Annotated in this window: 91 protein-coding genes, 1 tRNA gene and 1 pseudogene (1 of these 93 only partly in view); 83 read left to right on the top strand and 10 right to left on the bottom strand. The window is 40.9% G+C overall.

All coding sequences use genetic code 11. The features are described from left to right. The 48 genes and pseudogenes from GR929_RS07980 to GR929_RS07745 form a co-directional block, all read left to right on the top strand. A protein-coding gene (locus tag GR929_RS07980) for a DsrE/DsrF/TusD sulfur relay family protein (protein ID WP_159518570.1) crosses the window boundary here: on the top strand, window positions 1-161 show its end. The gene continues 196 nt to the left of window position 1, outside the view; 161 of the gene's 357 nt are visible here — the last part of the coding sequence; its start codon lies beyond the left edge, outside the window; the stop codon is at window positions 159-161. Window positions 162-578: 417 nt separating this feature from the next. Then, window positions 579-1,043, top strand: a complete 465-nt coding sequence (locus GR929_RS07975) for an OsmC family protein (RefSeq protein ID WP_159518568.1) — start codon at window positions 579-581, stop codon at window positions 1,041-1,043. Between the two features lie 11 nt (window positions 1,044-1,054). Beyond that, window positions 1,055-1,969, top strand: a complete 915-nt coding sequence (cysK, locus tag GR929_RS07970) for a cysteine synthase A (protein WP_159518567.1) — start codon at window positions 1,055-1,057, stop codon at window positions 1,967-1,969. A gap of 21 nt (window positions 1,970-1,990) precedes the next feature. Beyond that, the gene (locus tag GR929_RS07965; protein ID WP_159518565.1) at window positions 1,991-4,366 is read left to right on the top strand and encodes a rhodanese-like domain-containing protein; all 2,376 of its coding nucleotides are present in this window, start codon (window positions 1,991-1,993) and stop codon (window positions 4,364-4,366) included. Next, window positions 4,367-4,813 carry an OsmC family protein gene (locus GR929_RS07960; RefSeq protein ID WP_159518563.1) on the top strand — a complete coding sequence of 149 codons (447 nt, stop codon included), beginning with the start codon at window positions 4,367-4,369 and terminating at the stop codon, window positions 4,811-4,813. 151 nt (window positions 4,814-4,964) lie between these two features. After that, on the top strand, window positions 4,965-6,059 hold the full coding sequence (locus GR929_RS07955; protein WP_159518561.1) for a hypothetical protein: 1,095 nt from the start codon (window positions 4,965-4,967) through the stop codon (window positions 6,057-6,059). Between the two features lie 97 nt (window positions 6,060-6,156). Further along, window positions 6,157-6,648, top strand: coding sequence for an RNA polymerase sigma factor (locus GR929_RS07950; protein WP_159518559.1), 492 nt, complete (start codon window positions 6,157-6,159; stop codon window positions 6,646-6,648). Between the two features lies 1 nt (window position 6,649). Further along, window positions 6,650-7,510: a FecR family protein gene (locus GR929_RS07945; protein WP_159518557.1), complete on the top strand. Its 861-nt coding sequence runs from the start codon at window positions 6,650-6,652 to the stop codon at window positions 7,508-7,510. A 134-nt stretch (window positions 7,511-7,644) separates the two neighbouring features. Next, window positions 7,645-10,230: a TonB-dependent receptor gene (locus tag GR929_RS07940; protein WP_159518555.1), complete on the top strand. Its 2,586-nt coding sequence runs from the start codon at window positions 7,645-7,647 to the stop codon at window positions 10,228-10,230. A 225-nt stretch (window positions 10,231-10,455) separates the two neighbouring features. Beyond that, window positions 10,456-12,054 carry a multicopper oxidase family protein gene (locus tag GR929_RS07935; RefSeq protein ID WP_159518553.1) on the top strand — a complete coding sequence of 533 codons (1,599 nt, stop codon included), beginning with the start codon at window positions 10,456-10,458 and terminating at the stop codon, window positions 12,052-12,054. A 17-nt stretch (window positions 12,055-12,071) separates the two neighbouring features. After that, window positions 12,072-12,719, top strand: a complete 648-nt coding sequence (locus GR929_RS07930) for a DUF2231 domain-containing protein (protein WP_159518551.1) — start codon at window positions 12,072-12,074, stop codon at window positions 12,717-12,719. Beyond that, complete coding sequence (locus GR929_RS07925) at window positions 12,709-13,332, top strand: class I SAM-dependent methyltransferase (protein ID WP_201300934.1); 624 nt, start codon at window positions 12,709-12,711, stop codon at window positions 13,330-13,332. Before GR929_RS07930 ends, GR929_RS07925 begins: the two co-directional genes overlap by 11 nt. Window positions 13,333-13,416: 84 nt before the next feature. After that, window positions 13,417-14,031, top strand: a complete 615-nt coding sequence (locus GR929_RS07920; RefSeq protein ID WP_159518548.1) for a Spy/CpxP family protein refolding chaperone — start codon at window positions 13,417-13,419, stop codon at window positions 14,029-14,031. 17 nt (window positions 14,032-14,048) lie between these two features. Continuing rightward, a complete protein-coding gene (locus GR929_RS07915; RefSeq protein ID WP_159518547.1) occupies window positions 14,049-14,267 on the top strand; it encodes an SHOCT domain-containing protein in 219 nt (72 codons plus the stop codon). After that, window positions 14,264-14,494: a thioredoxin family protein gene (locus tag GR929_RS07910; protein ID WP_159518545.1), complete on the top strand. Its 231-nt coding sequence runs from the start codon at window positions 14,264-14,266 to the stop codon at window positions 14,492-14,494. Before GR929_RS07915 ends, GR929_RS07910 begins: the two co-directional genes overlap by 4 nt. Beyond that, window positions 14,491-14,877, top strand: coding sequence for a DUF302 domain-containing protein (locus GR929_RS07905; RefSeq protein WP_159518543.1), 387 nt, complete (start codon window positions 14,491-14,493; stop codon window positions 14,875-14,877). Before GR929_RS07910 ends, GR929_RS07905 begins: the two co-directional genes overlap by 4 nt. A 2-nt stretch (window positions 14,878-14,879) precedes the next feature. Next, window positions 14,880-15,265, top strand: a pseudogene (locus GR929_RS22135) (DUF302 domain-containing protein). Window positions 15,266-15,274: 9 nt separating this feature from the next. Next, window positions 15,275-15,736: a rhodanese-like domain-containing protein gene (locus GR929_RS07895; RefSeq protein WP_159518541.1), complete on the top strand. Its 462-nt coding sequence runs from the start codon at window positions 15,275-15,277 to the stop codon at window positions 15,734-15,736. Between the two features lie 254 nt (window positions 15,737-15,990). Next, window positions 15,991-16,203, top strand: coding sequence for a hypothetical protein (locus tag GR929_RS07890; RefSeq protein ID WP_159518539.1), 213 nt, complete (start codon window positions 15,991-15,993; stop codon window positions 16,201-16,203). A 27-nt stretch (window positions 16,204-16,230) separates the two neighbouring features. Further along, window positions 16,231-16,668 carry a rhodanese-like domain-containing protein gene (locus GR929_RS07885; protein ID WP_159518537.1) on the top strand — a complete coding sequence of 146 codons (438 nt, stop codon included), beginning with the start codon at window positions 16,231-16,233 and terminating at the stop codon, window positions 16,666-16,668. 49 nt (window positions 16,669-16,717) lie between these two features. After that, the gene (locus GR929_RS07880; RefSeq protein ID WP_159518535.1) at window positions 16,718-18,937 is read left to right on the top strand and encodes a multicopper oxidase domain-containing protein; all 2,220 of its coding nucleotides are present in this window, start codon (window positions 16,718-16,720) and stop codon (window positions 18,935-18,937) included. 2 nt (window positions 18,938-18,939) lie between these two features. Beyond that, window positions 18,940-20,235: an APC family permease gene (locus GR929_RS07875; protein ID WP_159518533.1), complete on the top strand. Its 1,296-nt coding sequence runs from the start codon at window positions 18,940-18,942 to the stop codon at window positions 20,233-20,235. A 186-nt stretch (window positions 20,236-20,421) separates the two neighbouring features. Then, window positions 20,422-20,796 carry an HYC_CC_PP family protein gene (locus GR929_RS07870; RefSeq protein WP_159518531.1) on the top strand — a complete coding sequence of 125 codons (375 nt, stop codon included), beginning with the start codon at window positions 20,422-20,424 and terminating at the stop codon, window positions 20,794-20,796. An 89-nt stretch (window positions 20,797-20,885) separates the two neighbouring features. Then, window positions 20,886-24,755: an efflux RND transporter permease subunit gene (locus tag GR929_RS07865; protein WP_159518529.1), complete on the top strand. Its 3,870-nt coding sequence runs from the start codon at window positions 20,886-20,888 to the stop codon at window positions 24,753-24,755. Between the two features lie 8 nt (window positions 24,756-24,763). Continuing rightward, the gene (locus tag GR929_RS07860; protein WP_159518527.1) at window positions 24,764-25,996 is read left to right on the top strand and encodes a TolC family protein; all 1,233 of its coding nucleotides are present in this window, start codon (window positions 24,764-24,766) and stop codon (window positions 25,994-25,996) included. Between the two features lie 2 nt (window positions 25,997-25,998). Beyond that, window positions 25,999-27,780 (top strand): efflux RND transporter periplasmic adaptor subunit, encoded by a 1,782-nt coding sequence (locus tag GR929_RS07855; RefSeq protein WP_159518525.1) that lies wholly within the window; start codon window positions 25,999-26,001, stop codon window positions 27,778-27,780. 16 nt (window positions 27,781-27,796) lie between these two features. After that, window positions 27,797-28,342 carry a hypothetical protein gene (locus GR929_RS07850; RefSeq protein WP_159518523.1) on the top strand — a complete coding sequence of 182 codons (546 nt, stop codon included), beginning with the start codon at window positions 27,797-27,799 and terminating at the stop codon, window positions 28,340-28,342. A gap of 38 nt (window positions 28,343-28,380) precedes the next feature. Next, window positions 28,381-28,755, top strand: a complete 375-nt coding sequence (locus GR929_RS07845) for a heavy-metal-associated domain-containing protein (protein ID WP_159518521.1) — start codon at window positions 28,381-28,383, stop codon at window positions 28,753-28,755. Between the two features lie 236 nt (window positions 28,756-28,991). After that, entirely contained in the window at window positions 28,992-29,792 is an 801-nt protein-coding gene (locus GR929_RS07840; RefSeq protein ID WP_159518519.1) for an AlbA family DNA-binding domain-containing protein, read from the top strand. An 11-nt stretch (window positions 29,793-29,803) separates the two neighbouring features. After that, entirely contained in the window at window positions 29,804-30,340 is a 537-nt protein-coding gene (locus GR929_RS07835; RefSeq protein ID WP_159518517.1) for a hypothetical protein, read from the top strand. 3 nt (window positions 30,341-30,343) lie between these two features. Continuing rightward, window positions 30,344-30,658 carry an LDCC motif putative metal-binding protein gene (locus tag GR929_RS07830; protein ID WP_159518515.1) on the top strand — a complete coding sequence of 105 codons (315 nt, stop codon included), beginning with the start codon at window positions 30,344-30,346 and terminating at the stop codon, window positions 30,656-30,658. A 61-nt stretch (window positions 30,659-30,719) separates the two neighbouring features. Further along, window positions 30,720-31,103, top strand: coding sequence for a heavy-metal-associated domain-containing protein (locus GR929_RS07825; RefSeq protein WP_159518514.1), 384 nt, complete (start codon window positions 30,720-30,722; stop codon window positions 31,101-31,103). Between the two features lie 211 nt (window positions 31,104-31,314). Continuing rightward, complete coding sequence (locus GR929_RS07820) at window positions 31,315-31,521, top strand: hypothetical protein (RefSeq protein WP_159518512.1); 207 nt, start codon at window positions 31,315-31,317, stop codon at window positions 31,519-31,521. Window positions 31,522-31,649: 128 nt separating this feature from the next. Beyond that, a complete protein-coding gene (locus GR929_RS07815; protein WP_159518510.1) occupies window positions 31,650-31,991 on the top strand; it encodes a P-II family nitrogen regulator in 342 nt (113 codons plus the stop codon). 32 nt (window positions 31,992-32,023) lie between these two features. Further along, the gene (locus tag GR929_RS07810) at window positions 32,024-33,364 is read left to right on the top strand and encodes an NAD(P)/FAD-dependent oxidoreductase (protein WP_159518508.1); all 1,341 of its coding nucleotides are present in this window, start codon (window positions 32,024-32,026) and stop codon (window positions 33,362-33,364) included. A 16-nt stretch (window positions 33,365-33,380) separates the two neighbouring features. Continuing rightward, on the top strand, window positions 33,381-34,025 hold the full coding sequence (locus GR929_RS07805) for a class I SAM-dependent methyltransferase (RefSeq protein WP_159518506.1): 645 nt from the start codon (window positions 33,381-33,383) through the stop codon (window positions 34,023-34,025). 34 nt (window positions 34,026-34,059) lie between these two features. Continuing rightward, on the top strand, window positions 34,060-34,734 hold the full coding sequence (locus tag GR929_RS07800; protein WP_159518504.1) for a DUF3347 domain-containing protein: 675 nt from the start codon (window positions 34,060-34,062) through the stop codon (window positions 34,732-34,734). Window positions 34,735-34,736: 2 nt separating this feature from the next. After that, the gene (locus GR929_RS07795) at window positions 34,737-35,297 is read left to right on the top strand and encodes a helix-turn-helix domain-containing protein (protein WP_201300933.1); all 561 of its coding nucleotides are present in this window, start codon (window positions 34,737-34,739) and stop codon (window positions 35,295-35,297) included. A 202-nt stretch (window positions 35,298-35,499) separates the two neighbouring features. Then, window positions 35,500-35,961 carry a helix-turn-helix domain-containing protein gene (locus GR929_RS07790; RefSeq protein ID WP_159518503.1) on the top strand — a complete coding sequence of 154 codons (462 nt, stop codon included), beginning with the start codon at window positions 35,500-35,502 and terminating at the stop codon, window positions 35,959-35,961. Window positions 35,962-36,068: 107 nt separating this feature from the next. Continuing rightward, window positions 36,069-36,281, top strand: a complete 213-nt coding sequence (locus GR929_RS07785) for a heavy metal-binding domain-containing protein (protein ID WP_159518501.1) — start codon at window positions 36,069-36,071, stop codon at window positions 36,279-36,281. Window positions 36,282-36,353: 72 nt separating this feature from the next. Further along, window positions 36,354-36,572, top strand: coding sequence for a hypothetical protein (locus tag GR929_RS07780; RefSeq protein ID WP_159518499.1), 219 nt, complete (start codon window positions 36,354-36,356; stop codon window positions 36,570-36,572). Window positions 36,573-36,690: 118 nt separating this feature from the next. Beyond that, entirely contained in the window at window positions 36,691-36,921 is a 231-nt protein-coding gene (locus GR929_RS07775; RefSeq protein WP_159518497.1) for a heavy metal-binding domain-containing protein, read from the top strand. Window positions 36,922-36,970: 49 nt separating this feature from the next. Continuing rightward, entirely contained in the window at window positions 36,971-37,462 is a 492-nt protein-coding gene (locus tag GR929_RS07770; protein ID WP_159518495.1) for a hypothetical protein, read from the top strand. Between the two features lie 115 nt (window positions 37,463-37,577). Further along, a complete protein-coding gene (locus GR929_RS07765) occupies window positions 37,578-38,219 on the top strand; it encodes a methyltransferase family protein (protein WP_159518493.1) in 642 nt (213 codons plus the stop codon). Window positions 38,220-38,500: 281 nt separating this feature from the next. Continuing rightward, complete coding sequence (locus GR929_RS21875; RefSeq protein WP_235934182.1) at window positions 38,501-38,578, top strand: SHOCT domain-containing protein; 78 nt, start codon at window positions 38,501-38,503, stop codon at window positions 38,576-38,578. A gap of 20 nt (window positions 38,579-38,598) precedes the next feature. Beyond that, a complete protein-coding gene (locus tag GR929_RS07755; RefSeq protein ID WP_159518491.1) occupies window positions 38,599-41,019 on the top strand; it encodes a copper-transporting P-type ATPase in 2,421 nt (806 codons plus the stop codon). A gap of 6 nt (window positions 41,020-41,025) precedes the next feature. Then, complete coding sequence (locus GR929_RS07750) at window positions 41,026-41,484, top strand: hypothetical protein (protein ID WP_159518490.1); 459 nt, start codon at window positions 41,026-41,028, stop codon at window positions 41,482-41,484. A 164-nt stretch (window positions 41,485-41,648) separates the two neighbouring features. Next, entirely contained in the window at window positions 41,649-41,891 is a 243-nt protein-coding gene (locus GR929_RS07745; RefSeq protein ID WP_159518489.1) for a PLP-dependent transferase, read from the top strand. Between the two features lie 324 nt (window positions 41,892-42,215). On the opposite strand, the gene mobC is transcribed toward GR929_RS07745, so the two are convergent. Genes mobC through mobA form a run of 3 tightly spaced genes read right to left on the bottom strand, consistent with a single transcriptional unit; the run spans window position 42,216 to window position 45,842 of the window. Next, a complete protein-coding gene (gene mobC / locus GR929_RS07740; protein WP_159518488.1) occupies window positions 42,216-44,225 on the bottom strand; it encodes a conjugal transfer protein MobC in 2,010 nt (669 codons plus the stop codon). Between the two features lie 7 nt (window positions 44,226-44,232). Further along, window positions 44,233-45,432: a conjugal transfer protein MobB gene (gene mobB / locus GR929_RS07735; RefSeq protein WP_159518487.1), complete on the bottom strand. Its 1,200-nt coding sequence runs from the start codon at window positions 45,430-45,432 to the stop codon at window positions 44,233-44,235. Next, the gene (mobA, locus tag GR929_RS07730; protein WP_159518486.1) at window positions 45,417-45,842 is read right to left on the bottom strand and encodes a conjugal transfer protein MobA; all 426 of its coding nucleotides are present in this window, start codon (window positions 45,840-45,842) and stop codon (window positions 45,417-45,419) included. The genes mobB and mobA overlap by 16 nt, the downstream gene beginning before the upstream one ends. A 686-nt stretch (window positions 45,843-46,528) precedes the next feature. Here mobA and GR929_RS07725 point away from each other — a divergent pair. The 5 genes from GR929_RS07725 to GR929_RS07705 all read left to right on the top strand — a co-directional run bounded on the left by GR929_RS07725 (window position 46,529) and on the right by GR929_RS07705 (window position 50,200). Further along, on the top strand, window positions 46,529-47,290 hold the full coding sequence (locus tag GR929_RS07725; RefSeq protein WP_235934157.1) for a ParA family protein: 762 nt from the start codon (window positions 46,529-46,531) through the stop codon (window positions 47,288-47,290). A gap of 3 nt (window positions 47,291-47,293) precedes the next feature. Continuing rightward, the gene (locus tag GR929_RS07720) at window positions 47,294-47,659 is read left to right on the top strand and encodes a DUF3408 domain-containing protein (protein ID WP_159518484.1); all 366 of its coding nucleotides are present in this window, start codon (window positions 47,294-47,296) and stop codon (window positions 47,657-47,659) included. Then, window positions 47,656-48,303, top strand: coding sequence for a hypothetical protein (locus GR929_RS07715; RefSeq protein ID WP_159518483.1), 648 nt, complete (start codon window positions 47,656-47,658; stop codon window positions 48,301-48,303). Before GR929_RS07720 ends, GR929_RS07715 begins: the two co-directional genes overlap by 4 nt. A gap of 219 nt (window positions 48,304-48,522) precedes the next feature. Next, the gene (locus GR929_RS07710) at window positions 48,523-49,131 is read left to right on the top strand and encodes a DUF6577 family protein (protein ID WP_159518481.1); all 609 of its coding nucleotides are present in this window, start codon (window positions 48,523-48,525) and stop codon (window positions 49,129-49,131) included. Between the two features lie 22 nt (window positions 49,132-49,153). Beyond that, window positions 49,154-50,200: a nucleotidyl transferase AbiEii/AbiGii toxin family protein gene (locus GR929_RS07705; protein WP_159518479.1), complete on the top strand. Its 1,047-nt coding sequence runs from the start codon at window positions 49,154-49,156 to the stop codon at window positions 50,198-50,200. Window positions 50,201-50,356: 156 nt separating this feature from the next. On the opposite strand, the gene GR929_RS07700 is transcribed toward GR929_RS07705, so the two are convergent. Genes GR929_RS07700 through GR929_RS07680 form a run of 5 tightly spaced genes read right to left on the bottom strand, consistent with a single transcriptional unit; the run spans window position 50,357 to window position 57,559 of the window. Then, on the bottom strand, window positions 50,357-52,006 hold the full coding sequence (locus GR929_RS07700) for a type I restriction-modification system subunit M (protein WP_159518477.1): 1,650 nt from the start codon (window positions 52,004-52,006) through the stop codon (window positions 50,357-50,359). Between the two features lie 2 nt (window positions 52,007-52,008). After that, complete coding sequence (locus tag GR929_RS07695; protein ID WP_159518475.1) at window positions 52,009-53,079, bottom strand: AAA family ATPase; 1,071 nt, start codon at window positions 53,077-53,079, stop codon at window positions 52,009-52,011. A gap of 4 nt (window positions 53,080-53,083) precedes the next feature. Further along, a complete protein-coding gene (locus tag GR929_RS07690) occupies window positions 53,084-54,373 on the bottom strand; it encodes a restriction endonuclease subunit S (RefSeq protein WP_159518473.1) in 1,290 nt (429 codons plus the stop codon). Continuing rightward, entirely contained in the window at window positions 54,366-57,371 is a 3,006-nt protein-coding gene (locus GR929_RS07685; protein WP_159518471.1) for a type I restriction endonuclease subunit R, read from the bottom strand. Before GR929_RS07685 ends, GR929_RS07690 begins: the two co-directional genes overlap by 8 nt. Continuing rightward, complete coding sequence (locus tag GR929_RS07680) at window positions 57,371-57,559, bottom strand: helix-turn-helix domain-containing protein (RefSeq protein WP_159518469.1); 189 nt, start codon at window positions 57,557-57,559, stop codon at window positions 57,371-57,373. The genes GR929_RS07685 and GR929_RS07680 overlap by 1 nt, the downstream gene beginning before the upstream one ends. Window positions 57,560-57,877: 318 nt before the next feature. Here GR929_RS07680 and GR929_RS07675 point away from each other — a divergent pair, with 318 nt between their 5' ends. From GR929_RS07675 to traN, 9 genes are read left to right on the top strand one after another with little or no spacing between them, the layout of a single operon-like run. Then, window positions 57,878-58,174 carry a DUF4134 domain-containing protein gene (locus GR929_RS07675; protein WP_159518467.1) on the top strand — a complete coding sequence of 99 codons (297 nt, stop codon included), beginning with the start codon at window positions 57,878-57,880 and terminating at the stop codon, window positions 58,172-58,174. A 3-nt stretch (window positions 58,175-58,177) separates the two neighbouring features. Further along, window positions 58,178-58,510: a DUF4133 domain-containing protein gene (locus tag GR929_RS07670; RefSeq protein ID WP_159518465.1), complete on the top strand. Its 333-nt coding sequence runs from the start codon at window positions 58,178-58,180 to the stop codon at window positions 58,508-58,510. A 16-nt stretch (window positions 58,511-58,526) separates the two neighbouring features. Beyond that, window positions 58,527-61,037 (top strand): TraG family conjugative transposon ATPase, encoded by a 2,511-nt coding sequence (locus GR929_RS07665; RefSeq protein ID WP_159518463.1) that lies wholly within the window; start codon window positions 58,527-58,529, stop codon window positions 61,035-61,037. 18 nt (window positions 61,038-61,055) lie between these two features. Next, window positions 61,056-61,685, top strand: coding sequence for a DUF4141 domain-containing protein (locus GR929_RS07660; protein ID WP_159518461.1), 630 nt, complete (start codon window positions 61,056-61,058; stop codon window positions 61,683-61,685). An 11-nt stretch (window positions 61,686-61,696) separates the two neighbouring features. Further along, window positions 61,697-62,698, top strand: coding sequence for a conjugative transposon protein TraJ (gene traJ, locus GR929_RS07655; RefSeq protein ID WP_159518459.1), 1,002 nt, complete (start codon window positions 61,697-61,699; stop codon window positions 62,696-62,698). Window positions 62,699-62,715: 17 nt separating this feature from the next. Then, window positions 62,716-63,339 (top strand): conjugative transposon protein TraK, encoded by a 624-nt coding sequence (gene traK, locus GR929_RS07650; protein WP_159518457.1) that lies wholly within the window; start codon window positions 62,716-62,718, stop codon window positions 63,337-63,339. Next, window positions 63,311-63,607: a TraL conjugative transposon family protein gene (locus GR929_RS07645; protein ID WP_159518455.1), complete on the top strand. Its 297-nt coding sequence runs from the start codon at window positions 63,311-63,313 to the stop codon at window positions 63,605-63,607. Before traK ends, GR929_RS07645 begins: the two co-directional genes overlap by 29 nt. After that, window positions 63,588-64,874: a conjugative transposon protein TraM gene (gene traM, locus GR929_RS07640; RefSeq protein ID WP_159518453.1), complete on the top strand. Its 1,287-nt coding sequence runs from the start codon at window positions 63,588-63,590 to the stop codon at window positions 64,872-64,874. The genes GR929_RS07645 and traM overlap by 20 nt, the downstream gene beginning before the upstream one ends. A 32-nt stretch (window positions 64,875-64,906) precedes the next feature. Continuing rightward, window positions 64,907-65,794, top strand: coding sequence for a conjugative transposon protein TraN (traN, locus tag GR929_RS07635; protein WP_159518452.1), 888 nt, complete (start codon window positions 64,907-64,909; stop codon window positions 65,792-65,794). A 75-nt stretch (window positions 65,795-65,869) separates the two neighbouring features. On the opposite strand, the gene GR929_RS07630 is transcribed toward traN, so the two are convergent. Further along, a complete protein-coding gene (locus GR929_RS07630) occupies window positions 65,870-66,319 on the bottom strand; it encodes a JAB domain-containing protein (protein ID WP_159518451.1) in 450 nt (149 codons plus the stop codon). A 1,168-nt stretch (window positions 66,320-67,487) separates the two neighbouring features. Then, window positions 67,488-67,558, bottom strand: a tRNA-Cys gene (locus GR929_RS07625). Window positions 67,559-67,702: 144 nt separating this feature from the next. Here GR929_RS07625 and GR929_RS07620 point away from each other — a divergent pair. From GR929_RS07620 to GR929_RS07520, 21 genes are all read left to right on the top strand, one after another. After that, window positions 67,703-72,109, top strand: a complete 4,407-nt coding sequence (locus GR929_RS07620; RefSeq protein ID WP_159518450.1) for a hybrid sensor histidine kinase/response regulator transcription factor — start codon at window positions 67,703-67,705, stop codon at window positions 72,107-72,109. 754 nt (window positions 72,110-72,863) lie between these two features. Further along, a complete protein-coding gene (locus tag GR929_RS07615) occupies window positions 72,864-75,119 on the top strand; it encodes a fasciclin domain-containing protein (protein WP_159518449.1) in 2,256 nt (751 codons plus the stop codon). Between the two features lie 120 nt (window positions 75,120-75,239). After that, window positions 75,240-78,506 carry a SusC/RagA family TonB-linked outer membrane protein gene (locus GR929_RS07610; RefSeq protein ID WP_159518448.1) on the top strand — a complete coding sequence of 1,089 codons (3,267 nt, stop codon included), beginning with the start codon at window positions 75,240-75,242 and terminating at the stop codon, window positions 78,504-78,506. Between the two features lie 14 nt (window positions 78,507-78,520). Then, window positions 78,521-80,065, top strand: a complete 1,545-nt coding sequence (locus tag GR929_RS07605; RefSeq protein WP_201300932.1) for a RagB/SusD family nutrient uptake outer membrane protein — start codon at window positions 78,521-78,523, stop codon at window positions 80,063-80,065. 14 nt (window positions 80,066-80,079) lie between these two features. Then, window positions 80,080-81,771: a fasciclin domain-containing protein gene (locus tag GR929_RS07600; RefSeq protein ID WP_159518447.1), complete on the top strand. Its 1,692-nt coding sequence runs from the start codon at window positions 80,080-80,082 to the stop codon at window positions 81,769-81,771. 191 nt (window positions 81,772-81,962) lie between these two features. Continuing rightward, the gene (locus tag GR929_RS07595; protein ID WP_159518446.1) at window positions 81,963-83,681 is read left to right on the top strand and encodes a hypothetical protein; all 1,719 of its coding nucleotides are present in this window, start codon (window positions 81,963-81,965) and stop codon (window positions 83,679-83,681) included. Then, the gene (locus GR929_RS07590) at window positions 83,681-86,806 is read left to right on the top strand and encodes a SusC/RagA family TonB-linked outer membrane protein (RefSeq protein WP_201300931.1); all 3,126 of its coding nucleotides are present in this window, start codon (window positions 83,681-83,683) and stop codon (window positions 86,804-86,806) included. The genes GR929_RS07595 and GR929_RS07590 overlap by 1 nt, the downstream gene beginning before the upstream one ends. Before the next feature lie 49 nt (window positions 86,807-86,855). Continuing rightward, window positions 86,856-88,493 (top strand): hypothetical protein, encoded by a 1,638-nt coding sequence (locus GR929_RS07585; RefSeq protein ID WP_159518445.1) that lies wholly within the window; start codon window positions 86,856-86,858, stop codon window positions 88,491-88,493. A gap of 176 nt (window positions 88,494-88,669) precedes the next feature. Continuing rightward, a complete protein-coding gene (locus GR929_RS07580; protein WP_159518444.1) occupies window positions 88,670-90,880 on the top strand; it encodes a rhamnogalacturonan lyase family protein in 2,211 nt (736 codons plus the stop codon). Next, window positions 90,877-93,669 (top strand): LamG-like jellyroll fold domain-containing protein, encoded by a 2,793-nt coding sequence (locus GR929_RS07575; protein WP_159518442.1) that lies wholly within the window; start codon window positions 90,877-90,879, stop codon window positions 93,667-93,669. Before GR929_RS07580 ends, GR929_RS07575 begins: the two co-directional genes overlap by 4 nt. Window positions 93,670-93,678: 9 nt before the next feature. Next, complete coding sequence (locus tag GR929_RS07570; RefSeq protein WP_201300930.1) at window positions 93,679-94,974, top strand: pectate lyase family protein; 1,296 nt, start codon at window positions 93,679-93,681, stop codon at window positions 94,972-94,974. A gap of 116 nt (window positions 94,975-95,090) precedes the next feature. Then, window positions 95,091-95,969 (top strand): tetratricopeptide repeat protein, encoded by an 879-nt coding sequence (locus tag GR929_RS07565; protein WP_159518440.1) that lies wholly within the window; start codon window positions 95,091-95,093, stop codon window positions 95,967-95,969. Between the two features lie 407 nt (window positions 95,970-96,376). Beyond that, the gene (locus tag GR929_RS07560; protein WP_159518438.1) at window positions 96,377-98,392 is read left to right on the top strand and encodes a TIM-barrel domain-containing protein; all 2,016 of its coding nucleotides are present in this window, start codon (window positions 96,377-96,379) and stop codon (window positions 98,390-98,392) included. A gap of 12 nt (window positions 98,393-98,404) precedes the next feature. Further along, window positions 98,405-99,616, top strand: coding sequence for an oligogalacturonate lyase family protein (locus GR929_RS07555; protein WP_159518436.1), 1,212 nt, complete (start codon window positions 98,405-98,407; stop codon window positions 99,614-99,616). Between the two features lie 10 nt (window positions 99,617-99,626). Continuing rightward, entirely contained in the window at window positions 99,627-102,494 is a 2,868-nt protein-coding gene (locus GR929_RS07550; RefSeq protein ID WP_159518434.1) for a glycosyl hydrolase, read from the top strand. Between the two features lie 26 nt (window positions 102,495-102,520). After that, window positions 102,521-104,659, top strand: coding sequence for a hypothetical protein (locus GR929_RS07545; protein ID WP_159518432.1), 2,139 nt, complete (start codon window positions 102,521-102,523; stop codon window positions 104,657-104,659). 17 nt (window positions 104,660-104,676) lie between these two features. After that, window positions 104,677-107,595 (top strand): glycoside hydrolase family 2 protein, encoded by a 2,919-nt coding sequence (locus GR929_RS07540; protein ID WP_201300929.1) that lies wholly within the window; start codon window positions 104,677-104,679, stop codon window positions 107,593-107,595. Between the two features lie 111 nt (window positions 107,596-107,706). Further along, window positions 107,707-111,312 (top strand): DUF4450 domain-containing protein, encoded by a 3,606-nt coding sequence (locus GR929_RS07535; RefSeq protein ID WP_201300928.1) that lies wholly within the window; start codon window positions 107,707-107,709, stop codon window positions 111,310-111,312. 2 nt (window positions 111,313-111,314) lie between these two features. Beyond that, on the top strand, window positions 111,315-112,412 hold the full coding sequence (locus tag GR929_RS07530) for a glycoside hydrolase family protein (protein ID WP_159518430.1): 1,098 nt from the start codon (window positions 111,315-111,317) through the stop codon (window positions 112,410-112,412). Window positions 112,413-112,416: 4 nt separating this feature from the next. Continuing rightward, window positions 112,417-113,925 (top strand): rhamnogalacturonan acetylesterase, encoded by a 1,509-nt coding sequence (locus GR929_RS07525; RefSeq protein WP_159518429.1) that lies wholly within the window; start codon window positions 112,417-112,419, stop codon window positions 113,923-113,925. Window positions 113,926-113,955: 30 nt separating this feature from the next. Next, window positions 113,956-115,311: a rhamnogalacturonan acetylesterase gene (locus GR929_RS07520; protein WP_159518427.1), complete on the top strand. Its 1,356-nt coding sequence runs from the start codon at window positions 113,956-113,958 to the stop codon at window positions 115,309-115,311. Window positions 115,312-115,343: the final 32 nt, after the last annotated feature.

The following is a 115,343-nucleotide window of genomic DNA, read 5'->3' as shown; positions in this document are numbered from 1 at the left end:
TAAAATTCTCGATTGCAAAAGGGGCAAAAATTAAAATCTGTGGTTCGTGTGCCGATGCCAGAGGACTGAAAACAATACAACTGATTGAAGGAACAGAAATCAGCACAATGGCTGAATTTACAAATTGGGTTGTTGATAGTGATAAAATTTTGACATTTTAAACGATGGCGAAAACCCTTTCAACCTGTTTCCCAACGAATATGTAGCATGATTCAGGGAAAATAAAAATACATTTCAATTGGAATTGCTTGCTTTAAAGCAGTTGGTAGTTCTTGTTTGTTTAAAACGAATTGAATTAAAGTGAAAATTCATTTATTTTTCTAACGGTGTTATTGTTTTAAAAATATTTTTATACGTTTGTACCCTACAAAAGCAATAGGATTATTAAATAAAAAAAGCTTTTAAATGAATAAAACATTTTCCATAAACAACATAATGAATATGTGTTGCTGTATGCTCTTCAGGCATGTGGAAGGTGTTGATATTATTTCCGTTTAAAAATTAATCTTTAATTATTATAGGGAAGCCTTTCACAAAATGTGAAGGGCTTTTTTTTTATCCAAAAAAATCAAAAAATTATGACAGATTTAAATTTTCAAATTCAGGGAGAAGCTCAAACGGCAGCACGCTTTGTTGCCGGCGCAAGACAGTTTAGTATCGTAATCGACGAACCACCCGTTCTTGGCGGGGACGACTTCGGGGCCAACCCGGTCGAGTATTTACTTGCAAGTTATGCCGGATGTATTAATGTAGTTGCCCACTTAACTGCTAAAGAGTTGGGCATAAAAGTGGAGAAATTAAGTATTAAAGTAGATGGCAACTTAAACCCGGCACGGCTTTTTGGCCAATCATATGAGGAACGTGCAGGATTCAAACACATTAGTGTGGATTTTGCACCGGTTACGGATGCCCCAGCGGAAAAAATCAGAACTTGGATTGATACAATCAAAAATCGTTGTCCGATTAACGATAACCTTTCCTCGCCTACACCTTTAAACTTTAATTTAACCTCAGTGGAGGTAATGGAAGAAACTCCGGTTTAAATAGTATTAAAATGAATAGTGTATTTAAAAATATAACAGAAGCCATTGGTAAGACTCCACTGGTTCAGTTAAATTCAATAAATGGCAATCATGCCCGGATTTATGCAAAACTGGAGTCTTTTAATCCGGCAGGTTCGGTAAAAGACCGTACTGCCCTGTCAATGATAGAAACTGCAGAAAAAAGCGGGTTGATTAAACCGGGAACCAGTATTGTTGAACCAACCAGTGGAAATACCGGAATTGGCCTGGCACTGGTTTGCGCTGTGAAAGGGTATAAACTTATTCTTACCATGCCTGAGAGCATGAGTGTGGAAAGACGCAAAATTCTTAAAGCGTATGGTGCAGAGTTAATACTTACTCCTGAAGATAAAGGCATGCGTGGTGCAATCGAAAAGGCCGTAGAAATTAAAAATGAAACGCCCGGTTCTTTTATGCCCATGCAGTTTGAAAATCCTGCGAACCCGGAAATTCACCGGAAAACTACGGCTGTTGAATTGTGGGAGCAAACAAACGGCAAAATTGATATTTTGGTTGCCTGTGCAGGAACAGGAGGAACCATTACAGGGACAGCAGAAATATTAAAAATAAAAAATCCCGAAATTAAAATAGTAGCTGTAGAGCCGGCTTCTTCCCCTGTTTTATCAGGGGGTAAACCCGGAAAACATAAAATTCCGGGAACAGGCCCGGGGTTCATTCCTAAAATAATTAACAAAGATATTATTGATGAGATAATAAGCATCGGCGACGAGGAAGCTTTAGGAATAGCACGGTTACTTGCTACACGTGAAGGTATATTGTGCGGAATATCTTCGGGCGCAGCCGTTTGCGCAGCATTAAAAATAGCTCAACGAAAAAAGTATAAAAATGAACTTATAGTAGCCATCCTTCCCGACTCGGGAGAAAGATATCTTTCAGAATTCAGTTAAAAAAAATTTAAAAACAGACCAATGTACCATATACCGGAAAATTATACAACAGAATTAAACCAATACCATGATTGGGTCAATAATAGCCTGAATAATAATGTAGATGCTTTACAATTTAAAGTTTTCAGGGTTGTAAGGGGAATTTACGAACAACGAACCAAAGGAACATTCATGGTACGGATTCGTTGCGCTGGAGGGACAATTACTCCCGCTCAGTTGCTAGGGGTAACTAATCTTGCCGGACAATCCGGTTCTGAATTCCTCCATATCACGACCCGCCAGGAAATTCAACTGCATAATATCAGACTTTCGGATACGCCTGAGATTCTGGACAAACTTTACAAAATGGGATTGTCAACCAAAGGCGGTGGAGGAAATACGGTAAGAAATATAACAGCTTCAATTGATTCGGGCGTTTCCCAGGAAGAGGTGTTCGATGTAACACCTTATAATATCGCGCTTACTGATTTTTTGATACGAAATGAAAAATCATTTGACTTACCCCGAAAATTAAAAATTGCGTTTTCCAATTCAGAAAGTGATTCTGCTTTAGCCGCTTATAACGATTTGGGATTTATTGCCAAAATTAAAAACGGGGAAAAAGGTTTTAAGGTTTTCCTTGGAGGGTCGCCTTCTGTTAAACCAATGGTAGGAGAAGTTCTGTTCGATTTTATTCCCGCCAATAAAATATTTGCGGTAGCCATGGCAGCGGTGGAGATGTTTCATAAATACGGCAACCGGAAAAACCGGCACAAAGCCCGTTTGCGCTATTTGTTTTACAAGCATGGCAAGGATAAAGTTTTTCAACTTTTCGAAGAAACGTATAACCAACATAAAAACAGGCATCCCGTCAACATGACTGAATTTCCAATTTATAAAAATATTGTACCTGAAGGTCTGACTGCTGATACCAACAATTATACCGGCATCAAAAAATGGAAACAGAACTATGTGAAGAAACAAAAACAGGAAGATTTATACACAGTTGAAATTCCGGTGATGCACGGGAACCTCACTAACCATCAGGCACAGGCAATAGCAAAATTTGCAGGTTATTTTGGAGAGGATACCATCCGTTTTTCACGCAGACAAAATATTCACCTTCGAAATATTCCCGGTTCGTACTTGCGAAATGTATTTGAAAAACTAAATAGTATTGGATTGGAAGTAAAAAGACCCTATCTCCCGGGAAATTTGGTTTCATGTACTGGTGCAGATACCTGTCAGTTAGGAATTTGCTTTTCAAAGGGGGGATTAAAATCGATTTACGATAAATTGATTGATAAAGACTGGGTAAATGATATTAAAGATATAACAATCAATATTAGTGGTTGTCCAAATGCCTGCGGGCAGCATCTTGTGGCTGATTTAGGTTTTGCTGGGAGGGTTAGCCGCAACGGAAGAATGTATCCCTCATACAATGTTTTTGCCGGAGCAGTAATTGGAGAACACAATTCGCTGTTACCGGTAAAATTAGGTGAAATTGCTGCAAAAGATATCCCGGAATTTACAAGTGATTTGCTTTTTGTTTACTATCAAAATTATCAAGGTAGAAGTTTCCGTGAATTTGTAGAAAACGGAAGGATTGAAATCGACGCTTTGTTCGAAAAGTACAGTAAAATTCCTTCATTCGAAGAAAATAAAAAATATTACATTGATTGGGGAAATAACGAATTATTCACCCTGGAAACCCGTGGCGGAGGGGAATGTTCAGCAGGCTTGCTTGATATGATAGAATCAGAAATCAAAATAATCGGGAAGTGTAAAGAATCCCTTCTTGGGCAGCAGGAGGTTGAAGAGCAAACTGTTTTGTTACACGAACTTGTATTTGCAGCCTCGAAGTTGTTAAGTCTGACACAGAAAGAAAAAACCAACGAAGAGCCACAACTGATTCATTTGATTCAAAAACAGTTCATTGAGAAAGGAAAAATTCCTGAACATTACTTAAAGTTGCTTGAGCTGGTAAAAGATGGAAATTTTTCGGGGCTGTTAAAACAAAAAGATTCTGTACTTTCTTTTGCGGATGCGGCTGTTTCGTACTACCAAAATCTGGAAGATAATCTTCAACCGGGCTATGATGTAAAGGAAATAACAGCCACAGAGTTAAAATCGTTGCTGGATGATGATGAAAATATTATACTGGTTGACGTTCGGGAACGCTGGGAAAAAGAAATCGCAGACATTGGTGGAGAATTAATACCTTTTGATACGGTTGAAGACAACTTTCATAAAATTCAGGAGACACCGAAAATTGTTTTTTATTGCCGTACCGGTCGCAGGAGCGCTGAAGTAATTAATCGAATCGCCCAAAAGCAAAATGTTGAACATCTTTACAATCTAAAAGGGGGAATTTATGCATGGGCAGATGAAGTTGACAGTTCAATTAAAAAATATTAGATGAAAATTGTAATAAACAGGGTTGACAACAATTTTAACCTGAAAGCAACTAATTCTGAAGGACAAAGTTTATTAATGGATGCCGCTCCCGAAATAGGGGGAAGCAACAAGGGGATGCGACCAATGCAATTACTGCTTTCTGCATTGGGAGGATGCAGTTCGGTCGATATTATAAATATCTTAAAAAAACAGCGACAGGATTTAAAGGATTTTAAGGTTGAAATAGAAGCTGAACGGGAAGAGGGCAAAACTCCCTCTCTGTTCACTCAAATTCATGTTCATTTTATTCTTATCGGTAAAATCGAACCAGATAAGGTCAAAAAAGCTATTAAACTTTCGATGGAAAAATATTGTTCCGTTTCGAGAATTCTGGAAAAGTCGGCTACCATAAAATACAGTTTTGAAATACAAATCGATGGAAATGGCAATATTTTAAAGACTACCTGACTTGTCTGACCGTCATTATTAAAATTTCAAACGAAGATTTTGGAGAACGGTGCAAATAAAATTTTTTATTAATATCGATTTACAAGTAGGGTCGGGCACAACTTATTGGGTGTACTACTAAAGAATGATAAATACATTTAAAATTTAAAACATGAGAACATTATTTGGAATTATTGTAGTAGCACTTTCTCTATTCGTTGTTTCTTGTCAAAAAGACCAGGATTTATTTTCGCAGGCAGAAGAGTTGGAAGAAAAATCGGCTCAAATTGTTGTAAACGAAATATCGGTTGATAATGCAGTGGCAGACATGAATTATGAAAGCGACTTTTTTATTGGCGCCGAAGGCATGATGGTCGGAATGCAGGGCGGCGGGATGATGCATGGTGGTGGAATGCACAGCGGCGGCATAAATTGGGGTTCAAACAATTCAATGCACTACCAGACAGGACAACACCCCGAATACAGTATGCGCGGAAACCAGGGGCAATATCCCGACTCGTTGGTTATGAATTACGGCATGGGAACACACCTCAACAATGGAAGGGTTATGAGCGGGTCAATGATAATGCATACTTCAGACGACCCCAATGGCGAAGGTTTTACGCGAAAAATCACATACGATGGTTTTTCCGTAGATTCCATGAGCATTTCAGGAATGACAACCATCCATATTTCCGGCGACAATCAAAACGGAGGGATTCATTCATTTACAGGAGATATAATAATTACCATGCCGGATGGTACCACCATTCACCGCGAATCGGAAATAGTAAGAGAATGGATTGAGGGGGCTGAAACAAACCTGGACCAAACAGACGATGTAATGAAGGTTACCGGGCACGTTATAAATACAATTACCGAAAACGGGATGGAAACCATTTACCGAAAAGACATTGTGGAACCGCTAATCAAACCAAGTGGTTGCAGGTATTTTTCGCAAGGAGTAATTGAATTATCGCAGGGAGGAAATGTTATTGCAACGCTGGATTACGGTAATGGCGATTGCGACGATGTTGCCGTAGTTGTTAAAGACGGAGAAGACTCCATGGAAATTATCCTTTCGGAAAACGACCATTGTGCAGCAAACTACCGGGGGACCGGAATGGGAATGGGGCACTCCTATCAGGAAGGAACAGGAAATGAAACCGGAACCGGACATGGAAACGAAGCGGGGCAAGGAAACGGCACGGGACATGGAGACGGAATGGGACAAGGTCATGGTAACGGACACGGTGGTAATGGCTGATTGCTGGTGTAACGAATTTGCTTTGGTTGTATTTTTTACAACCAAAGCAAATCTCTTACGTTGTTGTTGTTATTACCATTAATTGAACAGTACTACATTGACACCAGAAGAATTTAAAAACATATTCGATGCCAACTTTGACGAAATACGTAATTACATATTTTACCGGTGTGGCGACAAGGAATTGGCAACGGATATTGCACAGGAATGTTTTTTGAAATTGTGGGAAAAAAGGGATAAAATAAAGCCAACCCATATAAAGGGGTTGCTATTTAAGATGGCTTCAGACTTGTTCATTAACCAATACCATCATCAGAAAAGAACCCGGAAAATAGTTGAAAATATCGGTTTTGACCATCATGATTATTCTCCCGAGGAAATACTGTCTTTTGAGCAACTTAAAGAAAAATATGAGTGGTTAATTGAAAAGATGCCGGATAACCAAAAGGTGGTTTTTTTAATGAGCCGGATTGAAGGGCTGCAATACCGCGAAATTGCGGAAAGGATAGGATTAAGTGTGAAAGCCGTTGAAAAAAGAATGGGAAATGCTTTAAATTATTTACGTACGTCACTAATCTCTGAGAATTAAAATGGAACATCAAAACAACATAAAGCAAATAGCTTCAGAAACCGAAAAACTATTTTCAGGGGCAAAAATTGAGTGGGATAAAGATAAGGATTCAATTTTCAACGAGACATTTGCTACACTAATTTCTGAACCGGAAACCAAAGTAGTTGGGCTAAGGCAGAACATGTTAAGGTTAAGTATCGCAGCTTCATTCCTGTTATTGGTTGGTATAGGGACATTCGCTCTTTTGTTTTCAAAAACGGTTTACAGCCCGGTAGGAAATCACTTAACTGCCGAATTGCCCGATGGCTCATCGGTGGAAATGAACGCCCAAACGACCTTGAAATATTATCCTTACCGGTGGTTTTTTCAGCGGAATGTTGAATTCTCAGGTGAAGGTTATTTTTCGGTTGAAAAAGGCAAAAAGTTTACGGTCACCTCAACACAAGGCAACACTACTGTATTGGGAACAACTTTTAATATTTTTGCACGCGATGATTCTTACCGGGTGTTTTGTAAAACCGGGAAAGTAAAGGTGAGTAATCCTTCCGGGGAATTTGTTATTTTAACACCAAATCAAAAGACAATGATTTCTGCAGGTGTTCCGTCTGAACCGGTTTTTGTTCCCGAATCGGAGAGTATTCTTTCCTGGAGAAACAACATGTTTCTTTATAATGCTGCCCCATTTACTGAAGTGGTTAGAGAAATAGAACGGCAGTACGGGATTTCAATCACCAGTGAAAACAAACTATCCGGTACAATTTCTGTTAATTTTCAAAAAAGCCCCAATGTAGAAAAAGTTTTATCAATGGTTTGCAAACCGCTTGGGTACAGCTACGTAAAAAAATCTGATAAACAATACAAAATCATAAAGAACAATTGAAAGGAGCATGGACTGGCGAACACAAAAGGAAATGAATAATTTAACCATACGAGTTACATGGGTATTGAAAATCGGATATTATTTCAGGCAGCGTGTTTCATTGAAATACAAAACAATAAGATAAATATATTTGAATGAAAAACGTGAGGCATGTAGTTCTGTCCGTCTTATTTACCACATCTCTTTTTTTGAGCCTGCCGGCTCAACCTCAGAAAATCAATATTGATGCCGACGGGGCGCCTCTCAATGAAGTTTTTATTGAGTTGCGGGACAGGTATAGCTTTCAATTCACATTCGACGACAAGTCCCTTTCAAAATATAAAATCACCGTTCACCGGGAATTTGAAACGAAAGAAGCCGTTGTTTCCTACCTCTTGCAAGGGATTCCGTTGGAGTTCGAAAAAAACGGAGATGTATTTGTGATTTTTCCGTCACAAAAGACAACCGCCACCACAAAAAATAAAATCACAAACATTAGCGGACAGGTGGTTGAAGCAGAAACATACGAACCGCTGCCATTTTCTTACATTCTCATTAACAACCGTCAGGTGCAGTCCGACCAAAATGGGAATTTCAATTTTATCGCTTCTGCCGACACCTCTTTCAACATGCAAATTTCGCATCTGGGCTACTTTGTTTACGATACGTTGTTTTCAAGCAGCCTGAACCAAAAATTTGAACTTACACCCTCGGTAACCGAACTTAAAGAAGTAAAAGTAGAAGGATTTGATATTGAAATGGCTACCCTGATTGGAAATGCCGCCGGACACATGAAAATAAACCATACCATTGCGCCCTATCTTCCGGGTTACGGCGACAATGCCGTTTACAATGTTTTGCGTTTAATGCCCGGGGTTTTGGCATCCGGCGAACAATCGTCAGATTTGTTGGTCTGGGGAGGTTATGAAGGTCAAAGCAAAATTGAACTGGATGGATTTACAATTTTCGGGCTTAAAAATTTTAATGATAATATTGGGGTTGTAAACCCCCTGCTTATTAAAACTATCCGTGTTTTAAAAGGGGGCTACGAAGCCGGTTATGGAGACAGGGTTGGCGGGATTATCCGTATTACAGGCAAAAACGGAAATCAGGCAAAACCCTCAATCACGCTTAACGTGAATAACTCAACCGTCAATTCTTTAGTTGAGATTCCGGTAAGCAGAAAATCTACGCTGGTTGGCGCTTACCGGCAAACGTATTACGAACTTTACAATCCCTATGATTTGAATATTTTTGGGCACAGGGATATGTCGAATTCAGCTAATCAGCATAATGGAAATCACGACAATTTCAATGGGATGGTTGATGTGCTGGTGGTCCCCGACTACAAATTCAGCGATGCCAATTTAAAATATACATACCGCGGCGAAAAAGACGATATTTTTTCAGCTTCGTTTTATAGCGGGGGCGACCGCTATTCCTACAATATCGAGAGAGAGTTCGATAATTTTCAGTTGGGCAATAACTATAATGAAAGGAACAAACAATTTGGGGCGTCAGCTGGTTATTCAAAATTTTGGGGAAGCAATCATAAAAGTGAAATAAGCATAAGCCATTCTAGGTTCGACAATGAAACAACTGAGTTCAATTCCTCATCAGAAATGATGGGAAATAACGGGGAACACGGAATGGGACATGAAAGTGGGCAAAGCAACAACGAAATAGTACAGGTTGATAATGAAATAGATGAATCTTCCGTTAAAATAGTGCATCATGTTTCTCTTATTAATGGGATTCAGCTTGACTTAGGTTTGGATTTTCAACAGAACAATGTATTGCTTTACCGAAAAGAAGAAGGTCAGGACCTAATCGACTTAAATGGCTTATCTGAAAAATATACCGGGTTTGTCCAGGGTACATTTCCGGTAAACAAAAAATTTACAGTAAAACCCGGGTTGCGCCCAATTTACGAAAATGAAACAGGTAAAATGTTTTACGAACCCCGGTTGAGCGCTTCCTTTAACCTTTCCGAAACCGTAAGATTAAATGCTGCATGGGGACAATATCACCAGTTTATATCCAAAACATCATTTGTTGATAATAACCTGAATTATTCCTGGTTTTGGACAGCCAGTGACGGTAAGACAATTTCGGCATTAAACGCACAACATTGGGTTGGTGGAATTTCATACAACAAAAACGATTTTTTGCTAAGCGTTGAGGGTTATTTTAAAAAAACCGACGGGATTACCCGATACTACAATGAGACAATGGAAACCGGTGAAGGCTTTTATTCAGGAAAAAGTAGAAGTTATGGCATTGATTTTTACTTAAAAAAAGAATACAAAAAGAATGTAGCCTGGGTTTCATATACCCTAAGCAAAGTGGAAGAAAATTTTTCGTTCGACCCTTCAAACCACTATCGGCTTGCACCCCACGACCAGCGACACGAACTTAAATTTGCCGGAATCTATAATTGGAAATCCCTCTATTTTTCAGCCAATTATGTTTATGGTTCGGGTTTCGAAATTATGAAAAGTTTTAATGATGACGACACATCAATTCCCTTTTACAGTAGGCTCGATGCTGCTGTAATTTATAAATTCAGCAGAAGGAAGGTTAACGGGAAATTAGGGTTGTCAGTATTAAATGTTCTAAACAGGGCAAACATAAAATACTCCAATTTACGACGGGTTGAATCCGGCACTTCGGAAATCGTGAATGTGCATTCGGAAGCTGTACCTTTTACCCCTACTTTGTTTTTAACATTGGGAATATGAAATAAAACCATGAGAATCGTAACCTTTGGTTCAGTTCCCTGGTATCATTCTTTGTTTTAGCATTTGATTTGTGGCGATGTCACCCAACAACTGGGGAATTTTTCCCCCACTTAGCCGCCTTAAATATCACCCAATTAAGTGTCTGAATACAAGAAGTTTATGTGTCTATCGGAATTCAATGCACTATGGCATGGTTTTTTCTTTACTTCTTGACAAACAAAAAAAATGAACCGAAAACAATTTCTAAAGAATTCAACAAAAGGAGTTGCATTTGCCACTTTATTTCCTTCCCTGGCTTTTTGCACTACCAACGGGAAGCAAAAACCAATTCCCGGCAGCTACAGCATAACACAAAATTTTGAACCTGATACAGATATTGAGTTAACAGCTACTCCCACGGAATTACAACTGTTTACGGGAAATAAAACAAATATTTACACTTATCAGTTGAAATTAATCTCCGGTGATAACGCGGCGCATGAAAAATTGCCCGGTTCTTATCTCGGTCCCATCATCCGCGTGAAACAGGGTCAGAAAATCCGTATCCGTTTTAAAAACCAACTTCCCCGCGAAAGCGTCGTACACTGGCATGGTTTGCACATCCCGCCCGAAATGGACGGCCACCCGATGTACGCGATAGAAAACGGCGAACAATACATTTACGAATTCGAAGTGAACAACCGCCCCGGCACCTACTGGTTCCACCCGCACCCCGATAAAATTACCGGGCCGCAGGTGTATCAGGGGTTGGCCGGATTGTTTATTGTAGAAGATGACAACAGCGGTTTGCCCTCCGGCGAATACGATGTGCCTTTAATTATTCAGGACAGGATGTTTGACAACAGCAACCAACTGGTTTATTTACAAAACAACCAAATGGGGCAAATGCAGGGTTTTCTCGGAAACCGGGTTTTGGTGAACGGCAACCCCGATACCACGTTTAATGTTTCAACATCAACATATAGGTTTCGCGTGCTCAACGGGTCCAACTCGCGCATTTATAAATTGGCGTGGAACGACAGCGAGGATGTTATTGTAATCGGCGCCGACGGAGGCTTGCTCGAAAAACCGGTTAAAAAACCTTACCTGATGCTTGCCCCCGGACAGCGCGCCGAAATCTGGAAAGATTTTTCAGGGCAGAATACAGGAACCGAAATCCAATTACAAAGCCTGGCCTTTAATGACGGAACTTCGATGGGAATGGGCGGCGGTATGATGGGGCGTGGCATGGGTGGTGGAATGATGCAACCCGACGGTGTTGAAAATGGGATTGCATTTAATGTGGCCTCTTTCAAAGTGACGGAAAACAGCGGCAAAAAAATGGAACTGCCTTCGGCACTTTCAACGATAACGCCGATTAATCCAACAGATGCGGTAAACAGCGCCAATCCCCGCCAGTTTTATTTCTATAACCAACGGATGCAATGGGTTATTAATGGTGAAACATTTGGGATGACCGAGGTAGCCGATTGGGAAAAAGTAAAACTGAACACCACAGAAATATGGGAATTTATTAACGGCGACAATGGCCGCGGCATGGGTATGATGCAGGACATGATGCGCATGCCGCACCCTGTGCACCTGCACGGCCTGCAATTTCAAATCATTGAAAGGGATGTTTCTGGGATTCAACGTGATGTTTGGGAATCGGTAAAAGACGGTTTCTTGGACGAAGGTTGGCAGGACACATTTTTGCTCATGCCCGGCATGAAGGTAAAGATTGCACTGAAGTTTGAAGACTTCATCGGTAAATACATCTACCATTGCCACAACCTGGAGCATGAGGACATGGGCATGATGCGTAATTATGAAGTACTTGGTTAATCAAAAAATTATTGGATATGAATGTGAAAATAGCAAAACCGCTTGTGCTGTTTCTTCTGATACTGGGAAGTACGACTATGCCACTTCTGGCACATGAAGATGAAAAACTTCAGGACAGCACGAAACAGGAAACTTCGAAGACAATTAATGTTGATGAAGTATTGCCGGAAGGATCCGGGATTCCCGGAACAGCAAGCTCAATCTTTGCCCCTTACAGTGAATTTCCAAATCTGCACCCGATGGTTGTCCATTTTCCGATTGTATTGTTGCTGCTTGCATTGCTCGCCCAGTTTATTGGGTTGTTCGGTTTCCGGCCCCAGCTTAGCTGGTTTACACTCCTTTTATTGCTCGGGGGCTTTGTTGGGGCACTGTTGGCGTCGCAGGTATTTCATCCACACACCACAGGGTTGCCCGAAAAAATAAAGGAGATACTTGAAACACATGAATATTACGCGAATTTGACGACCTGGCTGGCAGGAACAGCTTTTGTTTTTAAGGCCATTAGCCATTTTACCAAACGAAAAACCTGGGCCGAAGTCATCATTTTTTTGCTCATCACAGGCTCTGCTGTTAGCGTAAGCCTGGCAGCCCACCTCGGTTCGCAAATGGTTTATATTGAAGAAGTGGGGCCCGGCGGAAATTACATTGAACAACATGACGAATAAAATTAAAAAACGATATAACCGGATTGCCGGAGTTTATGATTTTCTGGACCAGCCCATGGAAATGGGTTTCGCTAAATGGCGAAAGAAAATGCTGGCCGAAGCCACCGGAAAAACCCTGGAAGTGGGAATTGGAACAGGTAAAAACCTGCCGTTTTATCCAAAGGATGTAGAACTGACCGGAATAGATTTCAGCGAAAAAATGATTGAAAAAGCCCGAAATAAAACCAACCGGCCAGCAAAAACACAGCTTTTGGAAATGGATGCCGAAAAAATGAGTTTTGAGGACAATACTTTCGACACGGTAGTTACTTCCTGCGTATTTTGTTCCGTTCCCGACCCAGTGCTAGGCTTGAAAGAAATCAGGCGGGTTTGCAAAAACGGCGGTAAAATACTGATGCTCGAACACGTGCGCAGCCACAAAAAAGTGGTCGGGCCGTTAATGGATGCCTTCAACTTTATCCCCCTTAATATTTATGGGGCGAACATCAACCGCGAAACGTACGATAATTTGTTGAAAGCAGATTTTGAACCCAAAAACATACGGGTTGAAAATGTGTGGTTAGATATTGTAAAACTTATACGGATAACCAACAACAAACAATTAAAAGAATAAAATAATATAAAATCTTCTATGAATTATATAACACATAACATATTAATTATCACGTACTTTGTAAAACAATTAAAATTTAATGACATGAAAAAGATGAAAAAGTTAGTAATTATCGCAACAGCCCTACTATTTATGGCAGGGTATTCGGCAAGTGCCCAAACGGGTCATGATCACGACCAAAAACAAGATCAAAAACAAGGCATGATGATGCAGAAAAGCGGAATGATGCAGGGAATGATGGGTAACGGAAAATGCCCTATGTGCGGCCAGATGATGAACCAGAACATGCCCATGAAGAAATACGGGATGATGGTAAACAAACTGCCCACTATGCAACAACAACTGTCGCTTACCGATGATCAGGTGAATAAGCTGTATGATTTACAGGCAACATTTAAAAAACAACAAATTGATTTCCAATCGGAATTACGAAAAAAACAGATGAAGCTGAAAGGCCTGTTGGCAGATAACGCAACCGCCAGCCAGGTAGAAAAGCAAATGAAAGATTGTGCCGATACCAAAATCAGCATGAAGGTGACCGCTTATGAAACCGCCGGAAAAATGAAAGCCGTGCTTACCAACGATCAAAAAGAGCAAATGAAAAACATGATGATGCAAAGTGGCGGAATGATGCAAGGTAATGGAGGTATGATGAACCAGGACCAGGGCGGAATGATGCAAAATCAAAATAACCAATAAAAGGAAAGGAGTAAATTATGATGGGAGGAGGATTCGGAATGGGAATGGGCTGGTGGTGGATTATCGGCATTATCGTGCTAATTGCCATTGTCTGGCCAATTGTGCAAAGGTCCAACCGGAACAATATCACTGGTCAGGAACCTCGGAAATCGGCGCTCGATATTTTAAAAGAGCGTTACGCCAGCGGCGAAATTGACAAACAGGAGTTTGAAGAACGTAAAAAAGACATAGAATGAAGATTATAATAGCAGCTACCAAAACATGCACACACCGGCCAAAACTCGAAGAACAATTGCAAGATGCCGGGTTGCAATATGAATTATTGTACTTCGAAGATCATCCGGAGTTAATTGAAAAGTACGAATTAAAAACATCGCCACTTTTCATTGTGGATGATATCGTAGTTTCGGCTGGGATGCCTGAACATAGTCAGATTATTGAATTAAAAAATAAAATATCATGAAATATTACATTGAAAAAACCACCGATTATTCTTTCGACGAAGCCGTTGAAAAAGTGACCGAAGAATTGAAAAAAGAAGGTTTTGGCGTATTGTCGGAAATAAATATCCACGAAAAACTAAAGGAAAAGCTGGATGTTGATTTTAGGAAATACAGGATTCTTGGCGCGTGCAACCCGCCCAGTGCCTACAAAGCACTTCAGGCAGAAAATAAAATAGGTACCATGTTACCCTGCAACGTAATTGTTCAGAAACTGGATAATGGCAAAACAGAAGTAGCCGCGGTTGACCCGGTGGCTTCAATGATGGCCGTTGGAAATGCCGATCTCGAAAGCATTGCAAAGGAAATCAGCACAAAACTTCAAAAAGTCATCGATGCCTTGTAATCATGAAATATTACATTGAAAAGATCACTCATTATTCTTTTGACGAAGCCGTTGAAAGAGTGAACGAAGAAATAATAAATGAAGGTTTTATCGTACTCTCAGAAATCAATATCCACGAAAAGTTAAAAGAAAAGCTGGATGTTGATTTCAGGAGATACCGGATTTTGGGCGTCTGCAACCTGCGAAAAGCATTGTAGCACTCCAATATGAAAACAAAATTGGGACGATGCTCCCTTACAATGTTTTCGTTCAGGAACTGGAAAATGGTCAAATTGAAGTATCTGCTGTTGACCCTGTGGCCTCAATGTTGGCTGTTAAAAACCAAAGTCAGACTGAGGTAGCGAAAGAAGTGAAAGAACAACTGCAACGGATTATTTACTCGACATAAAAATAAAATATGGATATCAATGAAAAACGATCGCCCAAAAGGGACGAAACACAAATGGTACCACAGCCGGTAAAAGGCGAAAAGGGCTTAGTAAATGTAGATACTACCTGGGGAATAATACAGCCTATGGAGGTTGCGAATGGCGTGCGTACCGTAGATGAAATAGAAGTAAACGAATTTCAGGAAAAAGGGTTTTCGATTATCGATGCCCGGACGCCCGGCTTTTACGATGCTTCCACCATCCCCGGTTCAAAGAACATCCCGCACAATGAAATAACCGAAAGGATGGGCGAACTGGACCGCGGCCAACCTGTCATCTTTTTTTGCAACGGACCGCAATGCCCGCAGTCCCCGTCAGCCATCCATAATTTACTGGAAGCAGGTTACCCGGCTGATAAAATACATTACTACCGTGGCGGCATGCACGATTGGGTGACGCTGGGATTGCCGATAGAGAATAAAAAACAGTAAACAAGACTAGGGTGTGGAAGATTCATTCCCGGCTAGAAACTGGAAAAGATGGAAGTTATTTCTACATGAGTTATTATAAAAGTAACCACAATCACAGATTTTTCAACGAACATGTATGAACCAAATGAACAGATTTGAACGAAGTCAATAACATAAAGCCAACTTTAATTTTACTAGCCGCCTGGTTTGTTGTGTTGGTTTCATACTATCTTCAAATGCGGATGGGGAATTCAATGTTTTCAAGGTCAGGATCTATGATGGTACTAATTACTGTTGTGGTAAAACAAATGTTGTTAAAAGGTAGAAATGAATACTATCTCCAGCAGTTGAGAAAGTTGGCTTCGGGTAAAAAGGCGAACCTCAAAAAAATTCACCCCACCAAAAGTCACGGATATCTCGAAACCACTGCTAATTTGAATATTCTTATTGGTACTTTAATTTGGGGCTATGGCGATTTATTCTACTAATAAATTAATGTTTAACAGGAGGTTATTATGAAAAAGATTATTCCAGCATTTATTGTTTTTATGGTTTCGTTTACGCTGCTCTATGCCGGAAATACAGCATCCGGAAAATTGCAAAAAGATAGCGTGAACAAAACTTCAGCGTCTCAACTTCATAAAATGATGGAGAAGAAAGATTTCATACTTGTGAATGTGCACGTCCCGTATGCCGGGGAAATTCCCAAAACGGATATATTAATTCCTTTCGATGAAATTATAGAACACCTGGAAAAACTGCCAGCGAAAGAAGGAAAAATTGTGTTGTATTGCCGAAGCGACCGTATGAGCGCCATCGCCGCCGAAAAACTTGCGAATGCGGGATATTCAAATGTTTATAATTTGAAAGGCGGGATGAAAGCATGGAAAGCTGCGGGTTATGAGTTAATTGACAACCAACCGTCGAAAACAACCCGTTCCGGCAGAGAGTGATGGACTTCCGTAATTATGATATTCCAACAATTATTACAATTGAAAAACCATGAAATATAAATTTACTTTTATAACCTTTATTCTATTTGTGCTGGCAGGATTTACTGCATCAGCACAAACCGATACGACAACTTACCGCCTGGTTTTAAAACAGGAACTGGTCAATAAAGCGGGCAAAAACGTCATGGGCATGACCATCAACGGCCAAATTCCGGGGCCTACTCTACGTTTTAACGAAGGCGATTATGCGGTCATTTATGTAAAAAACGAAATGGATGAAGAAACATCCATTCATTGGCACGGGTTGTTATTACCAAATTTTTACGATGGTGTGCCTTACTTGAACACTCCTCCAATTATGCCCGGTGAAACCCAAAAATATGAATATCCCATAAGACAATCAGGAACTTACTGGTATCACTCCCACACCATGCTGCAGGAGCAGAGCGGGGTTTATGGGTCTATTGTTATTCACCCCAGGAAAAAAACCATTGATTACGACAAGGAGTTGGTAATGGTATTGTCAGACTGGACGAATCAAAAACCGCAAACTGTTTTACGTTTTCTAAAGCGTGGAAGCGAGTTCTATACCATCAAAAAAGGTACAGCAACACCGCTTAATCGGGTTATTGCACGAGGGGCATTTGGAGCTCAGCTTAATTTTTGGAAGCAACGAATGGAGGGGGCAGATATAGCCGATATTTACTACGATGCATTTTTGGTGAATGGTCACCAACAGATAAACTATCCAGATTTTAAATTGGGAGAGAAAATCCGGCTCAGGATAATCAACGGTTCTGCCTCTACTTCTTTCTGGATGACTTTTGGAGGTGGAAATCCCCAGCTTGTTTCAGCCGATGGTTTAAATGTAGAGCCTGTGAGTAAGAATAAAACCTTCATTGCAGTTGCCGAAACTTACGATTTTATCGTTACTGTTCCCGAAGGTAACTCCATTGAATTCAGGTCAACAGCCCAGGATGGCTCAGGCTATAGCAGTGCTATCATAGGCAAAGGCGAGACCTTACAAGCCGAAACCGTACCTATGCCCGACAAAATAGGCATGATGCAACAAATGGCTAAAATGAACATGCGCATGGGTGCTCCGGCAGCAAAATTGAACCCTAAAAAAAATGAGCCCCATAAAATGATGAAGAAATGGGGCATGCAAATGGAAGGTGAAATGAACCATAAAAACCATCATCAAGACATGGACATGTCGATGGAAAAAGATGATAGCGGAATGGGTATGTATTCTGAATACGGTTACGAGTACTTAAAATCGACTCAAAAAACAAGCTACAGCGACACCATTCCTGTAAAAGAAATATTGCTCAACCTTACAGGCAATATGAACCGCTACGTGTGGAGCATGAACGGAATACCTTTATCTGAGACTGATAAAATAAAAATCACAGAAGGCGAAATTACACGTATCACCCTCAACAACCTCACCATGATGCATCATCCAATGCATCTACACGGACACTTTTTTAGAGTGCTGAACAAAAACGGTGAATATTCGCCATTAAAACACACAGTGAACGTACCTCCAATGAAAAAAGTTACCATCGAATTTTATGGCAATGAATATGGCGATTGGTTTTTTCATTGCCACATTTTATACCACATGATGGGAGGAATGGCAAGGATTTTTAGTTATGACACGCCTCGCGATCCAAGGTTACAAGGACATCCTGTAAAAACACTAAAACACGAAACAAACAGGTATTATTCATGGGGAATGGTAGATATTGCCTCGCATTTTTCAGAAATTAATCTTGTTACTTCAAACATTCGAAACCAATTTAACCTAAGTGCTGAATATGGCTGGAATGAAATACTGGAAGCTGAATTTTCTTATCAACGTTATTTGCATAGTTATTTAAGTGTGTTTGCCGGAATAAATGTTGAAAACGAGGCAGAGAACACAGATGAGATGAAACCAGTAGCTATAGCTGGGATACGATATTTTACACCCTACATGTTTCATTTGGATGTTCGTTTAGACCATCAGTTAAGACCACAGATAGCTTTAGAAAAGGAATTGATGATTTTCCCCCGTACCATTTTATTTGGTGAGTTTGAATATCAGGCCGATTTTGGCTTAATTAATGAACTTGAAAATGAAAAAACAGGTCAAGCCGTTAATTATAAAGATGAAATCACCTGGAACACCGGATTGGAATTTTTAATAACAAAAAACTTTGCGCTAAATGCCAGCTATGATAATCGGTTTGGTTTTGGTGGAGGATTATCAATACTTTTTTAATTATGGGACAATACAAAAAAAACAGCCTTACACTAACAGGCGCCGTTTCTATGGGGACGGGAGTGATGATTGGCGCCGGGATTTTTGCGTTATTGGGGCAGGTTGCCGAATTGTCTGGTAGTCTTTTCCCTATCGCATTTGTAGTTGGAGCGGTAATTTCTTCTTTTAGTGCCTATTCGTACATTAAACTGTCCAACGCTTTTCCTTCGGCGGGCGGACTTGGCATGTACCTGAAAAAGGAATATGGTAAATCCACTTTTACGGCATTTGCCGCGCTACTAATGGCTTTTTCAATGATTATCAATGAAAGCTTGGTTGCAAGAACTTTTGGCACCTATGTGTTACAATTATTTGATGTCGGAGAAAACACTTTTTGGGTGCCGGTACTAGGGGTTGCACTTATTGTGTTGGCATTTGTGGTAAATATCTCGGGCAATAAGCTGATTGAGAAATCGTCGTTTACCATGGCGGTATTGAAAATTGTTGGATTGGCAATACTCGCCATTGGGGGACTTTGGGCTTCAGGTCTTAGTTTTCAGGAAACAATACCTACTTCGCTACCCGACAAATCGGTGGCCAGTTTTATTGGGGCACTCGCCCTCACCATTTTGGCCTACAAAGGGTTTACCACCATTACCAACAGTGGCGATGAAATTAAAAAACCCCATAAAAATGTGGGGCGCGCTATTATCATCTCTATCGCAATTTGTGTAGTGTTATATTATTTGGTGGCCATTTCAGTGGCCTCGTCGCTTTCTATTGAGGAAATTATAAAAGCCCGCGACTATTCGCTTGCAGAAGCGGCCCGACCTGCATTTGGGAAATACGGCGTTTGGGTTACCGTGGGCGTGGCTATTATCGCCACAATTTCAGGGATTATTGCCAGCATTTTTGCAGTTTCGCGAATGACGGCCATGCTCACCGAAATGAAACTTATCCCGCACAGCCACCTTGGAATGGCGGGCAGAATCCAAAAACACATGCTGGTGTATATTGCAGGTATTGCAATCCTGCTTACCATTTTATTCGACCTCTCAAGAATTGCCTCGCTCGGCGCTATTTTTTACCTGGTGATGGACATTGGAATCCATTATGGGTTGCTGAAAAATTTACGTAAGAAGGTTGACTTTAAACCGGCAATTGTGATTACAGCCATCGCACTTGATACAATTGTATTAACAGGTTTTGTTTTAACAAAAGCAAAAAGCGATTTAACAATTATACTTGTTTCAATAGGTGTAATGTTGGTTATTTACCTGGGCGAGAAATGGTTTATTCATAGAAACAAGAAAACATGATAGACACAAAATGTTATACAATTTTTCCAAAATTATATAACATTAATTTTTTTTTATCACTGTATATTTGCATCAGTTTGATGATTTGAAAAACACCGGGCAATTAATCCGGATTATTTTAAATTTTCAAAAATTATCAATATTAAAAGAACACTTTTAAAAACTTTTTGTTTTATTTGTTGAATAATGTTAAAAAGAATCAGTCATATCATTTTATCTCTTGTATTGTTGGTCTCAACAATGGGAATGGCTGTGTCAAAGCATTATTGTCAGGGAGACCTGTATTCTGTTTCCGTTGATGGTTTCAACAACGATAAATGTGATATGGGTGATTGCTGCCACGATGAAGCTCATTTTTTTAAAGTTCAGGAGGATTTTTATACTCCTCAGATTTCAACCATTCCGGTTTTAGCAGAACTTGATATTTTAGGGTATGACTTATTCTCAGTGGTATTATTAAATGCCCCTGAACTGGAAGTAGCAGGTATTAATTTTATTGAAACACCCCCCTTGCTTCCCATTCAAAAAACACTTTCCCTGAAACAGGTATATCGTTTATGATTTTATTATGATTAGCATGGGGTTTTTGCACTTTGCAAAGACTTCTGTTTTCTTTTTTTAATCATCATAAAACTCATAATTGAAATTACATGTTAAATAAAATTATCCGTTTTTTTCTTGAGAATAAGCTGGTTACAGTGCTTGTACTTATTCTTTTTGTAAGTTGGGGAATTATAACCTCACCGTTTGGCTGGGACACAGGTGTTTTACCGCAGGACCCGGTACCTGTGGATGCCATTCCAGACATTGGCGAAAACCAGCAAATTGTATTTACACAATGGATGGGGCGTTCGCCGCAGGATATTGAAGACCAAATTTCCTATCCGTTAACTACTTACTTATTAGGTATCCCGGGAGTGAAATCCATCAGGAGTTCATCGATTTTCGGATTCTCCAGCATCTTTATCATTTTTGAAGAAGATGTTGAATTTTACTGGTCGCGCTCCAGGATACTGGAGAAACTGGCTTCACTGCCATCGGGCCTTTTACCGGAAGGTGTCCAACCAGCGCTTGGTCCCGACGCAACTGCATTGGGTCAGGTTTACTGGTACACCATTGAAGGGCGCGACAAAAACGGCAATCCTACCGGCGGCTGGGATTTGCATGAAATACGCACCGTACAGGATTTCTATGTAAAATACGGGCTCAATGCTACTGAAGGAGTTTCGGAAGTGGCATCCATTGGCGGATTCGTGCAGGAATACCAGATTGACGTAAATCCCGATGCGTTGAAAGCTTACGACATTCCGTTGCATAAAGTAATGATGGCGGTGCAGAAATCCAACCGCGATGTGGGCGCCAAAACCATTGAAATCAACCAGGCTGAATACCTGGTGCGTGGGTTGGGCTATGTTAAAAAAGTGGAAGACATTGAAAAAGCCGTTGTTGCGGTACAGGAAAATGTCCCAATCCGAATTCAGGATATTGGCGTGGTTAGCCTGGGGCCTGCCACCCGACGCGGCGCACTCGACAAAGACGGTGCTGAAGTGGTTGGCGGTGTGGTTGTTGCCCGTTATGGCGCCAATCCATTGCAGGTTATCAATAACGTGAAAGATAAAATCAAAGAAATTTCGCCCGGGCTGCCCAAAAAGGTTTTGGCCAACGGTGTTGAAAGCCAATTGACCATAGTCCCTTTTTACGACCGCTCCGGCCTTATTTATGAAACCCTGGGAACTTTGGAAGAAGCCATTTCGCTTCAGATTCTCATTGTTATTCTGGTGGTCATCGTAATGGTGTACAACTTAAGGGCTTCATTTTTGATTTCCAGTTTGCTGCCCATTGCCGTGCTGATGGTTTTTATTGCCATGCGCTATTTTAACGTTGATGCCAATATCGTGGCTTTATCGGGTATTGCCATTGCCATTGGTACGATGGTCGATCTGGGGGTCATCCTCTCCGAGAACATCATCAAACATATTGAGGAATCGCCGCCTGAGCAAAAACTCATTACCACCATTTATAACGGGGCTTCCGAGGTAAGTTCAGCAATCCTTACCGCGGTATCAACCACAATCGTAAGTTTCATCCCTGTGTTTACCATGCAGGCTGCCGAAGGGAAGCTTTTCGGGCCGCTGGCCTTTACCAAAACATTTGCGCTGATAGCTGCCCTTATTGTTTCCTTACTTATTTTGCCCACGCTTGCCCATTGGTTTTTTGGTGCAAGAATTCAAAATAAAAGAATAAGGAAGTGGATAAATATTGCACTGCTTCCCATTGGAATCGCGGCCTTGTTTGTTGGCCAGGTTTGGGGTGGGATGATTTTGCTGGCTTTTGGTGTGGTTGGTATAGTGAAAGAGTTTAGAGGGATAAGCCCTGATGCTGATATAGAGAAATCTGGCAAAAGTACGGATTCAACCGGTTTATCAATCCAACAAAAATTAAAGGTATTTGCACTTTGGGTACTCGACCATGCTGAAGTCATAATCGTGGTTATTGGCGTCATCTGGTTACTTTCGAAATACTGGCTTCCGCTAGGGCCTGCCAAAAGCCTTGTAACGAATGTACTGTTTGTTGCCCTGATGGTCATCCTTATTTTAGGATTTTTTATCATCCTCGAATATTTTTACAAATCCATTCTCCGGTGGTGTTTGAACCACAAAATCGCATTCCTGCTGATACCTTCATTTTTAATCCTTTTCGGGGCAACTACCTGGATGGGGTTCAACAATATCTTTGGTTTTGTGGCCAAAGGGTTCGATACGGTAGGGTGGAACATCCGCACCACCAAAGTGTGGTCGGGATTAAGCCATACATTCCCCGCCATAGGAAAAGAATTTATGCCTTCGCTCGACGAGGGAAGTTTCCTGCTCATGCCCACTTCCATGCCCCACTCCGGTTTTGAATTTAACCGTAAAGTTTTGGGTCAACTGGATATGTTGCTGACCAATATCCCTGAAGTGGAACTTACTGTAGGAAAACTGGGAAGGGTGGAATCTGCGCTCGACCCGGCGCCCATTTCCATGTACGAAAACGTAATTAATTACCGGCCGGAATACATGCTAAACGAAAAAGGACACCGGGTACGGTTTAAAACAGATAAAAATGACCGGTTTATACTCAGCAGCGGGGATACCCTTTCCAATAAAGAAGCCTTACAACGTGGTGTAAAATACCAGGACCTCATCCCCGATACAAAAGGGGCATATTTCCGCAACTGGCGGGAGGAAATCAAATCTCCCGACGATATTTGGGATGAAATTGTGAAAGTAACCAAAATTCCGGGGGTAACTTCAGCCCCGAAACTGCAACCCATTGAAACCCGTTTGGTAATGTTGCAAACCGGGATGCGCGCCCCCATGGGGATTAAAGTTTACGGCCCCGACCTTGGTACCATTGAAGATTTCGGGATGAAACTGGAAGAAATCCTGAAAGAAGTTCCATCGGTGAAAGCTGAAGCGGTTTTTGCCGACAGGATTGTTGGGAAACCTTACTTACACCTTAACATCGACCGCGAAAAAATATCACGGTACGGATTAAATGTGGAAGATGTGCAGCAAGCGATAGAAACGGCCGTTGGCGGAATGAAAATCACTTCTACTGTAGAAGGCCGCGAACGGTTCCCGGTGAGGGTACGTTACCCGCGCGAACTCAGGGACAATCCCGAATCGCTCGGTAATATCCTAATACCGACGCCAACCGGGGCGCAAATCCCCATCTCGCAGATTGTGGAATTTGAATATGTCAGAGGGCCCCAGGCTATTAAAAGCGAAGAGACTTTTTTGGTAGGATATGTTTTGTTTGACAAACGGGATGGCTATTCAGAAGTGGGAGTAGTAAACGATGCGCAGAATGCGATTCAGGCACGTATTGATACAGGTGATTTGAACGTTCCTTCGGGCATCAGTTACAAATTTTCGGGTAGCTACGAAAACCAGGTACGCGCAGAAAAACGCCTATCCATTATTGTACCGCTGGTATTGGTCATTGTATTCCTGATTCTTTACTTCCAGTTTAAATCGGTGTCAACATCATTGATGGTTTTCACAGGAATCGCGATGGCATTTAGTGGTGGGTTTATGATGATTTGGTTTTATGGGCAGGGCTGGTTTGTCGATTTCTCCATTTTTGGCACCAACATGCGCGACCTGTTCCAGATGAACACCATCAACCTGAGTGTGGCGGTTTGGGTTGGATTTATCGCGCTCTTTGGTATTGCAACCGACGATGGTGTTTTGATGGCTACCTACCTCGACCAAAGCTTTGCCCGCAATAAAACCGATAACCTGAAAGGAATCCGGGCGGCTGTTGTGGAAGCGGGTTATCGCAGGATTAAACCTGCAGCCATGACTTCGGCTACAACCATCATCGCGCTGCTGCCCATCCTTACCTCAACTGGCCGCGGCGCCGATATTATGATTCCCATGGCCATCCCGGCTTTTGGGGGGATGATTTTTGCAGCGGTTACCTATTTTATCGTACCGGTTTTGTACAGCATGCGCGAAGAGCGAAAACTTAAATAGAATCAGTCATGAAGAAAATAATAACACTAATAATCATATTGGTTTCAGGGTTAAGTGCAGTGCAAGCTCAAACTCTGGACAGCTATCTCGAAATGGCGGCCAAAAATAATCCGGGCCTTCAATCGAAATACAAAGAGTTTGAAGCAGCACTGCAAAAAATTCCGCAGGTAAACGCACTGCCCGATCCTTCGTTTTCTTTCGGCTACTTCATTTCGCCGGTTGAAACGCGGGTTGGACCGCAACGGGCCAAGTTTTCATTGAGCCAGATGTTCCCGTGGTTCGGAACGCTGGAAGCAAAAGGAGATGCCGCAGCGCTAATGGCCGCAGCAAAATACCAGTCGTTTTTGGAAGCCCGGAACAAGCTCTATTTCGATGTGGCGGCTTCTTATTATCCGTTGTACGAACTGCAGCAGATGCTGGAAATCGAGCGTGAAAACATTGAAATTTTGGAGTCGTACAAAACGATTTCTACCCGGAAATTTGAAAACGGGGCTGCTCCCATGGTAGATGTGCTACGCGTGGATATCATACTGAAAGATTCGCGGACGAACCTCGAAATTTTAAATGAGAAAGAACATGCGCTGGTTTCCACTTTCAATAATTTGTTGAACCGGAATGAAAACGAAGATGTGATTGTTACCGATACTTTACAGGCAACGGCTGTTGAAATTGAAGCAGTCAAAGATTCGCTGCTTTTGCGGAATCCAACAATCAACGCGCTCGATTTAAAAACAAAGGCAAGCAAAGCCAACGAAATTGTTGCGCAGAAACAAGGGCTTCCAAATATTGGAGTAGGGCTGGATTACGTAGTGGTGGGAGAACCCTCGGGGATGTCGGTTGCCGACGCAGGCAAAGATGTACTGATGCCAATGGTTTCGGTGAGCATCCCACTATTTCGTAAAAAATACGATGCATCCGAAAAGGAAGCACGGTTCATGCAGGAAAGCTATACACTTCAAAAGGAAAATGTGCTCAATTCACTCTCTTCGGAATTCGACCGGACACAGTTCGAAATTACGCAACAGCTTGAATTACTGAAGCTGTACCGCGAACAGGTTACCACAACAGAGCAATCGCTAAACCTGCTGTTCAGTTCGTATGGCAACTCCGGTAAAGAGTTCGAGGAAGTGCTACGCATGCAGCAACAATTGCTCAAATACGAAAAAATGATGGCTACGGCGGAAGTTCAATACCAGATAGCCCTTGCCAAATTAAATTATATCACTGCAAAAACATATTAATAATGAAAACAAATCAAAAAACAATAATTATTGCTGTTTTAACGCTGGCCGCAGGTTTATTGCTGGGTTGGCTGATTTTTGGTGGTTCGGAAAGCAAAACCATAGAGGAACAACAACATGAACACATTGCTGAAGAAGTCGCGGGTGAAACTATTTGGACTTGCTCCATGCACCCGCAAGTCCGCCAAAGCGAACCGGGCGACTGCCCTATATGCGGCATGGATTTAATCCCGTTGGAAGATGAACAAAACAGCGGGGTTGACCCGATGGCTATCAGCATGTCGCCCACGGCCATGCAACTGGCCAATATCAATACCGCAATAGTGGGTTCGATGGACCCGGTAAAGCAGGTTCGTTTAAATGGTAAAGTGCAATCCGACGAGCGTTTGGTTTATTCACAATCATCGCATATACCCGGAAGGGTTGAAAACTTGACGGTAAATTTTACGGGTGACTTTGTACAAAAAGGACAGGTTATCGCATCGGTTTATTCACCCGATTTGGTAACCGCACAGGAAGAGTTGTTTGAAGCGCAAAAAATAAAAGAGTCACAGCCACAGCTTTTTAACGCAGCTAAGGAAAAGTTAAAAAACTGGAAACTGACGGACAGCCAGATTGAGCAAATTCTAAATTCTGAAACTGCCAAAGAAACTTTTGATATACAGGCAGACATATCGGGTTATGTAATCCAGAAAATGGTCAACCCCGGTGATTATGTCCGCAGGGGGGAAGCCATTTACGAAATTGCCGACCTTTCAAAAGTATGGGTGCTTTTTGATGTTTATGAATCGGATATGCCGTGGGTTAAAAAAGGCGATAAAGTGGATTTTACCATTGCTTCCCTTCCCGGCGAAACTTTTTCCGGGACAATCACCTTTCTTGATCCGGTAATCGACCCGAAAACGCGTGTGGCAAAAGCCCGGGTAGAGGTCGTTAACCGGGGGTTAAAACTCAAGCCCGAAATGTTTGCCTCGGGTACGGTGGAAGCAAAATTACCCAACCGTTCTGGCGCTGTTGTTGTTCCAAAAACTGCCGTTATGTGGACCGGCAAACGTTCGGTGGTTTATATGAAATCTGAAACAGACCAGGGCGTGAATTTTATGATGCGCGAAGTGGATCTGGGCCCAGCATTGGGCGAAAGTTTTATTGTAGAAAAAGGTTTACAGGAAGGTGAAGAGATTGCCGTTAACGGCACGTTCAGCATTGATGCGGCAGCCCAACTGGCGGGGAAACCAAGTATGATGAACCCAGGGGGCGGTCCTGCAATGACCGGGCATAATCATGGAGGAATGAATATGGGCGAAGCAAGTGAAACTCCTGTCAAGCCGGTTGATACCGATCCCAAATTTACAGCCCAGCTTACCAACGTTTATGAAAATTACCTCACAATGAAAGATGCGTTTGTAGCCACCGATGCGCAAAAAGTAAGCAGCGATGCACAAAAAGTAAGCGAAGCCTTAAATTCGGTTAACATGGTTTTGTTAAAAGGCGATGCCCACATGGCCTGGATGGACCAGTTAAATACCTTGAACAGCGCACTGGATGCAATAAAACAATCGGATGATATTGAAAAGCAACGCCAGGAGTTTGCCCGGTTTAACCTTGCATTTTACAAAAGCCTGAAAATGTTTGGACTGGACAACGAGAAGGCTTATTACCAGTACTGTCCTATGGCCAACCGCGACCAGGGAGCCTACTGGTTCAGTGAAACAGAAGAGATACGAAATCCCTATTTCGGGGAAGATATGTTGGGGTGTGGAGAAAACAGAGAAACAATTAAATAAAGAAAGGAATTTAAAAATGAAAAAAGTAGTAAAAACAATTTGGTTTGCTGCAGCAGCATTGGTGTTGTTTACAGCTTGTGAGAAAGAAGAATCGGTTGAAGATATCCAGGAAAAATCGGTTGAAGGTGTTTATACCGGTACTTTAACCGAAGAAGGAACTAAAAGTGCAACCGGTATTGCTGAAATCATGGCGGAAGCAACCGCCGAAGTAACGATAGTTGGCGAAAATGAAATCCAGGTAAATTGCTACACCAGCGATTTCGATACCACTATCATGCTGAGCTATTACGAACACAACGACAGCGCTTACGTGTGTTTTACCGGAGATCGCTTCGAAGAAATGTACGGGCACATGCTCGGTAGTGGCCACATGATGGGTGGAATGATGGGCGACATCGAAAATGGTGAAACTGAATGGATGCACCACATGAACGATGAACATGAAGAAGGTGATGAACATTTTGGCGGGTTTAACATGGACAACCACACTTTTTCGTACACCTTTCAAATGAACGAAGAACATGAGCCTTATTATCTGCATTTTGAGGGTTCAAAACAGTAATTAACATTTTATATCATTAATATTTAAAAGGAGTAATTATGAAAACAAAAGTAGTATTATCATTGATTGTTGTTGCCATGTTAAGCGTAACAACAGCTTTCGGAAAAGACAAAACCGAAAAATTTAAGGTTTACGGTAACTGCGGTATGTGTGAAAACCGCATTGAAAAAGCGGCAAAATCAGTAGATGGAGTATCAACAGCCGACTGGGACAAAGAATCGAAAATGATGCAAGTAAAATTCGATGATTCAAAAACCGATGTGCACAAAGTAGAAATGGCCATTGCCAAAGCAGGTCACGATACCCAGATGCACAAGGCAACAGATGAAGCATACAACAAGCTTCCGGGATGCTGCCAGTATGAAAGGGCAGGCGACAAAAAAAGTAACTCACATAATGGGCATTCACATTAATAAAACGATAGCAATTTTTTGAATTTTATACGCGAATAGTTCATTGGTTTTGTTTAACAGAGGTTGTACCGGGAGTATGAACAGGCCGCGGCTCAGTGCCTGAAAATCCTCCCGGCGACCTTTGTCTTTTAACTTTAATGATTTGTAAAACAAGTAAAAAGCAAAGAACGAAAAATCGTATCGTTAGAAAATACAGATGCTGCAAAATTTGATTTTTCAAAAAAACAGACATACACATGAATAATTATCGAATATCCAAAAATCAGGAAATACTTATCCATTCAATAATCGGGCTGTTAGTAGGCTATTTTATACTTCACCCTACAAGTATGGTTATTTACTGGTTCGAAAATAATTTAAACGGGGTTAGCTTTGCTGCTTTATGGTCGGTTTTTTTGAATCAGTTCGTTAAATCTTTTAGTTTTAGTATGATGCCAATGTCGGTTGCTTTTTCCGTTCTTGGATTATTGATTGGCCTGGCTTCAGGAATGTACAACCGCTCTATAAAAGAAAAGCAGGACAAATTATTGACAAAAAGGCAATTGTTAAAACAAAGCATCCCATCGTTAATTGCTGATGGCGAAAATGATTTTGTTGATTTTAAAGCTTCTTTGCGTCACGATTACAGGCAGGTGAAAACCGATAAAAACCTGGAAAACGAAGTGCTGAAATCAATTGCCGGTTTTTTGAATGCTAAAGGCGGAACTTTAATATTAGGTGTTGACAATTACGGTAGTATCCTGGGATTGGAGAACGATTACTATTCGCTAAAGAAAAAAAACAAAGATGGATTTCAACAGCGGTTAATACTATTGGTATCCAATGAATTTGGTAAAGATATTAGCACAAAAATCCATTTCTCATTTCATGAAATAGAGGGAAAAGAAATATGTGCCTTGTTGGTTGAACCGTCCCATCGGCCGGTTTATCTAAACGATGGGGGCAATACCATTTTCTACCTTCGCACCGGAAATATCACCCATCCCCTCACTACCAGCGAAACGGTAGAATACCTGCAGTCGCGGGAAATAACTTAAAAATTAAAATCATGAAAACAATAATGCTATTTCTTAGTCTTACCTTATTAATTTCTTTTCAAAGCTATTCTCAATTAGAATTTGAAGGAGTAATAAAGTCTGAATTTAAAACCATTCAGTTAGAAAACGGGGAAATAAAATTCTATAATTTCGACACTAAAGCCCAAACGATAATTATTTATAATCTGGACAACACACGATGGAAGTCGATTCACATTCCGATTGAAAACAATCATTTTTTTGAGGAAATTAAAATGATTTCTCAAAATACAATTCATCCTGACGAGGAGATAGAAATAGTCTATACATGTTTAACGTATAATTACAATGCCATTGAAGAAAACCCCGAACCTGAACACAATGCTGTTCAATTTACATTAAACATCATCAACGAAAGGGGCCAAAAACTACTTTCTGTGCCGAATAGCCATGAAATAAAACTTACCTCGGCAAATGGGAAAACCAAACTTCTGATTTTTAAAAATGGCATTAAAAGTTTTCGGGATGACAATGAAATACTGGTTTATGCTTTACCCAATAAAAAATAGGTTATGGAAGATTATCTGCAATATAAAAGTTTCCACATTCAAGAAAGTATATCGGAAGAAAAAATAAAAGAATTGATGACAAAGTTTAATTCCACACCGGGAATTAACAATATTGATTGGGCAAGCCAATCGGTTTCTGTCGTCTATAATCCATATGAAATTAGTGAAAAAGAAATTTTGAAAAGTTTATCTGTTCTTGGGTTAACCGTTACAACAGATGACAAAAAATCGTTTAAAAACAGGCTAAAGAAGATGGCGGAAGAAAATAAGAAAGATTTTGGCGGGAAACGATTGGATTGCTGTGATTTAATCACCTAAATCTTACGGCAATTAGATTGTATTCAAGATATAGTAATTTATTCATTTAAAATTCAATGTTATGAAGAAAAAAGTATTCTTATCAATGATTGCCGTTGCAGTGTTAGGCATAACGGCATTCGGGAATTCCAAAACCGAAAAAATTGAAAAGTTTAAAGTGAAGGGCACTTGCAGCACGTGCGAAACCCGTATTGAAAAAGCAGCTAAAGGTGTTGCAGGGGTGACATTTGCCGAATGGAGCGAAGAAACCCAAATGATAGCTATTTCATTCGACGATTCAAAAACGGATGTCCACAAGATACACATGGCCATTGCAAAATCCGGTCACGATACAGAAATGCACAAGGCAAAAGATGAGGATTACAACAAGTTGAATGCTTGCTGCAAATATGATCGAACCGGTCTCAAAATGAAGATGAATAGTCATGAAGGCCACAATCATTAAAGAAACTGAAAATTTTTGATTTTTTCTTTTTGGGTTATTGATTATGCATGGACAAATCGTAAAAAACAAAATTATGCAACTCTTTTTTAAAATGATGTAACAATTGATAGTCAATAGTTTAGTAAATTTGATTATGAGGAAAGGCGGTAAGATTCCCGGAACAAAATGTTCCGGGATCTTCTTCCAAATTTGAAAAAGAAAGGAGTACATTATGTTTTTAAAGTTATTGATCGTATCGGTTATCCTGGTTGCCTTCACCATGTTGGCACTGGGAGTGAAATTGTTTTTTGATAAAAATGCGGAGTTCACTGGCCATAGTTGTGCCGGCGACGACCGTGAGTTGAACAATGTTGGCGGTGGTTGTAGCAGTTGCGAAATAAAAGAAATTGCCAACTGCACAGAAAATGAAAATAGTTAATAATAGTTGGAAGTGGGGAAATGCCCTTCGATGGCAGGGAAGTACGAAAAACAGGAAAAGAAGTTAAAACAGGAAGTTGGCGTTTTTCTGGTCTTCCCTTCTCCTCTCCAACACAAAAATTTGAAATTATGAAACTTATAAAAGCTTATATCAGGTACCGCAAACTGGAAGAAGTGTACAATGGCCTGAACGAGGCAGGTTATTGCTGCATGACATTTGCAGAGTGTGAGGGTACAGGTCAGTATTCCGACCACGAAAAGGAACATATTAGTTACAAATACCCGTTTGCAGAAGCCTTCCGGGTAATTAAACTGGAAATACTGGTTGCCGAAGAACATGTGCAGCCGGTTGTGGAGCTCATTCGTAAGAATGGACGAACGGGGTATCGAGGTGATGGGATGATTGTTATTTCGCCGGTAGATAATGTGTACAAAGTAAGGAACGATGAAGAAGGGATTTTGGCGGTTTAGCCATTGGTCATTTAGCCATTAAAATTAAAAAAATGCAATGTTGCGAAAGTATAAACTGTTTAGATAAGGGGATGATATGTATCCCTGAAACAGAACTGCCCAGGGTAGTAGTAGTTGGCGGTGGATTTGCAGGCCTGAATGTTATAAAGGGCCTGAAGAATTTGCCTTTACAAGTGGTTTTGATTGACAGGAACAATTTTCATCAATTCCTTCCACTTCTCTATCAGGTAGCTACCAGCGGAATTGAACCAGACAATATTGTATTCCCATATAGAAAACTATTTGAAAAATATCGGAATGTTGTTTTCAGAATGGCCGAAGTAACGCATATGGATACGGCTCATAATAAATTGAGTACAAACATCGGCGTTGTCCATTATGATTATCTTGTGTTGGCTTGTGGAAGTAAAACAAATTTCTTTGGCAACACAGATTTTGAAAATTTTGGTTCAGGACTCAATTCTGTAACCGATGCCCTTGACATTCGAAGCAGGCTCCTGCAGAATCTTGAGAAAGCAGCAGTTACTTGCATTGAAGATGAAAAAAGGGAACTGAGCAGTGTTGCCATCGTTGGTGGAGGAGCGACAGGCGTTGAAATAGCTGGCGCCCTCGCTGAGTTTAAAAGATATATTTTACCAAAAGACTATCCGGAATTGAAGAGTGTTGAAATGAAAATTTACCTCATAGAAGCTACCGGAAGGCTTTTACAGGCGATGCCGGAAAAACTCTCCGAAAAAACATTGCACTATTTATCCCGGATGAATGTCGATGTTTTGTTGAATACATCCGTGAATTCATTCGATGGAAAAAAGGTTGTTCTTGCCGGTGAAAAGAGTTTAAGTGCAACTACTTTTATTTGGACTGCTGGTGTAAAAGGGGATATTGTTAAGGGGCTTCCAAGTGAAAGCATAGGCAGGCAAAACCGGATTTTGACAGATGATTTTGGCCGGATATCGACACTCAACAATGTATTTGCAATTGGCGATAATGCGTTTATTAAAACACACACAAATCCACACGGCCATCCTATGATTGCGCAACCTGCCATTCAGCAAGGTAAAACACTGGCAACAAACCTGATGAAGATGATTCGCAAACAGCCTTTAATTCCTTTTCAATACAAAAACAAAGGTTCTATGGCAACCATAGGAAAGAAAAAGGCTGTAGCGAGTATCCAGGGATTTGCTTTTAGCGGGAAAAAAGCCTGGTTTATTTGGTCATTTATCCATCTCGTGTCCTTAATTGGTTTTCGAAACAAAATAATGGTAGCCATTAACTGGATATGGAGTTACTTCACTTACGATAAAGGCAACCGGGTAATTATCAGAAGGTACAAACAGGAAGTTTTGAAAGAAGGAAAAATTTTGGAATAATTAACTTTAGGTGAAAATGAATCGGGAAAAAATTGTAGAAATATACCGAAAGCGGGCGCCTTCTTATAATTCGGCGGTTAGTTTTTTTAACCTCATCGGATGGAGAGTGAATCATTACCGGGTTGATGCTGTTGAGGCACTGAAATTAAAGAAAGGAAATACGGTGATTGATTTATGCTGCGGTACAGGATTAAATTTTCCGCACCTGTATAATTCAGTTGGACCTGAAGGTAAAATAATAGGTGTCGATTTGTCCGATGAAATGTTAAAGGAAGCTGGAAAACTGGTTACAGCGAAAGGTTGGAGAAATTTCACGTTGGTACAAAGTGATGCTGCGGAATACAGGTTCCCCAAAAATATTAACGGGATAGTAACTTCGTATGCAATTACATTAATTCCGGAATATGATGTCATAATTAGCAACGGCTCAAAAGCACTCGCTAAAGGCGGGAGGTTTGTTATTCTCGATTTTAAAAAACCTGACAATTGGCCTGATTGGTTTTCAAAGTTAATGGTTAGATTTTTCATAAAACCATACGGCGGTACATACGATTTAAAAGACCGCCATGCTTGGGAATCATTGGAAAAGCACCTGGTAGTAAATGATTTTAAAGAATTCTATTTTGGTTCAACCTATGTAGCAACCGGAGAGAGAATATAAATTGTTTTGAAAACACACCGTTAAAAATAGTAGCATGAAATTAAAAACCAGAATTTTACAATTAGGAAGCCTCTATATTTTACTCACCATTGCGGCATGCAGCGGTGGTAAGAAACAAGATTCGGGCAACCAGACGGATGAACCGGGGAAATTGCAAGGCGTGGCACAAAACGAAAGTACAACCGGAATGCACAAACAACACAACAAGCTCGCTGAAAATTTTGCGCATAAGAATATTGTAATACTCGACGAAGTTTACCCGGTAAACGAACAAACACAGGTAGAGCTCGAAGAGGTGGTTGATGCCTACCTGCTTATGAAAAATGCCCTGGTGAACGGTGATGTGGCTGCAACAGACAAAGCAGTTAATTCAATGCTCAGCAAGATTAAAGCAGTAAAACCCGACAAACTGGATGGCCAAGGATTGGATGCCTGGAAAGACCACATTAATATATATGAAGACAAATTAAAGGAAATGCAGCATGTAAACGGTCTGGAAGAAAAACGGTCTTATTTCAGCCATCTCTCCGAAATTATGTACTGCACTATTAAAAGCTTCGGGTTAAAAGAAGGCGGTTTATTCGCGATTTATTGCCCGATGGCTTTCAATGGAAAAGGGGCGTACTGGATTGCCGAAAGCAAAACAGTCCAAAACCCCTATTTTGGCGTTAAAATGCCATCGTGTGGTGAAATAAAAGAGGAGTTATAATCATGGATATTAACATTAAAAATATGGTTTGCCAACGGTGTATACTGGTGGTTTCACAAATTTTTGAGCGGGCCGGGATAGAAATTGAAAACATACAGTTAGGTAAAGTAAAAACCACAGACGAGGTGGCACCCGATACACTCGAACAAGTGGACAAAAGCCTGAAAAGGATGGGGTTTGAAATTATCAACGATTCAAAGGGTAGGTTAATCGAATCAATAAAAAACATCACAGTTGATTATGTGTACCACCATTCCGGGGAAAGCAAAATGAATTTTTCTGAATACCTTACCGACAAACTCAATCTGGATTACCCCTATCTTAGTTCGCTTTTTTCATCGGTAGAAGGCACCACCATTGAAAAGTACATGATTAGCCTGAAAATAGAACGTGTAAAAGAGTTATTGGTGTACGATGAAAAAACATTAAGTCAAATTGCCTGGGAATTAGGCTACAGCAGTGTGGCCCACTTGTCGGGGCAATTCAAAAAAGTTACCGGATTTACCACATCGTATTTTAAAAAGCTGGGAGAACAAAACCGCAAATCGATAAACGATGTATAATTTAAAAACCATGTAAATTAATTTTAAAAAAGTGTAACACTTTAAAGGATAGTAGCTTTTATCTTTATAGCAGATATTTTGAGTTTATAGCAGATATTTTGAGATATTGGTTTATGAGAATTAAAATTAGAAATATGGTTTGCAAAACATGTATCCTTGTAGTTTCTCAAATTTTTGAAGAAGCGGGATTAAAGTGGAAGATGTGAAGATAGGCTATGTTGTCGTGGAGGACAAGATAACTCCCTTCAAGCTGGATGCGGTAAATAAACAGCTTAAAAAGGCGGGACTGGAAGTCATAGATGGTCATAAAAACCAACTATTAAATAAAATAAAAAGCGGTATTGAAGAATATGCCTATATGGAAGGCAGGCAATCAAATCTAAAATTGTCTGATTTTCTTATGAAGAAGATAGATTTATATTATGCTTATATAAGTTCACTTTTTTCATCTGACCAGGGTATTACCATTGAGAAATACCTTATCAAACTAAAAATTGAACGGGCACAGGTAATGCTCCTTTGCGATGAAAAAGAAATAGCTGAAATAGCTTGGGAGCTAGGGTACAGCAGCTTCCCTCATTTTTCGGGCCAGTTTAAAAAAACTACGGGTATTTCACCAACTCGTTTCAAAAAAATAATGAAGCAAACTTACAACGAAATATAAGTACATCAAAAAGTTAAAATCATATAAATCATTCAGTGAATTATGTAACATGCTAAATACCTGATGGTTGTATCTTTGAAATAGTTGAACATTAAAAACTGTATATCATGGAAACGTTAAGAAATTTTGATAAAGGAAGGAGTAAGGAAGATAAAGGAACTGTGGCTCAAAATAGCTATAAAAAGTTTTCTTCAGGGTCAAAGGCAAAATACCAGTGCCCGATGAAATGCCACGGGGAAGAAGTTTACGATGAACCGGGGCTCTGCCCGGATTCTAAAATGCAAATGATTCCTGTCGGAGGAGGACATATTTTTTATTAAAGCACTGAATAATTAGTCTGTAAAAAAGCAGCATTTAGTAGTTGGTTAAGTTGACTATAAAAATTTTACACCATGAAAAGTTTGATAAATTTCTTTAGAGGGATGGGAACCAGTAAAAGTTCGTCTCCAGCTTGGGAAAAAAGCCATCCACAACATCAGTATTTCTGCTTGATGAAATGCGAAGGGGATAAAACCTATGGTACTCCGATCAATTGTCCGGAATGTAATATGAAACTGGTAACGGCAAATGATATTAAAGAGCCGATTGTAGATTTTCGTTGTAATCTTTGATTTATGATTGTTAATCAGTAAGTCAATAAATCATGTAAATCATTCACTGAATTATGTAACGCTTTAAAAACTTGATGGTTGTATCTTTGAAATAGTTAAACATTTAAAATTAAATATCATGAAAACACTTAGAGATTTTTTTACAGGAGGAAAAGAGAAAGAAATAGTTCAAGACAATGGTAGTACACTTGTTGCCGGACAGCAAACCCGGTACATCTGCCCGATGAAATGCGAAGGGAACAAAACCTACAATGCCCCCGGAAATTGCCCGGACTGCAACATGAAACTGGTCCCGGTGGACAGCAAAGGTTCACACGACCATCATAAACACAACCATGGCTGCTGCTAAAATAATCACATTTAAAAATTCATATTTAATCATATAATAAATACATATCATGAAAACTATAGCAATAATATTTTCCATGCTTACATTTTTTGCGCTTAGCAGCAATGCTCAAAGTAAAAAAGTCGCAAAAATAATGGATAACCCGGAAGCCCGGATAGAAGTTTACAACAACATTATGAACAACCATGAACTCATGTTGGAATTTATGGAGATGATGAAGGGTAACGAACATGCCATGATGATGATGCAAAACGGTAACCTTCTTAACGGTGAAATGAATGCAAAAAAAGGAATGGCGGAAATGAAATGCAACCATCAAATGATGGGCAATACCAACAGGATGGGGATGATGAAAGACAACCCTGAAATGAAAACCGCTATGGTGGAAGAATGCAATACAAATTCAAACATGCACAGCATGGCTGAAATGATGGCACAAAACCCTGAAATGATGAATACCTGCATGAAAATGATGGGAAACAGAAATGAAGAAACAAGCAATTCTGTTAATGAACAGGAACATTTGGAACATCACGAATAGTTAGTTTTGATTGAAAAGTTCCGGTACTTTGTCAATAAGTGAATGACAAAGGATTTACCGGGACTTTTCTAACTTCATTTTAAGCAATTAAAACAGTACTTAAGGGAATATTATAATGGAAAGGGGTATAGAACATTCAGGGGCATGGGCGATTGCATTGATTGTTATTGTTATCGCATCGTGGTTTTTGTACCGTTATCTAGCCCCAAAAACGTGGCGTGAATGGGCAGGCGCAGGATTAATACAGGCTTTTATTATCGCTTTGTATGCTGAGATGTATGGCTTCCCGCTTACCATTTACCTACTCGTTCGTTTCTTTGGATTAGACAGGAGTTACCTTAATTCAAACCTGTGGTCAACACTAGTTGGCATCGGGGAAACCGGCATGATGATTTCAATGATAGTGGGCTACGTTTTGTTATTTACGGGTTTTGGAATTTTTCTTCAAGGCTGGCGCGAACTCTACCGGGCACATAAAGAAAACCGGCTCGCTACGGGAGGATTGTACAGCCTGGTGCGGCACCCACAATATACGGGTTTATTCATAGCATTATTTGGAGAAGGCATTGTGCACTGGCCGACTTTGTTTTCAATAGGCCTGTTCCCGCTTATCGTATTGGTATATGTAAGGCTTGCTCGTAAAGAAGAAAAAAAGGTTATCGAACAATTCGGGGAAGAGTATATCGAATACCGTAGAAATGTACCAGGATTTCTTCCTTTAAAAGGTAACTGGAAACAGTTTTTAGGGAATTCATAAAATTGAACGCGGGGCTAAAAAAAAGAAATATAAAGGGAATGACGGGGACCGATGGAAAAATGAAAATGATGAAACCTGCATCACCTGAGATGAAAAAAGAACACGAACACAAATAAAAGAAAGGAGTTAAATATGCATGGATTTGAAGGAATGAATTCCGGAATGGGATTTAGTTGGATAATCGGAATTGTGGTTTTAATTGTAATTACTTGGGCTATTACCAGGGGATTTAATATTAACAACAAACCAACTCCAACAGAAAAAAAACAGCCCTCGAAATTTTGAAAGAACGATATGCCCAAGGTAAAATCAATAAAGAGGAATTCGAAAAGATAAAACAGAATATTTTAGAATTATAATTACAATAAAGTACCGAATTATGGATACCAAAGGTAAATATTACTGCCCCATGAGATGCGAAGGGGAGAAAACGTATGAACAGCCCGGCGACTGCCCCGTGTGCAACATGCACCTGATACCGGTAGATGAATTGCACGAAAAAGACGAAAAACAGATTCACGACCACCATCATCACGCCGCACCCGTTGCTTCGAAAGCTTCCGGCAAATATTATTGCCCAATGCATTGCGAAGGCGATAAAACTTATGACCAGCCTGGAGATTGCCCGGTATGTGGTATGCACCTGAAAAAGGAAGAAGCCGGAACGTTTTCACATCAGACTTCCGATAAAAAAATTTACACATGTCCGATGCACCCCGAAATAAGGCAAGACCATCCGGGAAATTGTCCAAAATGCGGAATGGATTTGGTTCCCGAAAAAGGCGAAGAAACCAGCGAAGAAGAAAAAGCCTATAAAAAAATGGCCAAAAAGTTTTGGATTGCACTGGTTTTGAGCATCCCTGTATTCATTATTGCTATGTCGGAGTTTTTCAGTTTCCTCCAATTGGAAGAAATTGCACCTAAAAAAGTGTGGGGTTGGGTTGAATTTGCGCTTGCAACTCCGGTTGTTTTTTACAGCAGTTGGGACTTTTTTAAACGTGGCTGGAGTTCCATCGTGCGTTGGATGCCCAATATGTGGACACTCATCTCTATTGGCGTTGGCGCAGCCTACCTGTTCAGTGTTTTTGCCCTCTTGGTCCCGTCTGTTTTTCCATCCCAATTTCAGGATGCCAATGGCAATGTCCACCTTTATTTTGAGGCGGCGGCCGTTATCCTTACCCTGGTTTTGCTTGGCCAGGTGTTGGAACTGCGTGCCCACAGCAAAACCAACTCAGCAATAAAAGCGTTACTGGGATTGGTTCCCCCGGTAGCACGGGTTATTCGCAATGGTGAAGAAACAGAAATCCCACTCGAAGATGTAAGTGTTGGAGATATTTTAAAAGTGAAGCCGGGCGAAAAAGTTCCTGTTGACGGGAGTATCTATAAAGGCGAGGCGGTAATTGACGAAAGTATGATTACCGGTGAACCCATTCCTGCAGAAAAATCGAAGGGAGATAAAGTTACCGGCGGTACCATCAACGGGAAAACCGTTTTTGAGATGAAAGCCGAAAAAGTGGGCAGCGACACCTTACTTGCTCAAATTATTGAAATGGTGAACCAGGCAAGCCGTTCACGTGCGCCCATCCAGAAACTGGCAGACACCGTGGCAAAATACTTTGTGCAAATTGTTATTTCTGTAGCCATTATCACTTTTGCTGTTTGGGCTATCTGGGGCCCCGAACCGGCTTATGTTTATGCATTTGTAAATGCCGTGGCAGTACTAATTATTGCTTGTCCGTGCGCATTGGGGCTGGCCACGCCCATGTCCATCATGGTCGGGACCGGACGTGGCGCACAATCGGGCGTCCTGGTGAAAGATGCACGGGCTATTGAGGAAATGAACAAAGTAGATACGCTAATCATAGATAAAACTGGTACGATTACCGAAGGGAGACCCAGCCTGAATAGGTTTAAATCTTTCGGGGATTTGCCCGACAAGGAAATCCTTCAATTGGCGGCATCGGTAGATGTCAACAGTGAACACCCGCTGGCCGATGCAATTGTGGCCGGTGCCAAAGAAAATAAGTTGGAACTGAAAAATCTCGATAAATTTGAATCGGTTACAGGAAAAGGGGTCAAAGCCATTTACAACGGTAAAAATATCGGGTTGGGCAACCATCGTTTAATCGATGATTTCAACGCATCTTTAACAAAAGAACAAAAACAACTGGCAGAAGAGTGGCAACTTACCGGACAAACCGTGATGTACCTGATTATTGGGAAAAAAGTTGAAGGCATAGTCAGCGTTTCCGACAAAATAAAAGAGACTTCGGCCAGTGCTATTAAAAACCTCCAGAAAATGGGCATTCATGTGCACATGCTCACGGGCGACAATAAATTCACCGCCAAAGCAGTTGCCGACGAACTGGGATTGGATGGTTTCATGGCGGATTGCCTGCCCGATGACAAATACAATAAAGTAAAAGAGCTACAGGAACAAGGGCACATTGTTGCCATGGCCGGCGACGGCATTAACGATGCCCCGGCGTTAGAACTGGCCAATGTAGGAATTGCCATGGGAACGGGTACTGATATTGCCATGCAAAGTGCCGAGATTACATTAGTTAAAGGCGACCTCACCGGGATTGTCCGCGCCCGCGACCTCAGCATTAAAGTGATGCGCAACATTAAACAAAACCTGTTTTTTGCTTTCGTGTACAATGCACTTGGCGTACCGGTGGCTGCCGGGATACTTTTCCCATTCTTCGGGATATTGCTCAGCCCAATTATTGCTGCGGCTGCCATGAGCTTTAGTTCGGTTTCGGTAATTACAAACGCATTGCGGTTAAGGAGAAAATAAAGAGAAATGGTAAGAAATAAGAATATACAGAATAATAAGGTGTTTTGGAGTAAGAACGAAAAAAGGGGATTGAATGTTACATTGCTCGTTTTTCTGTTGGTAATCTTAGTTTTTCTTTCCATTCCGATTTTTAAAGAAATTGAAAATCAAAAAGTTTTAAAGAATTTAATGAATCAGGAAATCGCCTTTCAAAGTGTCTGTTCAGTGAGTAACGAAATAAAATTTGAAAAATTGAATCCTGTGAAAATTGATAATAAAACATATTGGGTTTGTTGTTCAAGGTGTAGGGCGAAACTGATTAGTAATAGTAACATTCTTCGTTTTGCAACGGACCCTTTTTCAAATAAGAAATTAGATAAAGCAACAGCCGTAATAAGGCAAAACCCGAAAAATATTGGCACTGTGTTGTATTTTAAGACGAAAGATAATACTACAAAATTCAACCTTGAAAGGGAAAAATTATAAAATGGCAAAAATAATATCTAAAAAATATCTGTGGGAAAAGGTTGTTCAATTGGAAATTAAAGCGCCACGAATTGCAAGAAGCATAAAGCAGGGCATTTTGTGATTGTCAAAATTGGGAATATCGGCGAGCATATCCTAAGCAGATACGGCAAAATGCATCATGCATGGCTGTAAACTACATATTAAAGAAATTAAAAAATATTTCACTTTCCGAGAGCCTGGGCGGGGTGGAATCTTTAATTTGTTACCCTGCCGCAATGACACACGGCACCATCCCCGAAAAAAAGCGGAACGCCATTGGGGTTTCAAACGATTTGATCCGGCTTTCAGCAGGAATTGAAAATGTAGAAGATTTAATTGAAGACCTGGCGCAAAGTTTAGATTATTTTGAAAAGGAGTTTCAATAGTATGATTGATTCCTTAAATTTTGAATGGGGTTTTGCCAAAAATGCACAAAGCAAGCGATGAAGCTTACAATGAAATGATGTACCCGGTTGCTGTAAATATGACTGAACATCATTAGAAGCTCCAAAGAAAGAGATGAAACATGAACACAAGTAGTTCATATCCATTTAATAGAGTTCATCTATTTGAACCCTGTTGAATGTTAATTTTCAACGTTAAACAAGTTATTAAAAACAATTTCAGCAGAGACCTGAAGTCGGAGAGTCAATAACACTATAACCATTTTCACGTTTTTATTTATAATAAAATGACGGGAAAGTAAATATTTATTTGCCCCCTTTCACTAAATGCGCCAGCCCCGGGTCATTTTGAATGCGCTGCATTTCATTTTCCACAATTGAGATGACATCATTTTTCACCTGTTTGTAGTTGTCGTGAATCTCCCGTTCCAAAGTATCTTGTCCGTGCTTGTCGGTAAAATCAACAATGGCAGGGATTGGTTTGTACCCCGCCATTTCCCGTTCTACTTTTTCATTGTCCACTACAATCTCAGCATGGAAAATTTTCTGTTCGATACGTTCATCAAAATTGTCTGATACTGCACCGACAAATACCCCTTGTGTTAGGTTGCTGATTTTGGCTGCCGGGATGATGCTGTCTAACTGGGTATTAATGGAAGTGGTTTTGTCTTGGCGGCTAATGGTCATACTCTGACGTTTTTGCAGGATTTTTCCGAAACGTTCGGAAAGTACCCGGGCCGTTTCTCCTACTACCTGCCCCGAAAAAATATTCCCAACCGTGTTTTGGATAACTTTACTTTCTTTATCGCCATAATCGCGGGTCAACTGGCTGTAATCCTGGAAGCCCAGACAAACCGCTACCTTGTTACTCCGTGCCGTGGCAATCAGATTGTCCAGCCCCCGGAAATAAATCGTCGGCAATTCATCTATAATCACGGAACTTTTTAACCGGTGTTTTTTGTTTATCAGTTTTACTATCCGGGAGTTGTACAGCCCCAGAGCAGCGCTGTATATATTTTGTCGGTCGGGATTGTTACCCACACAAAGAATTTTAGGTTCTTTGGGGTTATTAATATCAAGGGTAAAATCATCGCCCGTCATCACCCAATAGAGCTGTGGTGAAATCATCCTTGATAGCGGGATTTTGGCGCTGGCAATCTGCCCCTGCAACTGGTCTTGCGCCCCACCTTCCCAGGCATCCATAAAGGGAGATAAATAGTTTTCCAATTCCGGGTATGAGGTCAGGATTGTAAAGGTATCTGCATATTTTTTATTCAGAAACTCGATGGCATGGGGAAAGGTGCAGTACTTCCCGTCTTTATAAATTTTCAGAAACCAGATGATGGCTGCCAGAAGGATAATCGGCGATTCCACAAAAAAGTCGCCCTGCTTTTGAATCCAGGTACGGTTCAGGTTCAACATAATGGTATAAGCACCTTCCCAGGCATCCGATATGTCCGTCATGAATGTGGGGTTAATGGGGTTGCAACGATGGCTTTTACGAGGGTCGTCGAAATTTATCACGTAGTATTTAGGCTTAACTTCGTAGCCATCAAGATGTTTTAATAAATGGTTGTAGGCAATTTCGCTGAGGTCGGGGAACTTATAGTCGTAAATATACATGGCAAAGCCCTTTTCAATCTGTTGTTTGATGTAGTTGTTGACCACGGCATAGGATTTTCCGCTACCGGGTGTTCCCAGTACGATGGTGGCCCGGAAAGGGTTGACCACGTTAATCCATCCCCAGCGCTTTTTCCCTTTGTAAACAAAGTGGGTTGGCAGGTTTACCGAATATTCGTTTTCCATCAGCCGTTGTTCCTGCATAAAGGATTCGTTTTCGCTGTTGAACACATCGTCCATCAGGTTATTTTTCAGCAGACGGCTTATCCATGTCCCGGCAACCAGCATCAGGATAAAACCTGCGGAAATGGACAAAATATACAAAGCTGATTTGCTTGTAACCGGCAAAGGTAATTCCAGTATCCACCAGTTCAGATAAAACAGAACCACACCAAAACCCAGGCTGATATTTATTTTTGTCCAAGTGATTTTTTCAGCTTTAACTCCTTTTGTACCAAGGCATGATAACGCCAGCAGAAGGTTGGCAAATAACTTTGTGTAAAGCGGAAATGAAAATAGCCCTGTTGTTTGCTGAAAGTTCATCAGTATTTTGTCAACAACTTCAATGTTCAGGTTTTGGCCGGATACCATTTCATAACAAAACCAGTAAATATGGGCAACTACGAGCAAAATACTGACTGCCCTTATAAAATCGATGATTTTGCCCAATGCCCTTAAATCGTCTTCCTGTGCCATATTTTTTTTATTTTCGTTTTCTTTTTCGTTTCATTTTGCGGATAAAAGCTTCTTCTTCGTAATTTTCGCCCTGCCCGGTGAAATCAATAAATGTGAAGATGCCGTTTGCAGGCTCCTTTTCATTATCCCGAATTTCAGAATTTTCACCAGGAGTATTTTGGGAAGTATCCTGTCTGAATTTTTCATTGAGGGCATTGGCTGAAAATGCCTTGCCGTAACGGGAACCGTTAAGCGCCGTATGTTGGCTGTGGTCGATAAAGGTGACTCCATAAATGCGGCCATCTTTGTTCTCCCTGAACACCAAATCAATGCCTTGTTTTTGGAGTTGTTGTGTAAATTGTCCTCTTGTTTTTGAAATTGCCATGGCAGATTCAATAATCGGTCGTGTCGCTTTCGTTAATTTGTTCTTTTTGATGTTTTGGGCGTTGTAGCCGCAGCGTTTTTTCAGGTTTTCTGCCCCCACTTGTTTGCCAATAAGCGATGCTTTAACAGGCAGACCTTTTTTTCTCCCTTTCTTATCCAAAGCGAAATAAACAATACCGTGATATGGTTTACCCTCAAATTCGCCTTTGACTTCTTCCAGACCGATGTTGTACAGCGACAAAAGTGTTTTGTATTCCCTTATGCTTTGAAAACGATACGACCCTGCCAGTTCTTTGGTCAGGTTGGCAATCTGCTTTTTGACATCACCTTTCCTGTAATCAACTTTTTTGGGCTGGGGAGACTGCAGGCGGCTTCGCTTTTCCGCAGGATACAAGCCATATTTTTGTTCCAACCCCAGTGTGGTTTCCTTACTCCGTCTGAACTCAAATTTATCGTTGATTTTTTTACCGTTTTCGTCCACCCGTAGCGATACAATGTGGATATGGTGGCGGTCAATATCTTCATGTTTATACACCACAAAAGGCTGGTTACCGTAACCCATTTTATCCAGATATTCCTGTGCAATGGCGGAAAGTTGTTCGTCGCTAAGGTTATCATCCGGGTGCGGGTTCAGCGAAATATGGACAACAGGCTTTTCTGTTTTAATGTCTTTGGGCAGGTGGTTTTCAAAACTTCGCATGCAAAACGCCAGGGTCAACGATTTATCCGTTGGTAAAAGAACTTTGCTGGAACAAAGGACTTTGGCTTCCCCCGCATCCACCTTCTCCTGGTTATAAGACAAAGCCCCGAAAAGTGAACTCCCGATGTTTATTTTTGCAACCATTGTTGTTCGTATTTCCGGGTGAGTTCGATGATTTGCCCGTTCAGGCGGATAAATTCAATGGTCAGTTTCTCCAATTTGTAGAGTGCAGCCAGTGCCTTTTTCTCGGTAAAATGGGTGTTCAATGCTTTTACCACCTGGTTATAATTGACCCCCACAGCACGGAACTGGCTGTAAAACGTGCTTAGTTTGCTGTAATAGTCATGCTCGACTTTGTTGATTTGGATTACTTTGAATGTTTCATCAAAAACACGGGCGGCAATAAAATGGGCTTTTGTCTTCATCCCCGACTTTTCAAACAGTGCCAGAAAACGGGCATTGTCCACAGCATTGAACCTTACCGTGTAATTTGCCACTATCGGGTTTGCTTTGGGCTTACGCCCGCCTTTGTATTTTCTTTCAGCTTTACTCATTCTTCTATTTTTAATTTTAGCGACTTCGGAGCAAAAAATGCCGGACTTCAGGGGACGGACGTTTTGAGCCACCGAAAATATTTCGGGAGGCTCAAAACACACCTTGCTATTTGCCGACGCAAATATTCTTTCACTATCGTTCGGTTGGTAATTCCCGACAAAAAGTCCAATGTTTCCGACTTCCATTCATTGCAGCAAAAGTAAAACGGGTTAAAATTCTATGAAATAGACAAATACGGACAAAGCCGGACAGTTTGACCATAGCTTGGCAGGAGGCACTTTTTTTGGTTTTGTTTGCCTGAATATTTGTTTTTGTATGCGGACAAATAGGTTGAAAAATGATTGGTTAAATGTGTTTTTCGCCGGACATATGAACAGGTGGATAATTGTACAAATACTTATTTACGCATTTGTAGAAGTACATAAATGTGCAATTGCTTAATTATGGAAACGCATAGTTATCCGGGTAGATAATCGAACGTAAAGACAGGCAAAGAAATATCCTGATAACGGCACACAAAAACAGTGAATTAAAGGAGCGGTTGAATAATCTTTTACACGAACAAAGGAATGTTTGAATAAATATCTGCTTGAAGGAATTAGTGCTCATTGGACCGCACAGTTGCAACTATAAATGCGCAGTCATATATCGAAATATTTAATTAAAAACGTAAACATTAAAAGAGATGGAAAGACAAATGAACAAACCATTGTTTATGGCTTATGCCACCCAGAAGGGCGGCGTAGGTAAAACAACTTTTACCGTATTAACAGCAAGTTACCTGCACTACGAAAAAAATTTGAATGTATTGGTTGTGGATTGCGATTATCCTCAATACAGTATCCTTCAAATGCGGGAACGGGAAATAGAAACCGTTTCAAATGACAGTAAGCTAAAAGCCCTTGCTTATGAACAGTTCACACGGTTGAATAAAAAAGCTTATACCATTTTAAAAGCTTCTGCTGAATCAGCCATAAGTATCGTTGAAGAGTTCCTTGAACAAACAAAAGAAAGAATTGACCTGGTGTTGTTTGATGTCCCCGGTACGGTCAATACCTCGGGGATGTATAAGTTACTGTCTGAAATGGATGTATTTCTTGTGCCAATAAGCGCTGACCGCGTGGTGCTGGAAAGCAGCCTTAATTTCGCAAAGGCCATTGGGGAAATGATTAAAGCCAATCCTCAAAAACAGTTGTACCTGTTCTGGAACCTTGTCGATAAGCGGGAGAAAACGGCTTTGTATGATATTTACTCCAAAGGCGTTGCAAGTCTGAAATTGCCTCTGTTAAAAACCAGGGTCCCCGACACTAAACGTTACCGGAAAGAAATACTCGGCGCCGGGCAACGCCCTTTTCGCTCCACTCTGTTTCCACCGGACAGACAAATAGCACGGGGAAGCAACATTATTGAATTGTTAAATGAAATTACCGGAAACCTGAATTTATAAATTATGAAAGAAGTTGATGATAACGAGTTTATGAAAATGGTAGCTTCGGGTGGCAACAAACCAACGAAAGATGAAAACCGCGCACCGACAAATAATTCGCGAAAAAGAAAGGATGTCCCCCCTGTACCGGGAAACCACACATCCGATTATACCAGTTCATTTATTCAAAGGGGCAGCGAGAGTGAAAAAAGCACGGTATATCTCAGTAAAGAACTGATTAGCCAACTCAAAAACATAATGGCAACTATTGGAGGGGACAAAGCTACTTTGGGAGGTTACGTGGAAGCCATTATTGCATCACATTTTGAGCAGTACAAAGACGAAATTATCCGCCTTTTTAACGAGAATATCAAACAACCTTTTCAATGATGATAAGTATGGTTGATATTGCAGGGATTGTAATTGTGGCATCTTGCATCCTTTCGGCAGGATATTTCTTGTTGAATGGCGCGAAAGGCGTAAAGGTGCAGGAAACCGAAGCTGAAACACCAGAAAATAACGAAAGCATTGTTGGTATAAGCAAAACCCGATTGGGGCAATATACCGGTAATCCCACCCAGTGGAATACGAATAAACGTCATGTCATTCCACCGGAAGAAATGGAGCAGGTTTTCTACACACGTGAAGAAGCCCGGCTAAATATTGATGTGGACATAGAACCCTTATATCAACTAGACGAGGAAGAAAATGAAGGGGATGAGCTTCCATTTGACGATACGGAACTTGTCCCAGTGTTGGCAACAGGAGCAAGTTTTGACGACCTGTCCGAAATGTCAGAAGCCATACAATCGCACCTGCATGAATTGTCAGAGGCACACATTGTAAAAGCTGCTAAAATAATCAGAACGGTAAATGAAACCGACCTGCTTAAACAGCTTATAAGCCAAGTGGAATGCGGAGAACAAAAAGTTGCCGACATACTGGACAGGTGCGAGGCTGAGTTGAAAACATCAGCCATGCAAGAATTCAAAACTGATGATGCAGAGGGGTTTGATTTAGGGAAATATTTGTGAGGTTTTTGCGGAAGGGCATAGATATAAGTTTGGCAAATAGATATGTTTTTTGCCAGTTTTATAAAGAATAGTACTACATTTGCAACAAAAACAATTTTGGCTAAAACACTGGAACAGCATATTAACCATTACTTCCGAGAAAGTGAAAGGCTTTCCAAACAAAAGCTTGTCACGTCAATAAAGGAAGATTTTCCCCATTGGTCTGACAATACGATTAACATGTATTTGTCAAAGTTGAAAAAAAAGGGAAAAATCAGCACCCCTTCAAAGGGAATTTATGAGTTGGGAAGCATATCCCTGTTCAATCCTGAAGTTTCGGGCTCTTTAAAAAAAATATACAACAAAATAAAACTGGAGTTTCCCTTCATAACTTATTGTGTTTGGGACAGCGCCTGGCTTAACGATTTGATGCGGCACCAGCCATTTAAACATTATATAGTGGTCGAAGTGGAAAAAGATGCTTCCGAACCCGTTTTTGGATTTCTTAATGAAACATTCAAAAATGTCTTTCTGAATCCAAATGAAGAAATATTTGAACGATATATCCAAAACCTCGATGAAGTTGTTATTGTCAAAAACATGGTTTCAGAAGCTCCTTTAATAGAAACACAAAAAATAGTCATTCCGGCTTTGGAAAAACTCTTGGTTGACATGTTGACCGACACCAACCTCTTTTCTGCACAACAAAACGAAACAGGGTTTATTATGAAGACAGCAATGGAGAAGTTTGCAATAAACAAATTGAAGATGAAACGTTATGCCCTTCGCAGGAATAGGGAGAGTGAAGTTGAAAAACTGATAAATATAGGTTTGGCAAAAAAAGACTAATTATGCCAAAATTATACATGCAATGATAGATAAAAAATCACATACAATAGAATGGATTACCAGCCTGAGAGGCAGGTTGGGGAAACGCATTGACCCAAAGCTGATTGAAAAAGTGATTTATGCGTTGACCTTTCTGGAACAATTGCGGCTGAACGGTTTGGAGTTTATTTTTAAAGGAGGGACCGCTTTGCTATTGGCAACAGACTCTCCCAGACGATTTTCGATTGATATAGATATTATTACCCTTGAAGCGGAAAGTAAAATCAGGGACGTTCTGGATAAGATAAGCGGGTTGGATATGTTTATCCGCTGGGAAGACGACAACGACAGGAAACATACCCCTGGCGCACCGGTCGGGCATTTCAAAATGTTTTATAAAAGTGTTGTTGATGGGCGTGAAGAACCTGTTTTGCTGGATTTATTGTACGCCCCGGACCCATATCCCCAAACAAGGGAATACCCTTTAAAACACAGTTGGCTGGCAACTTCAGGTGAGAATACAATGGTTGTTTTGCCTACGTTTGAAGCAATCCTGGGGGATAAACTAACCGCATTTGCACCAAAAACAACCGGTATCCTGTACTCCAAGAACCGTCCGGTGGAAATCATAAAACAGTTGTACGATATTGCGTTTCTGTTTGACAGGATAACCGGCCTCGAAGTAGTCAGGAACAGTTATTCAAAGGTGGTGCAGGAAGAAATCGGCTACCGGAACCTGGAAATAAATTGGGATGAAGTATTAAAAGATACCAGGGAAGCTTGTTACACACTCGCCGAAAGGAACTTAAAATCAGAAGAATTCAATCACCTGCAACTGGGAATTAAAAACTTCACGAATTTTACGGTTGAGCGTTTTGCAATTGATGAAGCTATTACAGCGGCCGCGAAAGTGGCCTACCTAACTACCCTGTTAAATAACGGCAAAAACCAGGAAATAGAAAGGTTTAAAAATCCGTTGGAAATCAGGGAATGGCTTATCGAAGACCAGGAATTCAACAAACTCAACAAATTAAAAAAGACCAATGCAGAAGCTTTCTTTTATTGGGTCAAAGCTTTAGCGAAAATCTGATAAAAAAATGGTGCGCTAAACTTGTTGCATTTCTCAAAACCAAATGCACGGTTGTTATTACAACCTGCTCAGGTGGGAAGGAAAGTTTGTTTTTGGTGTAATTACGAATTTTTCTATTTTGTCTAAAGCTGGGAGAAGACTTACTGTAATAACACATCAAATTGGCGGTAAACCCAACTCCCTTAAAAACTCATTATGCTTATCGGTGTTCGTTTTTATGTTTTCGTTTATTAATTTCAATTTGTCGTTTACCTCTTTAAGGTCAATCTTTTCTTCTGTCTCGGCTGTACTAACATATCTTGAAATATTCAGGTTGTAACCATTTTTTTCAATTTCATCCATTGAAACTTTTCGAGCATAACGTTTTATTTTTTCAGGTCGAGATTTATAAGTTTCAACTATCCTCTGAATATCATTTGGTTCTCCATCTTTGCCTTCTCTTAGCGTATTCTGTCTTTTTCCTTTTTCAAATTCTTCACTGGCATTGATAAAAAGTACATCGTCTTCTTTTTTGCATTTTTTCAAAATAAGAATACATACAGGAATGCCTGTTGAGTAGAATAAATTCGCTGGTAAGCCTATTACCGTATCAATATTGTTATCTTTTAAAAGCTTGGTACGGATTCGCTCTTCTGCACCACCCCGAAATAAGACACCATGAGGCAGGATAATTGCCATTGTACCTTCCTGACTTAGAAAATGAAACCCATGTAATAAAAAGGCAAAATCGGCTGCAGATTTTGGGGCTAAACCATAGCTTTTAAAACGGAAATCCTCTGCTAAAGTATCGTTTGGTTCCCAACGCAGGCTAAATGGAGGATTAGCTACAATGGCATCAAATTCTATTTTCTTTGACGGGTTCATCTCATTGAGCATATCCCACTGGTTAATTAAGGTATCACCATGAAATATTTCAAACTCCGTATCTTTCATGCCATGTAACAGCATGTTCATACGGGCAAGGTTATAAGTAGTAATATTCTTTTCCTGACCGAAAATTTTGCCAATACTACCACCTTCGTCTTTAAGCCGTTTTCTAACATTTAGTAACAGTGAACCCGAACCACATGCAAAATCCAGAATCCGATTCAGTTTCTTTTTTCTTCCTGTTGATGGGTTTTGACTATCTAAGGATACTATTTCTGAAAGTATGGTAGAAACTTGTTGTGGTGTATAAAATTCACCTGCTTTTTTGCCAGAACCTGCCGCAAATTGACCAATCAAATACTCATAGGCATCTCCAAGGGAATCACTATCGGTAGGGAAGCTTGAAATACCTTCGGCAATTGTTTGAATAATTGTACAGAGCTTTTTGTTTCTTTCGGGTTCTGTTTTTCCTAATTTCTCAGAATTTAAGTTGATTTCAGAAAACAATCCTTGAAAAGAATCATCAAAGGATTTATTTTCAATAAACCGAAAACCTTTTTCTAAGGTCTTTAAAAGCTCAGGATTCCGTGTACGTGAAAGTTCAGTTATATTACTCCACAGGTGTTGTGGTTTAATAACATAATGAACTTTTCTCCGCATTTGTTTCTCAAATTCTTCTATATCCTCCTCGTTTTCCTCATACCACTTTTCTAATGGAGGAGGAACTCTAAAGTCTGGGTTTACATCCTCTAATTCTTTATCAGGATAATCGCTACCTAATTCTTTTTTTGCAGAAGCTTCATAGTTGAAGGATAAATACCTCAAAAACAGAAACGAAAGCATATAATCACGAAAATCATCCGGATTCATTGCACCACGAAGCTGGTCGGCTATTTTCCAAAGGGTTTTACCTAGTTTTTGCTGGTTATTTTTTGTCATAATCAAAACTTGAATTTGTAAATAAGAATAATTTGGCTAAGAACTTCTTTGAATAATTCCTCTTCTGAATCAGACATCTTATTTGACTGTGTTTTATAAGAGTCTTTATGTGACAAAGAATTTATTCTATCACCAATTACATTAGGGTCGTCTTTTAATCCAATTTGACTCAATGAATAACCAATTCCGCCTTTGCCTAAAAAAGATGAAATATTTTCCAGTAATTGCCGTAATAGCACAAAATGATAAGAAAACAACTGTGTTTTAGTTGCTTCATCTAGCGTTTTAAGTAAATGCAGGTGAAACAAGAAAGCACCATTTTGACCATTTAATTTCAATTCATTATCAGAATTTCGTTCCAGTAAGTAAATAGCTGTATTGTTACTGTATTTATTGCTTTTTTGACCTTTTGTCAACCTATCTGCAAGAATTGAAAATAAACCAATATGATGTGTAGTTAGTATTATTTTCTTTTTAGGATATGTGTCATCAATCAATTTTGTAATTGATTCTGCTGTAATAAAAATATTGTGTTCATCCATGCTTGAAACAGGGTCGTCAATAAAGAAATGTGCATCCTGCTCTTCTGTCCATGCTTCTGTTTCAAATAATGCTAAGAAAAAACACCAAATAAATATCCTTTCTTCACCCCTTGATATTTTTATTGGTTTCTGAGTCTCTTCATCAATATAAAATACAACTGAATGAATTCCCTTTTCTCTATCACCATCTTCATATAGGTTTAAATTATATTTATACCGTGGATGATACAATGAAAGTTTTTCTTCCAAAATTTCAGTGTCCATCAATAAAGAATGAAATTGATTCAAAGAACTGAACACGATACCAAGCTTCACACTTTCATTATCGTGCTCCTCGTCATTATCCCATGTAAATAAATCTTCACTAAATGCATTATAATATACTCCAGCGTGTTTACCTTCATTCTTCGTTTTAGTTAAATTCTTAAATGCAACAGATAATCTTGTTTTTCCCGTCGCATTAAACGCATAAACTAAGCAAAGCTTTTGAGGCAGTTCGTATAATTGATTTGCTATCTCAGGTAGATTCATATCTTTAAATAATTGTTGGAAATAAGCTTTGCATCAAACCTATTTTATGTTCTTTTAATTGTTCTATTTTTTCTGTTTGTGCTAAAATCAAATTATCCAAAGCAGAAAGGGTAGATGCTATTTTTTGTTGTTCTCTAATATCAGTTGGGAATGATAACTTTAAAGAAGCAATATCGTCTTTAGTAAAACCTTTTATAGCCATTCCTTGACTAAATCCAAGAAGAATGTCTTTTTTACATTTTAAATAATAGCCAAGAAATTCTACATTATCTTTTTCAGGTATAAAATTAGTGAAGTCTTGGCTAGTAGATATTTCTTTTGTTGTTATTGCTATTTTGCCAACGCCAACTCTTGAAACAATTAGCAGACTATTTTCAGGAATAACTTTGGTTGCTGAGTTTTTAATTGCATCATTAGTAATGAACCTAGTAATCCCTATTTGATGAATTGAGTCTTCTGATATATCAGAACTAGAAATCCATGGAAAATCACCATCCCAAAAGGCTGGATTACTCTTACTCGGTGTTCCGCCTCCCATAAATTCTCCTCTGTTGCCTAAAACATCATTAACCCAATTCCCTTTATTCTCAAATTCAGGAAAACGATATTTTGGCACCTTCTCACCTTCTTGTAGGAAAAGGTTTTGCATTAAACCTTTTTTGTGGTCTTTGAGAATTTCCAACTTTTTGGTGTGTACTTGAATTAGTTCATCTAAGGAAGAAAGACATGAGGCTATTTTTTGTTGTTCTTTTAATGATTTAGGGATGTATAAATTAATATTTCGTAGTTCATCTAAACCAATTCTTTTTCTTGTTGAACCAGTCGATTTTTTCTCAATCGATTCCCTAATTGAGTTTGAATTTATTAATGAATATATAAAATACTTAGAATACAATTTTTCATCGACAACCAATCTTATACCATCGGAAGCCATTATACACCTTTTTAGACTATCTGGTATAATGCAGGCTCTTCCGACAGGGTCACCCATTTTTGATATTATTATATCACCAGCATAAATATTGCAACTCAACAACTCATCAGCCTTTTCTTTGGAAGCATAGATTTTATAATCATCGTTAAATTCTCCATCACCAATGTTTTGAAGCTGAATTATTCTAAATCCACTTTTTGTATAATCGCTTGCTTTTAAATTTGAACCAAATGGGCCTCCTGTAAAACTCCACTTAACTTTTTTGTCAGCAGTATCAATTAAACTCTTCTTTTCCCAGTCTTTATCCTTTACAAATGCAGGAAACCGCAACTCTGGTATTAATTTTTCTATCTTATTCATACGCTGCTAATCCTGATATTTCACGCCCTTGGGCTAGTTTCTTTAATTCTGGTACTAAGTCGTTCATTAAAGCCGTTTCTGCCTTGCTTCTTTGTTTCCAACCTAATTCCAATGGTTCCATAAGGTCGGTAAGCTTTTCGCCGTCAAAAATCATTCGGTTCATAATATCCTCTACAAAAGCTTTAATGTCTTCTATTTGTAAACCATGCTTGTTTGAGATTGCAGCCAGTTCTTTTTCGTACTTCTCTACTTTAAAAATTTCAAAGTTTTCCTTTAGCTCTTCAGTACTTTGTCCTTTGCTCCAATCTAACGAGTCAATAAAGTCGGTCATATCCTCCTCTTCGTCCATCAGATTAGAGTTTGATTTTAGTAAACTCTTAATCTGTTTTTTCGACATTTTTTGTTTACTCGGTGCTTTTCCCATGTTTTCAGCAGTAAGCTCCATAATGTAATCGTAATCGATGACTGCTGAGGCAAAAAGCACAAACTCAAAATCAAGTTGCTGAATTTCGGGTGGTGCTTCGTCTCCTTCTTTTTGCTGAATTTCTCTTAATTGTTTAGCCGTTTCTATATATGAGCTTCTAAATTCCAGTAAGCTTTCTTTTGGTAAAATAGCTTCTATCTTTTCTTTTTGCTCTTCTTCTAAATCGGTGTATTGGTCAAGCTGCGTTTTTAAACGTTGTACCTCCTTAAAGTTTTTCACAAATACAATACGGGCAGCATCGCCTTTTAGGTTATACACTTCCTGAGGTTCATTTACCAATTTGTTATCCTCCATGAAAATACCCAGCGTTTCAACGGCTTTTTTGTATTCTTCAATTACAACTGGTGCAGGGTCAACCAACCAAACTTTTACAGCGGCATCATCCTTTTTGCCAGAAAAAAGTGTAATAGCCTGATTTACGGCATCCTGTTGCGAACGAAAATCTAAAATATTACCGTAAGGTTTGGTGTCGTTTAATACACGATTGGTTCGAGAAAAAGCTTGTATTAATCCATGATATTTAAGCTTTTTGTCAACGTACAATGTGTTCAAATATTTTGAATCGAAACCTGTAAGCAACATATCCACCACAATTGTAATATCTATTTTATTTGCATGAGGATAGTCTTTGTTGCTATACTTCTGGTCTTTAATCCGCCTTTGTACATCTTGATAGTAGCTATCAAATTCATTGATATTATGCACCGTTTTAAATTGTTTATTATAATCAGATATAATATCAATTAATGCCTTTTTCTTTTCTTCGGGGTTTGTCTGATTATCATATTTCTCCTGCTCCAAATCATCTTGTAATTGCTTTACATCCGCTGCATTTTTTTGACTTTGCTGGTCTCCTTCTTTTGCAATCAATTGGGCAGGTGGAGAAAACACACAAGCAATATTAAATTTATAATAATCAGAATTTTCAGCTTTTTTCCGTTCTTGTATTTCTTTAAAAATCTGATAGTATTTTATTGCATCGTTAATAGAAGATGTTGCCAATATTGCATTGAAACGTCTTGAATTTGTTGCAGAATTATGTTTTTCAATGATTGCTTCAACTACCGCCTGTTGTGCTATTTGTTCTCCTGGCTTTGGATTTTGTTCTCCTTTGCCTTTAAAATAGTCAATGTGAAACTTTAGTACATTTCTATCCTCAATAGCGTTTGTTATGGTATAAGTAGGCAACTCATTTTGAAAGATTGACTGTGTTGTTTTATACGTTTCAGTTCTATCTTCCCTTATTTTAGCTGTTGAATTTTCAGGAAATATAGGCGTACCTGTAAATCCAAATAATTGAGCATTCGGAAAGAATTCTGTAATTGCCTTGTGATTTTCTCCAAATTGCGAACGATGGCACTCGTCAAAAATGAAAACAATTCTTTTTTCACTCAAAGGCTCTAAACGTTCTTTGTAGTTTCGTTTGTTTGTTCCATCCAATGCCAATCCAAGTTTTTGAATGGTGGTTACAATAACTTTATCAGCATAATCGGTAGAAAGTAAACGCCGCACGAGAGTTTCTGTATTGGTATTTTCTTCCACGCTTCCTTCCTGAAATTTATTGAATTCCTCACGAGTTTGTCGGTCAAGGTCTTTTCTATCAACTACGAACAAACATTTTTCAATATCAGGGTTATCTTTTAGCAGAGTAGATGCTTTAAAAGATGTCAATGTTTTACCACTTCCTGTTGTGTGCCAGATATATCCATTCCCACGGTTTTGGTGAATACTGTCAACGATAGCTTTTACCGCATAAATCTGGTAAGGTCGCATTACGAGCATTTTTTGTTCGCTTTCGACCAATACCATGTATTTACTTATCATTTCACCAAGCGTACACTTGGCTAGAAATCTCTGTGTAAAAGGTTCAAGATGGGTGATTTTGTTATTATCCTCGTCTGCCAGTTGGTATATCGGTAAGAATTGTTCATCGGCGTTAAATGCAAAATGTTGATTCTTGTTGTTTGCAAAATAATATGTATTTGTTTTATTACTCACGATGAATAATTGCATAAAACACAGTAAAGAATTGCCATATCCATTGCCAGGCTCGTTTTTATAATCAACGATTTGTTGCATGGCTTTTCGTGGTGAAATATCCAGTTTCTTTAGTTCAATTTGTACAACGGGCAAACCGTTAATCAGTAATACTACATCATATCGTTGATGGCTATTCTCGGTATTAATACGTAATTGTCGGATAACTTCATAGTCGTTTTTGCACCAATCCTTGATGTTTACCAAAGTATAATGTAAAGGTGTACCGTCTTCACGTTGGAAGTATTGTTGCTCACGCAATAACTTAGAAGTAACAAATACATCTGGATTGATGATATCTTCACGTAACCGTAAAAACTCATTGTCAGTCAAACGAACACGGTTAAGCGCTTCAAACTTTGCTTTGAAGTTCTCTTCAAGTGTTTTTCTATCAACAATGTCAGGTCGATAGGTGTATTTAAGCTCTTCCGTAAGCTGCTTGACCAGATTTTCTTCTATTTGAATTTCTTTTGTCATTAATCTTCTTTCAATAAATCTTTGGGATTCACATCCAATATTTTTGCTATCTCATAAAGTACCTCAAGTCGTGGTTGTTGTCGGTTCTGAACATATCCGTTAACTACATTATAACTTTTACCAAGTCTTTCAGCCAACCAAGTCTGCTTAATTCCTTTTTCTTCAAGTACTTCTTTTATTCTGTTCATGTCGTAAAAAAGTCAGACAGCTAAAATAGATTTTTTACATCAAAATTCATTATAAAAAGTATTTGAATTGTATATGGTCATTTTGTGCGTCAGTAAAACAAAATCTTCCTAAGATTATATTGTTGAGATATAAAAATGTGTTTGAATTGAATTAGGAATATCATTTATCCTAATCAGTACGTTAAAAACATTCCCCGGACAAAAAACGACAATCAGGGACACCTTAACCACGCCCCAACAATGCCTTCCAATTTAACCATAGGTTTGCGCAAGTATTAACCGCCGCGGCATGTCTGCCCGGTATAAAATTGCAAACAAATGGTAAAAAAACTAATCTCATTTTTCGTATTTGTCCTTTCGTGGGTCAGCCTTCTGGCCCAAGGGGATGGTAGCGCCGGTATCACGGAAGCCACCCAAATGGTCACTTCATACTTCGACCCGGCCACTAAGTTGATTTATGCCATTGGCGCCGTTGTCGGCCTAATTGGAGGCGTAAAAGTGTACCAAAAGTTTTCCAGCGGAGACCCGGACACCTCAAAAGTTGCAGCTTCGTGGTTTGGGGCGTGCATTTTCCTGATTGTGGCAGCCACCATTTTAAGGTCGTTTTTCCTCTAAACTATGGCAGAATTCACAATTAACAAAGGCATAAACAAGCCAGTCGAATTTAAGGGACTAAAAAGCCAGTACCTATTCATCTTTGCCGGTGGGCTGCTCGGTATCATCATCCTTTTTATGGTGATGTACATGAGTGGTGTGCCACAAACTGTATGTATCGGGTTCGCTGTAATTACAGCCCCGTTGCTTATTTGGCAAACTTTTTCCCTTAACAGGAAATATGGCACACACGGGCTGATGAAGCTGCAGTCTGTAAAACGTTACCCCCGCAGGTTGATAAACCGGAAAAGGGTACGAAAACTGCTAATCTGTGCCAGGCTAAAACAATCACCTTAAAATTACAGTCATCCCAATGAGAAGTATTTTAAAAAAAAGTACACTGGAACAAAAATTCCCGCTGCTGGCGGTAGAAAACGGGTGTATCCTTTCTAAAGACGCGGATATTACTGTTGTCTTCAGGGTTCGCCTGCCCGAACTCTTTACTGTCAGCGCTGCGGGATATGAAACAGTACACTCTTCGTGGTGCAAGGCCCTGAAAGTACTGCCCGATTATTCAATTGTCTTGAAACAGGACTGGTTCTGTAAGGAAAATTATGCCCCGGAAATACCGGAGTCAAAAGAAATATCCTTCCTTTCACGAAGTTTCCAGAGGCATTTTAACGAGCGACCTTTCCTGAACCACTACTGCTACCTGATGCTGACAAAAACGACCAAGGAGCGTTCGCGGCAGCAAAGCACATTTAACAGCCTTGCCCGAGGGTTTATCGTCCCCAAAGAGGTGAGTGACAAGGAAACTGCAAACCGGTTTCTGGATGCGGTAAGCCAGTTTGAACGCATCATAAACGATTGCGGAATAATGAAATTGGAACGGCTTTCCACGGCGGAGATTGCCGGGACGGAAAAAGAGAGCGGCATTATCGAAAAATACCTTGCCCTTACCCAGGACAACAATCAGGAATTAAAGGATATGCGTATCGACGCCAGCGAAATGCATATCGGGGACAATGCCCTTTGTTTGCATACCCTTTCGGATGTGGGCGATTTGCCGGGGAAAGTAGCCACAGACTGCCGGTATGAACGCCTTTCAACTGACAGGAGCAGTTGCCGCCTGTCTTTTGCATCACCCGTAGGGCTGCTTTTATCCTGTAACCACATCTACAACCAGTTTGTGTTTATTGACAACCATGAGGAAAACCTGAAACGGTTTGAGAAAATGGGGCGCAACATGCAATCGTTGGCCAGGTACGGGCGGGGCAACCTGGTCAACAAGGAATGGATTGATATGTACCTGAACGAAGCGCACGCCCAAGGGCTCGTTTCCGTACGCGCCCACTTTAACGTGATGGCGTGGTCTGACAACCCGCAGGAACTAAAAATGATAAAAAACAATGTGGGCTCACAAATCTCCCTGATGGGGTGCCAGCCGCGCCACAACACCGTAGATGTCCCGACCCTTTACTGGTCGGGCATCCCCGGCAATGCAGCCGATTTTCCGGCAGAGGAAAGCTTTTACACATTCATCGAACAAGCCTGTTGCTTTTTTACAGGGGAAACCAATTACCAAAGTTCCCCGTCACCGTTCGGGATTAAAATGGTCGACAGGAATACCGGGAAACCATTGCATGTGGATATTTCCGATTTGCCGATGAAAAAAGGAATTATCACCAACCGGAACAAGTTTATCCTCGGCCCGTCGGGAAGCGGTAAATCCTTTTTTACCAATCACATGGTTAGGCAATATTTTGAACAGGACACGCATATTTTACTCGTGGATACCGGGAACAGCTATAAAGGGTTGTGTGATTTAATCCGCTATAAAACGAAGGGCGAAGATGGGGTTTATTTTACCTATACCGAGGACAGCCCGGTTGCTTTTAATCCGTTCTATACCGATGACCGGGTGTTTGACATTGAAAAAAGGGAAAGTATCAAAACCCTTATCCTGACCCTTTGGAAAAAAGACAGCGAAGTCCCAACCCGGGCGGAGGAAGTGGCATTGTCCAACGCCGTTAACAGTTTCATACGGCTTATAAAGAAAGACACCGGTACCATTCCCTCATTTAATACCTTTTATGAATTTGTCAGGGAGGATTACCGGAAAGAACTGCATTCAAAAAATGTCCGCGAAAAGGATTTCGATGTGGATAATTTCCTGAACGTACTCGAACCCTATTATAAAGGGGGCGAATATGATTTTCTGCTAAACTCGGACAAGCAACTGGATTTGCTCAACAAACGTTTTATCGTGTTTGAGCTGGACAATATCCGCGACCACAAGGTACTGCTCCCTATCGTGACCATTATCATCATGGAAACTTTCATTAATAAAATGAGGAGGTTGAAAGGTATCCGCAAGATGATATTGATTGAAGAATGTTGGAAGGCACTGACTTCTGCCAACATGAGCGAGTACATTCGTTACCTGTTCAAAACCGTCCGAAAATACTTCGGCGAAGCTGTAGTGGTCACCCAGGAAGTGGATGACATTATCAGTTCTCCCATTGTAAAGGAAAGTATCATCAATAATTCGGATTGTAAAATACTGCTTGACCAACGCAAGTATATGAACAAGTTTGATGCAATACAGGAACTGCTTGGGCTTACCGAAAAAGAACGCGACCAGATTCTTTCCATTAATATGGACAATGACCCCAGCCGGAAATACAAGGAAGTATGGATTGGATTGGGCGGGGTTCAATCTGCCGTCTATGCCACAGAAGTTTCTGCGCAAGAATATTTTACATACACAACCGAAGAAACTGAAAAGCTCGAACTCACACGCCTGACTGAAAAGCTGGGCGGGAACATTGAAATGGCCATCAAACAACTGGCTGAAAGCAAACAAGAATCTTTTACACATTAACATTTAAAACATAAAAGTATGCGAACACGATTAATAATAGCAGGACTCCTAATACTGCTTGGCACATCCGGCCTGAAAGCGCAGTTTGTGGTTACCGACCCGATAAACCTTGCACAGGGTATTGTCAATTCGGTTAACGAGATTGTACAGACATCAAGCACGGTTTCCAACGTGATAAAAAACTTTCAAGAAGTGAAAAAAGTTTATCAGCAGGGGAAGGAGTATTACGACAAACTCAAAGCGGTACACGACCTTGTAAAAGACGCCTATAAAGTGCGGCAGACATTGCTTATGATTGGTGAGATTTCCGATATATACGTTAATTCTTTTGAGTTGATGTTACAGGATGAATATTATACGGCAGAAGAACTGGAAGTCATAGCCTTTGGTTATACAAAGCTACTGGAAGAAGGGGCTGCTACTCTCAAAGAGATGAAAGATGTAATCAGCAGTACGGGGCTTTCCATGACTGATAAAGAGCGTATGGACATTGTTGACCGGTGCTATAATTCAGTGAAACATTACCGTAACCTTACACGCTACTATACCAACAAGAATATTTCCATCTCCCTTATCCGGGCAGAGCAGGAAGGTGACAAAGCCCGGATATTGGCGCTTTACGGGAATGCAGAAGACCGGTACTGGTAAAATTTAAATCTATGGATACATTTGATAATTTACACCAGGCGCTACGTGTGCTTTATACCGAGATGATGCCCCTTTGTTCAGATATGACCGCAGTAGCCAAAGGTATTGCCGGGCTGGGGGCTTTGTTTTATGTGGCATACCGTGTATGGCAGTCGCTTGCACGGGCGGAACCGATAGATGTTTACCCGCTTCTCCGCCCTTTTGCCATTGGCCTGTGCATCCTGTTTTTTCCCACTATTGTACTTGGAACAATGAATGCTGTGTTAAGCCCAATCGTGAGGGGAACAAACGGCATACTGGAATCACAGGTGCTTGACCTGGAACAATTGAAAAAGGACAAGGACACGATTGAACGGGAGAAAATGCTGAGAAACCCGGACGAAGCTTACTTAGTGAGCGATGAAGCATTTGATAAGGCCATCGATGAACTGGGATGGGGACCAAAAGACCTTGTTACAATCGCCGGAATGTATGCCGAGCGAAGTTGGTACAACCTGAAAAAGTCTATTCAGGAGGCTTTTCTCAATCTGTTGGAACTTATATTCCAGGCTGCCGCTTTGGTAATAAACTGTCTGCGGACTTTCTTTTTAATTGTACTGTCCATCCTCGGGCCAATCGCATTTGCATTCAGTGTCTATGACGGTTTTCAGAATACCCTCGTTACCTGGCTTACGCGGTACATCAGCATTTACCTCTGGCTACCGGTGGCCGATATTTTTTCTTCCGTACTGGCTAAGCTTCAGGCTTTGATGATTCAAAAGGATATTGCAGAGATGGCTGCCGACCCGAACTATATCCCGCAGGGAACTGACGGGGTATATATAACCTTTATGCTCATTGGCATTGTCGGGTACTTTACCATCCCCAGTGTGGCCGGATGGATTGTACAGGCCGGTGGAATGGGGAATTATGGCCGCAATGTAAACAGCGCCGCCATGAAAGGGGCTTCTGTTGCATCAGGGACGGCTGGCGCCGCCTCCGGGAATATTACAGGAAAAATATTAAAACAATAAACGAATCATTTAAAACTATGGAGTTTAAACCTTTAAAGAATATAGAAAGCAGTTTTAAGCTGATACGGCTGTTCGCCATCATCTTTGTTTGTGCCAGTACAGTTGTTACCGTTTATGCGGTCTGGAGTTCGTACAGCTATGCTGAGGCCCAGCGTCAAAAAATTTATGTACTCGACCAGGGTAAATCCTTGATACTGGCCCTTTCGCAGGATTTGGCGCAAAACAGGCCCGTAGAGGCCAAAGACCATATCAGGCGTTTTCATGAACTGTTTTTTACACTTTCGCCTGATAAAGATGCCATTGAACACAACATCAACCGGGCCCTTTACCTTTCGGACAAAAGCGCTTTTACCATTTATAAAGATTTGGTAGAAAGCGGGTATTACAACCGGGTAATTTCAGGCAACGTCACCCAACGGATATGGATTGACAGCATTTCCTGCAACTTCAGCAATTATCCTTATGAAGCCACGGTTTATGCACGGCAGCACATTACCCGGGAAACGACCGTTACGGAACGCAGGCTGGTTACTTCCTGCCGGTTGCGCAATACTTCGCGCAGCGATAACAACCCGCACGGGTTTATCATTGAAAACTTCAACATAAAGGAAAATGAAGACAACTCAACGTGGGACAGATAAAGGTCTTGCAGAGAAAGAAATATCCGTGACTACTTTTCGGCGCAGGTTAAAGAATGTCTGTGAAAAGCTTACACAAAAGCAACGCAGGGCTACTGTTTGGGCCTTGCTTATTGTATTTACTGTTTTGGTTTTTATTTCCGTTTCGGACATTTTCAGAAATGGGGCAAAGCTTTCAGAACCAAAGCATATTGTTCCTTTAAAAATATTGGAGAACTCTAAGGATACGGTTTCACATAAAATCACAAATAATGAAAGAGAACAACAATAAAACGGGGCAGCACAAAGTGCTGACCCCGGAACAACACCAAAAGCGCAAAAAGATGGTCATCTTCCCGCTAATGTTCATCGCTTTCGCAGCGGCAATGTATTTTATTTTTGTGCCTTCATCACAGCAAAGGGACAAAAAGCAGGGGCTGAACACAGACCTGCCTATCCCCAGGAATGAAATCATTGGGGATAAAAAAGCTGCATACGAAATGGAACTTTTCGGGAAAAAGAAAAATCAGCAGACACTGTCTCTCGAAGATTACGGGATTAAACCCGACACGGCAAAAAGCCGGATTATCACCAGCAGTACCGGGGGATACGCTTCACAAAAAACACCGCAATCCTCCATCCGGTCATCAGCTGAAGCTTATAAAAAGGTAAATAGTGACTTAAACAGTTTTTATATCCAGCCAAAGACAAGCTCACGCGAAAAAGAACTGGGGAAACAGGTTGAAATCTTACAGGCCGAATTGGAAGAAAAAGAAAAGAAGGATAGTGTCAGCCGGGTGGACCAACAGCTCAAATTAATAGAGGAAAGTTACAAATTGGCTACAAAGTATATGCCTTCCACACAGGAAAAAATTCAGCAAACGGAACGGCAACAAAATAGCGTTCCGGCCAGGGAGTTACTTCCAACGGAAAATAAAAACGTTGTTCCGGTTTCCAAGTTGGGGACAAATGAAACAAGTTCCCTGCAACAACAGGTAAGCGATTCTACCTTCATCGGCAGGTATTCCCGACCTGTGAATACCGGTTTTTACACCGTAGGCCAAAACACTACGGAAACTTTCCCAAATACGATAAAAGCGTGTATCCATGATGAACAGGTAATTGTCTCCGGGCAAAATGTAAAAATACGTTTGCTGGAACCTGTGAAGGTAGGTGGGGTAATAATCCCCGAAAATGAAATGGTTACCGGGATTGCCGTTATCCAGGGTGAACGGTTGAATATTACAATCAACTCGCTGGAATACATGGGCAGGATAATCCCGGTGGAAATTTCGGTATATGATATGGACGGGCAGTCGGGAATTTTTATTCCGGGCTCTGTGGAAACCACCGCCCTGAAAGAGGTTGCCGCCTCAATGGGACAAGGGGCTGGGACAAGTATCAGTATTACACAGGGGACAACTGCAGGTCAGCAATTGGCCGCCGATGTAGGCCGGGGGTTTATTCAGGGGGCTTCGCAGTATGTTTCAAAAAAACTGCGGACACCTAAAGTCACCCTTAAAGCCGGGCACCGCCTGTTGTTAATGCTCTCCAATTAAAATCAAATTATTTAACTCAAAAATCCATCAACATGAAACAGTTATTTTTCTCATTTATATTTATTTCAGCTTTTTCGCTATCATCCTTTACCCAAAACAGTTTTACTAAAGTTATCGCAAAAGACCGGGTAATCCCGTCGTATTGTATAGAAGTTACTTTTGACAAAACCGTCCATTTGATTTTTCCTTCGGGTGTTTCGTACATTGACCTTGGCTCATCCAATATTATTGCCGGGAAAGCAGATGGCGCTGAAAATGTGGTCAGGATAAAAGCTGCCATTAAAGGTTTCAAAGAAGAAACCAACTTTTCGGTGATTACCGATGAAGGCAGTTTTTACTCCTTTATCGTGAATTATTCGGAAAACCCTGAAAAGCTGAATATTGAAATGAAAGATTTTCTTCATAATGAAAAGCTGGGCAATAAGTCGGAAAATGCTCAAGAGGTACATCTTTCTGAGTTGGGAAACGAGTCGCCACAAGCAGTTCGTTCAGTAATGGAGAAAATCTATAAAACAAACCGAAAGAGGGTAACCCATATTAATAGTAAGCAGTTTGGCATTGAGTTCCAACTCCGTGGAATTTTTAGTCACAACGGACTTTTATTGTTGCATACCGAAATCAGGAATACCACTGAAATTCCCTTTGATATTGATTTTCTGGCATTTAAAATTGTCGATAAAAAGGTTGCTAAACGGATGGCTATACAGGAAACTGTTATAAAACCGGTACGGGTTTACAATTACCTGACCTCAATAAACGGGAGGAAAACAGAAAGTACCGTTTTTGCATTTCAAAAATTTACCATCCCTGATAAAAAACAACTGGTCGTTGAGCTGTTCGAAAAAAAAGGTGGTAGACATCAGCGATTTGTGGTAAAAAACGGGGATTTGGTGAAAGCCCAACCAAGCAGAAAACTTTGACCGCATCCTTATCTTTTTTAAGGATTAACACGAAAGGCAACTGCCGGGTTGCCTTTCGTTAATTTATCGGGGCCGTTACATTTCCCCTTTATCAGCGAGCGAATAATACGATTCGCTGGTAAAAATAATGTGGTCCAAAACTGGAAGGTCAAGTACTTTACCAATTTCAACGATTTTGTTTGTAAGTTTTAAATCAGCATCACTTGCTTTCAAGTTGCCACTTGGGTGGTTGTGCATTAGTATTATCGAGCTTGAATTACATTTTAAGGCAGATTGAAATATCAACTTTGGGTCAACAACTACTCCTGATAAACCACCGGTGAACATGTTTGAAATTCCAATTACGCGGTTTGCCCTCGATAACAGCAATATTTTAAACGATTCGCGGTGGTCAATATCTGTAATCCATGAAGGATAAACCAAATCATATACATCTTTTGAACAGGTAATTTTTGGTAAATCCGTTAGTTTTGATTTACGCGAATAAGAAACTGTAATTTCGTTAAGTGAAAATAAATCTGTCATTGAAGCTACCCATGCCTTTGGGATTTATTTGGGCTTCCGGCACGCCATTAAATTTTGGCGTACCCCATTGAGCCGAACGGATTCTTGTCAAGGGTGCATGTCAGTTTGTTTTGAGGAACGAAGAACAAACTGAACGCATCCAAAGCACGGCTGGCAATATAAAACGAACAAAAACAGCCGCCCTTGACTTTTCCGGGCGGCGATGAATAACTTGGCCAAAAGTTTAATGGATGGTATTAGTAAGGTGGGCTTTTAGAATTATTTCTAATGAATTGCCTCTTGCTAACTTTTAAAAAAGGGCACATGGGACAGGTAAGCTGAAAAATGATAAAATAATTACATATCTCAGTAACTTCAACTCTAATAAATAGGATGTTACTTATTTAAATAACAGGGACAAGTTCCTTATAGTCCGTACAGGAAATGCAATCAATCCGGAAAACAAGGATAAGACCGCCTTTATTAAAAAATAAAGCACCCATCCCAGCACTGGCAGAAAAAGAAATATTTGTGGCGTTATCCGTGTTAGGGCTTTCCATCCGGCCACAATGCCAAGCCCCATATAAATTAAGAAAAAATGGCTTTCCCAGAAGCTGTCAGGAGTTTTATAAGTATCATTGACCAACAGGTCCAAAATAAATCCTATGGGCAATCCTATTAAAAGAGTCAAAAGTATCTCAGTTACAACTGCCCTTTTTTGCTTTTGCCGGGAAACTGTAAAACAATCCTGGCAAATTGGTTTTGAAAACTTATTGGTACATTCAACACACAATCCCTTGCCACAAATCTGGCATTGTGATACAGCACTTTCGGAAGGATGGTTAATGCAATTCATTGTCAATTGAAAACTATTAGAGTTTTAAAGTTACATAAAATCTTTCTATACCAAAGAAATTAATGAATCCTGAGATGGTTATTATAATACGGTTTGACAGTTATAGTTTGAGTTTCTTCTTCTGTGTTTCTGCGTTCATAAAACTCAATACAGCATCATAATCTTCAACTATTAAGTTCGATACTTCTCCGGGGTTCTCCACCAAAAAAGGGAAAAACTGCAAAGTTTTTCCCTTTTTTGTTTTTGTTGGCGATGATCTATCCTTGGATCACCCAAAGGTTGTCCCAAAACAAAAAAGACCCCTTGTGAAAACAAGAGGTCTGTCATGGGTTGAGGTCTCTGGCGGATTCGAACCGCCGTACGCGGTTTTGCAGACCGCTGCCTAGCCGCTCGGCCAAGAGACCATTGTGTTATTGGACTGCAAATGTAATAAAATTTTCTACTTTTCAACAAGAAAAATCAACAAGGAATTTAACCAATTATCTTTTCTCATTCATGTCGGTTGGTTTTTTAATTATTTCTATTTTAGCGGAAGCTAAACAAGGTGAATGAAATATTTGATTTGCATACTTTTTCTGGTTGTATCGTTTGACCAATCTTTTAGTCAGAGTGAGCTCAGTTTTGAGAACTTATCGATTGAAGACGGGCTGGCGAATAATTCAGTGCGTACGATGTTTCAGGATCGGCAAGGTTACATGTGGTTTGGCACATTGAACGGACTAAGCAGGTATGACGGGCAGAAATTTAAAACATTCAACTATGCACCCAACGACTCTACTTCAATAAGCAACAATAAGGTTCGAGATATATTTCAGGATGGTGCCGGGTATATTTGGGTTTCAACATACGATGAAAATGCCCATCGCTTTGATCCAAAAACTGAAAAATTTGTCAATTTCCCCTTAGCTTTTAGCGATCAGTTAAAAACATTGGAGGTACATTCAATATATGAATCGTCTCCCGGGGTTGTTTGGCTGAATATTAACGGAGGGGGCTGTGCCAGAGTTATTTCGAAAACAGATTCGGAGGAATTCGAACTGGATTTTTTTAATCTCGAAAACGGTTTGTGTTCCAATAGTCTGAACTTCATCGAAAAAGGGCGTGACGGCGGCGTTTGGTTTGGTACATCCGCCGGATTGTGTTACTTACCCAATGATCGAATTAAACAAGATGGGATACTTGATTTTCAGTATTTTTTGAACGAGCCTTCTCAGTCAATTACTGCGTTATATGAGTCTGACAAAAGTATTTGGGTGGGCTGTTTAAATGGCGAACTTTTTAAACTAAATGGCGATCAACAAGAGTTAGTCTGGAAAACTTCGACTTCTGGAGCCCGAAGGTCTAATATAACGTTTATAGAAAATTCTAAGTTTGGATATTTGTGCATTGGCTCTTTAAAGGGACTGGTATTAATCGATAAAACAACGGGCGGGCTTATGCACTATAACAGTCGAAATAGCGAACTTGTAACAGAGTATATTTCGTCTTGCTATCAGGATATGAATGGTGATTTTTGGTTGGTTACCAGCAGAAGGGGAGTAACACGTTTTCAGGTTCGTGAAAAGCGATTCACGCAATACCCGCTAAGCCCAGAACTTAGACAGTCGATATTAGAAGGTGAAAAGCAACTCTTTTACGAAGATGTCAATGGTAATTTGTGGGTTGGTATATATGGTGGTGGCGTTTCCCGGTTTAACCGGGATACAGAAACCTTTGAGCAGTACTTGCACGACGACGATAATCCGGAGAGTTTATCCTCAAACCTTGTGTTGTCGTTGGCTGGCGATCAGTCTGGCAATATATGGATAGGAACCTATAAAAGGGGAGCCAACAAAGCAAATCTCCGGAAAACGAATTTTCATTCTTTACAACTTGACAATTCAACGAAAAAGGATTTTTCGAATGAAGTGCGAGCTATTTTTGAAGATAGCAGAAATTGGATTTGGACAGGAGATAAACGGGGTGATATTGTTGTTTATGATCAAAATTTCAATCAACTTTTTGTGTTAAATGATATGCTTGAGGATATTTCGATCTCAAGTGGCGTTTATGCCTTTGAAGAAGATTATAAACGGCAAATCTGGATTGCGACAAAAGGAAGCGGAATTTATGTGATCAGGAATTTGCCGGAAAAAGCCTCTTCGATTCAACCGGGTAAACTGGAAATTACCCGACTGGTTTCGGATCCCGACAATCCTGCTTCGTTGGCGTATAACGACGTTTTTGATTTGCACGAAGACCGCAACCGCCAGATGTGGGTGGCGCTTTATCATGGAGGTGTTAATGTCATCAAAAATCCGTTGCTTCCCGGTCAGCAGTTTCTTAATTACACGCATAATGAAGATGATAAATTCTCTATTTCCGATAATCGGGTTCGGTGCTTTTTAGAAGATCATGACGGAAATATGTGGATTGGTACTGCCAGTGGGCTAAATTTTTTGAGTTCCGAGTATCGGCAGACAGACGATAAAAAATATATTACGATCGAACGGTCTGATGCTGAGGGAGGGTTGTCGCACAATGATATTATATGTATTACTGAGGATTATAAGAACCAGCTATGGGTGGGAACCTACGGAGGAGGTGTCAATAGATCTGCTGGAACGAATGATCGTGATGAGTTTTATTTTGAGACCTTTCAGCAAGCAGATGGCTTATCGAGTAATCTTGTTTTAAGTATTGTTGAAGATGGAGATCAAACGCTGTGGATTGGAACCGACTTTGGCTTGAATAAATACAATCCGACGATAGGTGGCGTAGACAACTATTATATTGCTGACGGTTTAACTGAAAATTCTTTTTCGGAGGGAGAAGCCTTGAAAACGTCGACTGGCAAATTAATATTTGGACATATCTCAGGGATGATTTGGTTTAGTCCTGATTCCATTAAGAAATCGTACCTGCAAGCCCCGATTGTTTTAACTGATTTCAAAATCAATGGGAAAACCAATCAAAAAAAATTAAATCGTGCTCGTAGCTTTTTGGGTAATTCCGCTCAAGCTATTCATTTAAATTACGATGAAAATTTCCTCACATTTGAGTTTGCAGCTTTGGATTATAAGGCTCCCTCAAAGATTCAGTATAAATTTAAGCTTGAAGAGTATGAGCAAAACTGGAATAACTCGGGTAATTTAAATACTGCCATTTATCGTGACTTAGAGCCCGGAGATTATCAATTCCGGCTGCAGGCTTCGAATAGCGATGGGCTATGGGTAAACCCCGAAATGAAGCTGGCAATCACAATTACTCCTCCTCCATGGGAAACGGCCTGGGCCTATATGATCTATACATTATTAATTGCGGGTATCCTTTTTTTAGTGCGGCGTTTTACACTCGAAAGAATTAAGCTGAGGCATGAGGTCGAATTCGAAAAGCAGATGGCCGACGATAAGTTAAAATTTTACACAAGTATATCACATGAGTTCAAAACTCCACTAGCCCTGATTCTTGGTCCAGTTGAAGATATGCTCGCAAATGCAAAACTTCCGGCAGAGATGTTTAGCTCGTTGAAAATGGTGAAACGAAATACCCGACGTTTATTAGAGTTGATTGATCAGCTAATGGATTTTAGAAAAATTCAGAAAGGATTTTTTAAGCTCAATAAAATTAACGGTGATCCTGTTGATTTCTTAAATGAGATTTACCAGGCATTTCTGCCATTTTCGAAAAAGCAGAATATTCATTTTTCTTTTATACACGATAAAAAGAGCTTGAGAGCCCATCTTGACTACAAGGCGCTTGAGAAGATCGTGTTCAATTTATTGTCAAACGCTTTTAAACACACTGAATCTGGACGGGCAATAAGGCTTGAATTGTCGAGTAATGAGATGAATGGTGAACTGACGATTGCCGTAATTGATGAGGGTGAAGGAATCCGGGAGACGGATTTGCCTCATATTTTTGACCGCTTTAATTTGGGTGACCGATCTAAATGGAAAGACGAATCGAGTACGGGTATTGGTTTGTCTCTGTGTCGTGAGTTGGTTGACTTGTTGGGAGGTGAAATTTTTGTTGAAAGTAAACGAGGAGAAGGAAGTTCGTTTAAAATTAGATTTGTGGGAGTTCTAGTTCCGGCAGATGATAAAAATGAAATTCAAACAGCCTATAAAGAGCCGAGTTATACAAGGCAGTATATTGATACCATAAAGGATGATGAATCAGGAGATGATTCAATAAAGAAAGCACCCAAAACAGGTAAAAGAGATCAAGTTCTAATCGTAGAAGATAACCCCGATTTGCAAAAATTTTTAGTAGATCATCTTTCGCAAAATTACAACATGCTGCAAGCTTATGACGGAAAAGAAGGGGTGAAATTAGCTAGAAAGGAGAATCCTGATTTAATTATTTGCGACGTGATGATGCCTGAAATGGATGGTTTGGAGTTAACCGGAACGTTGAAAAGTGAGTTTTACACCAGTCATATTCCAATTATCCTGTTAACTGCAAAATCGCTCGAGGAGCATAAAATTGAAGGAATTGAAATCGGTGCTGATGATTATATCACCAAGCCATTTAATATGGTGTATCTTGAAAAGCGGGTTCAAAACATCCTGAAGCAGCGGAAACAGCTCAAGGAGCGCTTTGGGAAAGATACCAGTGTTAAAACCAAGGAGCTTACAAGCTCAAAAGCCGATCAGGAGTTTATGGATAAAGTTATTCGTTTGGTCGAGGAAAACATGACTGACTCTGAGTTTTCGGTGGACATGATGCTTCCGGAATTTGGCTTTGGGCGAACGGTGTTTTACAAAAAAATGAAGGGAATTTCGGGCTACTCTCCTAAAGATTTTGTTCGAATTGTACGAATGAAGAAAGCAGCTGAATTGTTATGTTCAGGCGGCATCACCGTTTCCGAAGTCGCTTTTGATGTTGGGTACAGTGATCCGGAGTACTTCAGCCGGATATTTAAAAAACACTTTGGTAAAACACCCTCTGAATACCAAAAGCAAAATCGATAGTCCATAGTTGTAATTCTGTTTATCGACTAAATCTTTTTTTTTAGGAAGATCGTTCGGCTAGATATAGTTTTCACAGAAGCTGGAATATATATTGACTTCCAAGAGTCATGATTTTTGACCTGAGTTCCACCATATTCTTCGAGGCAGCTATTGTCTAAATCGGGTATTCGCTTTTGTCTTACCGAGCTTAGCCGATATTAATTAATCTTTAAAAGACCTCCGCTATTTCTCCTTGAATGTTGTAAATACACTGATATTGAGTATTAAAATCAATTTGTCTGGTTAATTGCGTACAAAATTACAGGAGAGCGAGGCGGCAACCCAAGCTATATTTGTTTGGTAGAATTAGCACTAGAAAATTAACGACCAATAAAAAGTTAACTCACTTGATTTTTTTTTGAAAGGTTGGATAGAGTGGATATCAAATTTGTAAAGTTAATAACTCCGGAATCAACCAGCTTGGTTTAAAAAAAAATCGAACTAACAAAAACACATCTATAAAGAACACGCTTAACGATTAAAAACAAACTTAACTATGAAAAACGAACGGAGACACATGAAAGTGTTAATTGAATTCTTCTGCCTAATCCAAGGCAATTATCTTTCCAAGGCAATTTCTCTACTATACAATAGTAGCAGCCTTTTACAATGTCACTTCTCACCAATTATTCAAGGTCAGTTTATTCAGGTTTCTAGTCAGGAATCGAACCGTCCTGGAATCAGTATTTAAAAACTAATCATAAAAATGAATTATATGGATAAAATGAAATTCATTAGAACGATAGCTTGGGTATTCATATTTGCTTTCGCATTCAGTTCATGCAAAGACCAAATGAAAGAGCATTATGAAGCACCTACCTGGCTTGAAGGTAGCGCTTGGCAAGTGCTTGAAGAAAGGGGCAATTATACGATCTTTCTTAAAGGTGCTGAAATTGCCGGTTTTAAGCCTATCATGGAGGGTAAAAGTTTGGTAACTGTAATGGCTCCAAATGACGAAGCACTCACCAACTATCTTTCTGAGAATGGAAAGTCTTCGATAGAGGATTTTTCCACAGCAGAACTACAGGAATTGATCGGATTTCACATCATGTATTACTCTTACGACAAAGATAAACTCGTGAATTTCCGCCCGTCTCAAGGTGATGGTGCACCAGAAGAAGAAAAAAACTTAGCAGCCGGCTTATATTATAAGCACCGGACACGTAGTCAGGTAGCGCCTAGTATGGGGACAGATACTTCTGGAAATAGCATCGTTATCTATCACAACGAGGCCCTGTTACCGGTGTTTTCTTACCGAATGTTCGACACCAAGAACATTGATGCGAAGTATAATTATGAATATTTCTATTCCGGCTCAAACTGGACAGGAGATGATGGTTTTAATGTTTCCAACGCATCGGTTAGCGAATATGAGATTACTGCAGACAACGGATATTTATATTTAGTTGACGATGTCGTTGAGCCACTAAATACAATTCATGCAGAGCTCAAAGGTCGGCCAGATTATTCGACTTATATCGACTTGTATGATTCATACTCCTATTTTGAGCTGGATGAGCAACTGACCGTTGATTTTGGTAATGGTACTGATCTTTATCGCCACCGACATGAATTTCCGCTGGCTGATATCGCATTAGAATGGCCCTCTTCTTTTTATCAAAACATTACAACAAACTCATTGGTAGCTTACAGTACATTTGCTCCTTCAAATTCAGCATTCGACGAGTTTATGACTGATTATTGGACTCCGGGAGGGTACGATAATATTAATGAGGTGAATAGTATTGCAATCCAGTATCTCATTCGCAATAGTTATTATGCTTCTGCCATTGTATTTCCGGAAGAAATTAAAGGTGGAGAAGTCTTGAATTCTTACGACATGATCATCAATTTTGATGTTGATGCCGTGCCTGCTGAAAATCGCGTGGTTTGCCAAAACGGAGTGTTTTACGGATTAGAAAAATTGGATCCTCCGGGTATGTTTAAATCGATTACCGGACCAGCTTTCCGCAACAAAGATTTATCCTGGTATTTATATATGCTTGATCCAACTGAGTTGTTAGTTGGTTTGTCAAGTAACGAGTCTAATTTTACCGTACTTATTCCGAGTGTTGCCCAGATGGAAGAAGGTGGTATGGGCTTAGTTGCTGACGAACTGTGGTCGTCGGATGGTGGTGATTTTGCACCAATGAGCACGTCGGCTATGATTGAAACCGTTAATTTACATACGGTTACTGGTGGAGTTGGTATTAGCTCTGCAGGTACTCAGGTTCTTCGTACCAATGTGCCTTACTCTTATTGGTTTGCCAAAGATGGTAAAATTACAACAAGTGTTCTGTTCAATAGCTACTTTGAACAGCCAACTTCCACCGTTGATTTTTACGATATTACCGAAAGAACGTATAACGGAGCTGACTGGACAAACGGTAAAGCTTACACGTACTCAAGTCCGGAAATCTTCAGGCCAATTATTTCAACACAATCGATGCAATATCGCCTGGCAATTACGCAAGATGCTACTTATCCATATTATAGGTTTTCGCAATTATTGCGCGATGCCGGAGCTGTTGAGTCAGAAACCGGAACGATTAATTTCCTTAACGGACTGCGCTGTCTTGCATTCGTTCCTACCAACGATGCGGTTGATGCAGCGGTGTCAGCTGGTGAAATTCCCGGAGTTGAAACTAATGGAACTGTTTCCGATCAGGCGGCTTTACTTGATTACCTAAAGTGCTACTTTGTTCTTACCGAGGACAACGGAATATCAACTTATCCTTATGTAGGATCAGGCGTAAATGGCGAATTTGACACGAAACGAACGTATTTAGATGGTGCTAACGGTGATGCTTTCACCCAACTATCGATTTTCGATGATGGTCAAAAATTAAGTGTTCAACTAAACGGAGCTGAAATTGGAACTGGTAATAAAGTAGATGTCGTCCCTGATTTCTATTATTTCCCGTTTTCATATAACGACGGTGGTGTGCACTACATAAACGGAGTACTCTAATCGAAAAGATATGAACTATTTGATAAGTTTCTATTCAACTGTAACCACCAGGATGATTCAGTTGATGAACGATTTACCAGCTGCAAGAAAAATTAGTATTTCTCATGAAACCGACTCACTATGAATAAAACAAAATATTTGATAATCGTCTTTTTGCTCCTGTTTTCAGGGATACTTCAGGCACAGAATACAAAGGTTCTGTCCGGTAGGGTTTTTGAAATGGTTGATGGTGAAAAGATACCTATTCCCGGAGCAAACGTTGTGGTGGCAAACAGCCAGAACCGTTTCCTTACAGGGGTGGCAACAGGGCCCAGTGGAGAATATAACTTCCGTGTGCCATCTAATGAAGAAAATCTAAGCATTATTTTCTCTTTTATTGGCTTAAAGAGCCAGAAAATATCGTACGAAGGTCAAGCCAAAATTGATGTTGTGCTTGAATCAGAAGACAGACAAGTTAATGAAGTTACCGTAACCGGCCGACATGTTGACCGTGTTACCGGAATTACACAGAAGCAGCAAACGGCAGCAACGCAACGGGTTGAAATGGATGAAATCATGGCCGTTTCTCCTGTAACAACTCTCGAAGAGGCTCTGCAAGGGCAATTGGGAGGTGTGGACATCATCTCTGGTGGTGACCCGGGTGCTCGTAGTTCAATTCGTATTCGCGGTACAAGTACCTTGAATGCTTCAGCCGAACCTTTAATTGTTATCGATGGTATTCCGTATTCGACGAGTATTAACGATGATTTCAATTTCGCTACTGCGAATGCTGAAGATTTTGGTCAGTTGGTGAATATTTCTCCTACCGATATCGAATCGATTGAGGTGTTGAAAGACGCTGCTGCAACGGCTATCTGGGGAACAAAAGGTGGTAATGGGGTTTTAATGATCACGACCAAAAAAGGAGCAAGAGGTAAAACAAGATTTACCTACTCTTCGAAGTTGACAACCCGTTTTGAACCTGATCCTATTCCAATGCTGGATGGTAACCAATATGTGGCTCTAATGCAGGATGCAATCTGGAATACGGCAAACGCAAAAGGATTAGCAAATTCTTCTGCAGAGCTTGGTTTATTATTTAACACTCCTGAAATTAACTATAGCCCAACCTGGCGTTATTTCGATGAATACAATGTCAATACCAATTGGTTGGATGAAGTACGCAGAACTTCGATTTCTGAAGATAATAACTTCTCAATGATGGGAGGCGGAGATAAAGCGACTTATCGTTTTTCTGTTGGTTACTTAAATGATAAGGGAACAACAATTGGAACCTCGCTTGATCGTCTCACTTCTTTGCTGAACATTAACTATAATTTCTCGCAAAAGCTACGCGTTGATGTTGATTATAGCTATACGCAAACGGAGAGAAAGAGTAACTACGATAATGGTAATGGCTGGCGTAATGCACGTTCTGAAGCAATGGCAAAGATGCCTAACAAGAGTCCTTACTGGATTGACGAAGTTACGGGTGAAAGAACCGATGAGTACTTTTCCCGTCAAAACCTGGATGAATTTCAAGGTTCTTTTACAGGAAAAGAAAACTATAACCCTGTAGCATTGGTTCACGAAGGGTTTAATACATCTTCTATTCGGGAATCGCGGATTACTTTCCGGATGAATTATTACATCACTCCCGAATTAACATACACCGGTTGGACCAGTATGAAACTAAACTCAAACCGCAACGAGAAGTTTCTACCACAGGTTGCTACAGGCGTAACCGGAGTGAGCGTTTATGCAAATAGAAGTTCTGATGCACTGTCTGATGGTTTCAATCTTCAAACCGAAAACAAGTTGCTGTATCGTAAAAACTGGAAAGAACGACATAATCTGGTAGCGATGGCCTTGTATCGTACAAATCAGAGTCAGCAATCAGAATATTATAGCGCTATTTCTGGCGCAGCTTCAGCCGGATTGGCCGATCCTACAACAGGAGGAAATGTCGTCGGCCGGGGTTCCGGTTCATCTGAAACCAGAACAACGTCAGCTATCTTAAATACGCACTATACGTTTATGGAGCGATACATGCTTAATGCTACCGTAAACTTCGAGGGTAATTCGAGTTTAGGTAAATCAGAGCGTTGGGGGATGTTCCCTGCGGTTGGTTTAGCATGGCAAGCTCAGGAAGAGGAGTTCATTAAATCTCTCGGATGGGTTGATCAAGCTAAATTCCGTGCCAGTTATGGTGCGTCAGGTCGTTCTCCTGATGGAGCCTCTCCTTATATTGGTTCATTTCAGGCTTTAAGTCAAAACTATATGGATATGAGTGCCATCGCTCCCATTAAGATTCAGTTGGATAATTTGAAATGGGAGACTTCAAAAGAGTTAAACCTTGGTGCCGACATTATTCTGATGGATAATAAGCTTACCGTAACGTTTGATTGGTACAATAAGAAAACCGATGATTTGTTACAAAAGGATGTGAAAATACCGGCATCTACAGGTTTTACTAGTATTAAATACTATAACTCAGGAGAAATTACCAATAAAGGAGTTGAGTTTCGTGTTGATTACGAAGTGTTCAAGAATTCGGATTGGAGAGTTTCAGTGAATGCCAATTTGAACCGAAATGTAAACAAGATCGTGTCGTTGCCTGATAATTTAACACAGGAAGCTTACGAATTTAAAAATGGTGCTTACGCACAACGTTTGGAAACAGGAGTTCCGGTAGGTTCGTTCTACGGTTACCGATACGAGGGTGTTTACCAGAATGTTGAAGAAACCTATGCGCGTGACGCAGATGGTAATATCATGAATGACATGGAAGGCGATCCTATTGTCACACAGAATGGCGGATTGCAAGTATTCCCTGGTGATGCAAAGTACGAAGATACCAACAATGACGGTGTAATTAACCAATACGATATTGTTTATTTGGGTAACAGCATGCCGGTATTTACTGGCGGTGGTGGTTTCCAGATCAAGTATAAAGCCTGGAGATTGACAACCTTTTTCCATGGACGTGCCGGTCAAAAAGTAATTAATAAGGGACGTATGAATAGTGAAGCCATGTATGGGCGCGATAACCAGAGTACAGCAACCTTAAAAAGGTGGAGAACGGAAGGTGATAATACCGATATTCCACGAGCCTTATTTAACTATGGGTATAACTACCTCGGGTCTGACCGCTTTGTTGAAGATGCTTCCTATATCCGTCTGAAATCTTTATCTCTCAGCTATAACATGCCTCGCGAACTTGTTCAAAGTTTAGGCATGTCGAACCTAAATGTATTTGTAACAGGATACGATTTATTTACCTGGACAAAATATGCAGGACAAGATCCTGAGGTGAAAATGCCAAGTGCTACAAATGCTTTGGTGGAAGATAACGCAAACACGCCAATTTCAAGACGTTTTGCAGTCGGTGTGAACATTAACTTCTAATTGGAGGATTCGAAATGATGAAAAAGATTAAATACATATTTTTATTACTAATCCTGGCCTTTCAGTTTACAGCTTGTAACGATTGGCTTACGGTACTGCCTGAAAACGAACAGGTAAGTGATGAGTACTGGACCTCGAAAGAAGAAGTGGAGGCTGTGCTCGGGTCTGGCTATGTCTACCTGCGTGATGCTTATCAAAAATTATTTATGTGGGGCGAATTACGCGGAGGTTCCATTTATAGTCGGATTATTGGCGGTGGATATGGAGAAGATTTGCAGTCTTTCCAGGTAACTCCTGATGATGGAGATTTGGTTTCATGGGCTCCGCTCTACAAAGTGATTAACATGTCTAATTCGGTTATTGCAAATGCAGAAACGGTTATGCAGCGCGATGAAACTTTTGATGAAGCGGTGATGAACTCATACCTTACCGAGGCTTATTTTTTGAGAGCATTGAGCTATTTTTATATCGTACGCAACTGGCGCGATGCTCCCTTAATTCTAGAGCCCTACGAAACGGATAAAATCAGCTATGAAAAGGCAAATTCGTCGGAAGCTGATATTATCGCTCAAATAAAAACTGATATTGCAACAGCATTGGAAACTGGTGCTGCAAAGGAAAAATTTGAGGAAGATTGGGCTACGAAAGGTCGTGCAACGAAATGGGCATTACACGCATTAATGGCTGATGTTTGTTTGTGGAATGAAGACTACCCAACAGCCATTCTTCACTGTAATGAGGTTCTGGATGCGAGTTCAGCTTTCCGTCCGGTTTTTGTAACCGACCCAACAAAATGGATTGAATTGTACTATCCGGGAAATAGCAACGGGTCAATCTTTGAACTGAACTGGGACGATATTACCTTCGACCAGACAAACGAGCTGTCAACAGCAATGGGGAATGCAGCTCCAGCCTACACTTACACGAGTCAAATGTTGCTAGACTGGATTGACGAAACCGAGGAAACAGGAGTCGATTATGCTGTGCGCAGTATCTATGGAAGTTATATTCCGGATGTTGACGGCGACAATTATACTGATGCTAATATTGGATATATTTGGAAGTACTCAGGCATTGGTTTCCAGGAGCAGCAAAGAGTCGAGAACGATGCGAACTTCATTATTTATCGTGTCGCTGATGTAATGCTCATGAAAGCCGAAGCAATGATCCTGAATAGTTCTGATGTTCAAAGCTGGACTGTTGCTGTTGAGCTGATTAATAAAGTAAGAACGCGTTCCAACTTGCCTGAGATTGAGCCAGTATTGGCCGAGGTATCTGAGGCCGATATGCTTGCGTTTGTACTCCATGAAAGAAATATGGAATTTGCTGCTGAAGGTAAACGGTGGTACGATCTACTCCGCATGGGTAAACGGAATGATTTTAAATACCGGAACCAGTTCTTAGTTGAAACGGTTGTCAATTATAATAACACGGCTAATCCAGCCTGGGTACGCTCCGTGTTGAATACCGATGATGCGCTATATTTACCGATTGAAACAAGTGAACTGGAGAACAACAGACTACTTGTGCAGAATCCTTACTATCAAGTATTAAATTAAAAGGAGCCTAGATTATGAAAAAATATTTGCTATTCTGTATGGTGTTCTTAATCGTCTTTTCCTGCGACGACCCATACGAAAATGACAATTTTGTAGTGTACGATTTAGATCCGGCTGCGACCTATCTGGAGTCGCGTCAGGATGAATTCTCGAAATGGATTGATATTCTCAAGTATGCGGATTTGTACAATGCTGTAAATCAAGCCAGTAAGTCCTTTACTTTGTTCGTTCCGAATAACGATGCGGTTGATGCGTTTTTGGCGAAGAATGGTGCAGCGAGTGTTACCGATCTTGATCCTGAATATGCCAAAGCACTCGTTCGGTTTCACGTGATTGAAGGTGAAATTTCACAAAAGGAATTTCTGATTGGAGGGAAATTAACGAAAACAACAATTTCCGGAGACTATTTATCTGTTTCATTTGATGATTCCGGTGATGCAGAAGGAGGAATTAACTCTGTTTACATCAACGATGAGGCTCTTGTTAACGAGCTGGCGAATACGGTAACAAACGGATTTGTCTACACGCTTAATGATGTGCTAACACCGCTGGTTGAAACTGTTTATGACCGGTTGAATGAAAATGAGAGTTATTCTATTTTCAAAGAAGCAGTTGAGGCAACAGGATGGGACGAGACACTGAACACGGTCTACGATACTGTTCAAACTGAATTTGGAGGAACAACTGTCTTAAAGAAAAATTATACCATGTTTGTCGTTTCCAATTCAACATTCGGAGATGCAGGCGTTTCAAGTTTAGCTGATTTAGCCCAAAAGGTTGAAGCGTCGGCCGATTACGAAAGTTCGGATAATGCTCTTAACCAATATGTAGCCTATCATTTACTTTCAAGTTCCAAGTATATCACCGACCTGCTTTCATTTTCGGAAGGCGACTCAACGGCGATCTGGAGCACCTTGGCGCCGAAACAAGTCCTATCCACTCATGATTTTAGTGGATCGTACTATGTGAATTACGATGTGGCTACTTCTTCAGGTATTGGTCTGGTCTCTGATAAAACAGATATGCCGGCTAAGAATGGCATTCTTCATGAAGTAGACAGTTATATGCCGGTTTTTGCGCCAGCTCCGAGAACCGTAATTTGGGATGTTGCTGATTATGACGATGTTGCTTCCGTTGTGAACGAATATGGCGCCAGTCAAGAGTTGGGCGATATATACCAAACTGCTCAAAGCAGCGAGTACTGGATTGCATTTCACGACAACGACGCAATTGAAAGCTATTACAATCTGAAAGTAAATTCAACTTCAGCTGATTATCCTCAATTAGGCTATCTTGTTACCAAATCGAGTGATGGAGGTGCAACCAATTCTTATGGAGCTTATAAAAACGACATGTTGATAGTTAACCTGGGGTATCTGGGAACTGTAAGTATGAAAAGCCCGGTTTTGCTCAAAGGAAAATATAAAGTTGAATTGTACTATGCTTCTGCTGGTTCCCTTGCACCTTTTGTTTCGGGAGGTAGTTTGTGTAAAGTTTCACTTGACCAAACGAATAACGAAGTATACGTGTACGATGGTGCTGCGGCTTCTGTCGGAATTTATGATATGGTACTGTTTGATGAAGTTGACTTTGAGGAGACTGATTCTCACGAGTTTAAAATTGTACTACTCGATTCAAGAGCAACTACGCACAATAAGTATCGTTTGCAGTTGGATTACGTCAAGTTTACTCCCATTAACGATTAAATTATAGGTTATGAAACGAGCATCTAAAAATGTTTGCACACAGGAGGATGGTTATAAGCAAGTTCCATCGAATGCCTTTGAAAACCTTAAATTATAATGAGATGAAACGAGCATGTTTAGTCAAAACACAAATGGTAATGATTAAAGTGCGAGTTCCATATGATACCTTATAAATAAACAATTTTAATCATATGAAAAGAAGATATATATATGCAATAGCCGCGGTAACCATGCTGTTTTCCTTTTCTTGTACCGAGAAGTGGGATCAGCACTATGAGCCGGGCAGTAAAAGGGTAGATAGCGACATCGTTGAGGTGGTGGATATGTCGGCCGAAGAATACATACAGACGAATTCCGACTTGAGTTCCATATCGACATTGTTCACGGAGCAGGATGTTTATACGAAGTTGGAGACAAAAGATCAATTATTTACTGTTTTGGTGTACTCAAACAGTGTAATGAGTGGAGCTCAAATTGAAAATGCTGGTTTTTTTGCAAACACTTGCGTTAGTGATTTGGCATTTACACCAACCAAACTGGTTGACGGCCTGTCAATCAAGATGTGGAATGGAAAGTACCTTGAGGTTTCGGTGGAGAAAACAGCCAGTACTACAGAGTACTTTATTGCTAAATCGAGAATCTCAAAAATCATTCAGGTAGACAACGGTTTTGTGTATGTGATGAGTGATGCGATTTATGCTCCTAAATCATTGTACGAGTTTTTAACAGAGCTTGGCGATGAGTATAGCATGTTTAAAGATTTAGTTTTTGAGTATGAAGAAAGTGCATTTGATCGGGAAAATAGTATTCCGGTAGGTGTCGATAATACTGGAAATACCGTGTACGATTCGGTATTTGTCTCAAAAAACTTATTGATGGATCGTTACGATTCCGGCGGTTCCGAATCATGGAATATGCGTTCAGAGTTTTTCTCATCTACGGTATTAGTTCCTAATAATACACTTGTAGAGGGAGCGCTGGATAAAGCTTATCAGGATGTTCGGGATGCATTGAACCGCGAACCAAATGCGAATGACAGCTTAAAATTTGAGCAATTCATTATTAAGTCCGCATTTTATAGCAGTATGTTAACTCCTGAGCAATTGGACGGTACCGAAGATCTTTATTCTGTTAGTGGTTATATTGAAGGCGAATCTGCTTCAACTCCTGGAGTTCAATGGCGCCCTACTGTGCAAAAAGTAAATACCAGTAACCCGGTGACTCTGAGTAATGGGGTAGCCTATTACACGACAGCCTTAAAAATTCCGAATAATGTTGTTGTCTTTCGGATTAAAAACCGATTCTACATTTGGGAATATTGCAACGAAACAGAAAAAGAGGAATACTACAAATGGGAAGGACTCGGCGATATTTCTATCGTAGACGACGGCGGCTTTGGCCCGTTAGGCCCTTGGCCATTTATACCCTATAAAACCGTGCGCGCATGGCCGACCGATGAAGCGAAAGCTAATGAAAGTGTCTGTTCTGTTGAATTAACAGGTATCTCATTGAAAGAAGATGGCACTGTTGCAGTAGTGATGGTTCCTCCTGGTGAATATAGTTTTAGCATGGGCTTTAAGTCGAATAAGTTCCCTCATACTTTCCAGATTTATTTTAATGATGAGCTGGTTAATGATAACGTAAATCCTAACATTCACTACGACCGCACAAATAATGGCTTTCCGGAAGGTTATGTTCCGGCAGATTGGGCGGCAGTTTCAAACAGGGCGAGTTATTACGATTGTGATGGTGGAGAGATAGGAATTGTAACCATTACGGGAACCGAATTACAACCAATTAAAATTAAAGTGGCTAGTAATGACATTGCAGCAATTGCTGCCAGCGGTAATTCAAAAGGGAGATACCAACTTTACTGTTGGACACTACGACCCACTGAAAATAATTATTAATGGATAAAGTATTGAATATGAGACACAATAAAATAGCACTGACAATACTATTCGTTTTATTGGTATTTGGATTGTCGGCACAAGAAATCACTGTAAAAGGTAAAATTACAGCGCCCGATAATCAGGCTGTTCCTTCTGCTGTCATTACAATTAGTGGCGTTGAGGGAGTCGTTCAAACCAATGAGGAAGGAGAGTTTGAAGTTAAGGTAGCCGATACTGATGGAATTCTAACAGTTTCAGCCCAAGGTTTCTACGATTTGTCCCAGCCATTATTGGGCCGGACTGATGTTCGGATTGTACTGGTCGATATGGCAAAACCGAAATATAACGAAGATTTGGTTTTTCCACATACAAAGTTGACCAAATCCGCTCAAACGTCTGCAGCAAAGAATATTGGAGCAAAGGATCTGGATCAGGTTCACACCATTGAAAATGCGTTACAGGGAGAAGTCTCAGGTTTGCGTGTAATCAATAAAAGTGGAATGCCCGGTGAAGGTTCCTATTTGAATATTCGGGGAGTACGCTCGCTGGTAGGAAAAAATATGCCACTCATTTTGGTTAACGGTATTCCTTACCTGCCTGATACCGAAGAATCTCCAATTATTGGGGGTTACTCTCGTGGAATTTTTAACGGATTGAATGTTTCTGACATTCAGAATATCACTGTTTTAAAGGGAGCCGAAGCTTCTATTTATGGATCAATGGCCGCGAATGGGGTCATCTTGATCGAAACCAACGGAGTATCTGCCTCAGATAAACTTGAAACACAAATCAGTTTAACTTCTCAGTTCGGTTTAAGCTGGAATGATCAGCAAATTCCGCTACTGAATGGAGATGAGTACAAATCGTATTTAACAGATGTTGGCTTAACTTATTATGCCAACATGGCTGACCTGATTGGTGATTTCCCATTTCTGGTTGATGATCCGGACAATTACTACAACTATTTGTACAACAATAAAACCGACTGGCAGGATGAAGTTTATTCTCCTTCCGTAGTCTCAAACAATGTGTTGAGGGTAGAAGGTGGAGATGCTGTTGCAAAATATGATATCTCGCTAGGTTATATGAACGAAGGTGGCGTGATTGATAATACGAAACGCGATCGTTATCATACTCAAATTAATACCAGTATCAACGTCAATCGTAAGTTAGAATTATTGGCAAGTATTGGCCTGGCCTATATGCAGGCCGATTTGCAAGAACAAGGTTTGATTGAAGAAACCAACCCTGTTTTAGTTGCCTACAGTAAAATGCCATTGCTAAGTCCGTATCGAAAAGATCCGAATGGAAGTATATTGGCTGAGTATGATATTGCCCGTTACGGTGTAAGTAACCCGGTCGCTATCACAAATACACTGGCAGCTAATACCAGACAGCATAATGTTAATATCCGGTTTGGTGCTAATTATGAAGTTACGCCTGACCTGTTGTTGTCAGGAACAATTGGCTTATTTTACAACTATGATCAGGAAAATATCTTTATCCCGGGACGCAGCAGTAATACGATTGTTGCTATGAACAACGGATTGGCAGAGAATACCGTGCGTTCAGGGGCTGGAGAAGTGAAAAATATGTACTATAACCTGAATGCGAAATACAAAAAAGTGCTTGATTCAGGAAATTTGCTGAATGTGTATGGTGGCTTACAAATGTTAACTACCAGTAAAGAGTTTGATGGGGGAGCCGGATACAATACGGCCAACGACTTTTATAGAACGTTAAACTTTGTTGAAAGTGGTACGACCAAATTCTTTGGTTACATTAATGAATGGAACTGGATGAATATGTATGCTCATGGAGATTATACCATGAACAACTTACTACGAGCTTCAGTAAATGTTGCTCTGGACGGAACTTCATCATCAGGAGTAGATGCTTCCAGGTTGGGTGTTTTTCCTTCAGCAGGATTAACGTTTATGGCTAAACATCTGGAGAGTCTTGAAAATTCAACTTTCATAAACAAACTGGATTTCAGAGCAGAATACGGATTAACAGGTAACAGCCGGTTCTCTTCAAACTATGGTAAAAACTACTACCAGAGCACTCCGTTTTTGGTATTGTCTGGCATTGTGCGGTCAAATATTCCGAACACAAATTTAAAATGGGAAACCACAAAACAACTGGATTTAGGTGTTGAGCTTTCGGTATTGAAAAACAGAGTTGATTTAGGCGTGAACTATTTCAATGCCACTTCAACCGATGTGTTATTTGCTCAGCCGGTATCTTCTGTTTTTGGCTCTCCAACTTACTACGATAATTCTGCTGAAATTGCAAACTCAGGAATTGAAGCTGAACTATCAGCGTCAATATTGAAAAGCAAAAGCTTTGAGTGGATTGTTGGAGGTAATATTTCAACACTCACAAATGAAGTAAAATCATTAGGTAATGTTTCAAAACAAATAATGGATTTACCCGATGGAGCTGAGATTGTAACCCAAATAGGAGAAGATACTTACAGTTTCTACGGCTATAAAGCTGAAGGAATTTTTGCTTCTCAGGCTCAAGCAACAGATGCCAACCTGAAAGACTGGAGAGGAATTAACTACGAAGCCGGAGATGTACGCTACGAAGATGTAAATAACGATGGACAGATTGGCGAAGAAGATAAGCAAATCCTGGGATCTGCTACTCCCGATTTCTTTGGTGGTTTTTATTCCTATATCCGCTACAAAAATTTATCGATATCGGCAGAGTTTACTTACTCATCAGGAAACGAGGCATACAATGCTACTCGTCGTTCAATCGAAGCGTTGGATAACTTCAATAACCAGTCGCGGGCAGCAATAAATCGTTGGCAGTTAGATGGGCAGGTTACCGATATCCCCAAAGCTGTTTATGGCGACCCAATGAACAACAATGCGTTTTCATCTCGTTGGATCGAAGATGCTTCATACTTAAAACTCAAGTATGTGACTCTTGCCTACGAGTTTGATCAAACATTCCTTAAATTCTTCCGATCAGGAAAAATCTATGTCACTGGCGAAAACTTGTTTACCTGGACCGACTACTTAGGGCTTGATCCTGAATTTGCTTATTCTTACGAGGAAGCATTTCAAGGGGTTGATTATGCAAAAGCTGTAATTCCTCGTAGTGTGAAATTTGGTTTTAACCTGAATTTCTAACCCGGGAATTTGAATTAATAGCAAAAGAATTGAATTAAAAATTTAGTCTATGAAAAAGATATTCAAAAATATAGTCGTCGTTTTGATGGTGTTTTCATTCGCGGGCTGTGAAAATTATTTTAATACCGACCCGTCAGATATCATTAATTCCGAAGATTATGTCAGTTCACAAAGTGAAATGTACTCTGGCTACTTAGGCATTATTACTAAGTTGCAAGATGTTGGCGACCAACTGATCTTTATGTCTGATATACGTGCAGATTTTATGGAGCCAACTGCTGATGCTCCTCAGGATCTGTGGCAGTTGTATCAATACAATTATTCACAAACAAACGAATTTGCCGACCCTGTAGATATTTACGCTGTAATTATTGCGTGTAATGACTACCTGGCAAAAATGTTTGCCTATCGCGAGGAAATTGGTGATGCTATGGATAGTGCTACAGAAACCAATTATAAAGCTTTGATAAGTGGAACCCTTCGTATTAAGGCTTGGACCTACTTCCAATTGGCTAAGCAGTACGGGAGAGCAATTTATTTTGATGATCCGGTTACGGAGTTAAAAGATGTATCTGACAATGCAATATTCACTGAATTAACGAGTGTTGAGCAAATCGTTGATAAATGCTTGGATCTGATTGACAATGGGGTTAATGGTATCGATGGTACGTTAGAAATGAACTGGGGAGACTGGCTTGATCCGGAAAATCCGACTGACGGACAATACCAGCACTGGCAATACATTACCCCTGACTGGTTGTGTTTGCGTTGCGAACTGTTGGTGACAAAAAATGAAGGTTGGGCGTGGATCAAGGACCAAATTCTGGATCGTCTGCTGGAAGCTTTTTATGAAGATCCCTACGTATACAGTTTAAATGCCGGGTGGAACAGTAATTACTACCGAATATTTGCTGAAGGTACTTACTATCGCCGTTCAGCGATTTCATCAATAATTTATGATTATACAAACAATCAAACCAATGATCTGATTACCTATTTTGGGAAAAGGTATCCTGCGAAGTATTTAATTCGCCCTACCAGCTATGCGACTAGCAAGTATAGTGATAGCGACAGACGTGGTCGTTACACGAACTTTCTGTCACAGGACGGAGATACCGTTATTGGTAAGTATCATGCCAATTATCGTTGGAGACAACCGTATCAAAGCGATGCCAGTATTCCATTATACCGTGGTCATGACTTGCATTTCTGGCTAGCAGAAGCTGAAAATCATTTAGGCTACTGGCAACCTGCCGGAACCTTGCTAAATGAAGGTGTTGCAGGACGATTCCCCGATCAGGGCGAATTTGACAGAAACAACGATCCTGATCAATGGGATGCCCGATACCGGGACTTTCTACTGCACAGGTCTTATAATAATATTGGTATCGAAGGTGTTGTGAATGGCGACTTTTTTGAGTTGCCCGACCCAAGTGCCGAAGACTATGATTTGACCGAGGCTGAACGGATTAAAGCCTATGATTTAGCTCTTCTTGATGCTATGTTGTTGGAGTTCCCGGCTGAAGGTCGCGTAATGGGAATGTTGTTTCGTATGGCCAATCGGTACAACGACATGTCTATTATTGCCGACCGGGTTGTTCCTAAATATCCCGCAGGAATGCAAGAAACTATTCGTGAGAAAATAATGAATGGTGAGTTCTTCATTGATTGGGAGCTTGGCTTATAAATAACTCAATTATCAATAATTAAATATCCTGAAAATCAGAAGTCTTACTGTCAGAAGTATTCTGGTTTTCAGGATTTTTTTTTCAAGTAGATACTCGTTTGAGGTCTGTTTGAGTACAGCTGTAAACTTTAAATTGACGTTTTTATGTTGATGGCTGCAACAAAGGAATCAAAATTATGAAACAGTTTTCAAGGCAATATCTCAGGTTAATTTGGAGTGCAGTTCTATTTATGTTGTTTTCTCAAGCTTCATTTGGTCAACGACAAATGGAAACGCTAAGCCGCGGTGTAGTTGCCGTTAATACTTCAGGTGATAATGTTTTGGTTCAGTGGCGAAAGTTTGGAAACGATCCGGCGAATATTGCTTTCAATGTTTATGCAAAAGTTGATGAAGGAGAGGCTGTAAAGCAAAATGACTTGCCAATTTCCGGGAAAACAAATTTTTTAGTTAGTGGTGTTAACACTAATCGTTTGAATCAATATTATGTCGTTCCTGTAATTGAGGATATTGAGTCTGATCGATCAGAGGTTTTTACACTTCACGGAGGCGAACCCTATTTTTCGCTGTCATTGAATATTCCCGACGGAGGAACAACTCCCGATAAAGTAGCTTATAAATATAGTGCCAACGATTGTAGCGTTGGAGATTTAGATGGCGACGGGAACTACGAGATTATACTGAAATGGGATCCTTCCAATTCTCACGATAACTCCCATAGTGGTTATACGGGCAATGTAATTATTGATGCTTATCAATTAGATGGCACTCAGCTCTGGAGAATCGATTTAGGTAGAAATATACGGGCAGGGGCACACTATACCCAATTTATGGTTTACGATCTTGATGGTGATGGTAAGTCTGAAATGGTATGTAAAACAGCGGATGGAACGGTTGATGGCCTTGGAAAAACGATTGGAGACAAAAACGCTGATTACCGTAATTCTGCCGGGAGAGTATTAAGTGGCCCAGAATTCCTGACCGTCTTTAATGGCGAAACTGGCGAAGCAATGGCAACGACCAACTATATTCCACAACGATATCCCGGTAAAGATAATCCTTCACCCAACGAAATGGACGAGATTTGGGGTGATGACTATGGAAACAGAATAGATCGTTTTCTGGCCTGTGTAGCCTACCTTGACGGAAAACGACCAAGTGTAGTTATGTGTCGCGGGTACTATACCAGAACCGTTTTAGCCGCCTTTGATTGGAGAAATGGAAAACTGGAACAACGTTGGGTGTTTGACACACTGGATCAGGAAAATTCAAAGTATGCCGGTCAGGGAAATCATAACCTGAGTGTTGCTGATGCCGATAACGATGGGAAAGATGAAATTATATACGGGTCAATGGCTGTCGATGATGATGGAACCGGGCTATACTCGACCGGACTGGGGCATGGTGATGCCATGCATGTTTCTGATTTAGACCCAACACGCCCGGGTATGGAAGCTTATGTGGTTCACGAAGAATATCCAAATCCCGCAGGAATTGAATTCCGTGACTTAGAAACAGGCGAAGCGATTTGGTCACTTAAAGGTCATAGCGATATTGGTCGTGGAGTAGCTTTTGATATCGACCCAAACTATCCGGGAGCTGAATGCTGGGCAAGCGACGGACGGGGAGTATATAGCGCTCAAGGAGATCACATTACTTCAACCTATCCTGAAGCAACAGGAGGTGGAGCAACTTATAATATGGCTGCCTGGTGGGACGGAGATCCGTTACGAGAGTTGGTAGACAAGACCGTAATTACCAAATGGAATTGGGAAAATAAAACCACTGAAAGGTTATACAACGTTTTTCAAGAGGGAGTATCCAGCAATAATGGCACGAAGTCGAATCCCTGCCTGATTGTTGACATTTGGGGTGATTGGCGCGAGGAAATTATTTATAGAAAATCAGACAACTCAGAGCTTCGAGTTTTCACCACGCCTATTGAGTCCGATAATAGTTTCTATACATTAATGCACGATTCTCAGTATCGGTTGTCAATTGCCTGGCAAAATGTTGCCTACAACCAACCGGCGCACACCAGTTTCTTTTTAGGCTATGGAATGCAGCAGCCACCTGTGCCTGATGCCGAATATGTTTCTGTAACGAACCCTTATACTGGAGGTACAAGCACTTCTATACAGGAGCAATATCCTTTTACCAATCAAAAATTAAATGTCTTCCCATGTCCGGCAGACCGGTACGTCAATTTTGCGTTAGTTGAAGGTTTGGGGAATGAAGTCCTTACAATTTTAAATATGAACGGCCAGCTCGTTGATATTATCGGAGACTGTTCCAAGCAGATTGATGTATCTGAGTACCCGGCAGGCATCTATTTTGCAAAACTGCTTTCGAATGAAAGTAGGAGTTTTACTAAATTCATTAAGAAATGACCAATATGTTACAATATTCTATTTGTACAATTCTTTTTCTTCTTGTTATTAATGGTTATTCTCAACAATTAGCTTTCCCCGGGGCAGAAGGCTTTGGCCGATATGTTACCGGAGGACGCGGTGGTGAAGTTTACCACGTTACCAATTTAAATGATGATGGGGAGGGGTCTTTTCGCGATGCTGTGAGTCAAAGTAATCGGATTGTTGTTTTCGATGTTGGTGGAGTAATTAATATCGATAGTCGCATTGTAATCAAGAAAAATATAACGATTGCCGGACAAACTGCTCCCGGGCAGGGAATTACAATTTATGGAAATGGAATTGCATTAAACAATGAATCCGGAAATAATATTATTCGCCACATCCGCTTTCGGATGGGGAAAAACGGAGATTACCGAAAAGATGCTTTGGGCATTTCAGATGGTCAAGGATACATGTTCGATCACGTTTCAATAACATGGGGATGGGATGGTACGGTTGACGTGAATGGAAAAGCAATAGATAAGCTTACCTTTCAGGATTGTATTATTGGACAGGGAATTGATATTGTCGGTCATTCAACAGGCGGATTGATGCAAAGTGGTGACTGGTCAGTTATCCGCTCTTTATTTATCGATAACGAGACGCGCAATCCAAAGGCCAAGGGGACTCATGAGTTTATAAATTCGGTGGTATACAATTGGGGTTCAGATGGCTTTATTATGGGAGGAGATTCCGATGGTGAATCGTTTTGTAATATGATTGGCAACTATTTTATCTACGGTCCGTCAAGTAGCAATGGCACGCATCTTACAAGAGCAAACGAATTGTTCCACATTTACAAGGAAGACAATTGGGTAGATAGCAATAAAGATGGGGTAGTTAACGGTAGCTTGATTAACGATTACCTTGGTGCTACAATCGAACCAATACCATACAGTCATCCCGGGGTGGATAATCTGATGTCAGCACAGGATGCATTAAACTATGTAATTGACAATGTTGGTGCATCAAGGGCTAGAGACGAAGTCGATGAATACCTGATTAACGAACTAAAATCATTTGGAACAATAGGGAGCATTATTCATTCCGAAGATGACAATGGGATCTCCGGAGGAGTCGGCACTGTTCATGGTGGCTCTGTTCCCACCGACACCGATCAGGATGGCATGCCTGATGAGTGGGAAACATTGAAAGGATTGAACATTAACGATCCATCGGATCGCAATGGAGACTTGGACAATGACGGATATCTAAACCTGGAAGAATATTTAAATGAATTGGCCTTGCAATCCAGCTCTTACACGATTGCCCCATCCAAATTAACCGCCGAAGTACTCGCATTCAATCAAATTAAATTAACCTGGCAGGATAACAGTGAAAGTGAATCGGGATATTACCTTGAACGTTCTGATGGCAGCGGATATACTCAGATTGCCACGATTGATGCAAATGTAACAACGTATACAGATAATGAAGTTTCTGAGAAAACATCGTACACCTACCGAATGAAATCTTTTTCAGGAGATGTGCTGTCTGACGCTGTCTTGAGTAATGAGGTCATCACTTTTTCGGCTGATGGAACACCACTTACGCCCGTATTAATTGCTCCGCAAAATAATTCAACCGACGAAAATCCGGCTGCAATTGAGCTAACATGGAGCGGTGGATTGCAGGCCGATTATTTTGAAGTTTACCTCGGAAAGTCAGAAAACAGCCTTTCAAAAGTAGGAACCAATATTGTCACGAAATTATTTGTTTCGCCTGAATTAAACGAATACTCAACTTATTACTGGAGGGTCGATGCGATAAATAATGCCGGAACAACATCAAGCGAAACGTATACCTTTTCCACCAAGGATTTGCAGTTTTTGGAGAAAGTTGCATATTATGCTTTTGAGCAAACTGAAGGCCTCAGTGTGGTCGATAGTTCAGCCTACGGCAATAATGGCACGGCTGTAAATATTACACCTGTCTGGCAGTCTGGGAAGCTTGGAAATGCAATCAATCTGGCTGGAGGAACATCGGGTTCTGGAGTTGAAATTAGTAATCAGGATCAGATTGCTTTTGACGATTATTCATTTTCTGTTGCGTTTTGGGTGAAAGCAGATGCAGGAACCAATGGCTATCTCTTTAATAAAGGTCTTTTTAAGACAGATTCATCTACAGGCGCTGTAGGGAAGTGGTTTGGGATGGAGTCTAAAAATGGGAAAGACCTTTACTTTTCGGTGGACGACGATCAAACAAAAACACAATTGTCGATGTCAAATGAGACTTTTTTTACCGGAGAATGGGTGCATGTTGTAGCCATTCGGAACGTGGAAGAAGATCAATTAGAAGTATACCTCAATGGAACGCAATACAAAACAACGACAGACAATTCGGGAGATATTGGTAACGACGAAAATATGTACGTCGGAAACTGTACATTAGGCGATACGAATTTTCCGGGTAGTTTCGATGAATTTCATCTGTATAACTATGCGTTGTCACTGGAGGAGATCGAAGCACTGAAGTCTGCTGCTATTCAAACAGGAGCAGACCTACTGTCGGCCCGTGATGAATTTGTCGTATTTCCTAATCCTTTTGAATCTTCAGCAACAGCCCAAATTCGTCTTGCCAAAACTGGTCTTGTGCAAATGGAATTGTTTGATGTTTTTGGGAAAAAAATACAGGTTTTGAATGATGATCAATTAGCAGTTGGCCTTCATCAAATTAAGATTGATGGTGCTGACTTGGCTCGGGGCTTATACATCGTTAAGTTAACAATCGGCGATACGATAAACGAACTTAAACTCTTTCATCTATAATTAGTTTCGATGATAATAATACGCAACAATATAACACAGCTTATAGGCTTAATTTCATTTCTGGTGTTGGGAGTTGGTTCAGTTAAGGCGCAACAGCTTGCTTTTCCGGGAGCCGAAGGATTTGGGAAATATGCAACCGGAGGGCGTGGTGGTGAAGTTTATCAGGTCACGAATTTAAATGATGATGGTCCGGGCTCGTTTCGCGATGCGGTGAGCAAACCAAACCGAATAATTGTTTTTGAAGTTGGTGGAGTGATTCAACTCAACGAGCGGCTCACCTTTTCAGAAAATCTGACAATTGCAGGTCAGTCAGCTCCCGGCGAAGGGATTACCCTCGCGGGAAATGGAGCCTCATTTACAAATGCCAACAATCTTATTTGTCGGTTTATTCGTGTGCGTAGTGGAAAGGCGGCCGGTAAAATTGATGCTGTTACGATCTATCAGGGGCACGATATGATCTTCGATCACATGTCTGTATCGTGGGGTACCGATGAGAATTTCTCGGTCAGTTCAATGAAAGTTGTCGATGGACCGGTAAATGTGACTGTTCAGAATTCGATTATTGCTCAGGGATTACAAACACACTCATGCGGCGGATTGGTACAAAGCGAAGGAGGAGTAAGCATATTTGGGAATCTGTATATCGATAATCATACAAGAAATATAAAAGTAAAAGGTCGCAACCAGTTTGTAAACAACGTGGTTTACAATTGGGGAAGTAATGGATACATTCTGGGCGGTGGTTCCGAATATCATTCAAACGCCAATGTCACCAACAACTATTTTATAGCCGGGCCTGATACCAAAGGAAAACCTTTTACCCGAGGGAATGAAAATTTTGCTATTTATGCTGCGAATAACTATTTTGATAATAATTTTAACGGCAAGTTAGATGGGCGGCTGCTTTCAAAGGATGATTATGGAGTTGTAACCTGGCTTGAGGAACCAGTGCAGGGGTTCCCTTCCATAAATGCTATAGTCGCTGCAGATGCCGTAGAGCGAGTGATCAAGTCGGTTGGAACTTACCTGCCCAATCGCGATGAAATTGATCATTTTCTAATTGAGGAGTTGACCTCTTATGGGGAAAAAGGCAAGATAATTGCGGACGAAGACGAGTTGCCTGTTAAGCTGACTCAAAAAGAGTGGAAACGCGAGCCCGGTTTTGACAGCGATCATGATGGGATGCAGGACGATTGGGAACAACAGAATGGTTTAGATCCGAATAACTCATCTGATGCGGCATTGTATAGTCTTGACAAAGGCTATACAAATATTGAAGTTTATTTGAACGAACTTGTAAATTAACGAAAGAACCAGAAAAAATAATACAAATGAAACGAGCATGTTTAGTCAAAACACAAAAGGTAATGATTAAAGTGCGAGTTCCATATGATATCTTATAAACAAACAATTTTAATCATATGAAAAAACTAGCAAGTATCACCTTTCTCCTGTTTAGTATTGCTACATTTTCCTTCGGGCAAATGGGAGATGTACACAAAAGTGATGGAATAAGTGCTGAATCACAAGAGCAGTATGAAGAAGCGGCCAAAGCATTTGAAGCAGCTATACAAGCGTTTCAAGAGCAAAATATCGTTGATACAACCTGTATTTACCATGCCGGCTTAAACTATTCAAAAATTGAACAATATGATAAAGCTATTCCATATCTGAAAGATGCGATCCAAATGAATTATAATGTTGGTCGCGCATCACGCTTATTGGCCGATGCCTACTACAAGCAAAAAGATATTGAACGTGCAGAAGCTACCTTGATTGAGGGAAAAGAGAGTATTCCTGAAGAGGGATTTGAATTTGATAAGAAATTGGCCTATTTGTATTTCAATACCGGGCAGTTTGAAAAATCAGCTGAATATTTTCAAAAGGTGAATGAAGCTGATCCCGGAAAAAAGAGCTACATGTATTTGTATGCTTTTTCGTTGGAAAGATTGAAAAAATACGATCAGGCAATCGAACTTTTTGAGACGATTCATCAACAAAATCCAAGCTACAAAAAGGCTACAAAGATGTTGGGAATAACTCTTTTCGAACAGGCTGATGCATTAAACGCGGCAGCTGTTGAAAATTACGAGTCGAATAAAAAAGCCAACATTGAAGACTATGTGAAAATCAAGAGGAAATTGGAGGATATTGATACCATTTACGAAAAAGCACGTGTGGTGTTAGAAGAGGCCATAAAAGATTATCCTAACGATAAACAGGTTGCAAATTCGCTGTATCAAATTTATAAAAAGCAATCAAAGGAGGATAAGGCAGCGCAAATGAAAAGCAAATTATAAGCTGAGAAATCAGTCAACTTTTCTGCTTGTTATTTACCCTTCAAAACCCAAAAGAGCTTTATAGAAAAGCACAGGAAATCTAATTATTTGTTCGATTAGTTGTGATTTTTCATGTACAGATGTTTGTATCGAATTGGGGTGCTGTTATTATCGTTTATCCTCAAGTCGGCACCAGAAACAGTTTGTGCCAGTATTTCCGTACAAAAATACTGGTCGAAGAGATCTGATTTTTACCAATTTTGACAATTATCTTTTGATAGTAAGTTAACCAAACTAAAATTGAATATTTGCACTAGTCAATCATGAGTATTAAAACCTTGAACCTATTCCGATGTCTATTCCTGATTCTTTCATCAATCTGTTTCTTATTTTGTTTAAATAAATGTCATTCACCGAAAAGAATAGCGGTGTCGAGTGTGGGGAGTGATTCTTATACCGAACTACAAATTCTCAATCCTTATGGCAGTGAGCTGAAGTTTGCTGCTTCTGGTAACTCAGGTGCCATTGGATACCAGTTGGACAATACAATATTTTGGATAAAAGGGACTCCGGAAATAAACTCAGTTTCATCGACAGAGAAAGACTATCAATGGGAAAATGATGGGAAAGAGATTATTCTTCATGTTGTTGAAAAAGAAAAGGAAATTGAACTAACACTGAAGCTCGAAGGATCGGAAAGTCAACCATCGGCTTGGATTTTAAATCTGACGCCAGATTCCGATGAATACTTCACCGGAGCTTTTGAACGAGTTGTTGATGGCAAGCAAACTGAATCCTGGGCTGAAGGAATTGCAACCGGCCTAAATCTTAGAGGCGAAAAGGTGGATGTGAAACTAAAACCAACCGTTTCGGCCTATGCTCCATTTTATATTTCATCCGGGAATTATTCATTCTTTGCGCGTGGCACTTGGCCTGGAGTGATCGATTTTTGTAAAACGAATTCCGACTTGGTAACTATTTCTTTCGAAGGTCCAGAATTTGCTTTTTCATTAATGATGGATGAAAATCCGGCAGAATTGGTAAAACGTCATGCGTTGGAAACAGGTCCGTCATTTGTACCACCGCGTTGGGTTTTCGGTCCGTGGCGTTGGCGCGACGAGCATGTTAATCGTAGTAAATACGTTGACGGATCAACGGTTGACGCACCTTATAATTCCGAATTGGTTGAAGATGTGTTGATGATGGATGCCTATGATATTCCAATGACAGCATATTGGATTGATCGTCCGTGGGGGCCCGGAGTCAGGGGCTTCGACGATTATTTAATTGACGAAGAACGATTGCCTCAGTTTGAGGAAATGATTCAATGGCTGAACAAGAAGGAGATTGAAGTGATGCTTTGGATTGGCCCTTTTGTGATGGGAGACATGGCCGATGAGGCTAAAGAACGTGGTTTTAATCTGGAAAGCAAGCAGTGGAAAAACTCACGTCAGGTTTTGATGGACTTCACGAATGAAGAAGCCGTGAAGTGGTGGGGCGAAAATGGACCTGGGAAATTAGCTAAAATGGGAGTGAAAGGTTTCAAGTTGGATCGTGCAGATGGCGAAAAGCTGACAGATAGCCTGCATTTGAAAACTTCGATTGGAAGGACATATCGGGAGAATTTTAATGATTACCCGAGACAGTATGTAAAAGCGACCTACGAGGCAGTGAAACCGATTTTGGGCGATGACTTTGTTTTGTTTCCTAGAGCTCAATACACCGGGAGTGCAAAGTATGGAGCCATGTGGGCTGGCGACACCGGCAATCCACAAGAAGGACTGCGGGCAGCCATTATTGGTATGCAACGATGCGCGGTGATGGGGTATCCCAATTGGGGATCAGATACAGGTGGCTACCCCAAGCGAATGGAGCGCGAAGCAACCATGCGCTGGATGGGATTTTCTTGTTTCTCTCCAATAATGGAAGTAGGGCCAACCAATAATCTTGGCTTTTGGGCGATGGATTACGAACCGTCTTTCGATCATGAGTTGTTAGCTATTTGGCGTTTCTACTCGAAGCTTCGAATGAGCTTGATTGACTATGTTTATAACTATTCTAAAATAGCCAGCGAAACGGGAATGCCTATTGCGCGCCCGATGTTCTTGGAATATCCGAACCAGCCGGAAAGCTGGAACGACTGGACCACCTATATGCTGGGAGATGATTTGTTGGTTTCCGCTGTTTGGGAAAATGGTCAAACAAAGAAGCTGGTTTATTTACCAACCGGAGAAACATGGGTAGACCTATGGACCAATCAAGAATTTGAAGGAGGGCAGTCTGTTGAAGTTGATGCTCCGCTATATCAAATTCCCATCTTTTTGAGAAAAGGAAGTAAGCTAAAATTACCTAACTTTAATACGTTATATCAGGAGTCAGTCGAAATGACTTCTAAGGAGTATAAAATGAGTGGATTGGAGGCGCGGGAAGAGTGGACTAACTAAATTTAGAAAACCATGACGAAACTAATTTTACTATTCGCGCTGTTTGGGGGATGCATGGCTTGCACTCCCAAGCTTCCGGTTCTCGAAACTGGAGCCAATTCACCCATGCCCGATGCTTGGATTGATAAAGATACCGGGCATAAGCTAATTCATCTGACTCCGCGTGATGGAGACAACAGAAGCTTCTATTTTCATAACAATCCGTTTTTGCCGGCAACGGATACAGAAAATGAAAAGATGATTTTCTACGGGACTGTCGATGGAGAAAGGCAGCTGTTTGCAGTCGATTTAAAAAACAAAGAAACTCAGCAGATCACGAATAAAAAAGGTGTTTCCGGTGAAATTGTTGCTAATCAAAGTCGACAAGTATTTTACCAATGTGGCGATAGCGTTTTCGCAACAGGTGTTGAGGATAAGGAGACTCGTTTGGTTTATGTTTTTCCCGACAGTATTAAGGCGCACATCACGACTTTAAATGCCGATGAAACCTTATTGGCAGGAGCTGTCAGCTCGCCAAAGGAACGGGAGCTTTTTCGTCAAAATCCCAAAAAACACGACTATTTTAATCTAATTTACGAAGCACGCTTAAGACGATCACTCTTTACAATAGATGTTGAAAGTGGCGATTTTAAAAAGATCTATTCCGAGAATGCCTGGCTAAATCATATTCAGTTTTCTCCAACTGATCCGGAATTACTTATGTTTTGCCACGAAGGACCCTGGCACAAAGTCAATCGGATTTGGACAATTAATATCAACGGAGGAGAGCCTCAGTTAATGCACAAACGAACCATGGAGATGGAGATTGCCGGACATGAATTCTTTGGGCCGGAAGGAAAACGCATTTGGTTCGATTTGCAGATGCCACGAAGCATCACCTTCTTTTTAAGTGGCGTAGATGTGAACACGCTGGAAGAAAAAAGATATTCCCTCACTCGCGACGAATGGTCGATTCACTTTACCATTTCGCCCGATCAAAAACTGTTTGCCGGCGATGGCGGCGATCCCGGTCAGGTGGCAAAAGCCGAAGATGGCCAATGGATCTATCTCTTTCATCCTGAAGGAGATCATTTTCGTTCAGAAAAACTGGTGAACATGCAACATCATGATTACGATCTGGAACCGAATGTCCATTTTTCTCCCGATGGCAAATGGATCATCTTTCGGGCGAATTTCGAAGGGCATTCAGATATCTATGCCGTTGAAATCAGCCCTTCAAAATAAATGGAAACTTATGAAATCAACTAAACGAATACATACGATGTACAATTTTAAAACCCTTGTTAGCTGCTTCGTGCTAATAAGCCTTATTGCTTGTAACGCTGAGCAGTCGATTTCAGAGCCAAAATGGCCTGAAACAACAAACGAGACCAAACCGTGGACTCGCTGGTGGTGGCATGGTAGCGCTGTAAACGATTCAGAACTTACGGCCAATATGGAAGAGATTCAGGCGAATGGTATTGGAGGATTGGAAATTACGCCGATTTATGGCGTGAAAGGTTATGAGGATGAATCCTTGGTTTTTCAGTCGGATGAGTGGATGAAAGCGTTTGAGCATACGCTGGAAGAAGCACAACGTTTGGACTTGGGAATAGATTTGGCGAATGCTTCAGGTTGGCCCTTTGGTGGTCAGTGGGTGCAAGCTGATGATGCGTGTAAAAATTTACAATTCAAGCAATATCGTTTGAAAGAAGGACAGCGGTTAAAAGAAAAAATCGAGTATATTCAAGAGCCATTGATTCGAGCGGTTGGACATCGGGTTGATATTAAAGATGTGAAGTTTCCAATTAGCTCGAATAAAAACCTACAGGAGTTAGCTTTGGATCAGATTCGGTTTGAAAAGCCGCTACCATTGCAAACATTGATGGCGTATAACGATGCCGGTAAAACAATAGAACTTACGGACAACGTTTCTGAAGATGGAACGCTTAACTGGGAGGCTCCCGCAGGAACATGGAAACTGTATGCCGTTTTTGAAGGTTGGCATGGCAAAATGGTGGAACGTGCTGGTCAGGGAGGAGAAGGAAATGTAATTGATCATTTTTCTGAAGAAGCAACTTTGAATTTCTTAAAAGATTTTGATGATCAGTCGACTGATGTTGATATCAGTAGTCTACGGGCGTTTTTTAATGACTCGTACGAAGTAGATGATGCCCGCGGAGAATCCAATTGGACAAGCTTGTTTTTTGAAGAGTTTCAAAATCGTCGAGGTTATGATCTGAAAGAAAATTTACCTGCTTTGTTTGGTAACGATTCCGAAGAAATGAATAGCCGCGTGTTGTGTGACTATCGCGAAACGATTTCCGATTTGTTGTTGGATCGTTTTACCGTAGTTTGGGCTGATTGGGCGAAAAAGCACGGAGCCGGCATTCGTAACCAGGCACATGGTTCACCGGCAAATATCCTGGATTTATACGAGGCGAGTGATATTCCGGAAACAGAAGGAACCAGCCCCATGCGTATAAAAATGGCAACATCGGCTGGACATGTGTCGGGAAAGCCGTTAATTGCTTGCGAAGCAGCAACCTGGCTTGATGAGCACTTTCTGTCTAATTTGTCAAAAGTTAAAGAAAATTTGGATCGGTATCTTTCTCATGGGGTAAACCACATCGTCTATCATGGTACTCCGTATTCACCTCAAGCCGAAGAGTGGCCGGGGTGGCAGTTCTATGCTGCAGTTCACTTTGCACCAACCAATACCTGGTGGACTGATTTAAAGACCGTGAATGAATACATCACCCGTTGCCAGTCGTTCATGCAAAAGTCAGCTCCGGCAAACGACATTTTGCTGTATTTTCCGATTTATGATACCTGGTCGGAAAAAGGACGAAGTATGTTACCTCATTTCGGAAAACCTGTTGAGCCGTTGACCAAGGAATTAAGTGAAATGTTGCTGGCAAAAGGCTACTCGTTCGATTATATTTCAGACAAGCAAATTCAGAAATTAGAGACAGAGAATCAGCTGATAAAATCGCCTGGCGCAAACTATAAAACCATCCTCATCCCGGCTTGTGAATACATGCCAGTTGCAACAATGGAGAAAATTTTGGAATTGGCAGCTGCCGGAGCAAATATTGTTGTGCAGGAACACTTGCCGGTTGATGTGCCGGGACTGGCTGATTTGAAAAAACGTCAGGATAATTATGAGCAGCTTGTTAGCTCCCTGGAGTTTGAAATGAATGACGGAGTTTTGGAAAGCGCCCTTGGTAACGGAAAAGTGTTGAAAGGGAAACATGTTGAGGAGCTGATGTCTGCGACTAATATTTATCCTGAAGCGATGGCCGAGCTTGGTCTGTGGGTGAATCGGGTAAATCGCGCAGAAGGAACTTGCTACTTTATTTCAAACTGGAGTGGTCAACCGATAGATCAGTGGGTGACGGTTCAATCATCAGGGCAGACTGCTGTTTGGTTTGATCCGATGCATGAAAAAATGGGAACTGCCGCAGTTCAAAAAACCAATGACTCTCAATCAAAAGTATATCTGCAACTTCAACCCGGAGAATCTCTGATTTTGCAGTGGTATCCATCAGCTGTTGAGTTGGAAGAATATCCTATTTGGGATGCGCCGGCTCAACAAACGGTTTTGGATGGAGACTGGACGGTGACATTTGAAAAAGGAGGTCCAAGTTTGCCAGAGACATACACAACAAACCAGTTAGGTTCGTGGACTATGAAGTCGGATGAATTGGAAAAATTCTCGGGAACAGCAAGTTATAAAACGTCATTTGCAAAGCCTGATGCTGATGCTCAAGCTTTCTTGCTCAATCTGGGAGAAGTACATGAATCAGCAGTTGTGTATTTAAATGGTGAATCGTTAGGAACGCTTGTCGGACCGGAATTTCAACTTGAAATTGATTCAAGCTTGATAAAAGACAATAATGAGCTGGAGTTGAAAGTGACTAACTTGATGGCCAATCGGATGATTGATATGGACAAACGGGGAGTCAACTACAAAAAATTCTATAACATTAACTTCGCAGCACACTCGCGTGAAAATGTAGGCGATGATGGTTTGTTCACCGCTGCACATTGGAGTCCTCTGCCATCTGGTTTAGTTGGGCCTGTGAGTTTATCTGCTATTCAAATAAAAGAACTGAAGTAAGTATAACCAACAAAAACATTCAAATAATGAAAAGCAAAATATTTTTGGCGTTTGCAGTTGTTTTTATGGTTGCTTGTCAATCGGCAAAACAACCACAAAAAATTGATCGAAAAGCAGTGGTTACCCGCAACAATGTTCAGGTGCAAGGATTCGATTCGTTGGCAACATTGTCTGTTGGGAATGGCGAATTTGCCTTTACAACCGATTTAACGGGTTTGCAAACCTTTTATAAGGAATATGAAAACGGGGTAACACTGGGAACGCAGTCGAACTGGGGATGGCATACCAATCCAAATACCGAAGGCTACGATCGTTCTGAAACATTGAAGTATTGGGAGGTTGACGGTCGTCAGGTACCATATCGTCACCAAATAAAAGACGACCCGCGAGCGAATGCAGCGTGTAATTATTTTCGCGAAAATCCACATCGCTTGCATTTGGGTATGATTGGTTTGGTGCTGACTGATTCTGAAGGCAATCAGGCGACACTCGATGACATTGAAAATGCGACCCACGAATTGGATATGTGGACCGGAAAAATTACCAGTCATTTTCAATTTGATGGAGAACCTGTTTCTGTTGAAGTTTATTGCCATCAGGAAAAGGATGAAATTGCAGCACACATTGAATCGCCTTTGATTGCGAAAGGTCAGTTGGCTGTTAGCTGGAAATTCTCAGCAGGAGCTGCTAAGTCTTTTCATCAGGGCTACGATTATGATTCACCTGAAAAACATCAGTCTGTTCTTTCAAAAGTAAGTGATAATGAAGTCTTGATCAATCGTACGTTGGACAACGATCATTACCAGGTTGCGATTGATTGGAAAGGCGACGCGGCCATTGAGAAAACAGCTGAACATCAATACGAACTTCAGGTAAAAGATGGTTCGTCGCTGGAGTTTGTTTGCTTGTTTGCTCCGGAAATAGGAGATGAAAAAACAGCTGATTTCGAAGCTACAAAATTAAATAACCAACAGACATGGGAACGCTTTTGGCAAAGTGGCGGAGCGGTTGATTTTTCAGCCTGTACCGACCCTCGGGCGAAAGAAATTGAACGTCGGACTATTTTGTCGCAATACCTCATCAAAGTGCAGAGTTCAGGGTCACTACCTCCTGCTGAAACAGGTTTAACCTACAATAGCTGGTATGGTAAATATCACCTTGAAATGCACTGGTGGCACATTGCACATTTTGCCAACTGGCAACGTCCTGAATACATGTTGACGCAGTTGGATTACTACAACGAACTATACAAGAATGCCCGCCAAACGTCAATTGATCAAGGTTACAAAGGCGTGCGCTGGCAAAAAATGCTCGGGCCTGATAACGAAAATAGTCCTTCGTCGGTTGGCTCGTATTTAATTTGGCAGCAGCCTCACATTATTTGGTTTGCCGAGCAAATCTATCAGGCAAATCCAACTGCAGAAACGCTTGACAAATATAAAGACCTGATTTTTGCGACGGCTGAATTTATGGCCGATTTTCCACGATGGAACGACGAAAAGCAACAATATGATTTGGCACCTCCGCTTATTCCGGCGCAAGAGCATTGGCCTCGCGAAGCAACTTACAACCCCCCTTTTGAATTGGCTTATTGGTATTGGGGATTGACTAAAGCTCAGGAATGGAAAGAGCGCTTAGGAGCTGAAAAAGACAGTACTTGGGAAGATGTTCGCCTGAAATTGGCTGCACCGGATCAAGCGAATGGAGTTTATCTTGGCATGGAAGGAGCAACGGAATCCTATAACGAGATGGAACTGATGGAAGATCATCCGGTGGTGCTGGGTGCTTACGGTATTTTGCCGGATTGGGACAAGCTTGATCCCGAGGTCATGCGGAAAACGATGCACACAATTGCTGATCGCTGGGACTGGCCTTCAACGTGGGGATGGGATTATCCCATGTCGGCTATGGCTGCAGTGCGTTTGGGTGAACCTGACTTAGCATTGGAATTCTTATTGAAAGATGTTCAGAAAAATACTTACCTGAAAAACGGTCATAATTATCAAAGTCCGCGTTTGCGTATTTATTTGCCGGGCAATGGTGGTTTCTTGGCCACCGTCGCAATGATGTGTGCCGGATGGGAAGGCTGTGAAACGGAAAATCCAGGATTTCCAAAGGACGGAAAATGGAATGTGAAATGGGAAAATATAACTCCCGTATTTTAAAAATATAATCAATCAACATGAAGCAATTTAAAATGAAATCAATTTGGAGTCTTGTAGTTTTACTGCTGCTTAATTTTACGACTGCTACAAGTTCCGAAATTTCAAAAGATGTTCAATACCTGTCGGGCACTGACAATGAAAATACTGTAAGCTGGGATTTTTTCTGCACTGCGGGGCGCAAGAGCGGCTATTGGACCACCATTGAGGTGCCATCGCACTGGGAACAACAAGGTTTTGGCGAATATGACTACGGTCGTGATTACCGGACTTACGGTAAGAAATTCAAATTTGCCGACGAAACAGGTATTTACAAGCATCAGTTTTCAGTTCCCGAAAATTGGGATGGGAAGAAAATGTTTATCGTTTTTGAAGGATCGATGACCGATACCGAAGTGAAAATAAATGACCAATTGGCAGGGCCAATCCACCAAGGATCTTTTTATCGTTTTCGATACGATATTTCTGACAAACTGAAAGTCGGCGAGGAAAATGAACTGGAAGTTACCGTGCACAAAATGTCAGCTAATCATTCGGTAAATCGTGCCGAGCGTTTTGCCGACTATTGGATTTTTGGAGGCATTTATCGTCCGGTGTATCTCGAAGCAGTTCCGGATGAGTTTATCGACCGGGTAGCAATTGCTGCCGATGCCGATGGACAATTCTCAATGGACGTATTTCCTGAAGTACAATCTGCAGGATTGACTATTTCAGCCGAAATTATTGATGCGACAGGCCGGGTTGTGGCCACAACCGAGAGTCCGGTGTTGCCAAGTGATTCTTTGTTGACTCTTTCTACTCGTGTTGACAATCCACGGCTTTGGACTTCCGAAACTCCTAATCGATACTCCGTTCGTGTCAGTTTGAAAGACGGTGAAACAACAAAATATACAACCTCTGAAAAATTCGGTTTCCGAACGATTGAAATTCGAGAAGGGGATGGTGTTTTTGTTAATGGCACAAAAGTAAAATTCAAAGGAATTAACCGCCACGTATTTTGGCCCGAAACCGGTCGTAGTGTGAATGCAACCATCGATTTAAACGATGTGCAGCTGATGAAGGAAATGAACATGAATGCGGTGCGGTGCGCACACTATCCGCCGGATCAATCATTCCTGAATTATTGCGATTCACTAGGTCTGTATGTGTTGGATGAGTTGGCCGGGTGGCAAAATTCGTACGATACCGAAGTGGGCAGTAAGCTGGTCCACGAAATGGTTATTCGTGATGTCAATCATCCATCCATTGTTTTTTGGAGCAACGGAAACGAAGGAGGAACAAATAAAGATCTGGATGACGATTATGCCATTTACGATCCGTCGAATCGACCGGTGATTCATGCTCATCACAAACCGGGAAACGATTACAACGGGATTGACTGTAACCACTACGAAAAATATAATAGCAGTAAAAGTATTTTAGATGCAGGTTTGATTTACATGCCTACTGAGTTTTTGCACGGTCAGGACGACGGCGGAATGGCTGCCGGACTAGCTGACTTTTGGGAGTTGTTTTGGAATTCAAAGCGCTCGGCAGGAGGCTTTTTGTGGGTGCTGGCTGATGAAGGTTTGGTACGCACCGATTACGATGGTTTTATCGATGCCAACCGCGTCAATGCACCCGATGGAGTTGTTGGACCACATCGCGAAAAAGAGGCCAGTGTTTATGCCATGCGTGAGATTTTCAGTCCGATTAAAATTGAAATGGAAAAACTTCCGGAAACTTTCAATGGACAAATACCTGTTGAAAACCGCTATCATTTTACGAACCTGAACGATTGCCGCTTTGTTTGGCAGTTGGTTAATTTTGCCAATCCCACCGACCTTGGAGCAGGTCATGAGGTTGTGCAAGCCGGAATGATTACCAGCCCAGATGTTGCTGCAACCGAAAAGGGAGAACTTGCATTTGAGCTTCCGAAAGAGTATCAGCAATACGATGCCTTGTATGTCAGAGCTTTAGATCGCCAGGGCAAGGAGGTTTTCTGCTGGAGCTGGAAAATTGATGGCAATACGAATACTGTTTTAGAATTGGTGGAAAAGGAATTGAGCTTGAACGAAAAGGAGCATTTGAAAAAGCTCAAAGCTCAGGGGATTGAAGAAGACAACATCTTGCCAATTAAAGAACAAAAGGGGAATGGTGAATTGAGTGCGAAGGTTGAAGTTACTGAAGCCGATTCGACCATCACCATGAAAGCTTCCGGAATTTCGGTTACTTTCAGTACAAAGGATGGAACAATTGTAGATTTGGGGAATGACTTTGGCTTGTCGCTTCCATTCGGAAATGGACCTGTAATGGTAAGTGGAGAATCTGAGTTGATCAATGTTAACCATCATTCGGTTGAGGGTGGACATGTATTGGAGATGATTTACACCGGCGATTTGAAAAATATTATTTGGACCATGTACAATAGTGGATGGCTGCAAATGGACTATGAATATCACGTGGAAGGAAAGCAACTATTTACAGGAGTAAGTTTCGATTTTCCTGAGTCTGACATCATCAGCACGAAGTGGTTGGGTGACGGTCCTCGCCATGTTTGGAAGAATCGCTTGCAAGGTGGAATTATTGATGTTTACCAACGCATGTACAATAATGTTTTACCCGGCGATAACAACTGGCAATATCCGCAATTTAAAGGTTATTACGCCGATGTGTCGTGGATGGAATTCAACACGGTCTATGGCAAATTTACAGTCGTAGCACAGGAAGATGATCTGTTTGTTCGCCTGTTTGATTTCTACGGAATTTCAGGACCTACAAACTATCCGAAACTGCCGACTGGCAATATTTCCTTTTTGGATGGTATTCCTCCCGTTGGAACAAAACTGGCCATGGGAATCAGTAACGACACCTGGAATTTAGGACCAGCCGGGGAGCTAAATGTAATGGAAAAACCAGTGAAAAGAACCTTGTATTTCTATTTCGGATTACAGAACTAAGTATAAAAGAATTTGATGGTGTTTAAATTGAAATTATATATTTGCTTCATTTCATGTTTTAATTTTTTTGTTGCCTGTCAACAGGCTCTGCCAGAGAAAAAAGAATCGGTTTTGTGGCACAATCAACAGCGCGAGTTACGCTACCATCCCGATGGGAAGGGCTTTGTGATTACCAATGGAACGCATCGGTTTAACCGGGCTTTGTATGGTTCTCATTCTGGTTTTCGGGTCGACGCGGGTGACTTGCCCGAATTTGCCTTGTACATGCCTCGCATGGGAGGTACACTGCGTCTGGGACTCATTCAGGCCGATTCGTCAAAATGGCTGATTGATGCCGAAACCATTGTTGCCCGATACGAAGCGGGTAGCATGAGTTATAAGATTGAAGATCCGATGTTGAGAAGCGGCAAATTAAAATTGCAACTACTGGCCTTGGATGATGCTGATGGAATGATCCTAAAAGTTGTTGGCGAAAACATGCCCGACAATGTTGAGTTGTTCTGGGCATTTGGGGGTGCTAGTGGAAAGCGCTTTTCACGCGATGGCGACTTGGGGGCTGACCCGGAGTCCAGCTTTTATTTGAAGCCTGAGTATTGCAGCACGAATGAATACTTCTTTGCTGATAATCAATTCAATTTGTATTATGGCTCGGGTCGAAGCTTGTCCGACAATGAAGTATATGAAAATAACTATTTGCCAACACCGGAGGAAAAGGAACAAACTCGCTTAAAAGAGAAAAAGCGTCTGTTTGGCTTGATACCTAAAGGCTCAGAAATCAGTTTGAGTGATGCAGCCCAACAAGAAAGTCCTTTGCAGTTTTTTCAATCCGAAGAGGAAGAGGCACCGGCAATAACCGGTCGGTTGAAAGTTGAAGATGGAAGCGAGGAATTCTTTTTCATCGTCAATCCAGATACAAAAGCCCGCCCTGATTATGCTGAATTACCTGCATTATTTAATCAGGCTGATTCAGCACGTGAAAAGATTGCTTCGCAAATAAAAATAGAAACACCCGATAAGTACATCAATGCAGTGGGTGCAACACTTTCTACAGCTGCCGATGCGGTTTGGGATGGCAAGTCGTTTATGCACGGAGCTATTGCCTGGCGGATGCCATTAAATGGCTGGCGTGGTGCTTATGCAGCCGATTGGCTGGGCTCGCACGACCGGGCAAAAACTCATTTTCGGGGGTATTTTAAAGCGCAGTACACCAATCCAAAATCAGGTTTGTCGGCTCCTGATCCTGAAACCCATTTGGCCCGACAAAAGGAAGAAAAAGGAACTGCAATATTCACGGATGGTTACATTAGTCGCCGGCCCGGAGATGAGAACAAACCTCACCATTACGACATGAATCTGGTGTTTATTTCGCAATTGTTGTCGCACTTTCGTTGGACCGGAGATTTAGACTTTTTGAGCGAAAGCTGGCCTGTTTTAGAAAGACATCTGGCTTGGGAAAAACGAAATTTTGATGCGAACGACGATGGGCTTTATGATGCTTACGCCAGTATTTGGGCGAGCGATGCCCTGCAGTACAGCGGCGGCGGAGTCACTCATTCGTCAGCTTACAACTACCGGGCAAATCGCGTGGCGGCAGAGTTAGCACCTCTTATTGGTAAAGATCCGGCTCCCTATTTGGCCGAGTCAGAAAAAATAAAAAAAGCCGTCGATCAGCAGCTCTGGCTACCCGAAAAAGGCTGGTTTGGCGAGTATAAAGATTTATTGGGTAATCAACTGGTGCACCCATCAGCTGCGGTTTGGACGGTTTATCATGCCATTGATGAAGGTCTGGCCGATCCGTTTCAAGCGTATCAGGCTACCGAGTACATCGACAAAAGTATTCCGCATATTCCAATTGAGGCTGAAGGTTTGGAAGCAAACAAATATTATACCATCTCAACGACCAATTGGATGCCGTACACGTGGTCAATCAACAATGTGGCGCTGGCTGAAGTGTTGCACACAGCGCTGTCCTATTGGCAAAGTGGCCGAAGCAAAGAAGCCTTTGAACTGACGAAAAGTAGTTTCCTTGATTATATGTTTTTGGGAACTAGTCCGGGCAATTTCGGACAGCTTTCTTATTATGATGCTTTTCGTGGCGAATTGTACCGCGATTTTGCTGATCCGGTTGCCATGGCTTCGCGTGCGTTGGTGGAAGGTTTATTTGGCATTTCGCCCGATCTCATCAATGAGCAATTAACGGTAGAGCCGGGGTGGCCGTCAGATTGGGATCATGCCTCAATAGAAACACCGGATCTTCAACTTCATTTTAAAAGAGAAGGTGGGATTGATCACTATCGAATTAATTCTGAGTTTCCGAGTGCCGTTCAGTTAAATCTGATCCTAAAAGCGCAGTCTGCTGAGATTCGCTCCGTAAAATTGAATGGGCAAGTAGTTGAATGGAAGACAAATGATGAAGCAATTGGAGATCCCAAAATTACGATTAACGCTTCTCAGGGAACTGATTTTGAGTTGGAAGTAGAGTGGGGCAGCGAAAAAATAGATCAGATCCAACTGAATGATTTTTATGCCATTGGTGATCAACTGACTGTTCAACCAGAAACTGCTGAAATCCTTGATGTTTATGATCCGCAACACGTTTTGGAGGGATGGATAAATGACCAAGCGAATTTGTCTGCTAAGGTAAAAGGTGAGCTCGGTTGGCGAACTACTTTCGTCAAACTCAAACAGGCTGAAATGGTTTGGTGGCAGCCTTTGTCATTTGAACTACGCAAGCCAATTGAAGTCATTGACGATGAAAATCAAAAAGACGATAAACTGACTTTTGCAATTCGAAATAATACAAATAATGAATTTATTGGAACATGCACTGTTGGTGCATTTACTCGGGATGTTACCATTCCTGCGCGGTCGGTTTCAGCTGAGTTAACAGTTTCAAAGGAGTACCTCATTTCTGGAAGTAATTCAATCCAATTAACTGGAAAAGAGCACGAGTATTTCGAAAATGTGATCAACTGGAATATTCAAGCCAATAAAGATGCTCAGTATGAAATAGTGGACTTGACCTCCCGGTTTAACGATCGGGTAACCCATATTTTCAACGAACAATACTATTCGCCTCGTTCACCGTATCCAACATTGAGCATTCCGGTACAGGGAATTGGCGACTGGTGTTCGTATCGCGAAACCGAAGAAATTGACGATTCCGGCTTGCGGTCAAAAGCAGAAAACTCGAACCGAATTGAATCACCGAAGGGCATTCCTTTTCAAACACCGGGAGACGAAACTGAAAATATTCTGTTCACTTCAAAATGGGACAATTATCCCGATTCGATTGAAATACCGCTTGCCGGGAAAGCATCTCACTTGTATTTGCTTATGGCCGGATCGGTGCATCATATGCAAATTAACATGACTAATGGTTGGGTTGAGGTTGAATATGCGGACGGATCAACGGATGAGTTACCGCTTATAAGCCCCAATAATTGGTGGCCGATTGAGCAGGACTATTATGAAGATGGTTTTGCTTTCCGGGTAAATGCGCCGCAGCCGCCACGCTTGTATTTAAAAACAGGAGAGTGGCATTCCGATTCGTACGATGTGCTGAGAAAGAATGGTACAAACAAGATTGAAGGAGGGGCCGCTTCGTTGTTGGATTTGCCGTTGAATCCGGGTAAGGAACTGGTTTCGCTTAAATTGGTGACGAACACCAATGATGTGGTTATCGGCTTGATGTCTGCAACCTTAAAACGAAATTAAATATGATCGATCGACGCAAGTTCATACAGCAAAGTATGCTAACAGGAGCGGCATTGTCTGTTTCGGGTCTGTCAGCTTGGGCTGGTTTTGAGGGGGATCAATATGATGAAAAGTACATCTCCGATTTCTCAGAACGCTTAAAGCCGCTGGGACGGACTTTAGAGCTTGAAGGTTATTATGTTTGGGGTTGCAGTCCGATTGTTGCACCTGATGGAAAGTTTCATGTTTTCTTTTCCCGTTGGAGTTCGGATAAAGGAATGGGCGGTTGGATTAGCCAGTCGGAAATTGCACATGCTGTTGCCGATCAGGTTGACGGACCGTATCAAGAAATAGAAACAATCTTGGCACCACGGGGTGAAGGTTATTGGGACGGAACTACCTGCCATAACCCGCACATCCAGTTTGTTGACGGGAAATATTGTCTGTTTTACATGGGCAATTCAAACCGACGGACCAATACCAAGCGAATTGGTTTGGCAACTTCTGATTCACTATCTGGCCCATGGAAACGATCAGATCAACCTTTGTTGGAAACTGGCCCGGAAGGAGCATGGGATGATCATTGCACCTCCAATCCGTCGTTTATAAAACATCCGAATGGTCAGTATTGGCTGTATTATAAATCGTGGAACACCGAAGAATATGAACATCCGGTGAATCCCAAAATTAGAGGCAACCGGAAATACGGTTTGGCGATTTCCGACCGACTTGAAGGGCCTTACAAGCGTTATTCCGACAAACCCATTATTGATTATTCAAGCTTTGGAAATAACCGTCAACTAGAGGATGGAAATGTATTTATGGAGAATGACCGGTTTTACATGCTCGCACGTGACATGGGACGTTTTGATCACGAGGTTGGTATCATTCTGGAATCGGATGATGGTATTCATTGGTCGGAGCCTAAGATTAGCTATTGGGGGGTTTCTCATTACATCGACCAAGCTCCAAAACCTAAACACCTGAGTAAATATGGCCGGTTTGAGCGCCCCCAAGTATTGATTCAAAATGGAAATCCTACGCATTTGTTTGTGACTTCTCAGGGCGGGGAGTTTATGACTTCGTCGCCATTTGTATTTAAAATAGAACCAAAAATTTAGAACAATGATACGATTAACAATTTTATTGATGTTAGTTAGCTTGTTTGTTTCTTGTCAAACAGTGAAGGACGAAGAACCAACAGGAAAACCAACAGTATACATTATTGGCGACTCAACGGTAAAACATGGTCGTGGAGATGGAGCCGGTGGTCAGTGGGGATGGGGAGACCCTATTGTACAGTTTTTTGATACCAGCCTTATCAATATCGAAAACCATGCGTTGGGTGGTACAAGCAGTAGAACTTTCCGAACTAAAGGATTGTGGGATGAAGTGTTGCGTAAAATTCAACCCGGCGATTATGTGTTGATGCAGTTTGGGCATAACGATAATGGTCCGATTAATGACGATTTCAGGGCTCGCGGAACATTTAAAGGAATTAGTGAAAAAACCGAGGAGATTGACAATTTACTTACCGGTGAGCACGAGATTGTTCACAGCTACGGCTGGTATCTACGTCAATATATTATTGAAGCGAAAGAAAAAGGAGCAACACCTGTTGTTATGTCTCCGATTCCACGCAATGACTGGGAAAATGGGCTGGTTCCACGTAATGATAAAAGCTACGGCGAATGGTCAAAAGAAGTGGCTCATTTCGAAGAAGTGGAGTGGATTGACTTAAATGAGAAAATGGCCGTAGCCATGGAGGCTTTAGGCGAAGACTCCGTAACCGGGTATTACTTTTACAAACGCGACCATACGCATACCACCGCCCAAGGTGCTCTTTTGGCTGCTTCGTTTGTGGTTGAAGGTTTGCGTGATGCACAAGGGTGCGAGCTGAAGAACTATCTTTTAGACAATCCAACGATCAACTTTCCGGTGAAAAAGAAAGTTTTTATTATAGGTGATTCAACCGTTGCGAATGGCGACGGAAAAATTGTCGGATGGGGGCGTGAACTGTCAGCTTATTTGGATACCCTGCGACTTGATGTTATCAATAAAGCACGAGGAGGTAGAAGCAGCCGGAGTTATCGGTACGAAGGACTTTGGGATGAGGTTTTAGCTCAACTCAATGAAGGTGATTTTGTATTGATTCAGTTTGGGCATAACGATGGAGGAAATATTGACAAAGCGAAATATCGTGGTTCGTTGAAAGGAACGGGCGATGAAACACAGGAGGTGGTTCGCGAGGACGGCACAAAGGAGACCGTTCATACATATGGATGGTACATGAAAAAGTATATTTCAGAGGCTAAAGCCAAAGGCATCTCGGTTATTGTTTTAACACAAATTCCCCGCAACGAGTGGCCACATGGCAAAGTGGAACGCGTGAATGAGTCGTATGGAAAGTGGGCTCGCGAAGCTGCCAGGTCTGAAGAAGCTTTTTTTATTGATTTGAATAATGCAATTGCAGTTGAGTACGAAGCGATGGGCCCCAAAGTCGTGAAGCAGTTTTTCCCCGGAGATCATACGCACACCAACGAAGCCGGAGCGCGGTTTAATGCGCTGACACTGGCCGAAGAGATTCAAAAACTAAGGTCATGCGAGCTGTATGGCTATGTCGAATTAAAATAATAGGTTGACCAAAATTAAATAAAAAATGTAATGAAAAACGCTTCGTATATTTTCGGACTGCTTACTTATTTCTGTTTTTCTTCAGGAAATTTGAGTGCTCAGGATACAACAACAGGTTGCGATAAAATGATATCCAAAAGGTTTGATTTTGGAGCAGGTCAGCCTGCAGACGGATATATTTTAGTTAATCAGGATGACGTTTTTGATTCAAATAAAGAGTACGGATTTATTTCAGAAAAGAAACTTGAGGCGAAGAACGTAGAAAGTGCTGAGGCAATAACGGGCGACTTTGTTACAAGCGATGAGCCTTTTTATTTCACGGTAAAAATGCCGGAAGGTCGCTATAAAATCAGCTTAACATTGGGCGATCCAAACGGAACATCGGCAACAACGGTAAAGGCAGAGTCGCGCCGGTTGATGTTGGAAGATGTTCGCACGGCAAAAGGGCAAGTGGTTACGAAAACGATTGTAGTGGATGTTCGCACCCCCAGAATAAACGACAGCCTGAAGGTGAGGAGAAAATCACGAGAAATGCTTTACCTGAACTGGGATAATCAGCTAACACTGGAATTTGGAGGCGAAAGGCCATGTGTCTCTTCCATTCAAATTGAAGAAGCAAACGATTTACCTGTGATATTTTTAGCCGGAAACTCTACGGTGGTCGATCAGGAAAATGAGCCGTGGGCGTCGTGGGGACAAATGTTTCCCCGCTTTCTAAAGCCAGAGATTGTGGTTGCCAATTATGCCGAGTCAGGCGAAACACTCAAAGCTTTTCGTCGCGAAAATCGACTGAAAAAAATACTTAGTGTAATGAAGGCGGGGGATTACCTGTTTATGGAATTTGCACACAATGACCAAAAGCCCGGAGGGAATCATGTGGAGCCCTTTACCACTTACCAAGATGAGTTGCGCTACTTTATTAACGAAGCTCGAAAGCGCGGTGCTCGTCCTGTGTTGGTGACTTCAACCAATCGCCGGAAATTCAACGAGCAGGGCGAAATTGTGAATACCCTGGAAGAATACCCCGAAGCTATGCGCCAACTGGCAAAAGCGGAGAACCTGCCATTGATCGATTTAAATGCCATGAGCAAACAGCTTTATGAAACATTGGGTGTCGAAAATTCGAAACATGCTTTTGTGCATTACCCGGCAAATACTTATCCGCGTCAGAATAAACCACTGGCTGATAATACACACTTCAACCCTTATGGAGCTTATGAATTAGCCAAATGCGTGGTGCAGGGAATTATGGATAATGAGATGGAGTTGGCAAACTATATTGTCGACGATTTTAACGGCTTTGATCCAACAAAGCCAGATGATTGGGCAACTTTTTTCTGGCCTGAAAGTCCGGGCAAGCAGGTTCTGAAGCCTGACGGTAATTAGAGTTGGTCGTGAATTCGTAAAAGCAAGTAGAT

The sequence above is a fragment of the Sunxiuqinia indica genome (assembly GCF_009847015.1).
Taxonomy (GTDB): Bacteria; Bacteroidota; Bacteroidia; order Bacteroidales; family Prolixibacteraceae; genus Sunxiuqinia; species Sunxiuqinia indica.
Note: the sequence above shows the minus strand (reverse complement) of the source record. Positions and strands in the feature narration are given on the sequence as shown.

Coding starts and splice junctions, on each gene's coding strand:
- GR929_RS07780 (WP_159518499.1), top strand. CDS start 36,354: ATGAAAAGTTTGATAAATTTCTTTAGAGGGATGGGAACCAGTAAAAGT.
- GR929_RS07910 (WP_159518545.1), top strand. CDS start 14,264: ATGAAGATTATAATAGCAGCTACCAAAACATGCACACACCGGCCAAAA.
- GR929_RS07905 (WP_159518543.1), top strand. CDS start 14,491: ATGAAATATTACATTGAAAAAACCACCGATTATTCTTTCGACGAAGCC.
- GR929_RS07800 (WP_159518504.1), top strand. CDS start 34,060: ATGAAATTAAAAACCAGAATTTTACAATTAGGAAGCCTCTATATTTTA.
- GR929_RS07805 (WP_159518506.1), top strand. CDS start 33,381: ATGAATCGGGAAAAAATTGTAGAAATATACCGAAAGCGGGCGCCTTCT.
- GR929_RS07875 (WP_159518533.1), top strand. CDS start 18,940: ATGGGACAATACAAAAAAAACAGCCTTACACTAACAGGCGCCGTTTCT.
- GR929_RS07555 (WP_159518436.1), top strand. CDS start 98,405: ATGACGAAACTAATTTTACTATTCGCGCTGTTTGGGGGATGCATGGCT.
- GR929_RS07930 (WP_159518551.1), top strand. CDS start 12,072: ATGAATGTGAAAATAGCAAAACCGCTTGTGCTGTTTCTTCTGATACTG.
- GR929_RS07920 (WP_159518548.1), top strand. CDS start 13,417: ATGAAAAAGATGAAAAAGTTAGTAATTATCGCAACAGCCCTACTATTT.
- GR929_RS07865 (WP_159518529.1), top strand. CDS start 20,886: ATGTTAAATAAAATTATCCGTTTTTTTCTTGAGAATAAGCTGGTTACA.
- traK (WP_159518457.1), top strand. CDS start 62,716: ATGGAGTTTAAACCTTTAAAGAATATAGAAAGCAGTTTTAAGCTGATA.
- GR929_RS07960 (WP_159518563.1), top strand. CDS start 4,367: ATGAAAATTGTAATAAACAGGGTTGACAACAATTTTAACCTGAAAGCA.
- GR929_RS07720 (WP_159518484.1), top strand. CDS start 47,294: ATGAAAGAAGTTGATGATAACGAGTTTATGAAAATGGTAGCTTCGGGT.
- GR929_RS07895 (WP_159518541.1), top strand. CDS start 15,275: ATGGATATCAATGAAAAACGATCGCCCAAAAGGGACGAAACACAAATG.
- GR929_RS07615 (WP_159518449.1), top strand. CDS start 72,864: ATGGATAAAATGAAATTCATTAGAACGATAGCTTGGGTATTCATATTT.
- mobA (WP_159518486.1), bottom strand. CDS start 45,842: ATGAGTAAAGCTGAAAGAAAATACAAAGGCGGGCGTAAGCCCAAAGCA.
- GR929_RS07840 (WP_159518519.1), top strand. CDS start 28,992: ATGAATAATTATCGAATATCCAAAAATCAGGAAATACTTATCCATTCA.
- traM (WP_159518453.1), top strand. CDS start 63,588: ATGAAAGAGAACAACAATAAAACGGGGCAGCACAAAGTGCTGACCCCG.
- GR929_RS07595 (WP_159518446.1), top strand. CDS start 81,963: ATGAAAAGAAGATATATATATGCAATAGCCGCGGTAACCATGCTGTTT.
- GR929_RS07795 (WP_201300933.1), top strand. CDS start 34,737: ATGGATATTAACATTAAAAATATGGTTTGCCAACGGTGTATACTGGTG.
- GR929_RS07765 (WP_159518493.1), top strand. CDS start 37,578: ATGGAAAGGGGTATAGAACATTCAGGGGCATGGGCGATTGCATTGATT.
- GR929_RS07955 (WP_159518561.1), top strand. CDS start 4,965: ATGAGAACATTATTTGGAATTATTGTAGTAGCACTTTCTCTATTCGTT.
- GR929_RS07565 (WP_159518440.1), top strand. CDS start 95,091: ATGAAAAAACTAGCAAGTATCACCTTTCTCCTGTTTAGTATTGCTACA.
- cysK (WP_159518567.1), top strand. CDS start 1,055: ATGAATAGTGTATTTAAAAATATAACAGAAGCCATTGGTAAGACTCCA.
- GR929_RS07775 (WP_159518497.1), top strand. CDS start 36,691: ATGAAAACACTTAGAGATTTTTTTACAGGAGGAAAAGAGAAAGAAATA.
- GR929_RS07820 (WP_159518512.1), top strand. CDS start 31,315: ATGTTTTTAAAGTTATTGATCGTATCGGTTATCCTGGTTGCCTTCACC.
- GR929_RS07610 (WP_159518448.1), top strand. CDS start 75,240: ATGAATAAAACAAAATATTTGATAATCGTCTTTTTGCTCCTGTTTTCA.
- GR929_RS07580 (WP_159518444.1), top strand. CDS start 88,670: ATGAAACAGTTTTCAAGGCAATATCTCAGGTTAATTTGGAGTGCAGTT.
- GR929_RS07935 (WP_159518553.1), top strand. CDS start 10,456: ATGAACCGAAAACAATTTCTAAAGAATTCAACAAAAGGAGTTGCATTT.
- GR929_RS07630 (WP_159518451.1), bottom strand. CDS start 66,319: ATGACAGATTTATTTTCACTTAACGAAATTACAGTTTCTTATTCGCGT.
- GR929_RS07590 (WP_201300931.1), top strand. CDS start 83,681: ATGGATAAAGTATTGAATATGAGACACAATAAAATAGCACTGACAATA.
- GR929_RS07690 (WP_159518473.1), bottom strand. CDS start 54,373: ATGAATAAGATAGAAAAATTAATACCAGAGTTGCGGTTTCCTGCATTT.
- GR929_RS07660 (WP_159518461.1), top strand. CDS start 61,056: ATGCGAACACGATTAATAATAGCAGGACTCCTAATACTGCTTGGCACA.
- GR929_RS07745 (WP_159518489.1), top strand. CDS start 41,649: ATGGCTGTAAACTACATATTAAAGAAATTAAAAAATATTTCACTTTCC.
- GR929_RS07770 (WP_159518495.1), top strand. CDS start 36,971: ATGAAAACTATAGCAATAATATTTTCCATGCTTACATTTTTTGCGCTT.
- GR929_RS07680 (WP_159518469.1), bottom strand. CDS start 57,559: ATGAACAGAATAAAAGAAGTACTTGAAGAAAAAGGAATTAAGCAGACT.
- GR929_RS07890 (WP_159518539.1), top strand. CDS start 15,991: ATGATGGTACTAATTACTGTTGTGGTAAAACAAATGTTGTTAAAAGGT.
- GR929_RS07645 (WP_159518455.1), top strand. CDS start 63,311: ATGAAGACAACTCAACGTGGGACAGATAAAGGTCTTGCAGAGAAAGAA.
- GR929_RS07975 (WP_159518568.1), top strand. CDS start 579: ATGACAGATTTAAATTTTCAAATTCAGGGAGAAGCTCAAACGGCAGCA.
- GR929_RS07525 (WP_159518429.1), top strand. CDS start 112,417: ATGATACGATTAACAATTTTATTGATGTTAGTTAGCTTGTTTGTTTCT.
- GR929_RS07620 (WP_159518450.1), top strand. CDS start 67,703: ATGAAATATTTGATTTGCATACTTTTTCTGGTTGTATCGTTTGACCAA.
- GR929_RS07670 (WP_159518465.1), top strand. CDS start 58,178: ATGGCAGAATTCACAATTAACAAAGGCATAAACAAGCCAGTCGAATTT.
- GR929_RS07835 (WP_159518517.1), top strand. CDS start 29,804: ATGAAAACAATAATGCTATTTCTTAGTCTTACCTTATTAATTTCTTTT.
- GR929_RS07605 (WP_201300932.1), top strand. CDS start 78,521: ATGATGAAAAAGATTAAATACATATTTTTATTACTAATCCTGGCCTTT.
- GR929_RS07845 (WP_159518521.1), top strand. CDS start 28,381: ATGAAAACAAAAGTAGTATTATCATTGATTGTTGTTGCCATGTTAAGC.
- GR929_RS07585 (WP_159518445.1), top strand. CDS start 86,856: ATGAAAAAGATATTCAAAAATATAGTCGTCGTTTTGATGGTGTTTTCA.
- GR929_RS07600 (WP_159518447.1), top strand. CDS start 80,080: ATGAAAAAATATTTGCTATTCTGTATGGTGTTCTTAATCGTCTTTTCC.
- GR929_RS07785 (WP_159518501.1), top strand. CDS start 36,069: ATGGAAACGTTAAGAAATTTTGATAAAGGAAGGAGTAAGGAAGATAAA.
- GR929_RS07675 (WP_159518467.1), top strand. CDS start 57,878: ATGGTAAAAAAACTAATCTCATTTTTCGTATTTGTCCTTTCGTGGGTC.
- GR929_RS07715 (WP_159518483.1), top strand. CDS start 47,656: ATGATGATAAGTATGGTTGATATTGCAGGGATTGTAATTGTGGCATCT.
- GR929_RS07880 (WP_159518535.1), top strand. CDS start 16,718: ATGAAATATAAATTTACTTTTATAACCTTTATTCTATTTGTGCTGGCA.
- GR929_RS07685 (WP_159518471.1), bottom strand. CDS start 57,371: ATGACAAAAGAAATTCAAATAGAAGAAAATCTGGTCAAGCAGCTTACG.
- GR929_RS07550 (WP_159518434.1), top strand. CDS start 99,627: ATGAAATCAACTAAACGAATACATACGATGTACAATTTTAAAACCCTT.
- traJ (WP_159518459.1), top strand. CDS start 61,697: ATGGATACATTTGATAATTTACACCAGGCGCTACGTGTGCTTTATACC.
- GR929_RS07710 (WP_159518481.1), top strand. CDS start 48,523: ATGTATTTGTCAAAGTTGAAAAAAAAGGGAAAAATCAGCACCCCTTCA.
- GR929_RS07915 (WP_159518547.1), top strand. CDS start 14,049: ATGATGGGAGGAGGATTCGGAATGGGAATGGGCTGGTGGTGGATTATC.
- GR929_RS07530 (WP_159518430.1), top strand. CDS start 111,315: ATGATCGATCGACGCAAGTTCATACAGCAAAGTATGCTAACAGGAGCG.
- GR929_RS07695 (WP_159518475.1), bottom strand. CDS start 53,079: ATGAATCTACCTGAGATAGCAAATCAATTATACGAACTGCCTCAAAAG.
- GR929_RS07755 (WP_159518491.1), top strand. CDS start 38,599: ATGGATACCAAAGGTAAATATTACTGCCCCATGAGATGCGAAGGGGAG.
- traN (WP_159518452.1), top strand. CDS start 64,907: ATGAAACAGTTATTTTTCTCATTTATATTTATTTCAGCTTTTTCGCTA.
- GR929_RS07830 (WP_159518515.1), top strand. CDS start 30,344: ATGGAAGATTATCTGCAATATAAAAGTTTCCACATTCAAGAAAGTATA.
- GR929_RS07850 (WP_159518523.1), top strand. CDS start 27,797: ATGAAAAAAGTAGTAAAAACAATTTGGTTTGCTGCAGCAGCATTGGTG.
- GR929_RS07965 (WP_159518565.1), top strand. CDS start 1,991: ATGTACCATATACCGGAAAATTATACAACAGAATTAAACCAATACCAT.
- GR929_RS07575 (WP_159518442.1), top strand. CDS start 90,877: ATGACCAATATGTTACAATATTCTATTTGTACAATTCTTTTTCTTCTT.
- GR929_RS07860 (WP_159518527.1), top strand. CDS start 24,764: ATGAAGAAAATAATAACACTAATAATCATATTGGTTTCAGGGTTAAGT.
- GR929_RS07700 (WP_159518477.1), bottom strand. CDS start 52,006: ATGACAAAAAATAACCAGCAAAAACTAGGTAAAACCCTTTGGAAAATA.
- GR929_RS07570 (WP_201300930.1), top strand. CDS start 93,679: ATGATAATAATACGCAACAATATAACACAGCTTATAGGCTTAATTTCA.
- GR929_RS07520 (WP_159518427.1), top strand. CDS start 113,956: ATGAAAAACGCTTCGTATATTTTCGGACTGCTTACTTATTTCTGTTTT.
- GR929_RS07870 (WP_159518531.1), top strand. CDS start 20,422: ATGTTAAAAAGAATCAGTCATATCATTTTATCTCTTGTATTGTTGGTC.
- GR929_RS07940 (WP_159518555.1), top strand. CDS start 7,645: ATGAAAAACGTGAGGCATGTAGTTCTGTCCGTCTTATTTACCACATCT.
- GR929_RS07705 (WP_159518479.1), top strand. CDS start 49,154: ATGATAGATAAAAAATCACATACAATAGAATGGATTACCAGCCTGAGA.
- GR929_RS07545 (WP_159518432.1), top strand. CDS start 102,521: ATGAAAAGCAAAATATTTTTGGCGTTTGCAGTTGTTTTTATGGTTGCT.
- GR929_RS07945 (WP_159518557.1), top strand. CDS start 6,650: ATGGAACATCAAAACAACATAAAGCAAATAGCTTCAGAAACCGAAAAA.
- GR929_RS07540 (WP_201300929.1), top strand. CDS start 104,677: ATGAAGCAATTTAAAATGAAATCAATTTGGAGTCTTGTAGTTTTACTG.
- GR929_RS07885 (WP_159518537.1), top strand. CDS start 16,231: ATGAAAAAGATTATTCCAGCATTTATTGTTTTTATGGTTTCGTTTACG.
- GR929_RS07825 (WP_159518514.1), top strand. CDS start 30,720: ATGAAGAAAAAAGTATTCTTATCAATGATTGCCGTTGCAGTGTTAGGC.
- GR929_RS07855 (WP_159518525.1), top strand. CDS start 25,999: ATGAAAACAAATCAAAAAACAATAATTATTGCTGTTTTAACGCTGGCC.
- GR929_RS07810 (WP_159518508.1), top strand. CDS start 32,024: ATGCAATGTTGCGAAAGTATAAACTGTTTAGATAAGGGGATGATATGT.
- GR929_RS07725 (WP_235934157.1), top strand. CDS start 46,529: ATGGAAAGACAAATGAACAAACCATTGTTTATGGCTTATGCCACCCAG.
- GR929_RS07665 (WP_159518463.1), top strand. CDS start 58,527: ATGAGAAGTATTTTAAAAAAAAGTACACTGGAACAAAAATTCCCGCTG.
- mobB (WP_159518487.1), bottom strand. CDS start 45,432: ATGGTTGCAAAAATAAACATCGGGAGTTCACTTTTCGGGGCTTTGTCT.
- GR929_RS07925 (WP_201300934.1), top strand. CDS start 12,709: ATGACGAATAAAATTAAAAAACGATATAACCGGATTGCCGGAGTTTAT.
- mobC (WP_159518488.1), bottom strand. CDS start 44,225: ATGGCACAGGAAGACGATTTAAGGGCATTGGGCAAAATCATCGATTTT.
- GR929_RS07815 (WP_159518510.1), top strand. CDS start 31,650: ATGAAACTTATAAAAGCTTATATCAGGTACCGCAAACTGGAAGAAGTG.
- GR929_RS07750 (WP_159518490.1), top strand. CDS start 41,026: ATGGTAAGAAATAAGAATATACAGAATAATAAGGTGTTTTGGAGTAAG.